The organism is Streptosporangium sp. NPDC049078 (assembly GCF_040648855.1).
In the GTDB taxonomy this organism is placed as follows: Bacteria; Actinomycetota; Actinomycetes; order Streptosporangiales; family Streptosporangiaceae; genus Streptosporangium.
The window spans coordinates 112959-227157 of sequence record NZ_JBEZEL010000017.1 but is presented as its reverse complement, the minus strand read 5'-3'; the positions used below and the strand labels follow the sequence as shown (position 1 = coordinate 227157).

Below are 114199 nucleotides of genomic sequence, written 5' to 3'. Positions count from 1 at the left end.
GTGGGAGAGTAGGTCACCGCCGGACAATCTTTCACGTAGGGCCCTCACCGTTGGTGGGGGCCTTTCGTGCTTTCCAGGGCCTTTTTCAAGCGATGTCCGGTGATGCCCAGCGGGGTCCCGAGGGCGGTCCAGCGGCGCTCAAGCGGTGTTCCGAGCCTCCAGACGTCGAAGGCCAGGGCTCCGAGCCTCCACGTTCCAGGCCGGCGGAGGCAAGGGCTCCAGGGGAGCTCCTGGGCCTCTGCGAGGCGAAGGGGTTCACTGTGAGACGGAAGCCGCTTTCGCTTCACGGGCGTCACGTTCTGACGGTCGGCACCGGGCCCGCCTGGGTACGACGAAACCCTCGACGTACGTCCCTGGGCGTGGAGCTCGCCGAGCGTGTCACGGAGAGCCGGCCGCTGTTCGTGCACCGGCCGAAGCGTGATCGTCGCGGCGATGCCCATGATCGGGAAGCGATGCTCGACCTACGCTGAGGCGCGCGGCGGGGTGGTGTTCTCCTTTTCTTCGTTCTCCTCGCCGGGATGATCGGTTCCCCTCGGCCTTGAGACCCTATGGTCAGCTACTTTTGTCAAATTTGACAGAAGTTCCAGCTTGGCCGACCGAAGTCACCGCTCAATACGTTCTGTGATCACCTGTGTCGGGGTGAGGGCGGGAGTGGCCGGCGAGACGCAGGTCGAGTCGCGTGACGGCTCTAGGGGAGGGGCGCCTCCGGGATGCCTCGCAGGGCTGTTTGCCCATATTGTTACAAACCGAGTCTATTGCGACGTTCCGCGAGTGGCCACCCCGCCTGATCAGGCAAGATCTCTCGATTGGGGGTGTGTGGGAGCGTGTCCGGTACGGCTCCACCCCGGAGGGACTTTGGTCGTTCGTCGTAGAAAGTTCAAGTGATCATGGCAAAAGTTCTTCCAAAAGGTGCAGAAGACGCGTAACTTCCACGCCAAGTTCTCTGCACACCACCGAGAGGACGAAGTGAGTCGGCCGACGGCGTCCGCAGGCGGATCCCCTCGAAGAGGTGACCCGCCGTGTGGGACCGCGGCCTGCGGCGGAAGGGAGTCGGCGGTCACCCGGCTGAGGCATCGGGGACCGTGGGGCTCCATCCACCCACACGAAGGTAGGAAAACATGAGTGCACACGAAGAAGAGACCGACGAGATCGCGGGCGCGCTGCGCCGCAGGCTCGGGCTGAACCGTCGCCAGTTCCTCGCCGCCACGACGGGGGTCACCGCGGTGGCCGCCATGTCGGCGGTGGGTCCGCTCGCGTCGGCCGCGTACGCGTCCCCCGGCGACGACCAGGAGCGCGGCAAGGGCCACGGCCACGGCCATCAGGAGGCCCTGGTGCCGGAGGCGAAGCGGGGCATCATCCTTTACACGGTCCGTGACGTCATCTCCCGCGACCCGGCGATGAACCTGCCGGCGGGCTTCCGGCGCGTGTTCGAGGAACTCTCGCGGATCGGCTACAAGCAGGTGGAGTTCGCCGGCTACCGCCAGCACGCGAACGCGGAGGGCGGAGCCGACCTGGAGACCGTCGAGGGTGCCCGGCTGCTGCGCCGCTGGCTCGACGACAACGGACTCAAGGCCCAGGGCAACCACGGCTTCATTCCCAGCTCCTGGCCGCTCACCCAGGCCGATCTCGACCGCTTCAAGAGGACGTTGGAGATCGCCAACATCCTCGGCATGGAGCACGTGGGCACCGGCAGCGACCCGACCAACAGCGCCTACAAGGCGGACTGGGACCTCGCCGCCCAGAAGTGGAACGGCCTCGGTGCGCTCGCCTCGGCCGCCGGTCTCAAGCTGTACACGCACAACCACGACGCGGCCTACAGCTTCCTTCTCGACGAGGGCCCGCTCGACGAACTGGGTCGGCCCACCCGCTCGTCGGGCGTCCGGAAGCTGGAGTACTTCCTGGAGATCACCAACCGCAGGGACGTCTATCTCGAGCTGGACATCTACTGGGCGCACGTGGCGCAGTACAAGCACCGCGAGTACGTCGCGCACAACGGCAAGACCCGGACCGACATCTTCGACCCCCTGAAGCTCGTGAAGCAGAACGACAAGCGGTTCCCGCTGTTCCACGCCAAGGACGGGAAGTCCAGCGCTACCGCCAACGGCTACGACATGGTGCCGTTCGGAACCGGTGACATCGACTACAAGGCCTTCTTCTCCAAGCTGGACATCGAGAAGCGCCACAACCCGATGTACGAGCAGGACAACGCGCCCGGAGGGACCGCCGACCCGGGTCGCTCGCTCCAGTACGCCGACCTGAGCTACCAGAACCTCTCCGCCCTGCGCCGTCACTGAGAGCTCGGCGCACCTTAACCACACCTCAGAGCACACACCTCGAAGAAGAATCCGAGGAAGAACCCGAGGAAGGATCCGGAGGATCCGAAGGGTTCGGCGGACCGCCACGTGATCGAAGCCGTTGCCGCGGCACGCGTGGCGGCCCGCCATGTCCTGACACTCCCCTGAAGAAGAGGCTCAGGAAGTTGAAGCTTACCCGCGCCATGCTCGGCGGAGCACTGGCCGCCCTGCTGTTTCCCCTGGCGGTGCCCAGCGCCGCCCCCGCACAGGCCCAGCTCCAGGACGCGGCCACGAACTGGTCGAACTACGAGAAGATCACGCTGACCAAGAACGTCGGCGAGCCGATCGACATGGCGGTCCTGCCGGACAGGAGAGTCCTGCACACCGCCCGCAACGGTGACATCCGCCTGACCGACGGCGCCACCGGTATCACCAAGATCATTAACACGATCCCCGTCTACGCGAACTCCGAGGACGGCCTCCAGACGATCGCGATCGATCCCAAGTTCGCCGAGAACAAGTGGGTCTACGTCTACTACGCGCCGAAGACGATGACGGCGCCGTACCCGGAGACGACCCCCACCGGCTCCGCGCCCAACTCGCTGCCCGCGGGCGCGGACGAGTCGTACTGGAACCAGTGGAAGGGCTACAACCAGCTGTCACGGTTCAAGTGGACCGGTGACGCGCTGGACCTGTCCACCGAGCAGGTGATCATCAAGGTCGAGGTGCAGCGCGGGCAGTGCTGCCACGTCGCGGGCGACATGGACTGGGACGCCGAGGGCAACCTCTACCTCGCCACCGGCGACAACACCCCCGCGGGCACGCCCGGCGCCAACGGTATGGCGCCCAACAACGACGCCCCGGGGATGAACCCCGGGCTGGACTCGCGGCGTGGTGCGGGCAACAGCAACGACCTGCGCGGCAAGATCCTGCGGATCACGGTGAAGGAGGACGGCTCCTACACCGTCCCGGCGGGCAACCTCTTCCCGCCGGGAACGGCCAAGACCCGTCCCGAGATCTTCGTGACGGGGCTGCGGAACCCCTTCCGCATGGACGTCGACGACGTGACCGGCACGGTCTCCTGGGGCGACTACGGTCCCGACGCCGGGGCGCCCGACCCCGCCCGGGGACCCCTGGGCTACGTCGAGTGGGACGTCACCCCCATCGACAAGCCGATGAACGGCGGCTGGCCCTACTGCACGGGGAACCAGTTCAACTACAACGACTGGAACTTCGCGACCGCGACACCGCGCGAGTGGTTCGACTGCGCGGGGGGACCGGTGAACACCTCCCGCTGGAACACCGGTGTGGACAAGCTGCCGCCCGCGACCCCGGCCACCCTCTACTACGGTGACAACAACACCCACCAGCCCGCTGAGTGGGCCGGGCTCACCGACTTCGAGCCCGCGGGCGGCCAGGGACCGATGGGCGGTCCCGTCTACCACTACGACGCGGCGAACCCCTCGACGACGAAGTTCCCCGCGTACTGGGACAAGAAGTTCTTCTTCGCCGAGTTCTCGCAGGACTATCTCGCGGCGTTCACCGTGACGGCGCCTGGCGGGCCGGTGACCAAGATCGAACACTTCCTGCCCAACAGCGCGCTGACGGCCGCGGTGATGCCGATCACCGACAGCCCGATAGACATCGAGTTCGGCCCCGACGGGTCGCTGTACGTGCTCGACTACGGTGACGGCTTCTTCCGCGCCAACCCCGACTCGGGTCTGTACCGCATCGACTACGCCGAGGGGAACAAGACCCCGCAGGCGAAGATCGTCGCCAAGCCGTCGTCGGGCAGCACCGCGCCTCTCGCCGTCGACTTCAGCGCGGCCTCGTCGACCGACGCCGAGCCGGGCCCGCTGACCTACGAGTGGGACTTCGACGGCGACGGGACCTTCGACGCCACCGGCGTGACGGCCTCGCACACCTACCCCGCGCTCGGGCAGTACGTCGCCAGGCTCCGCGTGACCGACGCGCAGGGCAAGTTCGGGCTCACCTCCACCGAGATCACCGTGGGCAACACCGCGCCCGAGGTGACCATCCAGTCGCCGGGCAACGGCTCCTTCTTCAACTGGGGCGACGCGGTGCCGTTCCAGATCAAGGTCTCCGACAAGGAGGACGGCGACAACCCGGTGTGCAGCCGGGTGCAGTGGACCTTCGGCCTCGGTCACGACACGCACGCGCACCCGGAGACCCTCGGTTCCGGATGCTCGGGCGCGTGGCCGACACCGGCCGACGCCCCCGAGCACGGCGAGACCGAGAACATCTTCGGCGTCGTCGTCGTGAGCTACCGGGACAACGGCGCCGGTGACATCCCCGGGGCGGTCGGTGACGCCACGCTCATCCTCAACCCCAAGGAGCTGCAGGCCGAGCACGCCGACACGAGCAGCGGCGTCACCAAGGTGGAGGACGCGAGTGCGTCCGGCCTGGCGAAGATCACGTCGTTCGACGCCGGTGACTGGATCGCGTACGAGCCGGTGAACTTCGCCGGTATCACCAGTGTGAAGACCCGTGCCTCCGGTGCGGGAACGCTCTCCCTGCGATGGGGTTCGGAGACGGCGGAGCCGTTCGCCACCGTCACCGTGCCCGCCGGATCGGGCTGGCAGAGCGTGGAGACCGCGCTCACCGGTGCCCCGACCGGCAGCGGCGAGCTCTTCGTCACCTCGACCGGCGGCGTGGAGGTCGACGGGTTCACCTTCCAGGGTGACGGTGTCGCCGACAAGACGCCTCCGACCGTGTCGGCCACGCTCGCCCCGGCCCAGCCGGGCGGGGAGAACGGCTGGTACACCGGGAACGTCACGCTGACGGTCACCGCGACCGACAACGGCACGGTGGCGAGCAGGCAGTACTCGCTCAACGGCGGTACGACGTGGCTGAACGCCAACAACCCGGTCACCCTGAGCGCGGAGGGTGCCCTTGAGGTGCGCTACCGGGCGACCGACAACGCGGGCAACGTCTCGCAGATCGGCACCGTCACGGCGAAGATCGACAAGACCGCCCCGGTCCTGTCGGTGAGCGGGGTGGAGCCGGGCAAGTACGGCGATTCCGCGTTCATCACGCCCGTCTTCTCGGCGTCCGACGCGGCCTCGGGAGTGGCGAGTGTGACGGCGGCCATCGGTGACCTGGAGGTGGTCTCCGGCAAGGCGATCGCCCTGTCGAAGCTGGCGCTCGGCGCGCACACGCTGACCGTCACCGCGAAGGACAAGGCGGGGCACGTCACCAAGCAGACCGTCGCGTTCGAGGTCACGACCTCCTTCGCCGACGTGCGCAAACTCCTCGACCGCTTCAAGGCGGAGGGCTCGGCGCGGGGCGGCGTCCTCGATGTCCAGCTCGACCAGGCGAGTAAGCACGCGGAGGCTGGGAGGAAGAACGCCGCGATCGCCTCGCTGGAGGTCTTCGTGAAGCTCGCCCAGCGTGAGCTCTGGGTGCCCGACACGAAGGCGCGTGTCGTGCTCGTACGGGACGGGCAGGCGCTGATCGCGCAGCTGCGCGCCCCGGCCGGCGGCTGACGCGGGGCGCGGGGGGAGGGCCCGACCGGCTCTCCCCCCGCGTTCGGCGTGCAGGTGTCAGGGGGCGCTGAGGTCCAGGTCCTTGATCCTGGGGTCGCCCTCGTCGGCGAAGTAGTGGTCGGGCTTGGTGGAGTCGTCGCCCTCGGCCATTCTGGCGGAACGCGCGATGACGGTGCCGAGCGCGGCGACGGCGAGGTTGACCGCGAGGGCGAGGATGCCCGCGTAGATCGTCATCTTGGTGTCCAGTCCCAGTTTCTCCAGCGGGAACGCCGACCCCGCGAAGTGCGGCTTGCCGGTGGCCGGGTTGCCGATGTTGTAGAGCAGGAGCATCCCGGCCCCCATGCCGGCCACCCAGCCGGCGATCAGGCCGCCCCGGTGGAACCAGCGGGTGTAGAGGCCGAGCGCCACCGACGGGAGCGTCTGCAGGATGATGACACCGCCGATGAGCTGCAGGTCGATGGAGAAGCCGGTGTCCAGGAACAGGATGCACAGCACCGCGCCGACCTTGACGAGCAGCGAGGTGATCTTGGAGACGCGGGCCTCGTCGGCGTCGCTCGCGTCCCGGTTCAGATACTCCTTGTAGATGTTGCGGGTGAACAGGTTCGCCGCGGCGATGGACATGATGGCCGCGGGGACCAGCGCGCCGATGCCGATCGCGGCGTAGGCGACGCCGGTGAACCAGTCGGGGAACATCCTGTCGAACAGCTGGGGCACGATCGTGTTGTTGTCGGTGCCGATGGGCTGGATCCCGGCCGCGATGGCCATGAAGCCCAGCAGGGCGATCAGGCCGAGCAGCAGGCTGTAGGCGGGGAGCGCCGACATGTTCCGCTTGATCACGTCACGGTTCCTGGAGGCGAGGATGCCGGTGACGCTGTGCGGATAGAGGAACAGCGCGAGCGCCGAGCCCAGGGCGAGCGTGACGTACTGCAGCTGGTTGTTCGCGTTGAGCAGGATCCCGTCGCCGGGTGCGGCGCTGGCGTCGAACTTGGCCTGGGCGGCGTCGAAGATGCCCGACCAGCCGCCCTCGATCTGGGCGGGGATCGCGAAGATCGCGACCAGGATCACGATGTAGATCAGCGTGTCCTTGACGAACGCGATCAGCGCGGGCGCGCGCAGGCCCGACTGGTAGGTGTACGCGGCCAGGATCGCGAACGCGATGATGATCGGCAGATGACCGGTCACCCCCATCGACTTCAGCACGGCCTCGATACCGACGAGCTGGAGCGCGATGTAGGGCATCGTCGCGACGATGCCGGTGATCGCGACCAGCAGCGCGAGGGTGGGGGAGCCGAACCTGGCCCGGACGAAGTCGGCCGGGGTGACGAAGCCGTGCACGTGCGAGACCGACCAGAGGCGGATCAGCACCAGGAACACGATCGGGTAGACCACGATGGTGTACGGCACCGCGAAGAAGCCCATCGCGCCCGCCCCCCAGAGCAGGGCGGGTACGGCCACGAAGGTGTAGGCGGTGTAGAGGTCGCCGCCGACCAGGAACCAGGTGACCCACGAGCCGAAGTTGCGGCCGCCGAGTCCCCACTCGTCGAGGCTGGCCAGGTTCTCCGGGCGGCGCCAGCGCGCGGCCACGAATCCCATGCCGCTGACCACCAGGAACAGCACGGAGAAGATGATGATCTCTGTCAGGTGGGCTTCCATCGGGTCACCGCCGCCGCTTCGTCATCCGGTACACGATCGAGGTGCACGTGACACCGATCGCGATGAAGGCGAGCTGGAGCCAGTAGAACATCGGGAAACCGAAAAGCCGGGGTTCATCGGAATTGTAGAGAAGCGGGAGCAAAGGTAGGATGATCGGCACGATAAGCAGCCAGTTCCATGGGCTGCGATCGCTCCGGTCCCCGTTTGGAGTGGTCAACGCGGTCTCCTTGAGCTGGAGAATGGACGCCCGGGCAGGGATATCCCCTTCGGCTGACCGGCAGCGTAATTACGCCGCCGTTCCATTCGGGTCACCGAGCGCCGAGTGGCATGTGTGGCGCGACGAACGGCGGCTCGGCCTCGCCGCCGAGGTTCCAGGCCAGGTCGCGGGCGTCGTGCGTCTCCGAGTCCTTCGCTTCACCGCCGGTATCCCACCGATCGCCGACCTCTCGGCGCGGCTTCCTTGACAATGCGGAGTGCATTTCGTAAAGGCGCACAGGCAGGATTGGCCGCCTCCCGCCTCCCGCCTCCCGTGTGGCGTGTGGCGTGTGGCGTGTGGCGCGAATGGGTCCTTCCTGTCGTGGGCGCCGCGGCGGTTACCGGTCATCGTTTGACTGGTAGGAAATCTCCTACCTATTCTTGGGGCATGACCATCACGCACATCCAGTTGCTCTCCCTGCCCGTCGCCGACCAGGAGCGGGCGAAGAACTTCTACGTCGGCACGCTCGGCTTCGATCTCGTCTCCGACAATCCGATGGGGCCCGATCGGCGATGGGTGCAGGTGGCTCCCAAGGGCGCCGACACCGCCATCACGCTCGTCACCTGGTTCGACACCATGCCGCCAGGCTCGCTCAAGGGCCTGGTGCTCGAGACCGACGACCTCGACGGTGACGTGGCGGAGCTGAGCGGCCGCGGGGTGGCGATCGAGGGGGGCATCCAGCAGTCGCCGTGGGGGCGGTACGTCACCTTCGACGACCCCGACGGCAACGGGATCGTGTTGCAGACCACCGCGGTGAACGTGTCCGCCGGTGGCTGAGACGGATGTGTTCGCCGCGGTGGCCAACCCCACCAGGCGCCGGTTGCTCGGCCTGCTCCTGGACGGTGGCCCGCAGCCGGTCCAGGAACTGGCCGGCCACTTCGACATGCGCCGGCCGAGTCTGTCGGAGCATCTCAAGGTGCTCAAGGACGCCGGCCTGGTGGTCGAGCGCAGGGCCGGTCGGCAGCGGCTGTACTCGTTGAACTCCGAGCCGCTGCGAGAGATGTCGGAGTGGCTCACGCCGTACGAGCGGTTCTGGCGGGAGAGACTCTCCAGCCTTCGTGACCTTCTGGACGCCGAGGACGATGACTGACCCGACCCTGATCCAGACCGATCAGTATCTCGCCCACCCGCCCGCGCGGGTCTGGCGGGCGCTCACCGACACCGACCTGCTGGCGCGCTGGCTGATGCCCAACGACTTCAAGCCGGTCGTCGGTCACCGGTTCACCTTCAGGACCGAGCCGAAACCGAAACACGGCTTCGACGGCGTCGTGCACTGCGAGGTCCTCGACCTGGAGCCGGAACGCCTGCTGCGCCTGTCCTGGAGGGGCGGGAGGCTGGACACCACGGTGGTCTGGAGGCTGGAACCCGAAGGGCGCGGCACCCGGCTGTTCCTGGAGCACGCCGGGTTCGACCCCGACGATCCCGTCCAGCGGCGCACGCGCGCCATCCTCGATGGGGGGTGGCGCTCGCACGTCCTCCGTGCACTGAAGGAGGCGCTGGCGACCGGCTGATCCCGGCCGTTTCGGTCGTCGCGTTCTTCGGCAGGCGTGGCGCGAAAACATGACAGAGGATGTCCTGTTTTCGCGCCACGCTGATCTCATGACAAGAACGCTGGAAGGGAAGGTCGCCCTGGTCGCGGGGGCGACGAGGGGGACCGGGCGGGGCATCGCGGTGGAGCTGGGCGCGGCCGGTGCCACGGTCTACTGCACCGGGAGGAGCACGCGGGCACGACGCTCGGAAATGGGCCGCCCGGAGACCATCGAGGAGACGGCCGAGCTGGTGACCCGTGCCGGTGGGCGGGGCGTCGCGGTCCAGGTGGATCACCTGGAGTCGGAGCAGGTGCGCCTCCTGGTGGAACAGATCAGCAACGAGCAGGGCAAACTCGACATCCTGGTCAACAACGTCTGGGGCTCCGACTCGCTCACCGAGTGGCACGTCCCCGTCTGGAAACACTCTCTCGACGATGGTCTGCGCATCCTCCGGCTGGCGGTGGACACTCACCTCATCACCAGCCACCACGCCCTGCCCCTGCTGATCGAGAATCCCGGGGGCATGGTGATCGAGGTGACCGACGGCACCCTGGAGTACAACATTTCCAACTACCGGCTCTCGGCCTTCTACGACCTGGCCAAGATCTCGGTGAACCGCCTGGCGTTCATCCAGGGTCACGAGTTGCGCCCGCACGGCTGCGCCGCGATCTCGCTCACCCCCGGCTGGCTCAGGTCGGAGAACATGCTGGAACTCTTCGGCGTCACCGAGGAGAACTGGCGGGACGCCACTGCCAAACAGCCGCATTTCGTGATCTCCGAGACACCCGCCTACACCGGTCGCGCGGTCGTCGCCCTCGCCGCCGACGAGGACCGGATGCGCTGGTCGGGGCAGTCGGTGTCCAGCGGGCAACTCGCCCAGGTGTACGGCTTCACCGACGTCGACGGCAGCAGGCCGGACGCCTGGCGCTACATCGAGGAGGTCGAGAGCAAGGGGAAACCCGCCGACGCCACCGGCTACCGCTGACCGGCGCCGCGAGCGCCGGTTCGGCTCGCCGTGAGGGATCAGCGACCCCAGGGTGGGGCCGTAAGAGGTCAGCGGTTCGAAGGCCGGGCCCGTCGCGAGGGGGCGGTGCCCCCATGGTTGGAATCGTCGTGAGAGGTCAACGGCCCGGCGTGCCGGTGTCATCGGAGGAGCGGGGAGCGGAGTACAGGCCGTGCAGGCGGACGGCGGCCTCGGCGAGGCGGGCCCGGAGGCCGGGTGGGTCGACGACCTCGGCCTCCGGGCCGAAACCGAGGATCTGGGCGTAGGCGACCTCCGGCGACTCGACGGGCAGGCGGAACGTGACCCACCCCTGCTCGTCGGGCTCGCCGGCGGAGGCCAGGGCGGCGTCGAGGGCGGCGGGATCGGCGACGGAGGGGAGCGCGCGGAGGCCGGCGGGACTGAGCCGTACGGTGACGTGCGTGGTGAGCAGGGACCCGGCGAACCGCGCCACCCGCTCCGTCCAGAAGGCGGCGAGGTCGAAGGCGCCGTCCCGCTCGAAGCGCAGGTCCGAGTGGATCTGGACCTCGTCGAAGCGGTCGACCCGGTAGATGGCGAACCGGGTCGCCAGGTACCAGACTCCCGCCTTCAACACGAGCCCGTACGGCTCCAGGCGCCGGGCGGTGCCGGCCTGCCGGGTGTCCGCGGTCTGCTCTGCGTCCCCGGCCTGTCCGTCGCGCTCGGTCCACCCGTGGTCTCCGGACCGCGCGGTCCCTCCGCTCGGCCTGTCACGTTCACTCCGCCCGGTGTCTTCGGGGCGCCCGATCCGCCCGGTCTTCATGGTCTCGCCCGATGGCCCTGTCTGTTCGCCAGGGCGGTGGCGCGCGGCACGCCGGTAGAGGGCGGTGACCGGGTGATCGCCCCACACCGCCCTGGCCAGGGGCGCCAGCGCCTGCGGCGGAGGCCGCTCGCTCGCGAACCAGCCGGGGGCGTCCAGGTGGAAGCGCTGGGCCGCGGTCGCGGGGGCGTCGCGGAGGCCGGGAGAGAGCGCGGCCGCGGCTTTCAGCCGCGCCGTGGCCGCGACCTCGCTCAGCCCCATCTCCCGCAGGGCCTGGGGAACCCCCGACAGGAACAGTGCCTCCGCCTCGGCCCGGTCAAGGCCGGTGAGACGGGTGCGGTATCCGTCAAGCAGCCGGTAGCCGCCACCTCGCCCGCGGTCGGCGTACACCGGCACGCCGGCCTCGGAAAGGGCCAGCACGTCACGGTGGACGGTCCGCTCGGAGACCTCCAGTTCCCGGGAGAGCTCCGCCGCGGTCATCCCGCCCCGGCCCTGGAGCAACAGGACCAACGACATCAACCTGGCCGCACGCACCCTCCGACCCTAGCCCCGGTGACGGTGACGGTGACGGTGACGGTGACGGTGACGGTGACGGTGACGGCCGGAAGGGGAGCGGGTGGCGGGTGGACCGGACCGGGCGACGACCCGGCGGACAATCCGGCAATCCGGAATCCGGCTCGGTGTCGAGCCGCGAGTCTTTTGCATAGGTTTCATGGGGTTTTTGGCTCCTGCGGAGCGTCGAGGACCCGCCACCGTGTCACGTTGCATGATCGCGGTTGCCGCCGGTACTCTGGCCACATGCGACACCCGATTACCCTTCAGTGGTGGCGCCGCTTCTAGGCGGCGCAGGTTTCGCATTCGCGAGCAGACAAACGGCCGCCCGGGGAGGTGGCCTTTTCTGTGTCCGCCCCCTCAGGGCATCAGGGAAACAAGAGGGGCGATACCGCAGTGGAGACGAGCCGATATACCACCGCCGGCGGCATAGGGGTCGAGGTCACCGCGTCCGACGTGCCCGAGACGGTGCTTGAGGACGTCGTCACGACGCTCGGCGAGCGCCGTGGCGGAGTGCTCTCTTCCGGGATGGAGTATCCGGGCCGCTACAGCCGATGGCACCTCGCCTATGTCGACCCCTGCCTGGAGATCGTGGCCAGGGGACGCAGGATCTCCGCCCGCGCGCTGAACGCCCGGGGCAGGGTGGTCCTGCCCGCCGTCGTGTCCTGCCTGCTGGCGGCCGGCAAGCCCGTCGAGGAGCCGACGGCCGATCTCGTCGAGGTCTACGTGGCGGAGTCGGAGGACATCCTCCCCGAGGAGATGCGCAGCCGCCGTCCCACCGTTTTCACCGCGATCCGCGAGGTCATCGCCGTTTTCAAGGGAGAGAACGAGCATCTGGGCCTGTACGGCTCCTTCGGCTACGACCTGGCCTTCCAGTTCGAGCCGATCAGGCAGGTCCTGACCCGGGCCGCCGACCAGCGTGACCTCGTGCTCCACCTGCCCGACCGGGTGATGGTGATCGACCGCAAGAGGGAGACCAGCAAGGAGTTCCGCTACGAGTTCACCGTGGACGGCGTATCCACCCACGGGCTCGAGCGCGAGGGGGAGGTCGTGCCGCTGCCCGCGCTCCCGTCCGAGCTTCCCGCCGACCCGGAGAAGGGCTCCTACGCCAAGGTCGTGGCCGCGGCCAAGGAGAAGTTCGTCCGCGGTGACCTGTTCGAGGTCGTCCCCGGCCAGGTCTTCCACGCCCCCTGCACCGACCCGGCCGCCTTCTACCGGGGACTGCGCACGGTGAACCCGGCGCCGTACGAGTTCCTGTTCAACCTCGGCGAGGGCGAGCACCTGGTCGGTGCCTCACCGGAGATGTACGTCCGGGTCAGCGGCGACCGCGTCGAGACCTGTCCCATCTCCGGCACCATCGCCCGAGGCGGCAATCCCATCGAGGACGCCGACGCGATCCGGACCCTCCTGTCCAGCGTGAAGGAGGAGTCGGAGCTGACCATGTGCACCGATGTGGACCGCAACGACAAGTCCCGCATCTGCGTGCCGGGGACGGTCCAGGTGATCGGCCGGCGTCAGATCGAGATGTACTCCCGGCTCATCCACACCGTCGATCACATCGAGGGCCGGCTGCGTCCCGAGTTCGACGCCCTGGACGCCTTCCTCACCCACATGTGGGCCGTCACCGTCACGGGAGCCCCCAAGAACTGGGCGATGCAGTTCATCGAGGACCACGAGGAGACCACGCGACGCTGGTACGGCGGGGCGGTCGGCTACATCGGCTTCGACGGCTCGATGAACACCGGCCTGACCCTGCGCACCGCGCAGATCCGCGGCGGCGTGGCCACCGTGCGGGCCGGGGCCACACTGCTGTTCGACTCCGACCCCGAGGCCGAGGAGCGGGAGACCGAACTCAAGGCCAGCGCCCTGCTGGGCGCCCTGGCGGCGGTCGGCGCGGTCCCGCAGGAGCGGACCGAGACGAAGGCGGCCGCGGAGCTGCCGGGAAGCGGCATGAAGGTGCTCCTCGTCGACTACGAGGACTCCTTCGTCAACACCCTCGCCGACTACTTCCGTCAGCAGGGGGCCGAGGTCGTCACACTCAGGCACGGCTTCCCCGTCACGATGATCGACGAGCTGGACCCCTCTCTGGTGGTGCTGTCGCCCGGCCCCGGCTGGCCCTCCGACTTCGGCCTGCCCGCCCTGGTCGGCGCCCTCTACGAGCGTGATCTACCGGTGTTCGGCGTCTGCCTCGGCCTGCAGGGCATGGTGGAGCACGCGGGTGGCACCCTCGAACTGCTGTCCTACCCCGAGCACGGCAAGCGCGGTCAGGTACGGAGGGTGGGCGCGAGCGCCCTGCTCGACGGGCTCCCCGAGGAGTTCACCGCCGCCCGCTACCATTCGGTCCACGCCAAGCAGCCGGGCGTCGCCGGGTTCACCGCCACCGCGTTCACTCCGGACGGCGCGGTGATGGCGATCGAGGACGTCGAGCGACGCCGCTTCGCGGTGCAGTTCCACCCCGAGTCGATCCTCACCGCGGGGGGAGGCGCGGGAGCGAAGGTCATCGCCAACGTTCTTCGGCTCTGCCGCAAGAGCGGGTAAAGAACCCGTGCTTCGCGCCCGGCGAGCACGCCGGGTGACCCTAGAGTTCCCCTCGTCGTGGAGATCGCGGGCGTACCGGGGCCGGTCTCGGCCGGTACGCCTGTGGCGGGGAGGAGCGGGCATGAGGTCGGACGGTGTGCTGCCCGTCGAGTTACCCGACGCCGTGCGGGAGGCGCTGCTGGCGCCGCTGGTCGACCACAACTGCCACGGCGTGCGCCGCGACGACCTGACCCGGGCCCGGTTCGAGACGCTGCTCACCGAAGCGGGAACCCCGGCGCCGCCGGGCACCACCCACTTCGACACCCCCGCGGGCGCCGCGGTCCGCCGCTGGTGCGCCCCCGTCCTCGGTCTCGCCCCGCACGTGCCGCCCGCCGTCTACCTGGCCCGCCGGATGGAACTCGGCGCCGATGAGGTGAACCGGCGGCTGCTGGGCGCCGCGGGAATCGCCACCTTCCTGTTCGACGGCTTCGACGGCTCCGACACTTTCGACGGTTCCGGCGACTCGGGCGGACCGAAGGGCCCCGGTGGCCCGGATCGTCGGAACCGTTTCGGTGTGCCCGAGGTGTTGCCACCTGCCGAGATGGGCCACGCGGGCGGCGCGGAGACCGCGTGGGTCGTTCCCATCGAACGGGTCGAGGCGGAGGTCGCGGGAAGCGCCGTCTCGGGAGTCTCCTACATCTCCGCCCTCGCCCAGAACCTCGCGGGACGGGCCGTCCGCGCGGTCGCCCTGAAGTCGGTCACGGCCCACCGGTCAGGCAGGCGTCTCGATCCGGCCAGGCCGAGCCGGGGAGCGGTGATCGCGGCGGCCACCCGGCGGCTGGCCTGCCCCGGGGAGAGGCTCACCGACCAGGTGCTGCTGCGCCACCTGCTCTGGACGGCCGTCGACGTGGCCAGGGAGTACGGGCGGCCGCTGCAGTTTCACACCGGTCTCGCTCGCCCCGGCGGCGGTGCGCGCCGCGACACTCACCTGGGACGCGGTGGCCGGATCACCTCCGGCGGTCACGAGGCCCACGGTGGTTTCGGTACCTCCGGCGGTCACGCCGGAGGTGTCCCCGGCCCGCACGACGCGGGTCCGGCGCCGGTGGCCGGCTTCATCATGGCCGTGCAGCCGGTGGGCGTCCCCGTCGTCCTGCTGCACTGCCACCCGTTCCATCGCCAGGCGGCCGGGCTGGCGGGGGTCCTTCCGCACGTCTACGTCGACGTGGGGGCGGCCCTGACCCGCAGTGCCACGGGCTCGGCGGCGGTCATGGCGGAACTGCTGGAGCTCGTGCCGTTCCACAAGCAGCTGTTCGGTTCCGGTGGCCACGGCGTGGCGGAGACCTGTCACCTCGGCGCCCTGCACTACCGGCGCGGCCTGGCGGGGGCGCTCGCCGCGAGACTGGCCGACGGCGAGTGGAGCGTCGCCGACGCGGCCCGGGTGGCCCAGATGATCGGCTCCGGCAACGCGCGCCGGATATACCGGTTGTGACGGGTGCCCGGCCCAGGGGCGGATGGGCCCCTGGAATAATGGGGCGACTGTTGGTGCGACGAGGGGGAGCCAGTTGACGGGCGATGGGGCAGAGGCACGCTTTCTTGACGACGTGACCGTGGAGCTGGTCAAGCACAGCGCCTCCGACACCGACGTGCTCTGGGCCGCGCGGGTGTCGACCGCCGGGGAGCAGTCCCTGGAGGAGATCGGCAAGGACCCCGAGCGTTCGAAGGGGCTGATCAATTTCCTGATGCGCGACCGGCACGGCAGTCCGTTCGAGCACAACTCGATGACCTTCCTCGTCAGCGCTCCGATCTTCGTCTTCCGTGAGTTCCACCGGCACAGGGCGGGATGGTCGTTCAACGAGGAGAGCGGGAGATATCGCGAGCTTCGTCCGGTCTTCTACGTGCCGGGCCACGACCGGAAGCTGGTGCAGAAGGGCAAGCCGGGGCAGTACGTCTTCGCCGACGGTGACGCCGGGCAGCACAAGCTCGTCACCGAGGTGATGGAGTCGTCGTACCGGAACTCTTATGCCGCCTACCAGGAGATGCTGGAGGCCGGGATCGCGAGGGAGGTGGCCAGGGCGGTGCTGCCCGTCGGTCTCTTCTCGTCGATGTACGCCACCTGCAACGCGCGCTCGCTCATGCACTTCCTGTCCCTGCGTACCAAGAACGAGCAGGCCAGGGTGCCCTCGTTCCCGCAGCGCGAGATCGAGATGGTGGCGGAGAAGATGGAGGCGGCCTGGGCGGAGCTGATGCCCCTCACGCATGCGGCCTTCGTGGCAGCGGGCAGGGTCGCTCCCTAGCCCGCCTCAGCCCGTCGTCTCCGGGGAGCGGGAGAGGACGGGCAGGACGAAGATCTCGGCACCGGGAGGCAGCGCGCAGTCGAGGCCGCCATGGTGCCGGGCGTTCTCCCCGCAGACGAACATGCTGATATGGCGGCGGATGCCCCCGTAGTCGTCGCGGAGCCGCTGCTCCAGGAACGGGTGCGTGCGGCGGAGCATGTCGAGGGCGGAGCCCAGCGTGGGGTGTCCGTCGTCGCGGTCGGCGATCGCGAAGACGCGGATCTCGGTGGTCTCGCCCGCCCAGTGGCGCAGTGTGGCGGGAAGCATGAAGGTCACGAGGGTGACGGGTCTGGCCATCGGCTCAGAGCACCGTGACGTGCGAGGCGGGCACGGCCGGGGGCCGAGGGGGGAGCTCACCCCGGTCCGCGGAGGGCCGCCGCCGGTGGAGGGGACCGGGGACGAGGGCGTGCGGACGGGCGGTCCCGGCCGGAGGGCCGGACGGACGGCGACGGTGGCGGACGGGGCCGGCCGGGCTGCCGGGCGAGTGACGATGACGGCGGACGGGTCCGTGCGGGTGGCGGTCGAGAGGGGGGCACGGGCTGGGAGGGGGGCCCTCGTGCATGACCATCTCCTTTCGGATCGGGCCTCATGCTGCCATGTCACGCCGCGTCCCGCCGTGCTCTATGAAATTTGCGTGATCAATTTGGGGTGTTAGTCGCGAATGTCGCTCAAGGATCCCCCTCCACGGTGTCCCGGTGGATATGGGCCGGAGGCATTCCGCCCCGCTGGAGCCTGCGGACGGTCTCGTTGACCATGGCGACCGGGCCGCAGACATAGGCCTCGTGGTCGGCCCACGAGTGGAACCGCTCCATCACCTCGGAAAGACGGCCCCGCATGCCGGCGTACCCCCGCTCCTCGGAGACCACGGGCAGCACCCGCAGCCACGGGAAGGCCGACTCCATCCGCCGTAGGTCGGTCAGGTCGTAGAGTTCGGCGGCCGTGCGGGCTCCGTACAGCAGGTGGATGTTGGGGCGGCGCCCGGAGTCGATCAGGTGCTCCAGGATCGCCTTGATCGGGGCCAGGCCGGTGCCGCTCGCCACGCACAGGATGTCGCGTCCGGAGCCGGAGGGCACCATGGTGCCGATCGCGGGGCCCAGCGTCACGGTGTCACCGATCCGGGTGTGCCTGACCAGCGTGGTGGAGACCCAGCCACCGGTGATCGCGCGGACGTGCAGACGGACGGTGTTGTCGTCCCGGGGTGCGTTCGCGATGGAGAACGCGCGCCAGACGCGTGGCCAGCGCGCGGTCTGCACGTTGACGTACTGGCCGGGCACATAAGGCAGCTCCTGGCCGGGCCGCAGGGTGATCACCGCGATGTCCGGGGTGCGGAGCTCGTGGTCGATCACCTCGGCCGGCCACCAGGCGGGCGACACTCCCGCGTCCGACTGGGCTGACTCGATCATGAGATCGGCGGCGGCGGCGTACGCGGCCACCCACGCCGCCTCGATCTCGGTGTTCCAGACCTCGGCGGCGAAGCGCCGGATCGTGGCGAGGAGCGCGTTGCCGACCGCGGTGTAGTGCTCGGGGACCACCCCGTACTTGCGGTGGTCGCGGCCGAGCTGGCCGAGGAACGACGCCATGCCGCCGGGGCTGTCCAGGCTCCAGACGATCCTGGTCAGCGCGCTGAACAACCGGTCGCGCTGGATGTCCATCGCCGGGGGGAACATCGCCCGCAGGTGCGGGTTCTCGGCGAACAGGCGCCCGTAGAAGTATGCCGCGGCCTTGTCCGCGACGGGTTCGACGACGGCGAAGCTTTCCTTGACAAGACGCGGATTCAAAGACATTTAAAGAACCCACCCTAATTGACCGGCTCAAAGTCCGATCACGCAGATCCACCTCCCTGACGGCTCCGGGTGAAGAGTGACCTGGAGCCCCGGCTCGCCCGGTCACTCGAATTCGAGTCTTCCATCACCTAGTGGGCCTCACAACCGTTTCCCGGCAATATAGCGGGAAATCTAACTATCGGTAATTGGAGAGTTATTTTGGGTGACTGGTTAATCTGTGGAGAGCTGGATAAACGAATAATAATCACATTCGTTTTGAAGGTGAAATTTACTATTCGTACGATTTCTCATCACGGCGGGGTTCCGAGGGGTTGGGCGGCGGGAAGCCCTCCGGCGGTGAGGGGTGGGGAGGCCCGGCGAGACGACACTGATACCTCGGATGTGTGACATGACCGAAATAGAGTGCGCCATGATAGGGAAGCTGTTGAAGATGGGATCGGTGCTGTCCGAAACAGGTGGCGCCACCTCGTGCACGCCCCCCTGGAGAACGCATGCCCCAACCCTTGATCGGTATCACCACCTACCTTGAGGCCGCCCGCTGGGGCGACTGGGTCAGGGAGGCCGTCCTGTCGCCGACCTCCTACGCGCGGGCCGTCGAGAAGGCGGGGGGCGCCCCGGTGCTGCTGCCCCCGCTCAACCTCGGCGGGATCGACGACTACGTCCGCGGCCTGTCCGGTGTGATCCTCGCCGGAGGGGGCGAGCTCGATCCCTCCCTGTACGGGGCCGCCCGCGAGGAGCGCGTCGGTGACCCGCAGCCGCACCGCGACCGCTTCGAGTTGGCGCTGGCCCGCGCCGCAGTCAAGGCCGACCTGCCGCTGCTCGCCTCGGGGCGGGGCATGCATGTCCTGAACGTCGCCCAGGGCGGGAACCTGATCCCCTGGCTCCCCGAGGTGGTCGACCACGACCGTCACGCCGCCTCCACGGCGCACCGCGTCCAGATCAGCGTCTCCAGCAAACTCGGCAAGACGCTGGGCGACAAGGCCGAGGTGACCGCCTCCCATCACCAGGCCGTCAAGCGGCTGGGCACCGGTCTGCTCGCCGTGGCGTGGGCCGACGACCAGATCGTCGAGGGCGTCGAGCTGGAGGGGCACAGGTTCGGCATCGGTGTGCAGTGGGACCTCGCGCGAGCCGGGGACAACCGGCTCGTCGAGGCCCTGGTCGAGGCCGCCGGATCCTGACACCGTCGCGCGGACGTGACGTCCCGCGTGATCGCCCCGGTGCGCCGGTCGTTCCCGACGCCGTCGCGCGGACGTCACCCGCGAGAACGGGCGATGCGACGCGCCGCTGACGCGCGCCGCCGCCGCGCCCGGGTCCCGCCGTGCCGGGGACGACGCGGGTAGGGTGCCGATCATGCCGTTGCACCCGCAGGCCGAGGCCTACCTGAAGCTCTTCCAGACAGACCTCGGTGCCCCTCTCTCCACTCTCACCCCCGAAACGATCGCCGAGCTGCGGACCCTCGACGCCTTCGCCGAGCAGCGCGGTCCGATCATTCCCCTGCCGATGGTGAGGGACGACGTCGCCGCGGGGGTGCCGGTCCGCGTCTACCGGCCACGGGAGGGCGACGACCCCCTCCCCGCGCTCGTCTACTTCCACGGCGGAGGCTGGGTCTTCGGAAGCGTCGAGCGCAACGACGCGCTCGGCCGCGACCTCGCGGTACGCAACGGGGCGGTCGTGATCTCGGTCGACTACCGGCTCGCGCCCCACCATCCCTTTCCCGCGGCGGCCGACGACGCGTGGAGCGTCGTCCAGGACCTCTTCGCCCGTCCCGGCGCCTACGGGGCCGACCCCGGGCGCATCGCGGTCTGCGGCGACAGCGCCGGGGGCAACGTCGCGGCCGTCGCCGCCTGGCGGGCCAGGGACGCCGGGCTCGGGCTCGCCCACCAGCTGCTCGTCTACCCGGTGACCGACGTGGCCATGGACACCGAGAGCTACCGCACCTACGCCACCGGATTCGGGCTCGGGGCCGATGAGATGGCCTGGTTCGTCACGCAGTACGGAGGCGACCCGGCCGACCCCCGGCTCGCCCCGGCCCGGCTGGCCGACAAGTCCGGCCTGGCTCCGGCGACGGTGATCGTCGCCGAGTGCGACCCGCTCTGCGACGAGGGCGAGGAGTACGCCGCCCAGCTCGCCGAGGCCGGAGTGCCGGTCGATGTGAGGAGGTACGAGGGGGCCATCCACGGTTTCTTCGGCCTGCCGGGCTTCTTCGACCAGGCGACCGAGGCGCGCGAGTACGCCGCGGCCCGTCTCGCGGAGGCATTCCGGTGAGCGGCGCCGCCCCTGCCCCCGTACGGCGGGAGCGTCCGCCGCGACCCGGTCAGAAACTCCTGGGCAGCCCGAGCACCTGGGTGGCCAGATAGTTGAGCAGGAGTTCCTCGGTGACGGGGGCCACCCTGCCGATGCGGGCGTCGGCCAGCAGGCGGGCCACCGGATACTCCAGCGAGTAGGCCATGCCGCCGTGCGTCTGGAAGGCGTGGTCGGCCGCCTCCCACGCGGCCTGTGAGGCGGTCAGTTTGGCGATGTTGGCCTCGGTGCCGCAGGGCAGCTGCCTGTCGAACAGCCACGCGGCCTTGTAGAGCATCAGCCTGGCCAGCTCGATCTTGGCCTTGACCTGGGCGAGGGGGAAGGCGATGGCCTGGTTGGCGCCGATCGGGCGGCCGAAGACCTCGCGCTCCCTGGCGTACCGCACGGCCACCCCCAGCGCCACCTCGGCGCCGCCGAGGGCGGAGGCGGCCAGCAGGACGCGCTCGGGGTTGAGGATGTCCCACAGCACCAGCGCGCCCTGGTCGACCTCGCCGACGACGTTTCTCTCGGGGACCCGCAGATCGTCGATGAAGACCATGTTGGACGGGGTGGTGTTCGCGCCCATCTTCGGGATCGGCCGGAAGGACAGCTGCCCGGCGGCGACCGCCTCGGGGACGTTCACCAGCAGGACGGTCAGGCCGTTGGAGCGAGGACTGGCCTCGGCGGCCGGGATGGTCCGGGTCACGAGGAGCATCCAGGTCGCCCGCTGCACCCCGGTGATCCAGATCTTCTGGCCCTGGACGACGAACTCCGCACCGTCGCGGCGGGCGAAGGTGGAGATGCCAAGGGCGTTGGACCCGGCGTCGGGCTCGGTCAGGGCGAAGCAGGTCTCCAGCTCGCCGGTGGCCAGCCTGGGCAGCAGCTCCTCACGCTGCCGGCCGCTGCCGTGCCTGGCGAGGGTCATGGCGCCGAACCCCGGGGTGAGCACGTAGGTGAACGCCGAGCCGCCCGCCGAGCCGGAGGCCGACAGGGTCTCGGTGGCCACGGCCAGCTCCAGCAGGCCCTGCCCGCCGCCGCCGTACTCCTCGGGCACGGCCAGGCCGAGCCAACCGCCCTTCGCCAGATCCTGCCAGACCTCCTCCGGCCAGCGCTTCTCGCTCTCGCACCGCTGCCAGTAGTCCAGGTCGTAGCGGGCGCAGATGTCGCCGATGCCGCGCTGCACGGCGAGGGCGCTCTCGGGGAGGGTGAAGTCCACGATGATCAACTCCATCGTTCTCGGCGGGGGACTGCCGCGGAAGTGTGAGTCTGCGGCTCCGTCGGCTCCGCTGGCTCAGGATTCCGAGGCGGGAAGGCGCGGCCTGCGCGCGTGGTAGACGAAGGCCGGCGGCACGTTCCCCCACACCGTCCGGCCCACGACGACCTCCTCGAAGGTGTCGGCGAGACGCTTCCTGAAGCGCCGTGCGGGGGGAAGGCGCTTGGCGAAGCTGTACGCGAAGGTGGTGAAGGCCGTGTGCGGGCCCATGATCGCGGTGACCGCCTCCAGCAGGCGGGCCTGTGTGTCCGCGGAGAAGGCGGCCCACGGCAGCCCGCTCACGATCGCGTCGGCCTTGGACAGGCCGCGCTCCTGGAGCAGCTGCGGCAGCCGCGCCGCGTCGTCGACCACGACGTCCACCCCGGGGTTTCCCGCGGCGAGGAACTCGGCCAGCCTCGGGTTGATCTCGACGGCCATGTGGTGTCCCCGGCCGCCCAGCCGGCGCTGGATCTCCGCCGTGAACGCGCCGGTGCCGGGACCGAGCTCGACGATCACCGGATCTCCCCGGAGGGGAACGGGCGAGGCCACCGCCTCGGCGAGCCGCCGCGAGCTCGGCGCCACCGCTCCGACGGTGCCCGGCGAGCGGAGCCACTGTCCCAGAAAGAGCGCGGTGTCATTGGTCATGGTCTGAAGCGTAGGGGAATCCGCCAGGCGGTGGATCCGTAGGTCATTCCCCAGGCTGACGACCCGGCCGTGCCTCCGCGGTCACGATGTGCTTCGAACCACTCGCTTTTCATCTTTCATCTGAGGAAGGACACATCTCATGCAGGAGGTCGTCACCCAGCCCGATCCGACGCGGGGCCGTCAGGTATCCACGGGCCTGCTGTACGGCGTCCGCGTCCTCGTCGTCGCCCAGGCCGCCGGACTCGTCGTCGCCGCCTCGTTCGCAGGCCAGGCCGTACAGGGCGGGGGAGAACTCGGCGAGACCCACGTCATGGCCGGGATGGTGGTGCACCTGATCGCCCTGCTGCAGATCGTCGCGGCCGTGCTGGTCTGGCGTCCGGGACGGGGGGCGGGCTGGCCCGCGCTGGCCAGTCTCGGCCTGTTCCTGATCGGCATGGGCCAGCACTTCAGCTGGGACGCGCTCGGCACCCACGTGCCCAGCGGTCTCGCCCTGTTCGGACTGACCGTGGCGGTGCTCATCTGGGCGTGGTCGCCCCGCGCCACCGAGCGCCGGTCCTGAGACGTGCGCCCTCCCCGCATCCCCTCGGTGGCGCCGGACACAGTAGTGTCACCATCAGGTGCGGGGAGGGAGTTCAGCCGGTGGGTCCGGAAGAATCGGGGGCTGAAGATCGAATTTGGACGGTTCCCAACGCGCTGAGCCTGGCCAGGCTCCTGGGGGTGCCGGTCTTCCTCTGGCTCGTGCTGGGGCCGAAGGCCGACGGCTGGGCCGTCGCCCTGCTCATGCTGGCCGGATTCTCCGACTGGCTCGACGGCAAGATCGCCCGTGCCTGGAACCAGACCAGCAGGCTCGGCCGCCTGCTCGACCCGCTGGCCGACCGGCTCTACATCCTGGCCACCCTGTTCGGCCTCGCCATGCGCGAGATCATCCCCTGGTGGCTGGCGCTCGCCATCCCGCTGCGCGACGTGATGCTGCTGGGCATCCCGCTCATCCTGCGCCGTCTCGGATACGGTCCGGCACTGCCCGTGCACTTCCTCGGCAAGGCCGCCACCGCGAACCTGCTCTACGCCTTCCCCCTGCTCTTCCTGGCCCATCACCCCTCCTGGTACGCCGAGGCGGCGGGGATCGTCGGCTGGTCCCTCGCCATCTGGGGCACAGGTCTGTACTGGTGGTCCGGAGTGCTGTATTGGGTACAGGTGCGTCAGCTGACCAGCGAGGCCAAACGCCTTAAGAGGTGATCTGTGAAGGCCGTCGTCATGGCGGGCGGGGAAGGGACACGGCTCCGGCCGATGACCGCGAACCAGCCCAAGCCTCTCCTGCCCGTGATCAATCGGCCGATCATGGAGCATGTCCTCCGCCTGCTGAAACGGCACGGTTTCACCGAGACGGTGGTCACCGTGCAGTTCCTGGCGGCTCTGGTCAGAAACTACTTCGGCGACGGCGACGAGCTCGGCATGAGCCTGCACTACGCCACCGAGGACACGCCGCTCGGCACCGCGGGCAGCGTCAAGAACGCCGCCGACCGGCTCCGTGACGACCGCTTCCTGGTCATCTCCGGCGACGCGCTGACCGACATCGACCTGAGTGACATGATCCGCTTCCACCGCGAGAACGGCGCGATGGTCACGATCGGGCTCAAGCGCGTCCCCAACCCGCTGGAGTTCGGCATCGTCATCGTCGACGACCAGGGCAGGGTGGAGCGCTTCCTGGAGAAGCCGACCTGGGGCCAGGTCTTCTCCGACACCGCCAACACCGGCATCTACGTGATGGAGCCCGAGGTCCTCGACGAGATCGCGGCCGGGGAGTCCGTCGACTGGTCGGGCGACGTGTTCCCCAGGCTGCTGGAGCGCGGCGCCCCGCTGTACGGCTACGTGGCCGACGGCTACTGGGAGGACGTGGGCACCCACGAGAGCTACCTCAAGGCCCAGGCAGACGTCCTGTCGGGGCGGGTCAAGGTCGACATCGACGCCTTCGAGGTCTCGCCGGGCGTCTGGGTGGCCGAGGGGGCCTCGGTCGACGCCGACGCCGTCCTCAAGGGCCCCCTCTACATCGGCGACTACGCCAAGGTCGAGGCGGGGGCCGAGCTGCGCGAGTACACCGTGCTCGGCAGCAACGCGGTGGTCAGGGAGGGAGCCTTCCTGCACCGCGCGGTCGTCCACGACAACGTCTACGTCGGGCCCAGCGCCCACCTGCGCGGTTGCGTGATCGGCAAGAACACCGACCTGATGACCGCGGCCAGGGTCGAGGAGGGCGCCGTCGTCGGAGACGAGTGCATCATCGAGGCCGAGGCGTACATCTCCTCCGGCGTCAAGATCTACCCGTTCAAGACCATCGAGGCCGGGGCGGTGATCAACAACAGCGTCATCTGGGAGCCGCGCGCCCAGCGCAACCTGTTCGGCCCTCGGGGGGTGTCGGGGCTGGTGAACGTTGAGATCACCCCCGAGTTGTGCGTACGGCTGGCCAGCGCGTACGCCACCACCCTGAAGAAGGGCGCCTCGGTCATCACCTCCCGCGACTCCTCCCGTGCCGCGCGGGCACTGAAGCGGGCGGTGATCAGCGCCCTGAACGCGAGCGCGATCAACGTGCTCGACCTGGAGGCGTCCCCGCTCCCGGTGGCCCGCTTCCACACCGCCAGGGAGAACGCCGTCGGCGGCATCGCGCTGCGCACCACCCCCGGCGACCCGCAGAGCGTCGACATCGTCTTCATGGACGAGCACGGCGCGGACCTGTCCCCGGCGGCCCAGCGCAAGCTGGACCGGGTCTTCTCCCGGCAGGAGTTCCGCCGCGCCTTCCCCGGAGAGATCGCCGAGCTGAGCTTTCCGGCCAGGGCGGTGGAGGACTACACGCACGAGCTGCTGCGCCTGGTCGACATCAGCGGGGTGCGCGACGTCGACATGAAGGTCGTGGTCGACTGCGCGGGAGGCACCTCCTCGCTGGTGCTGCCCAGCCTGCTGGGCCGGGTCGGGGTGGACGTGCTGACCGTCAACAACCGGCTGGACGACGCCTCGCCCACCGAGACCCTCGCCGAGCGCCGCCGTGATCTGCAGCGCCTCTCAGAGCTCGTCAGCTCCTCCAGGGCGGCCTTCGGGGTGCGCTTCGACCCGGTGGGGGAGCGGGTCGCGCTGGTGGACGAGATGGGCCAGCTGATCAGCGAGGAGCGCGCCCTGCTGGTCGTGCTCGACCTGGTCGCCGCCGAGCGGCGCGGCGGCAGGGTGGCGCTGCCGGTCACCACCACCCGGGTGGCGGAGCAGGTCTGCAGGTTCCACGGCGTGCAGGCCGAGTGGACCTCCACCGCGATCGACGCGCTGACCACCGCGGCCAGAGGGCCGGAGACGATCTTCGCGGCCGACGGGCGCGGAGGTTTCATCGTGCCCGAGTTCGGGCCCACGGTGGACGGCCTGGCGGTGTTCCTGCGCCTGCTGGGCCTGGTCGCCAGGACCAGGCTCTCGCTCAGCCAGATCGACGCCAGGATCCCCGAGGCCAAGCTGCTGCGCCGGACCGTGCCGACCCCGTGGGCCGCCAAGGGCGCGGTGATGCGCTCGGTCATCGAGGCCGCCGAGCACTACCGCATCGACACCACCGACGGGGTCCGGGTCGTCGCCGAGGACGGCAGCTGGGCCCTGGTGCTGCCCGACCCGACGGAGGCGGTCACCCACCTGTGGGCCGAGGGCTTCGACGTCGACTCCGCGCAGACCCTGATCGAGCACTGGGCGCGGGTGGTCGAGGACGCCGCGGGCGGCTGAAGGGCACAGCCGGGCACAGACGGGCACAGACGGGCGCAGCTGGGCCCAGCCGGGCACCGGGGGAGAGGAGCAGGTCGTGAGCGAGGACCGTGAGCCGAGCGGAGCGGGAAAGCCGGGCGGGCAGGGAGGAGGATGAGCGCTCGGGGCGAGGGGTCGCGACAAAACACAGCGCGGCGCCATGGACCGGAGACAGTGCCCCACTGTAACTTTGTCACCGACCGTACCCGCGGTTCAGCGTCAACCTTGACCTTCGCGCCTCATCACTGTATGTTGCGGCATTCGCAGTCCGAGAAAACACTTGAGAAGCGAAGAAGCGAGGCGCGCATCACTGAGCACCGTTGCCGCGTCTTCGCGGTAGGAGGCCGAGCCGATCGATGCCGAGCGTCTACTGCACGCAGTGCGGTCATGCCAACCCTGAGGATGCCCGTTTCTGTTCACGATGCGGGTCGCCGCTTACCAAAGCCGAGACCGCCGGAGACAGCACATCGACGATCTCCCTCTCCGGGATCGAGGCATATGAGGCGGAGACAGGTGAGACGCTTCTCGCCGAACGGCAGGCCGTCGAGCAGTTGCCCCCGGGCACCGCGTTGCTGGTCGCGATGCGCGGCCCCAACGCCGGCAGCCGGTTCCTGCTCGACAGCGATCTCACCACCGTGGGCCGCCATCCGGAGAGCGACATCTTCCTCGACGACATCACGGTCTCGCGCCGTCATGTGGAGTTCTACCGGCGCGGCGGCGGGGTCTTCACCGTCCGTGACGTCGGCAGCCTCAACGGCACGTACGTGAACCGCGAGCGCATCGAGGAGGTCCCGCTGTACGGCGGGGACGAGGTGCAGATCGGCAAGTTCCGCCTCGTCTTCCTCACCCGCGGCGCCGCTGGAGGATGATGAGCTCGCAGGCCGCTCGTGCGCACATGAGCATCGGGGAGGTGCTCGCCCTCCTGCAGGGCGAGTTCCCCGACGTCAGCATCTCCAAGATTCGTTTCCTGGAGGGCGAGGGGTTGATCGAGCCGGAGCGCAGTCCCTCCGGTTACCGCAAGTTCAGCTACGCCGACGTCGAGCGGCTCCGTTACATCCTCAGCGAGCAGCGTGACCGCTACCTGCCGCTGCGAGTGATCAAGGATCATCTGGAGGCGGCCGATCGCGAGGAGCGCCCGGCCGCCCGGCCGCGCGCCGTCCCCGACGAGGCGCCTCCCGAGCTCAGGCTCACCCGCGAGGAGCTGATCGCCGCCGCCGAGCTCGACGAGGAGACCCTCGCCGAGCTTGAGGACTACGGCCTGCTGGCCGCGGTGGCCCGCTACTACGACGCCGAGGCGCTGGCCGTGGCCCGCAGCGTCGGAGCCCTCGCCGCCTTCGGCCTGCGCGCCCGCCACCTGAGGGCGGTCAAGGCCGCGGCCGAGCGCGAGGCGGGCCTGGTGGAGCAGGCCGTCGCCCCGCTGCTGCGCCGTCGCGGGCCGGGCGCGATCGACCAGGCCGACGAGACGGCGAGGGAGATTTCCGGCCTGCTGCTGGAATTGCACGCCTCGCTGCTGCGTTCCGGCGTGCGTGGGGCTCTGGGTCGGTGAGAGCCTGACCAGGCACTCGTACCCCCACGAGTGTTACGTTGAACAAACCGGTCGGAATCCAGCGAAGACGGAGCAGCCCGTGTTGCAGATGGAGGTCGTGGGCGTTCGAGTTGAAATGCCCTCCAACCAGCCGATCGTCTTGTTGAAAGAGACGCATGGGGAGCGTTACCTGCCTATCTGGATCGGCATGACAGAGGCCACGGCGATCGCCATGGCCCAGGCCGAGGAACCACCACCCCGGCCGCTCACTCATGACCTGTTCCGTGACGTGCTCGAAGGGCTCGGAGTCCGGCTGAGCACGGTCAACATCGTCGCCCTGCGCGACGGCATCTTCTTCGCCGATCTCGTGTTCTCCAACGGGGTGGAGGTGAGCGCGCGTCCCTCGGACTCGATCGCCTTGGCACTTCGCACCGGCGCACGTATCTTCGCGAGTGAGGACGTGGTCCGGGAGGCGGGGGTGATCATCCCCGACGACCAGGAGGACGAGGTGGAGAAGTTCAGGGAGTTCCTTGACACGATCACGCCCGAGGACTTCGGCCGCGCGGGGTAGGAATTTCGGTGCATTTACGCTTCACGACGCGCCGAGTGGGGTCGTTGACTGGACTTGGCCCCAGTCCTACGGTGCATGTGAACCCTGCGGCCGTGCGTAAACCCCCAGATCAGGCCGTGGGATGAGAGAAAGCCGGAGGTCCGCGTGGCGGTCAGCAGCGGCGAGGGTAGAAACGCCGATCAGGATGACCCGAAACGGCGCCAGTCGGCACGTCAGCGCGCGGGTGAAGAGGGTCTGCTGTTCGACGGGCAACCGGTGAAGGTGCCCGCCGACATCGGCTACCGGGGCCCGACGGCCTGTTCCGCGGCCGGCATCACCTACCGGCAACTCGACTACTGGGCGCGCACCGGCCTCGTCGAGCCCACCGTGAGAGCCGCCCACGGATCCGGCTCCCAGCGCCTTTACGGCTTTCGCGACATCCTGGTGCTCAAGGTCGTCAAACGGCTCCTCGACACCGGCGTCTCCCTCCAGCAGATCCGCATCGCCGTGCAGCACCTGCGCGACCGGGGCGTCAACGACCTGGCCGGGATCACCCTGATGAGCGACGGGGTGAGCGTCTACGAGTGCACCTCGCCCGACGAGGTGATCGACCTCCTCCAGGGCGGCCAGGGAGTCTTCGGCATAGCACTGGGACGGGTGTGGCAGGAGGTGGAGGGCTCCCTCGCGGATCTGCCCGGCGAACGTGCGGAGTCGAGCGAGGGCCCTTTAGGCGATCATCAGGCCGATGAGCTGGCCCGCCGTCGCAGAGCACGACGAACCGGGTAAACTCGGACTCGCTGCTGACCCTGTGCGGGAGAGACCCCGACAGCGAGCGGGGCGCCGAAGGAGCAACCTCCCCGGAATCTCTCAGGCACCCGGTACCGCACGGACGAGGCAACTCTGGAAAGCAGGCGCGCCGGCCAGGCGCGACTCACCGACGGTGCAAGCCTCCCGTCACGGGTAGGTGAAGCTCTCAGGTCACGACGCGTGAGACGGTCGTGATGACAGAGGGGGAGACCAGGCATACGCCCGCGCCCAGCGCCGGTCTCCACCCCGTCCCGGGAGGCTTCACCATGACCGACCTGTCATCGCTCAGCGAACTCGGCTCCCTGCCGTTCTCCACCCGCCACATAGGGCCGGACGACGCCGGCCAGACCCGCATGCTGGAGGCGGTCGGATTCGCCTCCGTGGCCGACCTGGTCGCGGTGGCCGTGCCCGAGGCGATCCGCTCCGCGGGGCGGCTGAGCCTGCCCCCGGCGGCCGGGGAGTCCGAGGCCCTCGCGGAGCTTCGAGTCCTCGCCGGGCGCAACACCGTGCTCACCTCGATGATCGGCCTGGGCTACCACGACACGATCACTCCGGGCGTCATCCGCCGCAACCTCCTGGAGAACCCCGGCTGGTACACCGCGTACACGCCCTACCAGCCGGAGATCTCCCAGGGCCGTCTGGAGGCCCTGATCAACTTCCAGACCGTCGTCTCCGACCTGACCGCCCTCGACGTCGCCGGTGCCTCCCTGCTCGACGAGGCCACCGCCGCCGCCGAGGCGATGACCCTGGCCCGCCGCGCCGGCCGCGGCCCCTCGAAGGTGTTCGTGGTCGACGCCGACGCGCTGCCGCAGACCAAGGCGGTGCTGCGCACCCGCGCCGAGCCGCTCGGCATCGAACTGGTCGAGAGCGACTTCACCGCCGAGCTTCCCGAGTGCTTCGGGGTGCTCGTGCAGTATCCCGGCGCCAGCGGCAGGATCCGCGACTTCCGCGCCGTCGCCGACGCCGCCCACGCGCGCGGCGCCCAGGTGGTCGCCGCCGCCGACCTGCTCGCCCTCACCCTGCTGGCCGCGCCGGGCGAGCTCGGCGCCGACATCGCCGTCGGATCCTCGCAACGCTTCGGCGTCCCCCTCGGCTTCGGCGGCCCCCACGCCGCCTACATGGCGGTCCGCGACGGTCTCCAGCGCCAGCTGCCGGGCCGCCTGGTGGGCGTCTCCCAGGACGCCGACAAACGCCCCGCGTACCGGCTCGCCCTCCAGACCCGTGAGCAGCACATCCGCCGCGAGAAGGCCACCAGCAACATCTGCACCGCGCAGGTGCTGCTCGCCGTGATCGCCGGCATGTACGCCGTCTACCACGGCCCCGAGGGCCTGCGCAGGATCGGACGGCGCACCCACAGGCACGCCGTCGTGCTCGCCGAGGGCCTGCGCCAGGGCGGTGTCGAGGTCGTGCACGACACCTTCTTCGACACCGTGCTCGCCAGGGTGCCCGGCCGCGCCGAGGAGATCGTCGCCACGGCACGCGAGAACGGCGTCAACCTGCGCCTGGTCGACGCCGACCACGTGGGCGTCACCTGCGACGAGAAGACCGAGCCGCTCCACCTGGAGCAGGTCCTGGCCGCCTTCGAGATCAGCGGCGCCGTGCTGGCCGACCTCGACGCCGCCGCCCACGACGCGCTGCCCGCCGCGCTGGCGCGGGTCAGCGACTACCTGACCCACCCGGTCTTCCACAGCCACCGTTCCGAGACGGCCATGCTGCGCTACCTGCGAAGGCTCCAGGACAAGGACATCGCGCTCGACCGGTCGATGATCCCGCTGGGCTCCTGCACCATGAAGCTCAACGCGACCACCGAGATGGAGCCGATCACCTGGCCGGAGTTCGCCGGGCTGCACCCCTACGCGCCCGAGGACCAGGCCGCGGGCCACATCGAGCTGATCGGGGAGCTGGAGCGCTGGCTCGCCGAGGTCACCGGCTACGACGCCGTGTCGCTTCAGCCGAACGCCGGCTCGCAGGGGGAGTTCGCCGGGCTGCTGGCGATCCGCGCCTACCACACCGCGCGCGGAGAGTCGGGCCGCGACGTCTGCCTGATCCCCTCGTCCGCGCACGGCACCAACGCCGCGAGCGCCGTCATGGCCGGCATGCGCGTGGCCGTGGTCGCCTGCGACGACAAGGGCAACGTCGACCTCGACGACCTCGTCGCGAAGATCGACAAGCACCGCGAGCAGCTTGCCGCGATCATGGTGACCTACCCGTCCACGCACGGCGTGTACGAGGAGACGATCGTCCGGATCTGCGAGCTGGTGCACGAGGCCGGCGGGCAGGTCTACGTCGACGGCGCCAACCTCAACGCGCTGGTCGGCCTGGCCAGGCCGGGGGAGTTCGGGGCGGACGTCTCCCACCTCAACCTGCACAAGACCTTCTGCATCCCGCACGGCGGCGGTGGCCCCGGCGTCGGCCCGGTCGCGGTCCGCGCCCACCTGGCCGACTATCTGCCCGGCCATCCGCTGCGTGAGGGTACGGCGGTCGGCCCGGTCTCGGCCGCGCCGTACGGCTCGGCGGGCATCCTGCCCATCTCCTGGGCCTACATCCGGATGATGGGCGCCGACGGCCTGAAGGCGGCGACCGAGCAGGCCATCCTGTCGGCCAACTACCTGGCCCGCAGGCTCAGCCCCCACTACCCGGTCCTCTACACCGGCCGCGGCGGCCTCGTCGCCCACGAGTGCATCGTCGACCTGCGCCAGATCACCAAGGAGACCGGGGTGACGGTCGACGACGTGGCCAAGCGCCTCATCGACTACGGCTTCCACGCCCCGACCATGTCCTTCCCCGTGGCGGGAACGCTGATGATCGAGCCGACCGAGAGCGAGGACCTGGCCGAACTCGACCGGTTCTGCGAGGCGATGATCTCGATCCGCGAGGAGATCGCGAAGGTCGCCTCCGGCGCGTACGACAGGACCGACAACCCGCTGCGCAACGCCCCGCACACGGCCGACAGCCTCGTCGTCGACGAGTGGGCCCACCCCTACAGCCGCACCGAGGCGGCCTACCCGCTGCCGTCGGTGCGCGAGGGCAAGTACTGGTCGCCGGTCCGCCGTATCGACCAGGCCTACGGCGACCGCAACCTGGTCTGTTCCTGCCCTCCCCTGGAGGCGTACGAGGACTGATCCCGCCGGCCTCGTGGACATCGCGCGAGAGCCGGGAAACCCACGCGAACCGTGATATCCGCCGGGAATGCGGGGGGACGGACGAGGCCCCGAGTCGTTAGGCTCGGGGCGTCTCCGTATCCGGAAGGATCATGCATGCCTGAGGTGGACACCCGTCCCTTGGACGCCGCGCGAAGACTGGCCGAGTCGGGCGATCTCGACGGCGCCGCCACGATCTTCGCTGAGCTGGTCGCCGATCCCGACGAACCCGACAGGGCCCAGGCGGCGGTGGGGCTCGCGGTGGTGCTCGAGGAGAGCGGAGACGTGCCGGGCTCCCGCGCGGCCGCGCGCACCGCGCTGGCGACCGGGCACCCGGAGTTCGCCGCCCAGGCCGCCTGCCTGCTCGCGGGGAGCTTCGAAAGGGAGGACCTGGCGGAGCAGGCCCGCGCCGCCTGGCAGGCCGCGCTGGGTGTCGGCCATCCCGCCTATGTCCCGCTGGCGCACATGGCCCTCGCGCGGCTCGCCACGGGCGAGGAGGAGGCCGAGCGGTCGCTTCGCGAGGCGCTCGCCACCCGTGACCCGGAGATCGCTCCTCGGGCCGCTCAGCGGCTGGCGGAGGTGTTCCTTGAGGAGGGCGAGCCGGCCGAGGCCGCGCAGGTGCTCCTGGAGGCGCTCTCGGTGCCGGAGGCGGCCGAGGTGCCGAGACTGAGGGTGATGCTCGGCATCGCTCATCTGGAGATGGCCTGCGCCGAGTTCTCCGGCGCGATCGAGGAGGGCGGAGACGTGGAGACCGGTGCGCTGGCCATCGAGCTCCTGGCGCGCACCCTTCCGCTCAGGGGGCGCGACGAGGACGCCGAGCGGGTGTGGCGCTACGGTCTGGACAGCGCCGACGAGGACCTCGCCGGTGAGGTCCGCCTGCGCCTCGACCGGGATCTCTGAGGTCCGGCGACTTCGGGGGCCGTGCGCGGAGCGGCGGTCGCCCTGTGGGCGGACGTCGGGCGGACGCCGGGCCGATGGGGCCGGGCCGGACACTGTCCGGGAGTGGCGGATCCACAGGGGACCACAGGGGAGGTGTCTCCCCGTTCCCGCGGCGCCCTCGCCGTCAGTCGCGCTCCCGCCAGCGGCTCAGGGCGTGGGCGAAGTTGATCGCGACGATTCCGCCCCAGGCGAGCAGCAGTCCGGCGGTGCCGGCGTTCTGCGCGGCGATGGCGGTGAGCGGGATCCCGATGCCCATGGAACCGAGGGCGATCGGGATCGAGGAGTTCGTGCTCCTGCGCGGCCTGGCCGCCGGCGCCCCGGTGGCGTGCAACTCGGCGCGCACCCGGTGGGCGATGGTCGCGTCGAGACGTGACACGAACGAGTCGACGAGCGCGGCCTCGTACTCCGGGCCGAGGTCGCGCCGGGCCTCGATGGTGGCGCGCATGTCCTGGCGGATATCTTGGTAGTCCTGCACGCTTCGATTGTTCCCTCGCCCCCGGCCGCCGGGCATCAGCCGTTAGGACGAGATTCGTGTCCACCTTCGACTCCACCCCCCTCGCGAAGGCGTCCGCCCCGCGGACCACCGCGGAATCCAGGCTTCCGGCGGGCACGGCCGGGCCCCTGGAGATCGTGACCCCGCACGGCCCGGCCCTCGTGGAGATCGACGAGGTGGCCGCCCCGCGCTTCCTGCTGGTGCTCACCCACGGCTCGGCCGGGGGAGTGGACGCCCCGGACCTGCTGGCCGTGCGGGACGCCGTGACGGCGATCGGCGGGACGGTCGCGCGGGTGCTGCAGCCGTTCCGTGTGCGCGGGGCCCGGGCGCCGGGGTCGGCGGTCAAGCAGGACGAGGCGTGGGAGAGGCTGGTGGCGGGGTTGCGCGGGCGCTATCCGGGGCTGCCGCTGGCGCAGGGTGGGCGGAGCAACGGGGCGAGGGTCGCGTGCCGTACGGCCGAGCGGGTCGGTGCCCACGCGGTCGTCGCGCTGGCCTTCCCCCTGCACCCGCCGAGGAAGCCGGAGCGCTCCCGCGCGGGGGAGCTGCGTGCGGCGGGTGTGGACGTGCTGGTGGTGAGCGGAGACCGTGACCCGTTCGGCGTGCCCGAGGCGGCGGACGCCGCGCGCCTGGTGGTGCTGCCGGGAGAGGGTCACGACCTCGGGAGGAGTCCCACCAGGGTGGGCGAGGTGGTCGCCGAGTGGCTCGACACGAGGATGCGGCCGGGCTCGGTGGACCCGCTCAGCGTGACCGGTCGGGGGTGACGGGTCTTCAGACGACGCCGGCCAGTGGCCGGTGCGGCTCGATGACGGCACCGTCGGGGAGGAGCTCGCCGGTGTCCTCGAACAGCACAACACCGTTGCAGAGCAGGCTCCAGCCCTGCTCGGGGTGGGCCGCCATGGTGCGGGCGGCTTCGCGGTCCAGCGCGTCGGCGGACGGACAGGACGGCTCGTGCGGGCACATCGGCGTGCCTCCGGATCTCTCGTGTCGGCTCGCCCGTGTCACACCGGGCACGGGGGTGGGCATCGGACATCCGGCGGCACCGTCACCGATGGGTCTCCGTTCCCACGTATGACGGGGACGAGCATCTGAATGTTGACATATGGCCATGCGACCCCTAACAGAGCGAGGGTCGCACATCAAGTAGATCAAGTGTGCGATCGATCGCACCTCGGCGACATAGCCCGTTAGGACTGTTTGGGACTGCTAGAGGGCCAGTCCGTCAGGGCTTTGTCGGGGGATGTGACCTATAACACAGCATGCCTCATATGAGCACATTCAACCAAGTCCGACACGCCGCCTGGCGGGTAAACGATCGGTTACAAGTTGCTGACGTGCCCCGATGCCGGCCCTCGCGCCCCTGGCCTGGCCCTTAGCGGCTCCTGCCCTCCCGCGTGCCCAGGCCGGCCAGGAGCGCGTCCAGCCCGTGCTCGAAGTCGGTGTCCGCCGCCGGGCTGCCGCCTCCCCTCGACGGAGGGCGCCAGGGCTCGTCCTCGTCGCCCGGGGGCTCGGCCCAGCCCGACTGCTGCACCTCCACCGCCACCGCGCCGAAGACGTAGGCCCGCAGGGCGCGTACCGCCCCCGCCGGGTCGGCCAGGCCCGCCTCGGCCAGTTGCTCGGTCTGCTCCCTGATCGCGATCGCCGCCCTGCCTCTCGGCGGTTTGGTCAGGGCGAGGGCCAGCACCCCGGGATGCTCCCTCAGTGCTGCCCTGCTCGCCCGGCACCAGGCCCTCGCGCTCTCCTGCCAGCTCTCGCCCGGCTCGGCGTGCACGGTGGTGACGTGCTCGGCCAGCGCGTCCATGAGGGCGTCCTTGCCGCGTGGCAGGTGGTGGTAGATGGCCATCGCCTCCACCTGGAGCGCGTCGCCCAGCCGTCGCATCGTCAGACGCCGGAGCCCTTGGCCGTCTGCGATGTGAAGGGCGGCGTCGATGATGCGCTCCCTGGAGAGCGGGACGGGTGGTCGCTTGGCGGGCATGGGAGGCATCCTGCCACCGCCTGCCTTACTGCGTAAAGGGTGGCGCGCCGAACAGGGCGGACCTCCGTCGCGCGGCGGGACGGGGTCGTCCGGGAGAGGTCGGGTCCCTGAGTGTGTGGGGTGAGGGCTGAGCGCGTAGGCTACGAGCGGTGATCTGCCGGAGGAGGCCCGGCGGCCGGGGAGAGAGGGAAGAAGATGGCGTTTTTCCGACCGAGCGTGAGCCGGGAGGCGGAGGTTCGTCACCACGCTGACCAGGAGGTCGGGAAGAGCTTTCCCGAGCTCCTTGAGAAGGCGCGCGAGGCCGAGGCCGAAGTGCGCCGGGCGCAGGCCGCCGCGGCTCCGGTGCAGGAGTTGCGAGCCGCCGGGCTGGCGTTCGACAGGGCTCTCACCGAGGCCCTGCGCGCGGCCGAGGCCAACCAGCGTGCGACGTTCGGGGTCAAGGCGTACGACGACCGGATCCGCCGCCGCAAGGGCAGGGCGACCCCCCGGGGTGCCGAGTGGACCGCGGAGGTCAACCGCCTGCGCACCCTTCGCGAGCAGAACCGGCTGACCGGCATCCCCCGGGTTCCCCGCCCGGTCGCCGCCTCCGCCCGCTGACCTTCATCCCAAGCGCCCTGGGCACCCAGGGCTCCCGTTCGAGAGGGCTCCTCCCCGCAGCCGAAGACCGCGGGGAGGAGCCCTTCGCGGTCCCGGCCCACGGCGGGCCTGCGGGGGGCCTGCGGGGGGCTTGGACGCCGTCATCCCCCATAAGCCTTGACATCGCCGCCGATGGGGTGGATTTTAGGATAGGCTTACCTAATAAACCTTGTCATTCCGACAGCCCCCGACTGCTCGCCTAACGCTATGACCAGGTATTTCGCTGAGATGTGCACAGCCACGCATTTTCCTCTGCCCCAACCCCTGCCTGATGGCTCCGAGAACGCGACGGGAGATCGGTGCTCGGCGGCCTCCGGGCGCGTCGGCGGGAGAACCGTGAGCCGACGCCCGTACGCGGACCCCGTGCCGACCGCCGCTCCCGGTGCCGGACGAATCCCCGATCCTTGCCCGTTCCTGCTGGAGGTAACCGATGATCAACCCCTTCGACGACGACGGCGCGTCCTTCCTGGTGCTGGTGAACGTGGAGGGGCAGCACTCGTTGTGGCCCGCGTTCGCCGACGTCCCCGCGGGCTGGCAGATCGCCCACGGTGAGGACTCCCGCGCCGGTTGCCTCGCCTACGTCGAGAGCTCCTGGACCGACATGCGCCCAAGGAGCCTCATCACCCAGATGGACGGCTGAGCCTTCCGCGCCTTCCCGGCCTTCGAGGCCGGATACGGGTGACCGTCGCCTTGGTCCACCTTGGCCCCCGCGCCGACCTTCCGGGAGGGACGCTCGGCGATCGCGCCGATTCCGTCGGGACACCCCTTGGGCGGGGCCGGAAACGCGGAAGGGCGCCACCGCGGACGGGAGGTCTCGCGGTGGCGCCCTTCGAAACGGGCGGCCGGGTCAGCTGGCCCAGTCGAGCAGCGGGCGGGTGTTGCTGGGGTGGCGGAGCTTGGAGAGCGACTCCTTCTCCAGCTGGCGGATGCGCTCGCGCGTCAGGCCGAGGTGCTTACCGATCTCGTCGAGGGTGTGGGGCTTTCCGTCGACGAGGCCGAAGCGCAGGGCCATGATCTTGGCCTCCCTGGGGGAGAGGTTGCCCAGCACGCCGCGCAGCTGCTCGCCGAGCAGCTGACGGTCGACGACCTCCGAGGCCTCGGGCGAGTCGACGTCCTCGATGAGGTCGCCGATGGTGGTCTCGCCGTCCTCGCCGATGGTGGCGTTGAGGCTGATCGGCTGGCGGCTGGTGCGCAGCAGCTCCTCGATCTGGTCGGGGCTCTTGTCGAGCTCGACGCCCAGCTCCTCCGGCGTGGGCTCGCGGCCCAGGCGCTGGTGCATGTCGCGCTCGACGCGCGACAGCTTGGAGAGCATCTCCAGCACGTGCACCGGCAGCCTGATCGTGCGGGCCGAGTCCGCGAAGCCGCGCTGGATGGCCTGGCGGATCCACCACATGGCGTAGGTGGAGAACTTGTAGCCCTTGGTGTAGTCGAACTTCTCCACCGCGCGGATCAGACCGAGGTTGCCCTCCTGGACCACGTCGAGCAGGGCCATGCCCCGGTCGGTGTACTTCTTCGCCACGGAGACGACCAGGCGGAGGTTGGCCTCCAGCATGTGGTCCTTGGCCCGGCGGCCGTCCTCGGCGATCCACTCCAGGTCGTCACGCACGACCGCGGACAGGCCCGGGTCGGCCTCCAGCTTGGACTCGGCGTACAGGCCGGCCTCGATGCGCTTGGCCAGCTCGACCTCCTGTGCGGCGGTGAGCAGGGTGCGACGGCCGATCGACTTCAGGTAGGTGTGCACCGAGTCGCCCATGACGGAGGACTGGTCGTCGAGGTCGAGGGTCGGCTCGACCTCCACCTCGGGCTCCTCCGCCGGGTTCCACTCGTCCTCGGGCTCCGCCGCCGTGTCCTTGGCGTCCTTGGCGTCCTTGGCGCCCTTGGCGGTGGTCCCGGCGGCCTTCACGGCCTTGGTCCTCCTGGTGGTCTTGAGGTCCCCGGAGGACTCCACCGGGACCTTGGTCGCGTCGGGGGCGCCGGCCACGGGCTCGGCCTTCGTCGAGGCCTTCCTCGCGGAGGCGGTCTTCGTCTTGCGTGCGGAGGTCTTGCGGGTGCTCTTGGCGGTGGATGCCGAGAGTGTGGGCTCGTTCTCGGCCGCCAGGCTGACGCCCGCCTCGGTGAGCTCGCGCAGAATCGACCTGCCCTCGGTGGGGCTGACGCCCGCCTCGGCGAAGGCGTGACGCAGCTCCGCGAGTGAAAGGTGACCCTGGACTCGTCCTCGGTCAAGGAGCTGGTCGAGGGTCGTCGGGGCCTCAGATGAGGTCGCCACGGCGGCTGGGGGCATGAGGACACCTCCTCCATCACGGAGTCGTCTGAATTTACGGTTTGCTGGTCTTGGGGTGGGGCGGTCTGGGAGCCGCTCGGCGCACCAGTACCAATAACCCCAGGCAAGAACATTCTGTTCCCGACTTGACTCGGAAAATATGATGGGTGGACCGCCGTGTCGGCGATCCACCCGCGCTCGGGTGCCCGAGAGGGCCTATTCGATCACTACCACGGGGCCCTCTTTCGCCGACTCCGAGGAGCCTTCGAGCGGGCCGTCGACCATGGGCATCGGGAAGGGCTCGGCCTGCTCCAGCCGGTCCTCGTTCCAGTAACCGAAGACCTTCTCGGGGTCGGGGTTGACCTCCTTGGAGACCACGTAGTCCTCGGCGGGAGGAGCGGACGCGGTCGGTGACGGCTCGTACGAGGGCGGTCCCGGCTCGTTCGGGGACACGGCGGGCACCGGCTCGTCCGATGGTTTCTCCGCTCTCCCGATCCCGCCCGACGCGGCGGCCGCCGTGACGGAAATGCCGCCGGCGAGGACCAGGCTCACGATTCCAGCCGAGACCCATGTCTTCCGGGTGACGTTCATCGGGCTTGTCCTTCCTGCTTCGGCTACCTCATTGGACGTTCGGGGGCACCTTCACGGTTCCCGATCACGACCATAACGGAGAGCCGCGAGATCCGGCTTGCCATTGGCCAGAAGCGGTATTTCGGTCACAACGGTCAGGTCGGCAGGGGCCGCGTAGGCGGGCATCCGCTCCTTGACGAGGGCGCGCAGCTCGGCCAGGGACGGCGGAGAGGGCGAGACGACGACGGCCACCACCCGCTCGCCCCACTCGGGGTCGGGACGGCCGACCACGGCGACGTCGACGATCGCGGGATGCTCGGCCAGCACGGCGGCCACCGCCGCGGCGACCACCTTCTCACCTCCGGTGTTGATGACGTCGTCGGCCCGCCCCAGCACGCGTAGCCGCCCTCCCTCCAGGGTGCCCAGGTCCGAGGTGAGGAACCAGTCGCCGTCGCGGGCCGCCTCGGTGAGGTCGGGGCGGAGCCGATAGCCGGAGAACAGCATGGGCCCGCTCAGACGGATCCGGCCGTCGTCCACGACGGCGATCCCCACCCCGTCGAGGGGATCGCCGTCGTAGACGCACCCGCCGCAGGTCTCGCTCATGCCGTACGTGGTGACCACCCGGGCGCCGGCCGCGCGGGCCGCGGCGAGCAGGCCGGGGGGAGCGGCGGCGCCGCCGAGCAGGATGGTCCTGATCCTCGACAGGCGCTGGAGACGCGTCGAATCCACCTGGAGCAGCCGGCGCAGCTGGGTCGGCACCAGCGAGACGTGCTCCGCGCCGCTGGAGAGCACGGCCTCGGGGGAGAACCCGTCGTGCACGATCGGCTCGGTCCCGCCAAGCAGCGACCTGAGCAGGACCTGCAGGCCGGAGACGTGGGAGGGAGGCAGGCAGCACAGCCAGCGCTCGCCCGTTGCGGCGTCCAGGCGCCGCAACGAGGCCGACGCGGAGGCGAGCAGCGCCTCGGCGGACAGCTGGACGCCCTTCGGGACGCCGGTCGAGCCGCTGGTGGCGATGACCACCGCGACCTCGGCGGGCACGCCGACGCCGCCCTCGCGGCGTACTCCGTTCACATGGGTCGGGCGCAACGCGTCGAGCGTCGCCCGCAGTGCGGGGGCGGGCAGTGCGGGGGAGAGGGGCAGCACGGCCGGGCCGCCGCCGTCCAGCGCCGCGCCGACGGCCCGGAACAACTCCGAGGTCGCCGGAGATACCACGGCGTGCAATTCCCGTTCTACGGAAAGCCACGCCTCGTGCGCAGGAGCGGTCATCACGGTCGTAAGGTTAGTGCCGGAAGCCGGACAACGGCCGGGGGTACCGGCGCAGCGGAGAGGGTGAAGCCATCGTGGGCACGGAGCGGGTCGAGCCGGGCGTGGATGAGCGGGCGGTGGAGAAGGCGTCCGAGCGCGACGGCGCGGTCGACTGGAAGAGGTCCGGCCAGTACGAGGACATCGTCTACGAGACCGGCGAGGGTATCGCCAAGATCACGATCAACCGCCCGGAGCGCCACAACGCGTTCCGCCCGACGACGCTCTTCGAGCTCAAGGACGCCTTCAACGTCGCCCAGGAGGACGCCGAGGTCGGTGTGATCATCTTCACCGGCGCGGGTGACAGGGCCTTCTGCTCCGGCGGTGACCAGAAGATCCGCGGCGACGACGGCTACGTCGACAAGTCCACCCCGCACGTCGGCCGGCTCAACGTGCTCGATCTGCAGGTCCAGATCCGCCGCTGCCCCAAGCCGGTCATCGCGATGATCGCCGGCTACGCCATCGGCGGCGGCCACGTGCTGCACGTGTGCTGCGACCTGTCCATCGCCGCCGACAACGCGGTCTTCGGCCAGACCGGCCCCAAGGTCGGCTCCTTCGACGGAGGCTACGGCTCCTGGCTGCTGGCCGAGACCGTCGGCCTGAAGCGGGCCCGTGAGATCTGGTACCTCTGCCGCCAGTACGACGCGCAGACCGCCCTCGACTGGGGCCTGGTCAACGCGGTCGTGCCGCTCGCCGAGCTTGAGACGGAGACGGTCAAGTGGGCGAGGGAGATGCTGGAGAAGTCGCCGCTCGCGCTGCGTATGCTCAAGGGCGCGCTGAACGCGGTGACCGACGGCGCCGCGGGGATGCAGCAGTTCGCCGGTGACGCCACCCTGCTCTACTACATGAGCGAGGAGGCGCAGGAGGGCCGCGACGCGTTCAAGGAGAAGCGCGCCCCCGACTTCGGTAAGTTCCCGCGCCGCCCCTAGCGGCGGCGGAAGTTCACGGCCGGGTGGCGGGGACAGGTTCTCCCGCCGCCCCCGGGGATGGCGGGGGTCCGAGGCGGTTCGGTCCCGAGGCGCGCCGCCCCGCATGGACGAGGTCGCCTTCGCGCGCCTCAGGACGGAATCACCCCCCGGGTGCGGAGTTTGCGGAGTTAAGGAGGCGGTGCGGTGAATCCCGCGACCGCGCTCGCGACGGTGCTGGTCGACGAGCTCGCCCGCTGCGGTCTCACGGACGTGGTGCTCGCACCCGGATCGCGGTCGGCGCCGCTCGCCCTGGCCGTGCACGCCGACAGCCGTATCCGGCTGCACGTGCGGGTGGACGAGCGCTCGGCCTCCTACCTGGCGGTGGGCCTCGCCCGCCGTAGCGGCCGCCCGGTCGTCCTGATCTGCACCTCCGGCACCGCGGCGGCCAACTTCCACCCCGCCGTCATCGAGGCGCACGAGTCGGGGGTTCCGCTGCTGGTGCTCACCGCCGACCGCCCGCCGGAGCTGCGCGACACCGGCGCCAGCCAGACCGTCGACCAGATCAAGCTGTACGGCACGGCCGTCCGCTGGTTCGGCGAGATCGGCGTGCCCGAGGACCGCCCGGGCCAGGTCGCCTACTGGCGGTCGACGGCCTGCCGCGCCTACCAGCGCGCGCTGGGCCCGTACGACCCGGGTCCGGTTCACCTCAACGTGCCCTTCCGCGAGCCGCTGGTCCCGGACGGCGACCCGTCCTGGTGCGAGTCCCTGGAGGGTGACAGCGAAGGGCCGTGGATCCGCGCCAGGGTGGCCTCCCCGCCGGTGGCCCTGCACCTGCCGCCGACCAGGAGGGGTGTGCTGGTCGTCGGAGACGGCGCGACCAACACGCGCAGATACGTGGCGGCGGCGGGCATGGCCGGATGGCCGGTCCTGTCGGAGCCCAACGGCGGCGCCCGCTACGGCGACCACGCGATGTCGACCTACCACTTCCTCCTCGGCACCCCGGAGTTCGCCGACCGGCACCGTCCCGACGTCGTGGTCACCCTGGGCCGTCCCGGCCTGTCCCGGCCGCTGCTGAACTGGCTGAGGCACGCGGACGAGCACATCGTGGTCGCCGCCGACATGACCCGCTGGCCCGACCCGACCCGCTCGGCCACCCAGGTCGCCCAGGTGGTGGAGATCCCGGTCACCGCGGGCGACGACGCGTGGCTGCACTCCTGGCGCCGTGCCGAGACGGCGGCGAGGGCCGCGATCGACGAGGTGCTGGACGGTACGGGGCTCAGCGAGCCGCGCCTGGCCCGCGACCTGGCGGAGGCGCTGCCCAACGGATCGCTGCTGTTCTCCGGCTCCTCCATGCCGATCCGCGACCTCGACCAGGCGATGCGTGCCCGGCGAGGTCTGCGGATCCTGGCCAACCGGGGGGCGGCGGGGATCGACGGTGTGGTGTCGTCCGCGATGGGCGCCGCCCTCGCGCACAACGGCCCCTCCTACGCCCTGATGGGCGACCTGACCTTCCTGCACGACCAGAACGGGCTGGTCCTCGGCTCCCGCGAGCCCCGCCCGGATCTCTGCCTGGTCGTGGTGAACAACGACGGCGGCGGGATCTTCTCACTCCTTCCCCAGGCCGCGCTGCGCGACCCCTTCGAGCGGGTCTTCGGCACCTCGCACGGGGTGGACCTGGGCTACGTGGCCGCCGCCACCGGCACGCCGTACACCTTCGTGGACGAGCCGGGGCAGCTGGTCAAGGCGCTGCGCGGCGACGGGTTGCGCATGATCGAGGTGCGGACGGACCGGGAGTCCAACGCGGTGCTGCACTCCATGATGCGTGAGGCGGCCCACGCCGCCGTCCGCGACACCATGGCGTGACACCGCCTCCTCCGATCACATCGCACCGCGTGCTCTCCGAGGCACGGCGCGGCCGGTCCGACGCGCTTCGTGACAGTGTCATGAAGGTGCCGTGACAGGTGCCGTGACAGGGGCCGTGCCGCGGTGCCGCGAGATCACGTGATGTCGCGACGCAGGGTCAGCGCGCGGGCGGCGAGCACGATCACCGCGACGTAGCCCGCGAACAGCATCCCGCCGGCCCAGGCGGGCAGCAGCTCACCGGTACGCAGGGGCATGCCGCTCAGGGCCCTGGCCGCCCCGGTCGGCAGCCATCTGCCCAGGTCCGGCAGGAAACTGACGAGCAGGTAGTCGGCGTACATGAACCACACCAGCGCCACCGCCACCGCCGCGACCTGGTTGCGGATCAAAGCGCCCAGAGCCACCCCGAGCAGGCCGTACAGGGCGACCCCGAGCGCCGAGCCGAGCAGGACGGCGGGTACGCCTGGACTCCAGGCGGGGTGGCCGGCCAGAGTGAGGGTGACCAGGCCCGCCACCAGCGTGACCAGCGCCGAGACCGTGGCGACCAGCAGGCCGACGATCCCGTACGCGGCCAGCTTGGCCGTCACCACCCGGCTCCGCCCCGGGGTGACCAGGAACTGCCAGGTGATCGTCTGGTGGCGGTTCTCCCCGGCCATGCCGAGTACGCCGAGCAGCAGGGTGACGACGTAGGCCTGCTGGGCCATGCTGTAGACGTTCTCGATCTGCGCGTCGAGTGGCATCCCGCCTTCCAGGCCCATCAGGAAGACCATCAGCCCCGCCCAGGCCACGCACAGCGGGGGCGCGAGGGCGGCGAGGATCCAGGTGGCGCGGCTCGCGCGTGCCTTGAGCAACTCGGCGCGGATCAGGCCGTTCACGAGGTCACCTCCATGTAGAGCTCTTCCAGGTCGGTCTCCGGGGCGAGCGGGCCCTGCCAGGCCAGACGCCCCGCCCTGACGATGATCACGTGGTCGGCGATCTGCCTGATCTCGGCGAGCACGTGGGTGGAGACCAGGACCGTGCGCCCCTGGTGGGTGTAGGCCCGCAGGAAACCCCGCAGCCAGCGCATGCCCGCCGGGTCCAGGCCGCCTGAGGGCTCGTCGAGGACGAGGATCTCCGGGTCGCCCAGGAGGGCGGAGGCGAGGGCGAGCCGCTGACGCATGCCCAGGGAGAAGCCCCGCACCCTGCGGTCGGCCGCGGCGGTGAGATCGACCTGCTCCAGAACCTGCTCCACGCGTCCGGGATCCAGGCCCGCGGCGAGACGGAGAGCCTCCAGATGCGTGCGGGCGCTCAGCGCCGGGTGGAAGGCGGTGGCCTCCAGCACCGCGCCGACCGTGCGGACGGGGCGCTTCAGGTCGCGGTAGGGCTCGCCGCCGATGGTCGCGCTGCCCTCGGTGGGCGTGACCAGGCCGAGGATCATGCGCAGGGTGGTGGTCTTGCCCGCCCCGTTGGGGCCTGCGAAGGCCGTGAGTGTTCCCCGTTCCACCGTGAACGACAGGTCGTCGACGGCCCGTACCCCGCCGAACGACTTGCCGAGGTGGGTGACGCTGATTGCTGACATGACCTCGACGATGGCCCCCGGGCGGGTGGGAGCGCACGGTCCCGGGGATGGATCTCGCGATGTCCACCAGGGAGGAGATCGGGGCCGCCGGGGGTGGAGGCGATCTCCACCCCGAGGCCCATGGCCCGCCGCAGGGGGGCGTGGATAGCGTGTGGGCGTGATGTTTCTCCGCCGCCCCTCGGTGCGCCGGTTCCTCGCCGTCGTGCTGGTGGGCTACATGCTCTCCGGTCCGGTGATCGGCGCGGTCGAGACGGGCTGGCCCGGTCTGCTCGGAGTGGTCCCGCTCGGTGCCGCCACCGTCGGCTGCTGCCTGTGGGTGCTGCTCGGCCGGGAGCCGCGCCGAGACGCCCCGCTGCTCGCGGCGACCCTGGCCGGAGGACTGGCCCTGCACGGGATCAGCCCCTACAGCGGCATGGGATTCATGTACATCGTGATCTTCGCCGCGCCGTTCAAAACCCGCCTCTGGCCGGCGGCGTTCCTGGTCACGGCGGACGTCGCCGCCACGACGGCCGTGTCCTTCCTGCTCGGGCTGCCGGTCGCGGAGGTGCTGGGCAACACCTTCGGCCTCACCTATGTCGCCGTCTTCGTCTTCCTGATGCGGCACGTGAAGGCGACCAGGGATCACGCCGCCGCGCTCGCCGAGGCGCGGGCGGGCGAGGCGGTACTGGCCGAGCGGGCCCGGCTGGCGAGGGAGGTCCACGACATCCTGGCGCACTCGCAGTCGGCGCAGATCGTCCACCTGGAGGGCGCGCGGCTGCTGCTTGAGCGTGGGCTTGGGCGGGGACCCGGGCGCGGAGAGGACACGGCGGCGGCCCTCGACCGGGTGAACCGTGCCGTGCGGCTGGCGCGCGCCGGGCTCGAGGAGACCCGCAGGGCGCTCGACGCGCTGCGCGGGGAGGAGCTTCCGCTGGCCGAGCGGCTGGAGCGGCTGGCGGTGGAGTTCCGTTCCGTGACCGGCTCGCCCTGCGCGGTATCGGTCGCGGGGAACCTCGACGGCCTGGAGGCGGGGGCACGGCTGGCGGTGGCCAGGACCGCGCAGGAGGCGCTGACGAACGTGCGCAAGCACGCGCCGGGCGCCGCGGCGTCGGTGGCGTTGCGCCGCGTCGGCCGCTGGTGCGAGCTGGAGGTACGCGACACGGGCGGCCCGCCGGGCCCGGCGGCGCCGTCGGGAGGCGGATACGGGCTGGTGGGCATGCGGGAGCGGGCCGAGCTGATCGGTGGTTCGCTCGCCGTGCGTCCGGGTGAGGAGGGCTTCGAGGTCCTGCTGCGGGTCCCGGCGTGAGCCGCCCGCGGCGCGGCGCCATCGCGGGGGTGGGCGCCGCGCCGCGGACGGGTCACGCCGGTGCCGTACGGTACGACCGCGCCGGGGAGCGTGATCGGCGCACGCGGGCGCGTTCGAGGGGCGTTCAAGGGGTTCGGCGGGCGTTCGAGAGGCAGGGAGGCAGGGTGAGCGTGCGGGTGCTGGTGGTCGACGACCAGACGGTGGTGCGCGAGGGGCTGGTGCTGCTCCTGGGGCTGCTGCCCGGCATCGAGGTGGCGGGGGCGGCGGCCGACGGACGGGAGGCGGTCGGGCTCGCCGGCTCTCTTCGGCCCGACGTGGTCCTGATGGACCTGCGGATGCCCCGGATGGACGGGGTGGAGGCGACCCGCAGGATCAGGGCCGCCCACCCGGAGATCCAGGTGGTGGTCCTGACGACGTACTCCGACGACGAGTCGGTCTTCGCCGCGCTGGCCGCGGGGGCGCGGGGCTACCTGACCAAGGACGCCGACGCCGAGTCCCTCGCCTCGGCCATCGCCACCGTGGTCGAGGGGGAGGCCCAGTTCGATCCCGGTGTCCAGCGGCGGCTCGCCGAGGCGGTGGCCGGGAGCCGCCGCGCGCCTGACCCGCCCGACGGCCTGACCCGCCGCGAGAGCGAGGTGCTGCGGCTGATAGCGGCGGGCCGCTCCAACGCGGAGATCGCCCGGGAGCTGTTCATCTCCGAGGCGACGGTCAAGACGCACATCAACAATCTCTTCGCCAAGGCGGGACTGCGCGACCGGGCCCAGGCGGTGACGTACGCCTTCCGGCACGGCCTGGCCCCCGACTGACAGCGGCTTCCCGGCCGACGGCGGGGACGCGCCGGGAGCCCTCCCCGGCGGTGGCCCGACGGCGGGGGAACCCGCGCCGGGGTGACGGCGACGGCGATGACTGTCAGGTCTGGGGATGTGGGGACGCCGTCGCGGGGTCAGGGTGAGTCGAGTACGGATTCACCTCGCGGGTGCCCGTCGAAGGGAAGTGCCATGCGACCTGACGTCAATTTGACCGGCTATGAGACGGTTGCGAGTTTCGGCGACTACGCCGAGGCCCAGCGTGCCGTGGACCAGCTGTCGGACCAGAAGTTCCCGGTGGAGCACACGATGATCGTCGGAGTCGGTCTCCGGCTCATCGAGCGGGTGCTCGGGCGGCTGACCTATCTCCGCGCCGCGGGGATGGGCGCGGCGACCGGAGCCTGGTTCGGACTGCTGATCGGCCTGTTCTTCGCGATCTTCACTCCCGGGCGCTTCCCCTTCATCCTGGTGCTGTGGGGCCTGATCTGGGGTGCCATCGCCGGAGTGATCTTCGGGTTGGTCGGTCACGCGCTCACCGGCGGCAAACGCGACTTCCTGTCGTCGAGCGCGATCGTCGCCGACCGCTACGAGGTGCTGGCGGCGGCCGCGCACGCCGCCGAGGCGCGCAGGCTGCTCAACGTCGGTACGTCCCAGCAGATGCATCAGCAGATCTGACCGGCCGGAGCCACCCGGGCCGGAGCCCGTACTGACGGCGGCGCGGGCGATGTCGCTCGCGCCGCCGTCCCATGTCCGCCCCTCCGGCCGGCCCGATCCGCCGGGCGGTTCCGGTGGAGACGCGGAACCACCGGGCCCGGGGGACGCCGGGCTGTCGGATGGGCACCGACGACGCCGTCCGGCGGGTGCCGGTGCCGCAGCGCATAGGAGGGCAGCATGGCTAAAGCAGTCGGAATCGACCTGGGCACCACCAACTCGGTGATCGCCACCATGGAGGGCGACAAGCCCACGGTGATTCCCAACTCCGAGGGTGCCCGGACGACGCCGTCGGTCGTGGCGTTCACCGACAACGGCGAACGCCTGGTGGGGCAACTGGCCCGCCGCCAGGCGATCCTGAACCCCAAGGGGACGATCTACTCGGCCAAGCGCTTCATGGGCCGCCGCCACGAGGAGGTCTCCAGCGAGCTGAACGCCGTCTCTTTCGACGTCGTCCCCGGCCCGGAGGGGGCCGTCCGCTTCAAGATCCACGAGAAGTCGTACGCCCCCGAGGAGATCGCCGCGGCCGTCCTGCGCAAGCTCGTGGACGACGCCTCGAAGTTCCTGGGGGAGAAGGTCACCGAGGCGGTCATCACCGTACCCGCCTACTTCAACGACTCCCAGCGCCAGGCGACCAAGGACGCGGGGAAGATCGCCGGCCTGGAAGTCCTGCGGATCATCAACGAGCCGACTGCGGCGGCCCTCGCCTACGGGCTCGACCGCAAGGAGAGCGAGACCGTGCTCGTCTTCGACCTGGGCGGTGGAACCTTCGACGTCAGCATCCTCGCCATCGGGGACGGCGTCGTGGAGGTGCGGTCGACCGCCGGCGACACCCATCTGGGCGGCGACGACTTCGACCGGCGGATCGTCGACTACCTCGCCGACGAGTTCCAGCGGGACAACGGCATCGACCTGCGTCAGGACCCGCAGGCCCTGCAGCGGCTGTTCGAGGCCGCCGAGAAGGCCAAGGTCGAGCTGTCGGCGGTCAGCCAGACGCAGGTCAGCCTGCCCTTCATCACCGCGGACGCCTCCGGCCCCAAGCATCTGAACGCCACGCTCAGGCGCTCGACCTTCGAGGAGATCACCGCCGACCTGCTCGAACGGTGCAAAGGGCCCGTCCAGCAGGCGATGGCCGACGCCAAGCTCACCGCCGACGACATCGACGAGGTGATCCTGGTGGGCGGGTCGACCAGGATGCCCGCCGTGCAGAACCTGGTGCGCCGGATGACCGGTGGCAAGGAACCGAACATGACGGTCAACCCGGACGAGGTCGTGGCGCTGGGCGCCGCGATCCAGGCCGCCGTCATCAAGGGTGAGCTGAAGGACGTCGTCCTGCTCGACGTGACCCCGCTCTCTCTCGGCATCGAGACGCTCGGCGGGGTGATGACGAAGGTCATCGAGCGCAACACGACCATCCCGGCCCGCCGCTCCGAGACGTTCAGCACCGCGGAGGACAACCAGACCGCCGTGGACGTCGTCATCCTGCAGGGCGAGCGTGAGCGCGCCGCCGACAACCGCCCCCTCGGCCGGTTCCGGCTGGAGAACATCCGGTCCGCGCCGCGCGGTGTGCCGCAGGTCGACGTGACCTTCGACATCGACGCCAACGGCATCCTGAACGTCTCGGCCAAGGACAAGGACACCGGCGCCGAGCAGCGCATCACGATCAGCGAGAGCTCGAACCTGGACAAGAGCGAGGTCGAGCGGATGGTCGCCGACTCCGAGCGGCACCGCGAGGAGGACCAGCGGATGCGGCAGGTGGTGGACGCGCGCAACGAGCTCGACAGTGCCGCCTACCAGGTGGAGCGCCGCCTGGCGGAGCTGGGCGACTCGGTACCCGTCCACGAGAAGGCGCGCGGGGAGATGCTGGTGAACGACGCCCGCGACGCGATCAAGCAGGAGGCCCCGCTCGACCGGATCCGCTCGCTCACCTCCGAGCTCCAGCAGGCCTACCACGGCCTCGCCGCGGCGGGCGCCGGCGTCTCGGGCGACGGAGCCCCGGGGACCGGCGGGGCGGCGGGCGGTCCGGGAGCCGCGGGACCGGCCGGCTCCCAGGGCGGCGGGGACGACGTCATCGACGCGGAGTTCACGACCGATGAGTGAGAAACCCGAGACACGGCGCGATGGCCGGGAGGAGACACCGGACCGAGATCCGGAGGTCCGGGAGGAGCACGCGGGGTCCCCGGAGACCCCGGAGGCCCTGGAGACCCCGGACGAGCTCCAGGAGCGCGTCGTGGAGCTCCAGGCACTGGTGACCGATCTCCAGGACAGGTGGCGGCGTGCCCTCGCCGACCTCGACAACCTGCGCAAACGCGTCAGCAGGGACGCCGCGCGGACCCGGTCGGAGGAGCGGGCCCGGGCCGCCGGGGAGTGGCTGCCCGTACTGGACAACCTGGACCGCGCGCTGGAGCACGCCGAGACCGACCCCGTCTCCATAGCCGACGGGTTGCGGGTGATCCGCGACCAGGCGCAGGAGGTGCTCTCCCGCCTCGGGTACGCGCGTCGTGACGATACCGGGGCCGTGTTCGACCCGGCCAGGCACGAGGCGGTGGGTGTGCTCTCGCAGGAGGGCGTGCCCGACGGCACGGTCGTACGGGTGGTGCGGCCGGGCTACGGGGACGGCGAACAGCAGCTGCGGCCCGCGCTGGTCGTGGTGGCCAAGGGGGCATGATGCCCCCCGACCGGGACTTCTACGAGATCCTCGGCGTGCGGAGAGGGGCGAGCCAGGAGGACATCCAGCGCGCCTACCGCAAGCTGGCGCGGGCCAACCACCCCGACGTGAACAAGGACCCCTCCGCCGAGGACCGCTTCAAGGAGGTCTCCGAGGCGTACAGCGTGCTGTCCGACCCCGCGACCCGGCGCCGCTACGACGCGTTCGGGCCGGATTTCCGCCAGGTGCCCGAGGACGTCGACCCCGAGACGTGGGCGCGCGCAGGGCGGCGAGGGGCGGGCGCGGGCCGGGGCGGGGCGGGTCCCCGTGGTGGCGGCTTCGGCGGCTTCGAGGAGGGCGTCGACCTCGACGATCTCCTGGGAGGGCTGTTCTCCGGCAGGAGGGGCCGCTCCGGCGCGAGCTGGGGGCCGATTCCCGGTGCCGACCAGGAGGCCGAGATCGTGCTGTCCTTCGAGGACGCCTACCGTGGCGGGCCTCGCTCCATCACCGTCGGCTCGCGTCGGCTGCGGGTCGACATCCCGCCGGGCGTCACCGACGGCCAGCGCGTCAGGCTGGCCGGTCAGGGCGGCAAGGGCGGTGAGGGGGCGCCCGCGGGCGACCTCTACCTGATCGTCAGGATCGCCCCGCACCCCCGCTACCGGGCCGAGGGGCGCGACATCCACGTCCTGCTCCCGGTCGCCCCGTGGGAGGCGGCGCTCGGAGCCTCCGTCGCGGTCGACACCCCCGGCGGCGAGACCAAGGTCAAGGTGCCGCCGGGCACGTCCAGCGGCAGGCGGCTGCGGCTGCGCGGCCGGGGGATGCCCAGCCGTCGCGACAAGCCGGGCGACCTGTACGCCGAGGTGCGGATCATGGTCCCGGAACGGCTGTCCGAGGAGGAGCGGCGGTTGTTCGAGCAGCTCTCCTCGGTTTCCACGTTCGACCCGAGGAGACGGTGATGAACGACCCGTTTTCCGAACGCGGACCGCGCCGGCCGGAGCCGCGCCCCACCCACCCGCGGGAGCGGGCGGAGCGCGCCGGACGCTCGTCGGCCCCGAACGCGGTCTCCCGCCCGGGAGAGAACCGGCGGGAGGCCCCAAGGGAGGTCCCGCGAGAGGCAGGGAGGACCTACCAGCTGACCAGGCCCGCGCGCCTGGATCTGGAGACGTTCGCCGACCGGACGGGGACACACCCCGACCTGCTGCGGCGCCTCGTCGTGCTGGGTTTGCTCGACGCCTGGACCGACGCCGAGGGGAACCTGTGGTTCCCGCCTCCCCAGCTGCTCACCATGGCGCGCATCCGGCGGCTGCGCGCCGGATTCTCGATCAACTACGCGGCGCTCGGCCTCGTACTGGACCTGCTGGACCGCATCGCAGAACTCGAGGCCGCCCAGCGCGGTCGTTCCCGACCCACCGGAGGCCCGCCGTGGACATGAACCAGCTGACGCAGAAGTCACAGGAGGCGCTGCACGACGCGCAGACCAAGGCCCTGCGTTTCGGGCACACCGAGGTGGACGGCGAGCACCTGCTGCTGGCGCTGCTCGACCAGCCGGACGGGCTGATCCCGCGCCTGCTCTCGTACGCGAACGTCGACACCGACCGGCTCAGGACCGAGTTGGAGGCGGGGCTGGACCGTCGCCCCAAGGTGAGCGGTCCCGGCGCCTCGCCCGGCCAGGTCTACGTGACGCAGCGGCTCTCCCGCCTGCTGGAGACGGCCAAGCGGGAGGCCGACCGGCTCAGGGACGAGTACGTGTCGGTGGAGCACCTGCTCGTCGCCCTGCTTGAGGAGGGCGGCTCGACGGCCTCGGGGCGGCTGCTGCACGAGCAGGCCCTGACCAGGGACGGTTTCCTCAAGGCGCTCACCGCGATCCGCGGCAACCAGCGGGTGACCTCCGCGATGCCCGAGGTGGCGTACGAGGCGCTGGAGAAGTACGGGCGCGACCTGGTGGCCGACGCCATGTCCGGCAAACTCGACCCGGTCGTCGGGCGTGACGCCGAGATCCGCCGCGTCATCCAGATCCTGTCGCGCAAGACGAAGAACAACCCGGTCCTCGTCGGCGACCCCGGTGTGGGCAAGACCGCCATCGTGGAGGGCCTCGCCCTGCGGATCAGCCACGGGGACGTGCCGGAGGGACTCAAGGGCAAGACGGTCTTCAGCCTCGACATGGGTTCGCTGGTGGCCGGGGCCAAGTACCGGGGCGAGTTCGAGGAGCGGCTCAAGGCGGTGCTCAACGAGGTCAAGGCCGCGGAAGGGCGGATCCTGCTCTTCGTCGACGAGATGCACACCGTGGTGGGCGCGGGAGCCGCCGAGGGCGCGATGGACGCGGGCAACATGCTCAAACCCATGCTGGCCCGTGGTGAGCTGCACATGATCGGGGCGACGACCCTCGCCGAGTACCGCAAGCACGTCGAGAAGGACGCGGCCCTGGAGCGCCGGTTCCAGCCGGTGATGGTCGACGAGCCCTCGGTCGAGGACGCCGTGTCCATCCTGCGCGGCCTGCGCGAGCGCCTGGAGATCTTCCACGGCGTGAAGATCCAGGACAGCGCGCTGGTGGCGGCCGTCGTGCTGAGCCACCGTTACATCTCCGACCGTTTCCTGCCCGACAAGGCCATCGACCTGGTGGACGAGGCGTGCGCGATGCTGCGTACGGAGATCGACTCGATGCCCGCCGAGCTCGACGAGCTCACCCGCAGGGTGATGCGCCTGGAGATCGAGGAGGCCGCGCTCGCGAAGGAGGAGGACTCCGCGAGCGGGACCCGGCTGGAGGAGCTGCGCAGGGAACTCGCCGACCTGCGCGCCCAGGCCGACGCGATGCGGGCGCAGTGGGAGGCGGAGCGGCACGCCCTGCGCGCCGTCCAGGCCCTGCGCGAGGAACTGGAGCACGTACGCGCGGAGGCGGAGCGGGCCGAGCGCGACTACGACCTCAACCGCGCCGCGGAGCTGCGGCACGGCAGGTTGCCCGAGCTGCTGCGGCGGCTCGAGGCCGAGGAGGAGCGGTTGTACTCCAAGCAGGGCGCCTCGCGCCTGCTGCGCGAGGTCGTCACCGACGAGGAGATCTCGATGATCGTCTCCCGATGGACGGGCATCCCGGTGAGCCGGCTGCGCGAGGGCGAACGTGAGAAGCTCCTGCGGCTCGACCAGATCCTGCACGAGCGGGTGATCGGCCAGGACGAGGCGGTGCGGTTGGTGGCCGACGCGGTGATCCGGGCACGCTCCGGCATCAAGGACCCGCGCCGCCCGATCGGGTCGTTCATCTTCCTGGGGCCCACGGGCGTCGGCAAGACGGAGCTGGCCAAGGCGCTCGCGGCGGCGCTCTTCGACACCGAGGACAACATGATCCGCATCGACATGAGCGAGTACCAGGAGCGGCACACGGTCAGTCGTCTCGTCGGCGCGCCCCCCGGTTATGTCGGGTACGAGGAGGGAGGCCAGCTGACCGAGGCCGTGCGGCGCAAGCCCTACTCCGTGGTGCTCTTCGACGAGGTGGAGAAGGCGCACGCCGATGTCTTCAACACGCTGCTGCAGGTGCTCGACGACGGCAGGCTCACCGACGCGCAGGGCAGGACCGTCGACTTCCGCAACACCGTCCTGATCATGACCTCCAACCTCGGCTCCCTGTACCTCCTCGACGGCGTCACCTCGACAGGGGAGATCGAGCCCGAGGCGAGACAGCGGGTCATGGCCGAACTGCGCGCCCACTTCCGCCCCGAGTTCCTCAACCGCGTCGACGACATCGTGATCTTCAAGCCGCTCACCCCGGAGGAGATCGAACGCATCGTCGACCTGATGTTCGTCGAGCTGCGCGACCGCCTCGAACAGCGGGGCATCCGGCTGGAGGTCACCGAGGCGGCGCTGCGGCACATCGCCGAGCGAGGCTACGACCCCGTGTACGGAGCCCGCCCGCTGCGCAGGTTCATCGCCAGGGAGGTCGAGACGCGCATCGGCCGCGCGCTCCTGTCGGGAGAGGCGGACGAGGGAGCCGTGGTCCGGGTGGACCTCGCCGACGACGAACTCGCCGTCACCTACGGGTGAGTCGCCGACCGCGGACCAGCGGAACGGTCGACGTCACCGAAATACCGAAATATCAAAATATCGTGCGACACCGAAACCACGTCCCGCCCTCCTCGAGGAGGACGTGCCAGGAGGACGTCAGCCAGGACGCCGGTGGCCGCTCTCCTGCGCCGCGAGCCTGGCCAGTTCGACCCGCGAGTGAATACCCAGCTTGCGGTAGACCTGCCGCAGGTGGAAGGCGACGGTGTGCTCGCTGATGAACATCTGCTCGGCGGCGTGCCGGTTCGTCAGCCCCTGGGAGACCAGATCGCAGACGGCCTGCTCGGTGCCGGTCAGGCTGGCCCACCCCGAGGTGGGGTGGGCGGTCCTGACCCAGTGCCGGCACCGCTCGCCCAGACGCCGCAGCCTGCCCCGCACCCGCGCCGCGTCCCGGACGGCCTCCACGGCCCCATAGCAGGTCAGGGCGGTCTTCAGGCTCCCCACGGCCAGCTCCCTGTGGCCGTCGCCCACCCCCAGCAGCACCCCGAGGTCCTCCGCCGCCGACCCTCTCGCCCAGGGATCGGCGTACCCGGCCACCGCGCGGCCCAGCGCCTCGGCGTCACCCTCCCGCAGCCCTCGCGCGTGGTCGGCGGAGACCGACGGGTTGGACAGGCCGGGATTGCGGGAGGCGACGTCCTCGGCGGCGTCGACCACGGCGTCGGCCCTGCGCCGGTCGTTCACGGCCATCGCCACCCGCACCAGCCACGCCGCCGCCGCGGGCTCGCCGGTCAGCGCGCCGAGGTGCAGGGGCAGCGCGTCGTAGACCTCGCCGAGCGAGCTCATGCCACCCGCGGCGCCGTCGCGCGCCTCCCTGATCCGTGCGGCCACCAGCTCCGATCGCAGCCGTGCGGGCGGCGGCATGCCGGATGCCGTACGGACCAGGCCCCTCTCCATGTACCTGACGGCCCCGGGCAGGTCGCCCGACCGCAGTGACGCGGTGCCGAGCACCGACAGGGACGAGGAGACCAGCATCGGCGCTTCCAGGGCCTCGGCGGTGGTCAGGGCGACCTCCGCATGCTTGATCGCTGAGCCGATCCGGCCCGCGGCCAGGTCCAGGCGGGCACGGAGAACGGGGATCTCCGCGGCCCACGAGGGCTCACCCTCGGTGTCGGCCTCCTCGGCGGCGATCTCCGTCGCCGCTGCCGCCTCGTCCAGCAGCCACAGGTCGACGAGCATCGTGGCCAGCACCGCCCGCGGCTGCCGGTGCGGGCCGCCGGCCGGTCGCTCCACGGCCTCGCGCGCCAGGCCCAGCCCGCGAGAGAGGTCGCCCTCGTTCCACGCGAGCAGGGCGAGGTCCAGGAGCCTCCCGCCGTCGCCGCCCCGGAGGGGCGCGGTGGAGCGCTCGACCTGCTCCCGCAGTGCTCGCCGCACCGGTGAGGGCACCCTGTCGACGACCGACCGCCACACCAGTTCGTGACGGAACGTCAGCTCGTCGGAGGTGGCCACGAGGACCCCGGCCGCGAGTGCCTCCTCCAGCGGAGGGAGCAACGCGGCCGGGGTCTCGCCGAGCATCCTGGCCGCGTACGCAGGTGTGACCGAGCGGCCGAGCACCGCGATGGCCTCCAGCAGATAACGGGTCCTGGTGCCGAGCTCGTTCAGGCGGCGTCGGACGGCGTCGTGCAGGCGCGCGGGCAGCGCCGCCTGGGCGGAGGTGATCCCGGCCGACCGGGCGACGCCGTCCTCGACCAGGACGGCGCCCTCCTCGCGTAGCCCGGTGAGGAGCTCGGAGAGCAGGAGCGGATTGCCGGCGGCCTGGGCGGCCAGCGCCGCCAGCTCCCGCCCGGGTGGCGCGCCCAGGATGTCGGCGGAGACCTCGGCCACCGCACCCTCGTCCAGCGGGCGCAGAACGGTCCGGGCGGCCCCCTCCTCCTCCAGCAGGTCGAAAAGCCGGCCCGCGTCGCCGCCGGCCGGGGCGTCGCGGCGGGCCAGCAGCCATGTCACCGGGCGTGAGGCGAGTCGCGAGGGCATCGTCCGCAGGGCCATGATCGTGGCGGGGTCGGCCCACTGGAGATCGTCGAGGATCACCAGCAGAGGCCCCGAGGCGAGTCTTCTCTCCAGCGAGGTACGGACCTGCTCGGCCAGCCACAGCAGCAGTTCCGGCCCGTCGGGGAAGAAACTCCTGGTCAGAGGCATCGGAGTCGTCGGCGACTCCTCAAGCGCCGACAGCAGCGGCCCCAGGGGGGTGAGCCGTCCCAGCTCGTCGGCCCGGCCGCCAGCCACCGACATCCCACGCGCGCTCGCGGCGCTCGCGGCCTCGGCGAGCAGCAGCGACTTGCCTATCCCCGGCTCGCCCTCGACGAGCATGACGTTCCCGGTCGTGGACGCGACGCCTTCGAGCAGGGCGAGGGCCGCCGCCCACTCATCCTTCCGGCCGCGCATGGTCTTGTCTCGGATCTGGCGTCATACCGGCGCTTCCTGAGCGGTGATTACGCATATGACATCCCCAAGGGACGAATCATCACGCGTCGGGCACCATCGCGCACCGGTTGTTTGGCGCAGATTTGACCTTGGGGAGCCCGCCGCCCGGTCAGCGCTCGATGAGCGTGACCTCCAGGGAGTAGTGCGAGGCCCGATAGAGGTGGGAGCCGTGCTCGACGGCCCTGCCCTGGTCGTCGTAGGTGGTGCGGATCAGCGTGAGCAGCGGCGCCCCGCGCCGCTCGCCGAGCAGCCTCGCCTCGGCCGCCGTGGCCGCCCGCGCCCCCATGCGCTGGTTCGCCACGCGCATCCGCACCCCGGAGGCGCGGAGCGTCTCGTACAGCCCGTGCTCCCGAAGGCCCTCGGCGGTCAGCGGGGCGAGCCCGCAGGGCAGCCAGTTGTGCAACAGGGCGAGTGGTTCCCCCGTGGCGTAGCGGATCCGCTCCAGGCGGAGCATCTCGGTGCCGGGCGCGACGCCGAGGGTCGCGGCGACGTCCTCGCCCACCGGAGCCGGGCCCAGGAGCAGCACCCTGGTGGCCGGCTCCTGACCGGCCCTGCGAAGGTCGTCGTAGAGGCCGGTCAGCTCGATGGAACGCCTGATCTGGCCGTGCACCACCTGGGTGCCGACACCTCGCTTGCGCACCAGCAGGCCCTTGTCGACCAGATACTGGATCGCCTGGCGGATGGTCGGCCGCGACAGGCCCAGCCGACCGGCGAGCAGGATCTCGTTGTCGAGACGCGCCCCCGGGGGCAGATCGCCGCGGCGGATGGCCTCGGAGATCTGCTCGGCCACCTGGAAGTAGAGCGGGACCGGGCTGGACCGGTCGAGATCGATGGCGAGCTGCGTCATTCGCCCTCCCCGTTGACACGCCGCGCCGTCAGGCTAGCGGACATCAGAATGTCTTGACAAAAACCGTCCGGTCCCGGCCACCGGGACAGGGACCATTGTCCGCGCCGCCGTTCGCGCCACTGGAGGAAGCATGGATCAGCGCAGGGATCAGAGCACCGCGACGGAGCTGTCCGCCGTCGCGGCCGAGGCCGCCCGCGCGGTGGGCGACCGGCTCCGCGGGGCGTTCAGGTCGCGTCCCGCGATCGAGACCAAGAGCGACTTCCACGATCCGGTGACCGAGCACGACCGTGCCGCCGAGGAGATCATCCGAGAGGTCATCGACAGGCGTGTCCCGGGGAGCACGGTCATCGGCGAGGAGGGCGGCAGCACGGGTTCGGGTGAGATCCGCTGGTACGTCGACCCGATCGACGGGACCGCGAACTTCGCCGCGGGGCTGCCGTTCTTCTGCGTGTCGATCGCCGCGGCAGTCGGGGACGAGGTGGTCGCCGGGGTGGTGTACGACCCGGTGCGAGACGAGGAGTTCCGAGCCGATCCTGGCGGTGCCTGGTGCAACGGCACGCGGCTGCGCAGCGCCGGCGCGACGCGTGACCGGGAGGGGGTTCTGCTGACCGGCTATCCCACTCCCCGCGAGGTGACCGAGGGCGGGGAGGAGACGCTGCGCCGGTTCGGCAGGATGCTGGAGGCGTTCGCCTCCACGCGCCGCCCGGGCAGCACCGCGCTCAAGCTGGCGTACGTCGCGGGCGGGTGGGCGGACGTCGCCTACGGCAGTAGGGTCAGTCCGTGGGACATGGCGGCGGGGTCGCTGCTCGTCCGGCGGGCCGGAGGCGTCTTCATCCCGTTGGACGGGTCGGTCTTCGAGGCCGGCGGCTACCTCGCCCACGTCGGAGGCTTCGACCTGGCGGGATCGGTCATGAGCGAGCTGCTCCTTCACGACCGCCAGGTCCGAGACGTCGGCGGGCCGGGGTGAGCCGGCGAAGGGCCCGCGTGGTCGACCCTCGCGCGGGGCAGGTTCCGCGTGTCGGCGATCGGATTACCTATTGATCCTGTAGGAAATACAGGTAAAATGATTGTCTCGCCGTACGAAGGAGCCGCCATGAGCCTGGAGCCGGAGGCCGAGAGCCCGCTGGCCGCCGCGGTAGGCGCCGCGCGCTGGATTCGTTCCGCGGCCGTGGACGACGAACGCGGACGGCACTGGCTGGCCAATCCCGACCCCCGAGGCCGGGCCGCCATGCCCGACCACCCCCTCTCGCTGTACTCGGGGGCGGCCGGGATCATCCTGTTCTTCCTGGAACTCGCCGCCGCCACCGGAGACGACGGCTACCTCGACGACGCCACGGCCGGAGCCCGATACCTCGCCGCCACCTGGCGGGAGCAGGCCGACCTCTCCCTCCATCACGGCCTGGCCGGAGTGATGTTCGCCCTGGCCGAGACCGGCTGGGCCACCGGCGAGGGTGGCTTCGAGGTCGAGGCCGGTGCCGTCGCCGACCGCATCGTGCGCAGCGCCCGCCCCGTCGACGGCGGCCTGGGCTGGACCGGCGACCCCGCGCAGCGAGGCGACGGCGGGATCATCCTCGGCCTGCTGCACGCCGCGGGCATCCTGGGAGTGCCCGCCTACCAGGAGGTCGCGGTCGAGGCCGGCGCCCGCATCGCCACGCTCGTCGTCCCCGGCCACCGCTTCGGCGAGGGCGCCTGCGCCGACCTGCCCCTGGACGCGGTCACCCCCGGCTTCCTGTCCGGCACCGCGGGCACCGCCTTCCTGCTCGCCCGCCTGTACGGCGTGACCGGCGAGAGCGCCTTCCTGGGCGCCTCCCGCAGGGGGGCCGACTTCGTCCGCGCGGTCAGCGCCGTGAACGAGCGATGCGCGCTGGTGCCGCACCACATCCCGCAGGGCCGCGACCTGCACTACCTGGGCTTCTGCTCCGGCTCGGCCGGGGTCGCCCGGATGTTCTACGAGCTGCACCGGGTGTCGGGCGACGCCGGGGATCTCGACTGGGCCGAGCGGCTGGCGCGGGGGATCGTCCGCAGCGGCGCCCCCGCCAACCAGAGCGGCGGCTCCTGGAACTCGGCCTGCCAGTGCTGCGGCACCGCCGGTCTGGTGGAGCTGTTCGTGGGACTCTGGGCGGCGACCGGCCACAGCCGGCATCTGGAGTTCGCCCGCACGCTGGGGGAGAACCTGGTCGGCCGGGCCACCGGCCACGACGGCAGGGGCACCCGCTGGTACCAGGCCTACCGGCGGTTGCGCCCCTGGGAGGTGACCGCCGACACCGGCTACATGGTCGGGGCAGCGGGGGTCGGGGCCGCACTCCTGCACCTGGAGGCCACCGCCCGCCCGCAGGAGGCGAGGCGGCTCATCCTGCCGCCGGACAATCCGTTCCCCGCGATCCCGTTGCCGAGCGCGACGCTCCGACGCTCCTGACGGCTCCGGACGATCGTGGAAGGCGTGTCGCCGGCGGGCCGGCCGCTCTCGGGGACGAGCGTGACGAGGGGGCGCCGCGGCGAGATGGCGCGGAGGGCGCGGCGCGGATCCGCGACCTGGTGGCGAGGGGGACGCGTCCTCGGCCCGCCGCGTCCGAGCAGCTCTCCGGACCATGTACGGTCGGGCATCGAGGCCTTCACCGGGCCCGGCGTCGCGAACACCCCTCCGGCACCGTCCCGGCACCCCGGACCGGGTCACCCCCGGTACGCCCGATCGTGCCGACCCGGTCGCGGAAGGTGGCGGCCACCGGCGCCCCTCGCGCCGGAGAAACCAAGGATGATCTGCCCTTTGGGCGTCAAGGGGTGACAAAGCTCGTGATGATGATTGGTGATTCTCCGTGAGTGTTGCGCAAGGCATGCCTAATCTCGGTGTCGTGACAATCGAGGACTTCCTTCCCGACCCCGACCGTTCCGTCGTCGCGATCGAACCGGCACAGCCGGGTGCCGGCCACTGGGCCGGCGCGCCGAGCGCCGTGGCGAGCGACGGGCTCATCTACCTCGCCTACCGGCTGCGCCGCCCTGTCGGCGAGGGCCGTGGTTACGCCGTCGCCGTCGCCCGTTCCGTCGACGGTGAGCGGTTCGAGACCCTGCTCACGATCGGCAGGGAGGAGATGGACACGGAGTCGCTGGAGCGGCCCACCCTGGTACGCACGCCGGAGGGACGCTGGAGGCTCTACCTCAGCTGCGCCACCTACGACACCAAGCACTGGCGGGTCGAGGTGCTGGAGGCCGACGACCCGTCCGGCTTCCGGGCCTCGCAGCGGCAGGTCGTGCTGCCGGGCGACCCGAAGACCGGCGTCAAGGACCCGGTGATCGTGCTGCGGGACGGCCTCTGGCACCTGTGGGCCTCCTGTCACCCGCTGGAGGAGGACCACGAGGCCGACCAGATGGTGACCGACTACGCCACCAGTGCCGACGGCATCGAGTGGACCTGGCAGGGCACCGCGCTCAGCGGCCGTCCCGGCACCTGGGACGCCAGGGGTGCGCGGGTGGCCGCGGTCCGCTTCCTCGGCGACAGGGTGGTTGCCTTCTACGACGGCAGGGCCACCGCGGCGGAGAACTACGAGGAGAAGACCGGTGTCGCGGTCGGCACGGATCCGGCGGAGCTGACCCCTCTCGGCACCGAGCCCGTCGGGGTCTCGCCGTACGCGGGCGGTGGCCTTCGCTACCTGGACATCGTGGATCTGCCGGGCGGCGGGCGGCGGCTCTACTACGAGTACACCCGTGCGGACGGGGCGCACGAGCTCCGCACCGAACTGCGCTGATCACGGCACGGGGTCCCGGGCGTGCCACGGTGCCCGGGACCGTCCGGCGGAGATCGTCGAGCCGCGTCCCGGAGCGTCTCGCTACGCCTGGGGGCGGCCGTTGCGCGCCTGGCGCTGGCCGTTGGGGCGGGTGCCCACCAGGCCGCCCGAGCGCTCGCGGGGACGGAGCCAGTCGCTGAAGTCCTCGCCGGTCACCGTCTGCAGCAGCGCCACGTCCTCGGTGAAATAGGAGATCAGCTTCTCCCGCTGGTCCCAGGTGAGCGGCTGGCGGGAGCGGGCCCGCTCCTGCAGCCTGCGCTCCAGCGGGTCGGTCAGCGCCACGCTCACCCGCGACGGCAGGAAACGTCCCACGGACGATCCCACCCGCAGCGCCCGCGACAGCATCCGGTGCCCGCGGGTCGGCTCCGGGTGGGCGGTCACGTTCTCCCTGGGGACCTCGGTGATCAGGCCGGTCTCCACCCCGAGAAAGCGGAAGATCCGGTCGAGGGTCTCGGCGGGGCGGTCGACCAGGTCGCGGTAGCGGTAGACGAGCACCTGCTCGCGCGGGAACAGGGTGAACAGGTGCTCGAGCTGCTCCCCGTACTTGCCGAGCCCGCGATAGTGCCAGAACGGCGCCCAGCCGGCCCTGACCCGCCGCTCCTCCTCGGCGCAGGCGAGGACCACGTCGCCGATCGGCTCCAGCCCGGCCGACCACAGGTGGGTCCAGTTGGAGTGGGCGCGCTCCACCGGGTCGCGCAGCACCACGATGAGCCTGGCGCCGGGGATGGTCTCCCTGATGCGCCGCTGCGCCGCCAGGTCGTAGAGATAGAACGGGGTCGACTCGCCGGTGAGCGTGCCCGGCGGTGCCGCCGTGAACAGGGCCTCGTACTCCTCGCGCCGCCAGACGTGCTCGCGGTAGGTCTGGGCGTCGCCAGGTCCCCCCCTGGTCGGCGGCGGGCCGTCGCTGAGGAAGAACTTCGGTTCCTTCACCGGGGACATGAACAGTCCCGGGTGCCGGGCCAGTGCGGCGTGCAGGGCGGTGGTCCCGGCTTTCGGGGCACCGATCGTGAGGAAATTCGGCAGGGGCATCGTTATTACCCTTAATCCCTACTATGATTATTGGTAAATATAGCCCTTTCTCGGGCGAAGGCAAGCACCCGCTCGTGCGATCGCCCTGCCCCAGGGGGAGTTCCCGATGGCGGAGATTTCAGTCATCGCATCTATCTCCAGGTCATGGATGTGAAGAGGTCTGTCCCGTCCGATGAACGCCGAGTTCTTTTCCGCTATTTCGCCACTGTGAAGGAGTTTTGCCGCGCTGCGCCGGGGTGACCGGCGCGGGTGCGTCGCCGGACGGTGCCGTCACGTCACGGTGGTGATCGGCGTAAGCCGGCGGCGCGAACACCGCGGTCAAAAAGCCGAGCCGGAGCCGGACAGGGCCGTCGCCGCGCCCCGGCTCGCCCCTCAGAAGTCGAACGACTCCACATGGATGCGCCGGCCGGGCACGCCCGCGCGGCGCAGGGCGTGGCGCGCCGCGACCGTCATGCCGGAGGGGCCGCACAGATAGACGTCGTGGACGGCCAGACCGGGTATCAGAGCCCGCAGGGCGCGCCCGGTCAGCGGCACGCTCCGCCCGCCCGACGATCCGGTGAGCTCGTCCACGGTGTAGTGGATCGTCGCGCCGCGCACGGCGGCGATGGCGTCCAGCTCGTCGCGGAGGATCAGCTCCTCGTCGCGGCGCGCCATGTAGACGAGGGTCACCTCGCCGGGCAGCGTCTCGAAGAGCGCGCGCAGCGGGCTGATCCCCACGCCGCCGCCGACCAGCAGAACCTGCGGCCTGCGGCGCCGCGCGGCGGTGAGGGCCCCGTAGGGGCCCTCGGCCCACACGCGGGTACCGGGCCGCAACCCGGCCAGCGCGCCGCTGTGGTCGCCGACACCCTTGACGGTGATCCGCAGGAAGCGGGAGTTGGCGGGTGCCGACAGCGAGTAGGGGTTGGCCGTCCACCACATGCCAGGGGCGAGGAACCGCCAGCGGAAGAACTGGCCGGGTTCGGCGCCCAGCTCGTCCAGGTGCTCCCCGGTCAGGTAGACCGACACCACGGTGGACGACTCCCTGCGGACTCCGGCGACCCGCAGCCGGTGGCGCAGGGCACGGTGGACGGGGGTGAGGAAGCGGTACCAGACCAGCAGGGCGACGACGGAGGCGTACAGCGCGTACCAGAACACCCTCATGACGACGCCGCCGGCGAGGTCCGGCCCGGTGAGCTGGTGGCCGAACCCGAGGAAGACGGCCCCGTAGGTGATGAAATGCAGGTAGTGCCAGATCTCGTACCGCATCCTGCGTCGCACCTCGCGCACCGAGACGACCGCGACGCCGGTCAGCAGCAGGAGGGCGACCGTCGCCTCCAGCATGGCCGGGCCGTCCAGGATCAGCCCCGCGGTCCCCTCGAACACGCCCGTGCCGGACCGTGCCACATGGGCCGCGACGGCGAACAGCATGTGGGCCGCCGACAGGGCGATGGTGTGGCGGCCGCCCGTCGCGTGCCAGCGGGCCAGCCGGTCGGTCCCGACCCCGCGATCCAGCGCGGGAACGCGGGCCATCAGCCCCAGCAGGACGGCGCAGGCGTAGCCCGCGAGCATGCCGGTGAGCCTGCCCGCCCAGGCCAGTGCCCCGGCGACCCCGGAGACCGAGGTCAGGTCCGACCAGCACGTCGCGGTCGCCGCGACGGCTCCGGCGCAGACGAGGGCGAGGACCGGAAAGGGCCGCGCCCGGCGCGCGGGCGGCCGGACGGCGGCGCGTCGCCGTGCGCGCGTGCCGGGGGCGGGGGCGGGGCCTTTCACGGCTTCAGCCGGGTGAGCCGGTCGCCGTGGTCCTTCTCCAGGGTGGCGGCGAACGCCCTGGTCTCCGGGTCGGAGCCCGACTTCTGCTCGCCCTTCGCGACCAGGACCGACTGCGTGAGATATTCGCGCGCGTCCCTGGTGAAGAGCCGGTCGAACGCGGCGCCGTCGGCCCGTCTCAGGGCCGCGAAGTCGTCGGGGATCACCATGCCCGGGATGTCGTGCCCCTCGTGCTCGTCGCTCTCCGGCACCCCGGACCTCCGTAGCAGGTCGCGCAACCTTCCGAGCGTCGTACGGTGATCGGCGACGTTCTCCTCGGCGAATCGGGTGATCTTCGAATTCGAGGTCTTGCCGGGGGCCAGCTCCAGCAGGCGTACCGCCTGCTCGGTCATCGGGATCATCAACTGCAACCACGCGATGTCGGTGCCGTTGAAGGAGCCCGACGCGCTTCCGGTCGGTGTGGGAGGCGCGTCGGGTCCGCTTCGTGACGACGGGTGATTCGCGGCCGAATGGGTCGGCGGCTCGGCGGCGACACATCGTGATACCAGCAGCACGGTGAGCACGGCGAGTACCGTCGCGCCGATCGTGGACGCCTTCATGTCGCTCCTTCGCTCACGCCGATCCCGTGGTGAGGCGAGGCCCGGTGTGTGGGGCCTCGCCCTGTTCAGGCCGGACGGTGTGTCTCACGCCTGAAAGCGATCACCTGTCGTCTCAGGGGGTGCCGTCGGCGCCGCACTTGACGATCGGGCGGATGCAGTCACGCACGCGGCGCTCCATCTCGGCCTCGGGCCAGGCGTTGAAGAAGTCGGCGTGCATGGTGTAACCGGGGCCCGAGGAGAGCCGGAACTTGGCCGGGTCGCCGCTGACCGGGTAGCGCAGCACCTGGCGCAGCTTGGGCACGATCACCGGGTGCGAGGCCGGGCAGGCGCCGTTCACCGGATAGGACATGTGGCTCTTGTGGTCGGGCGAGTCCAGGTCCTTGCCGTTCCAGCAGTGCGGGAAGTCCAGGTAGGACTCCAGCATCTTGCCTGCCGGGCAGTTGACGAAGTTCTTGGCGGAGCCCACCTCGCCGGCGTGCAGGCACGACCAGCGCGAGCTGCTCGTGGGGTCGTTGACACCGGTCGCCTTGGCGTTGCCGGCCACGATGCGCAGGCCCAGCGGGAGCGGCCGGGTCTGGGCCATCAGCTCGTCCTTGACGCCCTCACCCAGGTAGTAGAACGTGGTGCCGGTCGGCTCGACGGGCTTGTCGTCGCTGTAGAGGGTCGGCACCCAGTACGAGGACAGGTCGGCCTTGGGGCTGCAGGTGGTGCCACCCTTCAGCAGGCTCTTGATGTCGGAGTCGGCGTTCGTGGAGGTGTTGCCGAAGAAGCTGTGCATGTGCGACCCGCCGGCGAGGCCCGGCATCACGATCGGGTCGTCGGGCAGCCGGTGGGTGTAGGGGCACTCGGCGAGGAACTCCGCCACCCGCACCGCGCCGGGCGGGACCGGGCCCTTGGGCAGGTTGGTGCCGGAAGCCGGCGGGGTCGCGGTGGTGGTGGGGGCCGGCCTGGTCGCGGTAGTGGTCGGGGTGGCACTCGGCCTGGGGGTGGCGGTGCCCGAGCCGGTGCCGTAGACCTCGAACTCCCACAGCGAGACCCCGTACTGGGAGGAGCGCCTGGTGGTGTTGAGCCGGACGTAGCGGCCGGTGGCCGAGACGTTCAGGGTCTGCACGCCGCCCTTGCCCGCGGTCGTGGTGTGGATCGTCCTCCACTGGCCTCCACCGGAGGAGGTCTGGATCGTGAAGGCCGTGGCGTAGGCGTTCTCCCACTTCAGCACGATCTTCTTGATCGCCTTGGACGCGCCCAGGTCGACCTGGAGCCACTGGGGGTCACTGAAGGCGCTCGACCAGCGAGTGTTCTCCTTGCCGTCGATCGCGGCCGCGGCCGACAGATCGCCCCTCTCGGACGAGGAGGCGGTGGCCCTGCCGCTCTGCGACAGCGGGGCCTCGGCCGCGCCGGCCGGGGTGACGCCGTTCACCAGGGAGACGCCCAGGACGGTCGCGAGGGTGCCGGCGAGCGCGAGGCGATGGACTCGCCCGCCCGATCTGCGGCCGGGGGCCGTGGTGTTCGGAACGGTCTCACTCATGTGGATGAGGTCCTTAGGGGGATCGAGTTGTGGTGGACGTGATGCTCGACGGCGTCTCGGACGGACCGGCTCGTGGCCCGGTGTGTCGGCGGACAGCGGTGTCACCGTGCGCCTTCGCGGTGTCACCGTCACGAGCCTCCTTCGCCGTCACGCCCGGCGCCGGGCGTGTTCTGTTCCTGGACTGGAGACCGGCGGGGGGACGTGCGACAACAAAAAACCCAAGGAAATCTCAGAAAATCTCAGAAAAAGGACGGAGAAGATTTTTGTTGTCTCCCTGACCTGCTGCCGGTCTCCGTAGAGGGGGCTCGTTGGTCTTCCGCTATGAGGGGTTATGGAGAGAATCGTCCCTGCGCGCCGCCCGGAGCGGCTCGGGGGCGATGACCGTGGACGGCGACAGGAAGCGGAGTGCGATGCGCGGAACCGGCAGGGGCGGACCCGACACGGCGATGGTGGCCGCCGCACGCGACGGGGACCAGCAGGCGTTGGACGCGCTGGTGGCCGACTCCCTCCCGCTCGTCTACAACATCGTCGGGCGAGCGCTGAACGGCCACACCGACGTCGACGACGTGGTCCAGGAGACGTTCCTGCGGGTCGTCCGCGCGCTGCCCGACCTGCGCGACCCGCAGGCATACCGGTCCTGGCTGGTGGCCATCACCGTCCGTCAGGTGCGCGACCACGAGCAGGATCGCAGGACCACCCAGCACCGCAGGGCGGACCTCGACACCGCGGAGGAGGTGCCCGACCCCGCCTCGGACTTCGCCGCCGTGACCATCCTGAGGCTCGGGCTCACCGACCAGCGCCGCGAGGTCGCCGAGGCCACCCGCTGGCTGGACGGCGACGACCAGGCGCTCCTCGCCCTGTGGTGGCTCGAGGAGACCGGCGAGCTCGACCGCGCCGATCTCGCCGGAGCCCTCGGCCTGTCGGGGCGCCACACCGCCGTACGCGTCCAGCGGATGAAGGAACAGGTCCAGACGGCGCGCACCATCGTGCGGGCGCTGCGCGCCGGCTCGGGATGCCCCGGGCTCGGCGCCCTCACCGCGAACTGGGACGGCCTCCCCAGCCCGCTGTGGCGCAAGCGCTTCGCCCGGCACATCCGTGACTGCGCCGTCTGCCAGGGGCACACCGCGGGCCTGCTGCCCATCGACCGGCTGCTCAGTGGGCTGCCGCTGCTGCCCGTCCCCGTCGGCTTCGCCCTGCACCATCTCCAGGCCGCTCCCCCCGCCGTCGAGGCGGTGGCGCACGCCGCCTCCCACGGCGCGCACGCCCTCAAGGCGACCGAGACGGCGCGGACGGGCCTGTCGGCCTCCCTGCCCTCCGCCCCTGCCGCGATCGGCGGCGCGGTGGCCGTCGTCGTCGCGGGCGTCCTGGTGTTCGGGCAGTTCACGGCTCCCGCCCCCGAGCCCGCTCCTTCGCTCGCCGTACCCGCGCCGACGGTCTCGCCGTCGCCGCCCCCGGCGCGGACGCCGTCGGCGCGCGCCACCCCCGAAGCCTCCCCGTCCCCCGCGCCCGGCCGCAGGCGAGCCTCCCGCACGCCCACTCCCACGCCGACCCCGCCGCCCGCGGTCGTGACCTCCCCCAGGAAGGGGGTGGGCGTGTGGAAGATGCCCGGCCTCAGCTCGGCCCTCGCGAAGTCCGGCGCGAGCTGGTACTACACCTGGTCCACGCGCCGCGAGGGCGTCACCGGTCCCAGGGCGGACGGGTTCGTCCCGATGATCTGGGGGTCGGGCAGCGTCACGCCGGAGAACCTCGCCCAGGCGAGGCGCGCCGGGCCCTACCTGCTCGCCTTCAACGAGCCCGACCTGCCCGAGCAGGCCAACATGACCGTGGAGGAGGCGTTGTCGCTCTGGCCGGACCTCATGTCCGCGGGCCGCGTGCTCGGCAGCCCCTCCGTCGCGTTCGGCGCCGACACCCCGGGCGGCTGGCTGGACCGCTTCATGTCCGGAGCCAAGGAGCGGGACTACCGCGTCGACTTCATCGCGCTGCACTGGTACGGGGCGGACTTCCGTCCCCAGCCCGCGGTGAACCAGCTCAAGTCGTACATCCAGGCCGTGTACCAGCGCTACCGCAAGCCGATCTGGCTCACCGAGTACGCCCTGATCGACTTCTCGAACGGCACCCGCTACGCCAGTGACGCCCAGCAGGCCGCGTTCGTCACGGCCTCCACCAGGATGCTGGCCTCCCTGCCGTACGTGCGACGTTACGCCTGGTTCGGCCTGCCCTCCTCGGAGACCGAGCCGGGCAGCGGGTTGTTCCGCGGCGACGGGACCGCCACCCGCGCCGGCCGCGCCTTCCAGGCGGCACGCTGAGCGTCGTGTCCCTGGGCGGCACTCGGACGGATAGCCTTGCCGGGTGCCCGACCCGTACCTGACTCCGCGGGAGACCGTGGAACACGAGATCGAGATCAAGCGCTCCCGGTTCCTGTGCGCGGTCGGCCCGGTCTCCTCCGAGGAGGCGGCGAGGGAGTTCGTCGCCGCCCGCAGGCGGCTGCACGGCGACGCCACGCACAACTGCTCGGCGTACGTGATCGGCGGCGACCGCCGGGTCCAGCGGGCCGACGACGACGGCGAGCCCGGCGGCACCGCGGGGACCCCGATGCTGGAGACCCTGCTGCGCCGGGGCGTCGCCGACGTGGTGGCGGTGGTCACCCGATACTTCGGCGGGGTGAAACTCGGCGCCGGAGGGCTGGTCCGCGCGTACGGCTCTTCGGTCGGCAAGACGCTGGACCTCACGCCGCTGGTCGGCATGGTGCCCGCCAGGGTCATGACCGTGACCGTGGACCACGTCAGGGCCGGGCGGCTGGAGAACGACCTGCACGCCTCGCCGTACGAGGTGAGAGAGGTCCACTACGGCGCGGACGTCGGCTTCCGCGTCGCGGTGCGCGAGCGGGATCTGCCCGCCTTTCCCGGCTGGGTCGCGACGCTGACCGCGGGGCGCGCCGGGATCGAGCCGGGCGAGGCGGTCCACCTCAGGGACGCCTGACCCGCGCCCGTCCTGTGCCTGTCGCAGGCCGGACCCGGCTGAAAGGCGGCGCCCCTTCCCCGGGAAAGCCCTCGGCACGCGCCGTTCCCGTCGGCAATAAATGTGGGATGGATCACACTCGGACGGGGTGACGGTGCCGGCCGACGGCCATGACCGCCCGTCCTCGGAGGCGGTACGGGATCCTTCCGGGCCACCGTCGCCCCCGCCCTGACCGTCCGATTCCCCTCTGACGTGGGAAAACCGCGAACGACATCCGGTCGTCACGCCCGCGCGGAGCTCGGCTGCGGTTTTCCACAGCCGAGCTCCGCGGCGCACGCCAGGTGAGGAAGGCGGCGTTCCTCATCCAGACCGTACGCAGCTCTCCGTAGCCTTGTCCCTATGAGTTCACCGAATCTCGACGGAGTCGCCGGATGGGCGATCAACCTTATGGAAACCCTGGGTGCGCCCGGGGCGGGGCTGGCGATCGCACTTGAGAACCTGTTCCCGCCTCTGCCCAGCGAGGTGATCCTGCCGTTGGCGGGATTCACCGCGAGCAAGGGGAACATGGGGCTGTTCGACGCCGTGCTCTGGACGACCCTGGGATCGGTGGTCGGCGCGCTCGCGCTGTACGGGGTCGGAGCCCTGCTGGGCAGGGAGCGCGTGGTGTTCATCGCCTCCAAGCTGCCGCTGGTCAGTGTCTCCGACATCGAGAAGACCGAGGCGTGGTTCGCCAGGCACGGCAGGAAGACCGTCTTCTTCGGACGGATGATTCCCATCTTCCGCAGCCTGATCTCGATCCCCGCGGGGATCGAGCGCATGCCGATCATGATCTTCACGCTCCTCACCACCCTGGGCAGCCTCATCTGGAACACGGCCTTCGTGATGGCGGGGTTCCTGCTCGGTGAGCAGTGGGAGCTGGTCGAGGAGTACATGGGGGTGGTGTCGAAGTCGGTGCTGGGCATCGTGATCCTCGCCATGATCGTCTTCATCGTGGTCAAGCTGTCCGACAGGCGCAAGGGCAGGCACCACGCTTAGCCGCGACCACTCCGATCAGGGCCCGCCCGGCGCGGGCGGGGAGCGCCCGGGGTCTGTCACCCCGGGCGCTCCCCGCCTCTCCCGGCGGGTCCTTTCCCGTTCGCGGCACTCTTTCTCCACGCGTTCCGGAGGTTCCCATGCGTTTCGGAGGACAGGGGAACGGCGGGTCTGGGGCGCCGGCGAGGGAGGGGCCGTCGAGGGGCCGGAAAACGGCGTGGCGGAGATCAGTGATCGGCGTGGCGGAGATCAGTGATCAGGGCGATGCCGATCCGGCGCGCCGCCGGTGGCGCGAGCGGGCCAGGCCGTGGGCCGTGCGCAGCAACTCCAGGACCGCCGCCTCGGTCCGCGGCCCCGGATTCACCACGGCCAGCCAGCCCAGCGGGCCGTAGACGGGGTGTGCCATCACCGAGTCGATCACGCTGGGGTCGGCCTCGGCCTCGGACTCTGCTTCGTCCGTGGCCGTGTCACGCGGCCGGCGGCCCGTCCGGCCGACGAAGGCGTCCTTTCCCGCGAAGAGGTTCAGGCGGAAGACGCCGGGACGGTTCAGACGCGACAGTTCGTCGTCCGGATAGTCCTTCGTCACGATGGTAGCGAAGGGCTGGGTCGCCTTCGGGACCTCGCCGTCGGGCGCGTAGTAGAAGAACGCGTCACCCCAGCTGATCTCGGGTGAACCGTCACCGGGCGCGGGCCTGAGGATGAGAACCCCGTCGAGGCCGGTGAGGAACTCGATGATCTCGTCGATACTCATGCGTTGTAGCGTTTCATTCATGTGGTTGTGGAGACTTTTCCCCGAACACCCCGAGGTAGAGGGGTGAAAAGTCGCAAATCAGGAAATATGCGGACGGTTGATGTCGCGCGACAGGCCGGATGCTCCGTCCAGCAGGTGCGCAATCTCGAACGCGACGGCGTCCTGCCCCCGGCGGCGCGCACCGGCACGGGATACCGGATCTACGGCGAGGTCCATCTGCGTTCCGCGCTCGCCTATCGGGCCCTCGCCGAGGCCACGGGGCCCATCGAGGCCAGGAGGATCATGCGCGCGGCGCACGCGCGCCCCGCCTCGGAGGTGCTCGCCCTGCTCGACGCGGCGCACGCCAGGCTCGACACGGAACGGCGGGAGCTCAGGCTGGCGAGGGAGGCCGCCGCGACGATCTCCGGAGAGACGATCGGCGACGTACGCCCCTCGGACGTCATGAGCGTCTCCGAACTCGCCGTCGCGCTCGGCGTGCGCCCCTCGACATTGCGGCACTGGGACGCGGAGGGCCTCGTCGTCCCCCGCCGGGCCTCCCCGGGAGGACCGCGGCGATACTTCCCGGACGATGTCCGGGACGCGCGGATCGTCCATCAGCTACGCCTGGCCGGCCACCGCGTCGCCCCGCTCCGGGCCCTGATGCCGGAGCTGCGGCGCACCCGCCGCTGGGACGAGGTGACGACCACGCTGGCCGCCAGGGACGCGAGCGTCGACGCCCGCTCCAGAGCCCTCCTCGACGCCGCCGCCGTGCTCGGCACACTGATCCCGCCGACGGCGGGCGCCTCCCGGGAGACCGGCGTGGACGCGCGGGGTTGAGTCCCGGTTTTCTACTCCACGAACGGCGCTTGGTCGCTCAGTCCGATCTCGATGCGGCGCCGTAGGGCAGGATGGACGGGATGGTCCCCCAGGTCGGCGGGGGCCACCCAGCGCACCTCCCGCGCCTCGCGGGGGTCTGGCTCCATCGTGCCCCCAACCACGCGAGCCCGCAGGCAGACATTGACCGGTTGCCGCACCTCGTCGACCCTGTCCCCATGCATGTAAACGATCACGTGGTCCGGAGAGGAGAAGACGCCGACGAGACCGGTGATCTCGACTTTCAGACCGGTCTCCTCCTCGCACTCGCGGATGGCGCACTGCGCGACGGTCTCACCTTTCTTGAGGCCGCCCGTGGGGATGGTCCACAGATCGTTGTCGGTGCGCTTTAGCAACAGCACGGCGCCTTCGTCGTTTCGGACGAACACGCTCGCGGACGGCTTGCGGCTGGTCGGCTTGGGAGCGTCAGGGTCCTGCCAGTGGTCGATCCTGCGGCTGCGCTTGCTCACAGGTCACTCTCCTCAACGGGCCGCGCACCCGCCCATACCCGCTCGTAGGACTCCAGATATGTGTTGTAGTAAGCGCCGTCGATACGGCGAATGTGCAGCGTCGGTGTGTACGCCGCCAGAATCCCGTAGACGTGCACGTTGATCAGCATCTCGTCGTCGAATCTGTAGATCGAGTTGTACAGCGGGGTGTCGTGCAGACGGATCTCCACCGAGGGAGGCATGTTCTGCGTGTAGTGGGCCATCACCGCCGCGACCCGCCCGGCGACGCCGCCTCCGATACGGTGCTCGGCGTCGCGGTAACCGAGTTGTCTGCCCCTGGCATCTCCCAGGAGCAGCCTTACGCGGGCACCCGCGTTCGCCTTGGCGATGAGGGTGGGCATCCAGTCGGGGTGTTCCTCGGTGAGGAACAGACCCGCGTACGCGAGCAGGTCGATCGTGCGATCGGCGCCGCGCAGTAGTTCGGTCCACAGGTGGCGGGGGACATCGCTGCGCCGGGGATAAGTGGCCACAAGTTCGGCACCGGCCAACGAGGCACCGTTGACCGCGTCGGGCCAGAGATAACTTTCCTCTTCTCGAAGAATCGCGGCCACGCGGTAACGCGTCTTCGGGTACGGCACAGACTCGCCGCTCAGCCAGCGTTCGACGGTTTTGGTTGATACGTCAGCGGCCTCGGCGAGGCTCGCGATGTCGTGTCCCGCGCGGTGAAGCGCTCGGCGAAGGCGTTCGTTGACCACATTGCCATGTTGCCATCTTTCGACAACTTCCGACGTGTTCTCGGGAAGTAGTTGTCGGTAGATGTCTCGCAGTGTCGATGCGCTGTCCGGTCACCCACCGTCACGCTGAGGGAACAGTGAGGAATGGCCTTCCTGTGCACAGCCGACCCATCATCCATGGAAGCCGACACATGACATCTCCACAGTCGCAAGATGCCGATATCCCACAGGATCCTCCCACTCCTGCAGCGCTGGTCGAACAGCTTGTTGAAGCTGCTCAGAAGCGCGGTCTGACCGTTAAGCGGGTCGCCACCGCGATTCTGCGTTTCTCCCGGCCACCCGATTACAGCGAAGCCACCGGACTCGAAGATCAGGCGTTGGCCCGAGCGTTTTTCGCCGGACTGTCTCAGCTGGTCGTTCTGGTGAAGGACCGCCAGGCGCCACAGTTCGAAGGTGGGCCGGTTCGCTTGGCCTGGTACTGGTGGTGGCAGGGCGATCGTCTTGCTGCCTCAGGCAGGTCCGACGAAATGGAGCGTCTCGCCGACGCGACCGACATCGACGCGGCAGCCGACCGGATTGCGTACGTCCTGAGCCTTGACGGCGAGGCCACCACCATCTGAGTACCTGTGCGACCGAGAACAGGCCTGGGGTGCAGCGAAGAGAAGGTACGGCGACCACGAGGTGCAGTGTTGTGTCCGCCCTCGGACGGTGGTCCGCAGGTTGGATTCGGTAACTCCTTAGTTACGCGACAACGCGTCCAGGCAGGTGCGGAACTCCTCGGCATGGGCCTCTCCGGCGGGAAGTCGCAGGGCGAAGGCGTTGAGCTGGTCGGCGACACGGCTGGAATCGACGTCGGTGACGAGTTCGACGGCGCGCCGCGCCGTGTCGAGGGCGCCGTCGAGGTCGTCCTGGTCGAGCTGTGCGTCGGCGATGGCGGTCAGGCCGAGCACGGTGTCACGGGTGTAGTCGATGCCTCGACAGGCCATGCCCTCCTCCAGGAGGCGCACCGCGATATCCGGACGACCGAGCTGTACGAAGCCCGCGCCGACCTCGATCGTGTGGGAAGGCTGACGCATCCAGTAAATCCACGGCGGATCCTCGTCCGGGTCGCGGTGGCCCCAGTGGTCATCGGCGCGGAACAGCACCTCGACGGCTTGGCGGGACTCGCCTACGACTGCGTGGGCGCGGACCTGCCACGCGTCGAGCATGGCATGCACCGTGCGGGGCGCTCCGGGGCCGATGCGTTCGCGGGCGGTGTGCAACAGGTTGATCGCCGCCCGACCGTCTCCGGCATAGGTGTGCTGCATAGCCATGAGCGACAGAATGTAGGCGCCGGTCAGGGTATCGCCCCCAGCGGCGGAGGTACGCAGCCCGGCGTGCCAGTACCGTGCCGCGGCGGCGTGCCGGTCGCCGTCGAACGCGCACCAGCCGGCGAAGCGCAGCAGCTCCCCGGCCGCACCATAGAGGCGCCGCTTGATCTCTGAACGGTAGCGGCCACCCTGCAACAGCCGGGCTATCAGCCGTAGATCGGCCTGGGCGAGGTGCAGGCAATAGTCACCGCCGACGAGGTCATCCAGGTGCCACAGCTGGTGGATACGATTCTCGACCCAGGTTGCCACCTCGGTATCCACGGTGCCGCCGCCACTGGCGTCAATGATCTTCTCTGTGGGTACAGCGGCCCAGGCGTCTGCCAGTTCGGCAGTTTCTTTCCCCGACAGCAGGAGGAATCCTCGCCGGTCGGTGTCCGCACCCATGCACCCCACCATGATTTGTTTCGCCGTCTCAGGTATCCACGCCTGGTCCAGCGGCTCGGTCCCGTCAACCGTCAGCAACCACGACGGCCACCCAAGATTCAACACCGTCTGGGCGTCAACCCCCACCTCTGCGGCGATGGCGAGTTGCGCGGCGAGCTCAGGCACGACCTGGTAGTGCTCCCACCTGTAGACCTTCTGGCGGTGGGTGGCCATGTTCAGGCCTGACCGGCGCCGCACCAATTCGGCGACGTCGGAGAGAGTCCACCCTCGGCACTCCCGCAGATAGGTCAGAGGGTGGCGAATCAGAGGCTGATCGCTGCTCACATCGTGTCCCTTGAAGGGAGGGGGATTACAACGAGACTACGGCGAGGCCCTGTCGCGCGCCCCGGACACCCGCTTGTCTGAGATCAGAATGTAACCAGGTAAGTGCGAAGCGCAACAGGAGCATCCGGTGTGGTTGTTACCTGCTCCCCGCGCTTTTCCGGGAAGGAGCCCCGCATGATCATCCTTGCGTTCGTGGTAGCCGTCGGCAGGCGCTCATGATCCCGCTGGCGCGCGCCGAGTCCATCGAGCTCCAAGGCGATCCGGCGGACACGCCGATGGTCTTCGCAGCGATCACCGAGGCGATCGGCAAGGTCGCCGACGTCAGCGAAGCGACGGGCGACCGGCTGGATCGGCGGCTACAGGTCGGCGCCGGGGGACGCGTGCGGCTGCTGGCCGGTGCGCCGGTGCAGCCGAAAGCCGCCGCGGCTGGCACGCTCGTCGTGACGATGGTGCTGGAGGAGACAACCGGCCTGCTGCCCGACCAGGTGAGGGACATCCTGGCCGCTGTACGGCGAGTGCCGTTCACCGCGACTGAGATGAGCGCGCTACGCGACCAGATGCCGCTCACGGCTGAGCTGCCGCTGTTCGCGCCTCCGGGATGTCTGGCGCAGGTGGCGCCGGTCCTGACGGTGCATCACATGCGCGACTTCCTCGTGCTGGTGGAGGCGGTGCAGGCGATGGGGGTTGCGCCGGAGGCCATCACCGTCTTGGACAAGGGCTATCCGTACCGGCACACCGCCCGGGTGGACGCCCACCTGACCTGGCAGGGCATCGCGGTGTGGCCATGGATGCGGGCCGCGGACGCGTTGGACGACCACGCCCAGCGCGCCACCCTCCTCGGCCGCCAGGGGCTGCTGGTCGACGACGGCGGCTACACGCTGCCTGTGCTGCTGAAGCACCGCCCCGACCTGCTGCCGCACTTCACCACCGGCCTGGTCGAGCAGACAATCTCCGGCATCACGCGGCTGGAGCCGTGGCGGCAGCTGCCGCTGCCGATCTTCTCCGTCGCCCAGTCCAGGATGAAGGCCACGGTGGAGTCCTACGGCGTCGCCGACGCGGCGATCCGCAACGCCTTGCGGTTGCTGCCCGAGGAGAAGCTTGAGGGACAGCCCGCGCTGGTCATCGGGCATGGGCGCATCGGCGAGCAGATTGCTCAGGTGCTGCGGTCGCGGCGGATGCGGGTCGCCGTCCACGACCGGCAGCTGGTGCGCCTCATCGCCGCCCACGAGCAGGGCTTCGTCACCGGCCGCTGCCTGAGCACGCTGCTGCGCGAGCACCGGCCGAAGCTGATCGTCGGCAGTACCGGCCGCACCAGTGTGCGCGGTGAGCACGCCGCCGCCATCGGCGGTGACTGCTACCTGGTGGCGACGACTTCCAGGGACCGGGAGTTCGCGATCGCCGAGCTCGCCGAGGAAGCCGTAGAGATCAGCGACGTCGGCGTGCTGGGCATCCGCATGCGCCTGACTTCCGGAGCCTGCGCGACGATCGTCGGTGACGGATACCCGGTGAACTTCCACCACGCCGAGTCGCTGCCGAACGCCTACTCCGACCTGATCCTCGCCAGCCTTCTGGTGGGGGCGGCCACCCTCGCCACCCCCGGCCACGGCTTCACTGCGGGGCACAACGTCGCCGCCTCCGACCGGGTGCTGGAGTCGTGCGGCCTGCTGGAGCGCTACTACTCGCGGTTCGGTCCGAAGCTCACATGAGGACCACCGAGCAGGGGGAGCGCTACTTCACCGCCGCTGACGCAGGAGCGATGTTCGAGCCGGGCCTGGTCACCAGCAGCACGGACCGGCGCCGCGTCTGGTACGCCATCCCCGACCCGGCTGATGCAGTACGGGTGGCGCTGACCGTCGCCCGCCGCTCCTGGCTCGACGCCGTGACGGTCGTCCCCGCCGGCGCCGCCTTGGCGCAGGCGGGCCTGGCCATGGCGTTCGGCGAGCATCTGCACGAGGTACGGCGTCGCCGCGGCCTGCACGGGGCGTGCGTGACCAGTCCCCTGCCGCCGCCCCTGCCACGCTCAGGGCTGTGCAGGTTGCCGCACCTGACCACTGTCGAAGGCCCCGACGAGACATGGCGGGACGCGGTGGTGTGGGAAGTCATGACCGCCGACCGGTTTCGTGCCTGGCTCGGCCGTGACCCGGTCAGCCTCACCACGGTCGAGGAGTGGCTGCCGAAACTGCTGGCCCTGCGCGGCGCCGTCCGCGCCGGCACCCTGCCCGACACCCCGGCGGTTCGTGCGCTGCGGCAGCTCCTGCAGACCCGCTACCTGTCGATCCGGCTGGTGCTGGAGCACCCGTCGTTGTTCACATCCCTACTGTCACCCAAGGAGACACGTTGACCAACAGCTGGTTTTCGACGTCCGGCGAGGACCTGTCGGCCGGGTACGCGCGGCACATGGCTACGCTGCGCGGCGCGGTACGGCACGCACTGGTCGCCCGCGCCCTGCGCACCCACCTGCCCGCCGGCTCGCAGCAGGTCCTGGACGTCGGCGGCGGGGATGGCCACCAGGCCGCCCAGCTCGCCCGCATCGGCCACCAGGTGACGGTGCTCGACCCCGACCCGGCGATGCTCGCCCAAGCCCGGCAACGACTGGAGGGCGAATCCGCTCAGGTGCGGCAGCGCGTCCGGCTGGTGGAAGGCAGCGGCCACGAAGCGGCGGACCTGGTCGACGGCGGCTACGACCTGGTGCTGTGCCACGGCGTGCTGATGTACGTCGAGACCCCTGAGCCGTTCGTGGCCGACCTGGTGGCAGCGGCCCGGCCCGGCGGCCTGGTGTCGCTACTGATGAAGAACCGTGACGCGCTGGCCATGCGACCGGGCCTGGAAGGACGATGGGCTGACGCGCTGGCGGTGATGAACGCCCACGCCGAGACAGGCAACCTCGGAGTGACCAGCCGGGCGCATACCGCCGCCGACATCGACGCGATGCTGGCGAGCGCCGGAGCCTCCACCGCGGCCTGGTACGGGGTGCGGGCCTTCACCGACCACCTGGGCGACATCCCGGTCGGCGACAGCTTCGACACGCTCCTTGACGCCGAATGGGAAGCTGGACGCCGCGACCCCTACCGGCGCATCGCCCGCCTGCTGCACTTCATCGCGCAGGCAACCCCGCAGGACACTCCATGACGGCGGCTCCGCTGACCTTCGGCGACGTGTGGACGGCCGCCCGCGGGCACTGCACCCGGGGCTGCTTCGGCTACCACTCCACGTGGCGGCTCTTCCGGCAGGCCGGGCTGAAAGGCAACCCCCGCTGGCACGAGGACTTCTACCGCAAGGCCCTCACCGGCCGGAGGCCGAAACGGGCGTTGGTGTGCGGCTCCTCCGATGAGACCATGCCGCGCCTGCTCACCGAACTGCTCCCCGACGCGCGGATCGTGGTGACCGACATCTGCCGGACGCCGCTGACGCTCGTCAACGCCTGGGCCGATTGGTGCGGCCGGAACGTGACGACCATGTGGGCGAAGGCGCCGGAACTGGCCAACGTGTCCGGCCCCTTCGACATGATCATCACGGATGGGTTGTTGTCCCTGCTGCCCACCCCGGACGACTGGGACACGGCGCTCGCCCGCTTGGCCAACCTGCTGACCGACGACGGCATGCTGCTGTACACCACCCGCATCGCCGGCCCCGCAGGACGGCTGGAATACGACCTGCCCGGCCGCGCCGTTCAGGCGCTGGCCACCGCCGCCGGATGGCCCGGCCCGCCGGGCGAACGGCTACGGCTGGCCCGGCAACGACTGCGCGGCTCATCGCGGCCCGCCCCGTTCACCACCTCCACCCAGCTGCGCGACACCTTCTACACCGAATTCGCCCAAGTGCTCCTGTCCACCCATGCGGCTGCACCGACACTCGCGTTGGCCCTGCACCCGGCGTTCTGGGCCGGGCGAGGCAGCATATGTGTCGGCGTGGCCGCCACCCACCCAAGGAGTCGGCTGTGACACTGCCGATCAGCATCTCCGTCTACCGGCCGGGAACGGCCCTCGATGAGGAACTCGCCGCCCTCGGCTACGCCGCCATGCGAGGCTGGCCCGATCAGCGGCCGGTGACCGCTGCACTGGTGCGGTCGCGGCTGCACCCCCCGGGAGGCGCCTTCCCCACGATCATGGTCGTGGCGCGCTCAGCCACCGGCGGCCTGGCCGGGGCGGCGGCGCTGCGCCACCCCGCCGCGCCAGGCGCACCGGCCAGGCTGTGGGGGCCCGCCGTCGCCCCCGAATGGCAACGGCAAGGGCTGGGCACCCTACTGCTGAAGTACGCCGCCGATTCCCTCCCCCAGGGGATGGTCGTGCTCACCGCGGAGATCCCCGCGACCCGCGAGCACGGCTGCACGTTCTACACTCGCGCCGGGTGGTGCCCACACTCCACTGCGGCGCTGCTGAAAGCCCCCATCGCTGGCGACCTCGCCACGCTGGATGAAGACCACACGCTGGTGCGGCCGGCGGGTCCTGGCGACGCCGCAGCACTGGGCCGCCTCTACCACACGGTTCACCCCGGTCACGGGTTCGCCGTCGCACAAGACACCTACCCGCGGTGGAGCAGCGACGAGCGATTCGTCGCCGATGGCCTGCTCGTCGTCGACGGCGACGGCTCCGGTCTGCAGGCCGCGGCCCTGGTCTATCCGCTCATCCACTCCGCCCCCGCAGAACCGGCGGAGGCGCTGCTGGCCGACGTGCTGATCCACCCTGGCGCCGACCGGGCAGCCCTGGCCGGGCCGCTGATCGCTGCGGCGCTCGCCGCAGGCGCCCGCCATGACGCCGAAGTGGCCCGCGCCATCGTCCCCACCACCCACACTGAGCTGCTGGCCGATCTGCGCGCGGCCGGTCTGGCCACGGTGGAGGAGATCCGCTACTACCAGGCGCCACTGGTGCCGCACACCGAAGGAGAATTCCTGTGACGACATCGGTCCCTGTGTCTCTGCCGAAGCGCACCCTCGGCCGGTGCGGCATCACCGTGCCCGCTGTCGGCATCGGCTGCTGGGGCATCGGCGGACCGGCCGAAAACCTCGGCCTGCCGATGGGCTGGTCCACCAGCACCTCACCGGAGGTGGCCGCCGCCGGCCTGGAAACCGCGTGGCAGATGGGCGCCCGCCTGTTCGACACTGCCGACGTCTACGGGCACGGCCGCTCTGAACGCCTGCTCGGCGACCTGGTCGCGCAGGTGCCGCGCGAGGAAATCGTGCTGGTGTCCAAGGTCGGCTACTTCGCCGGCACCGCACCGCACGGCTTCGACCCCTGGCACATGCGCCACCAGCTGGAGCAGACCCTGAACAACCTGCGCACCGGCCACCTCGACGCCTACTTCCTGCACCACTCCGACTTCGGTGAAGGTGACCGGTGGCTGGAGCCTGCGGTGGAGGCGATGCGTTCCTTCCAGCGCGAAGGGCTGATCCACGCAGTCGGCATGCGAGGTCCGCACCGGTTCGCCCGCGACCGCCTCACCGTCGCCGCCGACCAACGCGGCGACAAGATCGCCCGGTTTCAGGCGGTGTTCGACACGGTGCGCCCGGACCTGCTCGCGGTCCGCGACCACCTGCTGTCCCCGGCGGCCCGCTCCGAGGGCATCTTCGCGTTCGCCGAGAAGCACAAGGTCGGCGTGCTGATCAACAAACCGCTGGCGCAGGGCCTGCTGACCGGCGCCTACGACCCTGCGGCCATGCCGCTGATCGGTCCCGGCGACCACCGCTCGCGCAAGCGGTGGTTCACCCCTGCGGCGGTCGAGGTCATCGCCGAGGGGCTGAACGAGCTGCGCGGCCTGGTCGGGTGGCGCCGCGAGGACCTGATCCATATCGCCCTGTGGGCGTGCCTGGATCGCTATGATCAGGCGGCTGTGCTTGTCGGATTCACCACTGCGGAGCAGGTGGCGATGAACCTGTCTGCGCTGGGCGCGCCCCCGCACCCCGAGGTGATCGACCAAGCCCGCACGATCATGGGGCAGGTGCAGGCCCGCCTCGACGCCCATGGGGAGGTCTTCACCGACGAGACGGTGAGGGAACGCCAATGAGCGGCGACGACCGCCAGCAGCTCAGCATCCTGCAGGCGGGAGAGCACTATGCCCGCCCCGGCCAGGTGCGCGTCCTGACGCTCAACGTGCAGCACGCCAACCCCGCCCGGTCCCGGCGGCAAGCCGACTGGCTCGCCGCCCAGGACGCCGACGTCGTCGTGCTGACGGAGGTCACGCCTGGAGCACACGCCATAACTCAAGCGCTGGGCGAGCACGGGTTCAGCGTGCATCTGGGCGACGGCGGCGCGGACTATCTGACGGTCGTCGCCTCCCGCATCGGCAAACAGGAACCGGCCCCGCAGATTCGTCCCGGCCATCTGCCGCACCGGTGCGCCGCCATCCGCCTCCACCTCGACGACGGATCCAGCATCGGCGTGGTCGGCCTGTACGTGCCCTCCCGCGGTCCCCAGCAGCGCCGCAACGTCGACAAACGCCTGTTTCAAGACGCGGTGACGGAACTGCTGCCCGCCCTGGCCGACGACCTCGCGGTGACCGGCCCGATCGTCATCGCTGGAGACCTCAACGTCGTCGAGCGGGGCCACAAGCCGCATCACGCGGTGTTCGGCAACTGGGAGTACACCTTCTACGACGCGTTCGCCGCCGCCGGATACGGCGACGCGTTCCGCCGCCACCACCCCGACCTGGACGATTACTCCTGGTACGGGCGCCGCAGCGGCGAAGGCTACCGATTCGATCACCTGTTCTGCTCCCCGGTCGGCGCGGTCATCGACTGCCGCTACGTGCACGAGCCCCGCACCTCGGGGCTCAGCGACCACGCGGCGATGACCGCGACCATCACCCTGCCCACCGGCACGCCCTAACCCCTTTTTTCACCGCGCAGCCCTGAGCGCCCCCTGAGGCGCCACAGGGCGGGTTCGTCATGCCCTCATCCACGTATCTCAGTACGGAGGCTTCGCATGCCCCCCACCATCAGCGCCAGCCACAGCCTGCTCCTGGAGGCCATCGGCCGGCTCAGGCTCACCTCACTGACCCCCGCCCAGCAGCAGGCGATCCACGACATCCCCCGCAGCCAGCCCAACGCGCTGCGCGACACCATCGTCAGCCTCCTGCCCGGCCGTAACGTCGTGCTCACCGGCACGCTGGAGCGGCGCCTACTCGCTGTCAGCACCGGCCGGCCCGGCGCGTGGCTGCTGGCCGACCTGTCCGGGCAGCCGCACGAAACACGCGTCTGGCCCGACTGGGCCACCCAACACGTGCACCTGGACACCCCCGGCGCGTGGATCAGCCACGCCGTCCTGGCCCCGGCCGCCGTAACCCGGCTGACCCGGCCCCGTATCCTGCTCGCCGCCCTGTACCGGCCGGAGTATTTCCCGTTGCCACGCTTCCCGCTGGCGATCTCCGATCTGGCGCGGGCAGCCCGCTCCACTCTGTCAGGCCGGGTCGACCTGATGGACATGCAGCTCAGCGTCACCCTGGACGACGTCATCAACGCGGTCAGCACCAAGCAGCCCGACATCCTCGGCATCAGCGCGACGTTCGGCCAGCACGATCTGATGATCCGCCTGCTGGACGCCGTCCAGGGCAAGGTGCCGCTGATCCTGGCTGGCGGCAGCCTGACCGTCCGCAACGAGGCGCTGCTGCTGGAGAAGTATCCGGAGCTGCTCGTTGCCCGCGCCGCCGGCGAGCCGACCATCCGCGACGTCATCGCGCACTGGCACGGCGACCTCGAGCGCGACCAGGTTCACGGCATCGGCTACGTCGGCGCGGCGCGCGGCGGCGCGATGGCCGTCGGCTGGCGCCGCACCGCGGCGGTGCCCAACCGCGACGCCGACGACTTCTTCCCCGAGCTGGACCTGCTGCAGGACACCTTCGCCCACCAGGGGGTGATGCAGTTGGAGACGACCCGCGGCTGTACCAGCCAGTGCTCGTTCTGCCCGCGCGGCCATAAAGGGATGTGGGCGGGCGGCGCCCCTGAGCAGCTGCCGTGGATGCTGGAGGCGCTGAAGGAGGAGTTCGACCGCCACCCCGACCTCTCCCGCACCCTGTACCTGGTGGACGAGGAGGCCATCGGACGCGGCGACGACGCCGTTCCGCGGGCACTAGCCGTCGCCGCCGAGATCACCAAAGCGGGTTTCAAGTGGGAGACGTCGTGCCGCATCGACCAGGTCGTCCACCCCGGCCACGACCGGGAGTGGCACATCGAGCGGGCCGAGATGTGGCGGGCTCTCGTCCGCGACGGGCTGCGCCGCATGCTGTTCGGGGTGGAGTCCGGCGTCACCTCCATCCTGCGGAGATTCAACAAGGAAACCACCGGCGAGCAGAACGCGGTCGCGATCCGCACCTTGTCGGCGCTCGGCGTGCCGACGCGCTTCACGTACATCACTTTCGATCAGCTGATGAGCCTGGAAGAGCTGCACGCCACGCACGCCTTCCAGGGGCGGACGGATCTGCTGTTGCGTCCGATGCCGCACTTGAGTGCTGAGGAGATCGTCGACGGTGTCCGTAATCCGTCGTTCGTCGCCGAGCACAGTGCCGGTCGGCCGTTCTACACCGGCATCTCCTACATGCTGGTGTCGATGGAGCCGCTGGTGGGTGCCGCATACACTCGCATGCTTCAGAGTGCAGGCCTGGCGGGGACGGTGCGCCCGTCGATGGGCCGCATCGACGCTCGTTTCGCCGACCCGCGTATCGGCGTCTGCTCCGAGCGGGCACAGCTGTGGGTCGACCGGAACTTCGCGCTGGACTACACGCTGAAGTCCCTGGAGAAGGTGCTGGACGGTGAGCCACGCCGCGAGGTTCGTGCGGCCCGGGTCGTCATCAAGGACGCCGCGTACGCCGTCTTCACCCGCATGCTCGACCTCATCGACGAGCATCCCGGCCCGGTGCAGCTGAGGCAGCTCATCATCCGGCTGGACGCGATGCTGGACGAGCAGGTCGAGGTGCTGCGCAGCCGCATGGCCGCCACCGTGCCAGGAGTCGTCGCGGCGTTGCCATCGCAGGCCGCCGACCGGCTCGTCCACGAGCACAGCCGGTGGGCGGCCACGACAGGCTGGACATTGATCAACGCGGCTGATCCGTGTGGGACCTGAGCCGCTGCAGGTCAGGCAGGCTCAGAGATCGGCACCCAGTTGAACTCGGGGCAGTATCGGGAGTATGTGGCCAGCTTCCAGGCCGCGTACTCCCGCGTCCGGCCGGTGGCGCGCAGCAGGTGTTTGACCCAGGTGTGGGCGATCCGTTCCCGTCGGCTCATGCCGGTGTCGATCTCGTCGAGCATGCGGCACGCGACCACGAAGTCCTCCTCGGTCAGCGCCGACAGGTCGATCTCGACGCCGTCGACCTCGAAGGAGAACACCAGTCGGGTGGTGGTGAACCGGGTGAGACGCTCGCCCTTGAACGCCGCGTGCGGGGCGAGCGCCGCTGTCAGCTCCTCGCGGCCGGCGACCGGGTAGCCGATTCCCAGATCCAGATCACTGGTCTCCAGGTTGAGCTGGATCCCGAAGGAGCCGACGTCACGCGGCGTGTGCCCGGTCCAGGACTCGACAAGGCGGGCCGCCGTGGCGCGGACCCGCAGGAGTCGCTCATCCTCCGCGCGCCGTGCCTGCCAGAACGCCTCGGCTCGGCGGAACTCCTTGGCGTCGAAGGACTCGGGAACAGCCCACCCCGAGGCCAGGACGGCCTCAAGATCGAGGCTCGTCGCCGTTCCATCCGCAGAGATCGTTTGTTCGGTCATCGACCCAGCGTAGTAACAGCGGCATCGCGCGCCTCGGGAGTTCCCGCATTTCCCATGGGGCTCCTGGTGTCGGAGCCTCAGGGGCGGAGCGGATCCTTGTCGGCGGGGGAGAGGTCGCTGGGCCAGAGCCGGTAGACGTTGAGACGGGTCTCGTAGTACTTGTCCGTCTCCCCGACCCACTGCATGCCGATGCGCTTGGCCGTCGCCGCGCCGCGGTCGTTGTTCACCCGGACGACCGCGACCAGCTCGTGGGCGCCGATGGAGAACGCCCAGGCGGCCAGGGCGCGGCCGGCCTCGGTGGCGTAGCCCTTTCCCCAGGCGTCGGGGGAGAGCTGCCAGCCGATCTCGATGTCCTCCTCGTCGGGAGGCAGGTAGCGCAGGGAGAGGCCGCCGACGACCCGCTGGTCGGAGTTGCGGACGATCGCCCACCGGCCCAGCGGGGGCGTGAGGGTGCTGCGGTTACGGTCCCACGACTCCAGCGTGGCCCGCATCGCCTGCTCGCCCTCGAGCTGCGTCATCGCGGGGGAGAGCCACCGGGTGACCTCGGGGGCACCGTAGATGGCGAGGGCCTCGGCGGCGTCGTCGGGACTCCAGTCACGCACCGTGAGGCGGGCGGTGGTCAGTAGGGCCATGTTTTCCTCTCCCTGACGAGTTGACCGGCCATACGGCGACGAGAGGACGCCGACCTGGAGAAATATCGGTTTCTTGCTGGAAATATCCGACGTATTGCACTTGTGAGAGTACGCCTATTCACCGGGTAGCGGCGAAGCAGGGCGGGGATAGCCGGGACGTCTCCCTGGTGTCTCCAGAAAAGGAGGGTGGGCGTCACCCGCCGTGACCGCCCACGCTCTCCCGGGGGAGGGCGCGGGAAAGGGGGATCGGTCCGCCCTCGGAGCCGGGAGACGGCAGGGAGGAACGGCCCGCCTCTCCAGGACGGGAGGAGGACGCCGGATCGGCCTCAGCCCTCCAGGGCGTATCGCATCACCCGGAACTTGGCCTCGGCCTCGGCGAGCTCGGAGGCGGGATCGGAGTCGCCCATGATGCCGCAGCCGGCGAACAGCCGGGCGGTGGGGCCCTCGATCTGGGCGCAGCGCAGCGCGATGCCCCACTCACCGTCGCCCCGCGCGTCGATCCAGCCCACCGGGCCCGCGTACCCGGCGCGGTTCATGCCCTCCAGTTCGCGGATGACGCCGAGAGCCGCTCCCGTGGGAGTGCCGCCGACGGCGGCGGTCGGGTGCATGGCCGCCACCACGTCAAGGACCGAGGCCCCGTCCGACAGCCGTCCCCGCACCGGGCTGGCCAGGTGCTGGACGTTGGAGAGCACCAGGAGTTCGGGCTCCTCGGGGATCTTCAGTTCGGCGCAGAGCGGGTCGAGCGCCTCGCGCACCGAGGCGACCGCGCAGGCGTGCTCGTAGCGGTTCTTCTCCGAGGCGAACAGGGCCGTGCCGCGCGCCACGTCGTCGGCCTCGTCGGCGCCCCGCGGGATCGTGCCGGCGAGCACCAGGGACTCGACGGTCTCCCCGGCGCGCCGGACCAGTAGTTCGGGCGTGGCGCCGACCAGCCCCGCGCAGGAGAAGGTGTAGCACTCCGGGTAGCGTCCGGACAGGCGGGCGAGCAGCAGCCGGACGTCGATCGGACGCTCCGCGACGGCGGTCAGGTCGCGGGCGAGCACGGTCTTCTCCAGCCGGCCCGACCTGATACGCCGGACGGCCCTGGCCACGGCGTGCTCCCACTCGGGCGCGGTCAGGCTGCCGTCGCCGTAACGGATCCTGCCAGGGGCGCGGAGTGGGGTGACCGCGTCGAGCCGCCGCTCGCCGACGGTGGTCAGCCAGGCGCGGCCGTCGCGGCGGGCGAGGATGGTCTGGGGGACGACGAGAACCGAGCCGCGCGCCTCCGGATCGAAGGTGAAGGAGCCGAAGGCGACGGGACCCGAGCCGGGCGCCGTCACGTCGTCGTCGACGTGCGCCTCACCGAAGAGGCCCGACAGCCGTTCGCGGGCCCAGTCGAAACGGCCCGGACCGGGCGGCACGGTCAGGCGGACGGCCTCGCCCCAGGCGACGAGGCCCTCTCCGCGTCTCACCCAGGCGTAGGGGGCGGCCTCGGGCAGTCGGGTGAACAGGTCACCGGGGTCGTCGATGGGGGTGGTCGTCACCACGAGAGGACGGGTTGATCCGAGCGCTACACTCACCTCCGCCACTCTATGCGGGGAACTGAACGTGTTCGACGGCAGTATGCCCGCCAGCACATCCGCCACGCGCTGTCAAGAAAACCAAGGCACTCGGTCAACAGACTCTACCGTCCTGGCCTGCGGTGATACATCCGAAGCAGACGCGATCTCTCAGCGGAGGTGTCATGCTTCGCACGACTGTGACAGCACTCACAGGGCTGGCCGCCCTCATGACCGCCTGGGCGCCCCCGGCCGGAGCCACCCGGACGGCGGAGCCCTGGCGGCCGGTGGTCATGGCCGCGCTCGGCGACTCCATCAGCGCGGGGTTCAACGCCTGCGGCTGGTATCTCACCTGCGCCTCACGCTCCTGGTCCACCGGTGACCATCCGAGCGTCCAGAGTCAGTACGTGAGGCTGCGGGCCGCGGACGTGGTCGCCGGGAGCAAAGTGAACCTCGCCGTCCCCGGTTCCACCAGCGCCGACCTCGCCGGGCAGGTGGCCCGGGCGGTCAGCCGGCGTGCCGACTACGTGACGGTGCTGATCGGCGCCCAGGACGCCTGCGTGTCCGCCGAACGGCTGATGACCCCCGTGGCCGTCTACGAGAGGCGGGTGGCCGAGGCCCTGGCGCTGTTCCGTGCCGGGCGGCCCGGCGGCCGGGTGTTCGTGGCGAGCATCCCCGACCTCAAGCGGCTGTGGCAGATCGGCAGGAAGAACCCGGTTGCGCGCGGGTTCTGGGCGGTGGGCCGGATCTGCCCCACCATGCTGGCGCGGCCCACCTCGACCTCGGTGGCCGACCAGGCGCGCCGTGACCGCGTGCGCGCCAGGGTGGCCGACTACAACGCCGCGCTCGCCAGGGTCTGCGCGGCGTACGGCCCCGCCTGCAGGTTCGACGGCAACGAGGTCTTCAGGCAGCGCTTCACGACCGGACACCTGAGCAAGTGGGACTTCTTCCACCCCAACGCCGCGGGCCAGAAGCTGATCGCGGAGAAGACCTACGCGATGATGCGCGACTGGCTCACCGAGGACGACACAGCGGGCGACACCGGGCCCGTCCCGGCCCCGGCCCCCGTTCTTTGATCTGGGCACCCTCCGGCGCCGTGCGCGCCTCCGTTGCGCACGGCGCCGGGTCTCCCTCGTGGCCGGTCCGTTTCGGGGGAGGTGAGGCGGGTGGTCTAGAGCCAGCCGTTGTGCCGGGCGGTGCGGGCGGCCTCGATGCGGTTGCGGGTGCCGGTCTTGCCGATCGCGGCGGACAGGTAGTTGCGCACGGTGCTCTCCGACAGGTGCAGCCGCCGTGAGATGTCGGAGATCGCCGCGCCGTCGGCCGCCGCGGCGAGCACGTCCCGTTCGCGATCGGTGAGCGGGCTGGTACCGGTGCTCAGCGCGGCGGCGGCCAGTACGGGGTCGATCACCTTCTCGCCGGCCAGGACCCGGCGGATCGCCGCGGCGAGATCCTCGACGGGACCGTCCTTGACCATGAACCCTGCGGCGCCCGCCTCCATCGCCCGCCGCAGGTAGCCCGGCCTGCCGAAGGTGGTCAGGATCAGCACCCTGCAGCCCGGCAACCCGTCCCGCAGCCCGGCCGCGGCCTCCAGGCCACTCGCCCCCGGCATCTCGATGTCCAGCAGGGCGACGTCGGGTCGCACGGCGAGCGCGACCGGCACGACCTCGTCGCCCCTGGTGACCGTGGCGACCACCTCGATGTCGTCCTCCAGGTCGAGAAGCAGGGCGAGCGCGCTGCGCATCATGCCCTGGTCCTCGGCGAGCAGCACTTTGATCATGGCAGCGTCACCCTCAGCAGGAAGCCGTCGCGGTCATGGGTCTCCAGCGTCCCGCCGAGTGCGACGACCCGCTCGGTCAGGCCGCGCAGGCCGTTGCCCGCCGGGCTCCCGCCGCGTCCCCGGCCGTCGTCACGGATCTCCAGCGTCGTTCCCTCCAGGAGGATCTCACAGGTGCCCGCGGCGCTGTGGCGGACCACGTTGGTCACCCCTTCCCGCACGGCCCAGCCCAGCAGGGCGTCGGCCTCCGGTGCCCGCCGTTCCCCGGTGACGGTGACGGTGACGGTGACACCCGCGTCGGCCAGGGCCGTGCGCGCCGAGGCCAGCTCCGCCTCCAGCCCTCGGCCCCGATAGCCGGTGACCGCGGCCCTCACCTCGGTGAGCGCCTCCCTGCCGACGGCCTCGATGTCGGCCGCCTGCCGCGCCGCGGCCTCGGCGTCGCGGGGGGCGAGCCGTCGTACGGCCTCCGCCTTGACCACCATCACCGACAGGGTGTGCCCGAGCAGGTCGTGCAGGTCGCGGGAGAAGCGCAGCCGCTCCTCGGCCACCGCGACCCGGGCCAGCTCCTCGCGGGTCTCCTGGAGTTCGGCGATCACGGAGAACAGCTTCAGGACGACACTGACCACGAGGCCGCCGGTGGTCGTCCCCCAGCTGGCCAGGGAGATGCTCTGCCAGCTCGCACCCGCGCGCCACATCACCGCCACCAGTGCGAGTGTGAGCGCGGTGAGGATGACGTAGACGGATCGGCCGCGCAGTACGACCCCGCAGGCGATGGTCATCAGCGGCGCGAGGTAGAACCAGTTGTGCGCGAAGCCCGCCAGCAGCAGGAAGGCCACCGTGAGCAGCCCGGCCAGCGCCACGGTCGCCGCGCGCCGCCCGTTGTGGAAGGCCAGCCGGACGCACAGCACGTACAGGACGGCGAAAACGGCGACGCCCAGCGCGGCCGGCACCGTCGGCCGCACGTGGCCCGCCGCGAGGTCACTGATCGGGGGGTAGGCGAGCATCAGCCACGGGTAGAAGGCGAACTCTCCAGGTCCACCTCCCCTTCTTTGTGAACCCTCCCTCCCCGCCATCTTCTCCCGCCCCTTCCTGGCCTTTTTCCCGCCCGTCACCTCCGCAGCCTGTGGCCCCTTCACCCGCACCTCCCGGGGCCGCTCCGCCTTCCCGCTCATCGGGTCACTCCTATCACGCGGCTCATCGAACGCGCCCTGCCCGGCGGTAGCCGTACACCGCCAGGATTCCGAAGACGACCAGCCAGCCGGTCAGGATCAGCGCCGTGCCGGCCCCGGGCGTCTCGCCGAAGGCGACCTTGCGCGGCAGGTCGGCGTAGCCGAAGCTCGGCGTCCACTGCGCGACGACCCTCAGCCAGGAGGGGAAGCCCTCGGTGGGCAGCCACAGCCCTCCGACGATCGCCATCGTCATGTTGGCCGCGATGGTGAACACGGCGGCGGTCTGGCCGCTGAACAGGTAGCCGAGGGCCATGCCGAGCAGCGTGAAGGGCAGGGAACCCACCCAGAGCAGGAGCACGATCGAGATCCACTGCCAGACCTCCAGCCGTACCCCGTTGAGCAGCGCCGCCGACAGGCACGCCCCGGCGATCGCGGGCAGCACCATGAGCACGCCGGTCGCGGCCTTGCCCGCGACCACCCGTACCGGGGCGAGGGGAGTGGTCCGCAGCTGCCGCAGCCAGCCCGCGGTCCTGTCCTCGGCGATGCCGGCGCCGTTGTTGAAGGCCGAGCCGATCGCCCCGAAGGCGGCCATGTTGACCATCATGTAGAGGGCGGCCCAGACGCGGTCGTCGCCCGCCACGCCGAGGTTGGTGAAGACGAGGTACATCGTCACGGGCATCGCGAAACCCATGATCACGTATCCGGGGTCGCGGAGGATTCTGGTGACCTCCAGGCGGATGTAGCCGAACATCAGACCTGCACCTCCGACGCTTCCGTTGCCCGCTCCGTCTGGCCCGCCTGTCCTGTCAGTGCGAGGAAGGCGTCCTCGAGCGCGGCGGGGACGACCTCGAGGTCTCGTACGCCTCCCGCCGCCGCCAGTGCCACGACGGTGGCGTCGGCGTCGCGGGTACGCAGGTGGGCCCGCTCCCCTCGGATCTCGACGGAGACGACCCCGGGCAGGCGTTCCAGGAAGACGCCGTCCTCGCCGGCGGTGACGCTGACCGTGGACAGCGCGACCAGCCGCTTGATCTCCCCGCTGGTGCCGTCGGCCACGATCCGGCCTTTGTCGACCACCACGACCCGGTCGGCGTACTCGTCGGCCTCCTCCAGGTAGTGGGTGGAGAACAGGATCGTCCTGCCGCGCGCGGTGAAGGCGCGCATGCTCTCCCAGAACTCCCGCCTGGCCCGTACGTCCAGCGCCGCGGTCGGCTCGTCGAGCAGGATCAGCTCGGGGTCTCCGGCCAGCGCGAGCGCGAAGCGGACCCGCTGTGCCTGGCCGCCAGACAACCGCTCCAGCCTGCGATCGGCGAGCCCTTCCAGCCCGGCGATCGACAGCACCTCCCGCAGGGGGAGCGGCGCCCGATAGGTCCCCGAGACGAATCCGACCAGCTCGCGGACCGTGGTCCGGGAGACGAGGCCGCCCTCCTGGGGCATCGCCGCCAGCCGCCCGCTCCGGACCGCGTCCTCGGGGGTGCCCCCGAGGACGCGCACCGTCCCGGAGTCGGGGGTCAGCAACCCGAGCAGCAGCGCGATCGTGGTCGACTTTCCCGCGCCGTTGGGACCGAGGAGGGCGACGGTGCGCCCGGCGGGGATGCAGAGGCTGAGACCGTCCACGGCGCGTACCGCCCCGAAGCGTTTGGTCACGTCCTTGAGTGACACCGTGTCATTCGCGTCATTCGTGTCGTCTGTCATGTGGACGACGCTACGGAGCGTGCGTTGTTCGAGGCAGATCCATCGATCCACAGCCAGTCATGACAAATGTCCCGGTGCTCCGCCCTTCCGAGAACTCCGGGATGTCCGGCCCTCCCGGGCTCGCCGGGGCCCGGCCGGTCCGCCAGGGCATCGCGGTGGCCCTGGCGCCGGGCTCTCCGAGGTTCTCCGCCGGAGCCTGTCCCCTCTCAGCCCGCCGGCGCGGCCAGCGCGGCGGCGGTCTCCCGCGGCCTGGAGACCATCGGCCAGTGACCGGTCGGCACCGCGACGAAGCTCCACTCGGGCCCGGCGAGCGCGGCGAAGAAGGGATGACCGGAGGCGATCATGGTGTGCACCTGCTCCAGCGGGAACGAGCACGTGACAAGCGTCTTGGGCAACTCGTCCGCGCCCCCCTTGAGCATCAGGGGCTGGGTCATGGTCCCGTACGGCTGCGGGGTCGCGCGGGCGGCGAGCCACTCGCGCTCGGCCTGACCCAGTCCTTCCAGGCCGGCGCCGGCACGCTCGTGCTCCTCCCAGGAGGGGAACGGGTAGTGCACTCCCTCGCCCCGCTCGGTGACCCGCCTCTCGACGAACGCCCGCCACTCGGGCTCCTGGAGGTCCAGCTGGGACATCCCGTCCGCCATCGGTCCGCTGTCGACGTAGACGATCCGGGCGACGCGCTCGGGAATCCGGTCGGCCGCACCGGTGACCGGGGCGCCGGCCCCGCTGTGGGCGACGAGGATCACCTCGGTCAGATCCGCGAAGACGACGGTGTTGACGATGTCCTGGATGTGGGTCTCCAGGTCGACCTCGGGGCCCGCCAGGTGAACCCTGTCGCCCAGGCCGGTGAGCGTGACCGGGTGGACGTCGTGTCCGGCCTCGCGCAGCGGCCCGGTGACCTTCTCCCAGGCCCACGCGCCGAGCCAGAAACCGGGGACCAGGACGTAGGTGCTCATAGTGTCTCTCCTCTGTTCGCCTGGTTTCACCCTAGGATCGAATCCGGACAGTATTCGTCCTGATTTTCGAGGGGGATTTACGGATGACCGCAGCCCGGGTGCTCGCGTTGCTGGAGTTGCTGCAGGCCACCCCCGGCCTGACCGGCTCCGACCTCGCCGCACGGCTGGAGGTGGACGAGCGCACGGTCCGCCGCTACGCGGTGAGACTGTCGGAGCTCGGGGTGCCGGTCCAGGCCGAGCGGGGCCGGTACGGCGGCTACCGGCTACTGCCCGGCTACAAGCTCCCGCCGCTCATGCTCACCGACGACGAGGCCACGGCCGTGGTGCTGGGGCTGCTGGCCGGGCGGCTGACCGGGCTGGCGGTGGGGGAGGCCGCGACCGAGAGCGCGCTGGCCAAGATCCAAAGGGTGCTCCCGCGCCCGCTGCGCGAGCGCGTCGAGGCGGTGTCGGAGACGCTGGGGCACACCGGGAACGCGGAGCCGAGGGTGAGCGCTCCGAGGGCGGGACCGCTGCTCGCCCTCGCCGGCGCCGCCCGGCGCCGGGTCACCGTCCGGCTGGCCTACCGTTCCTGGCGCGGTGACGCCTCCGAGCGCGATCTGGACCCGTACGGCATCGTCTTCCACTCCGGCCGATGGTACGTCGCCGGGCTTGACCACGGCAGCGGGGAGATCAGGACGTTCCGGGTGGATCGGGTGGCGGGCGCCGCGTGTACCGAGCGGGGCTTCCAGGTTCCCGACGGCTTCGACCCGGTGGCCCACGTGGTCGGATCGCTGTCGGCGGTGCCGTACCGGCACGAGGTCGAAGTGCTGCTGGAGACCACCCTGGAGGAGGCCGCCGCGTGGATCCCCGCCGCCACGGCGACGTTGGCCGAGACCTCCGGCGGGATCTTACTGTCCACCAGGGCCGAGCGGCTGGACGGGATGGCGCGGATGCTCGCCGGCTTCGGCCGACCGTTCACCGTGATCGCCCCCGCCGAGCTGCGCGACGAGGTCAGGGCATTGGCCGCCCGCCTCGTCGCCTCCGCCGACGCCTCCCCGCCCTGAAGCGACCCGGGGACGAAGTCGTCGAGCGATGAGGAGCAAGGGTTCCTTTTTGTTGAATGTAATCCGGTTTCGATGGGCGCTTGCTCTGTCGCGCGGTGGGCGTGGCCGACACTCCAGTGTATCGAGTTTGACTTATATAAGCAGAGCCTGAAATATTTGCCGAGTACGTGTTCGATGTTCCTGGCCGCCGGGTCCGGCATCGAAGCCGTCGTCGAGCGGGACGTTCCCGTAACGGCGGACATTCTCATCCATTCCCCCTCTGATGGGAGCCCCGATGTCGCAGAAGATCACCACTTTCCTGATGTTCCAGGGCGCGGCCGAGGAAGCGATGACGTTCTACACGTCGCTCTTCGACGACGCCGAGATTCTCAACCTCCTCCGTTACGGCCCCGAGGGTCCCGGCGCGGAGGGCAGCGTGATGCACGCCACGTTCACGATGGCGGGCGGGCAGTACATGGCCATCGACAGCAACGTGGAGCACGCCTTCGGCTTCACCCCGTCGGTCTCGCTGTACGTGCAGTGCGAGTCGGACGCGGAGATCGAGCGCCTGTACGCGGCGCTGTCGGAGAACGGCGAACCGCTGATGCCGCTCGGTTCCTACGGCTTCAGCAAGCGCTTCGGCTGGACCAACGACCGCTTCGGCGTCTCCTGGCAGCTGAACCTCGCCTGATCTTCTCGCCGTGACGGATCCCGCCCCCGTCGGTGGGATCCGTCGCATGCGATGTACGTGGCCACGCGTGTTCACGGCCGTCGTCGTTCGATCGTCGTTCAGTCGCCCCGCAGGACCTCGCGCAGCCGGGGGACGAATCCCTCGGGGTCGTCGAGGAAGGCGATGTGGCCACCGGGGAAGTACGTCGGCTCCGTGCCGAGCGCGGAGGCGAGCGCTGTCGACGCGTGGTCGCAGAGCTGGCCTGCCGACTCCTTCCCGATGCCGACCACGATGCGGGGCGACCCGGCCCGCAGTGCGGCGATGTCGGGCTGCCAGCGGGTGGTTCCGCGCATCTCGTGCAGGAACCAGAAGCGCTCGTCCGCCGCCTGCTGCGGATCGGGCTCGGCCGGAGCCTGCGCGGGGCCGTCGGCGGACTCCTCGAAGTCGGGCAGCGGGATGTTCGCATTGATCATGAACTTGGTCCAGGCACCCGCGACGTCGCCGGAGACGTAGGTGGCGATGATGTCCTCGACCGCCGCGTCGCGCTCGTCGGGGTTGTCGAGCAGACGGTTCAGCGGGGGCTCGTGCGCGATCACGGTACGCACCCGCTCGGGATGGGCGACGGCGAGCGCCAGCGCGGTGACGGCGCCGCCGCTGGAGCCGAAGACCGCGGCAGGGCCGGCGTCGAGGTGGGCGAGGAGCAGGGAGAGGTCGTCGGCGCGCAGTTGCGGGGTCGAGTCCTGGCCGGGGGTGTCGAGGGAGCTTCGGTTGACGCCACGCGGGTCGGTGGTGAGCACGGTGTGGTCGGTGGCGAGCAGGCCGGCCAGCGGCGCGAAGTGATCGGCGTGCATCGGGGCGCCGACGAGCGCCACGAGAGGGCCCTGCCCCCGCACCTCGTAGTGGAGTGTGGCGCCGGGGACCTTGAGGGACCCGGTGGTGACGGTGGTGCGGCTCATCGCGATCTCCTGGAACAGTCTGGAACGGTGCTGTGGTGCTCGGTCGAAGTGAAGACTCCGAGCGTGGGGCAGAATCGTCGCTCGTGAGGGAAATTTCTTCGCGGTTCGCGGACATGACGGTGGAGGGTGCCGGGGAGGCCGATCCGGCGCGGACGCGTGCCCGGGACGAGGACCTCGCCCCAAGCCGCGACGGGGGCAGCGATCCGGCTCGCGGCGGGGACACCGACGGGGACACCGACGGGGACATCGACGGGGACACCGACCTGGTCCGGGCGCGTGCCGGGGACGACGCGGCGTTCACCCGTCTCGTGGAGCCGTTGCGCCGCGAACTGCACGCCCACTGCTACCGCATGCTCGGCTCCACCCACGACGCCGACGACGCCCTGCAGGACGCCCTGCTGCGTGCCTGGCGGGGACTCGCTCGCTTCGAGGGCCGAAGCTCGCTGCGCTCGTGGCTCTACACCGTGGCCACCCGCACCTGCCTGGACATCGTCGGCGCCCGGGGCAGGCGGGCACTGCCCGTCGACCTCGGCCCCGCCAGCGACCGCGCCGTGCTCGGCGACCCCCCGCTGACCGACGTCGCCTGGCTGAGCCCCTACCCCGACGCCGGTCTCACCGACGCCCCCGTGGGCCCGGACACCCGCTACGAGCAGCGCGAAGCCGTCGAGCTCGCCTTCGTCGCGGCCCTGCAGCACCTGCCGGGCAACCAGCGGGCGGCACTGCTGCTGTTCGAGGTCCTCGGCTTCTCCGCCGCGGAGATCGCCCTCACGATGGACACCACCACCACGTCGGTGAACAGCGCCCTGGCGCGAGCGCGCAGGGTCGTCGCGGACAAGGTCTTCCCCCGCACGCAGCAGCCGACATTGCGGAAGATCGGCGACGCCCGCGTACGGGAGATCGTCGCCGACTACTCCTCCGCGCTGGAACGCGGCGACACCGACGCCCTGGTCGCGCTGCTGACCGAGGACGTCACCTGGTCGATGCCGCCGATGGCGCACTGGTACCGCGGTCTGGAGGCGGTCACCGACTTCGCCGTACGGGTCCCGCTGACGACGTGCGGAAGCTGGCGGCACCTCCCGGTCGGCGCGAACGGCCAGCCGGGAGTGGGCTGCTACCTCTGGGACGAGGGCGCCGCCGCGCACCTCGCCTGGTCGATCAACGTGTTCACCCTGCGCGGCGATCGGATCGCCGACATCACCTCGTTCGTCGACCCCGGCCACTTCGCCGCCTTCGGGCTGCCCGCGTCACTGCCCTGAGCCCGGAGCAGGCCGAGGAGCCGGTCCCCCCGCCGGGACGACGCACGCCCGTCGGCACCGCGGCATCGGCCGATCAGTCGGCGCGTCACGGGAGGCCGGCCCGGACTCGCGACCAGGACTCGGGCACCTCATCTCAGGGCGGCACGGGGTCCGCCGCTCCGCCCGGGGTCAGCTGAACCGCCGGTCGAGGTGGAACGTCACCTCGGCGCCGGCCTGGTCCTTGCCGATGAGCTTGCACAGCGCGGCCCTGAGGGGAAGCCAGTGCGGACCGTCGCCCGACGGCATGAGGGTGGCGGTGAACGGGTGGCCGTCGATCGTCCCGCCGACCTTCACAGCCCGCCTCGTGCCGAGGAGTTGGGCGGAGTCCGGCACGGTCACGAAGGTGGCGAAGGCTCCGTCCTTCTCGATGGGCGCGGTGAAGGCGTGGTCGAGCGGTTGTGCGGGCTTCTGCGCGGACATCTTCGTCTCCTGACGTCGTCTTGAGTCACCGGAAGTCATCGGGAAAGCCGTCTGCCGATGAGGTGTCGCCACCGGGCCGGAGGTTTTGGCGCCGGTGGAAGAGGTGACTCCCGCGACGGGATGGAATCGTCGCTCATGGGCGAGAATCGTCCGCGGACCGTCGGCGGACATCGCGCCAAACCGTGATCGGGTGTCGGGGTGGAACCCCCGACACCCGATCACGGTCTCACGCCCTCGGCTACTGGACCGACCGCCCACCCGGGTGGGCGGGCTCCGCCTCCGGCACCCTGACCTCGGGCTGCCCGGAGTGTTTCCTCGCCTCCTTCGCCGCTCGTGTCGCCTTGATCGTGGCCTTCTTGCTCTTCCCCGAGCTCTTCGCGGCCTTGTTCCTGGAATCCTTGGCTTCCTTGGCGTCCGTCATCGTTTCCCCCGTTGTGCTTGATGGACGATGCCTTCGATTAGGCATTCAAGGCGGTTTAATACCCTTTACCGGCATCAATCATCCACGTTCGGTGTCCCATCGGACACGGAGCGTGTCCGGATGTCGTGATGGGGTCCGCCGGATGCCGGGTCGTATGTCGAAGTCCCGTGCTCCGGCCGCCGTGCCCGCTCGCCGCGCACCGGGCCGGAAATCCGGTTGCGGTCCCATCCGGCCGTACCCGACCATGAACGCATGTTCCGGCACGCCACCCTCGCGACGCCCGCCACCGCGGGCGCGCCGGAGCGTGCCCCGATGTCCGCCGCACCGCGGCTCGACGGCGCGGAGCGCTGACCCCTTCCCGTGAGTCCCGGGTGACCCGGCGGGGAGGGGTCGGCCGAGCACGGGTCGCCACCACAGGCGAGCATCAAGGGAAAGAACAGTCATGGCCAAGCAGGCCTACGTGCGGAACAAGCCGCACCTCAACATCGGCACGATGGGACACGTCGACCACGGCAAGACCACGCTCACCGCGGCCATCACCAAGGTGCTCAGCGAGCGGGGCGGCGCGAGGTACGTGCCGTTCGACCGGATCGACCGCGCTCCCGAGGAGGCGACGCGGGGCATCACGATCAACATCTCCCACGTCGAGTACGAGACGGCCACGCGGCACTACGCGCACGTGGACATGCCGGGCCACGCCGACTACGTGAAGAACATGATCACGGGAGCGGCGCAGCTCGACGGGGCGATCCTGGTGGTGTCCGCGCTGGACGGAATCATGCCGCAGACCCGCGAGCACGTGCTGCTCGCGCGGCGGGTGGGTGTCGAGCACGTCGTGGTCGCGCTCAACAAGTCCGACGGGGCCGACCCGGAGCTGGCCGACCTCGTCGAGCTGGAGCTGCGGGACCTGCTCGCCGAGCACGGCTACCTGGACGTGCCCGTCGTCAGGGTCTCCGGGCTGCGGGCACTGGAGGGAGACCCGGAGTGGACGGCATCGGTCGAGGCACTGCTCCAGGCGGTCGACGACCACGTCCCGCTGCCGGTCCGCTACACCGACGCCCCGTTCCTGCTCCCGGTGGAGAACGTGCTCACCGTCACCGGGCGGGGCACGGTCGTCACCGGGGCGATCGAGCGCGGAACGGTCAAGGTCGGCGACAGCGTCCAGGCCGTCGGGCTCGGCGAGGGTTTCACCGCCGTCGTCACCGGGGTCGAGACCTTCGGCAAGACCATGGAGCGGGGCGAGGCCGGTGACAACGCCGCGCTTCTGCTGCGCGGGGTCCGGCGCGAGCAGGTACGGCGCGGTCAGGTGCTGGCCGCACCCGGCTCCCAGAGCGCCCACCGCGCCTTCACCGCCCGCGTCTACCTCCTGACCGGGCAGGAGGGCGGGCGCAGTGGCGCCGTCGCGACGGGTTACCGGCCGCAGTTCTACCTGCGGACGACCGACGTACCGGGCCGGATGGACCTGGGGGACGCCGGCCTCGCGCTGCCCGGTGAGACGGTCGAGGTGACCGTGGAGCTCGGCAGGCCGGTGGCGCTGGAGGCCGGTCTCGGCTTCGCGATCCGTGAGGGCGGCAAGACGGTCGGCGCGGGAACGGTGACGGCCCCGCTCGACTGAACCGGGCTCGGCGCGATCCGGCACGGCCCGCGTCGGGCGGCCGTTCGACGCTGGCCGTGCCGGTGATGTCCCCGCACCGCGTGACGATCCGGTACGAAGATCGCCACCCTTCTCGCGAGGTCGGTGGGAGGCCCGGCCAAGCGCTCTCGCTCACCGGCGCACCATCCTCGCCGCCGGGGACGTGGACGCGGCGTCAAGCGGCCCGCCGGGTGATGCGAAGGAGAAGGTCAGGGCGGTGGAATGTCGAGATCGCGGAGAAGGCTGGGAATCGCCCGACACCTCTGCGGGCGCCGTATCGCCCCCGTGAGAGGGCATGATCGCGTGCTCAGATTGCGTCCACGAAAAGAACGGGTAAATCGAAGCTCTCGGAAAGGATAATGATCTTCACGATTGGGCAGAACGTCCGCACACGGCTTGCGTTCCGGGGAGGTGATGCATGGCCTGGTCACAAGACGAGGAGCGCATGCTGCTGCAGATCGAGCGGCACCTCATCGACGAGGATCCACGACTCGCCGCGCGGCTGGAGTCGTTCAACGAGCGCGTCCAGCGCAAGGAGGGCGGCGGCCGCAGGCGTGGCGCGAGGAAAGGGCGGAGGCGGTCCTCCTGGCGTCTCCGCCGCTCGACGGTGATCATCATGTTCAGCTGGCTGCTGATCGCGACACTGATCGCCACGCTTCTCATCATGGTGCTACGTCACGAGGCGGTCGCGGCGCTCCCGTTGTGATGGTGGTCGCCACCTTCGTCCGCCGGTCGATGTCGCGACCGCCCGAACGCTCGGAGCACTCCGGGCGTTCGGAGCGAAGACGGCGGGCGGCGCGCAGGCCCGGTCGGCGGCCGGTCGCGGCGTGTGCTCAAGCGGCGGGTTCGCGAAGGCGGAGTACGGCTCCGGCGGGTAGGCGCGAACGGCCGGATCGGCGGCGCTGCCGGGCGGGGTGCGGCCGGAGGTCCGGCAACGGACGGCTCGCGCGAGATCAGCCGAGAGCGCGCAGGAAGTCGGCGGCCACCGGGGCGGCGACCGCGCCGCCGCCCGAGCCCTCCTCGACGATCACCGCGAAGGCGACCTCGCCGCGGAAACCCATGAACCAGGCATGCGTCTTCAGGTCGCCCCGCTCGCCGTACTCGGCGGTCCCGGTCTTTCCCCGGGTGCCCCGGGGCAGGCCCGCGTCCTTGGCGGTGCCCTTGGTGACGACCGCGGACATCATCTGATGCATGCTCGGCATGACCTCCTCGGGAAGGGCCTGCGGCTGCACTTCCTGCTTGATCGAGGGGACCAGGGTCGGCGGACGCCAGGTGCCGTCGGCGAGCGCGGCGGCGACCGAGGCCATCATCAGCGGGCTGGCGGTGATCCGGCCCTGGCCGAACGACTCCGCGGCCAGTTCGGCGTCGCTCTCGGCCTTGGGAAAGCTGCCCTTGGCGGCCGCGACGCCGATGTTGAGCGGCTTGTTGAAACCGAACAGCTCCGCGGTGCTCAGCAACTTGTCGGCGCTCAGCCGCTCCTTGGTCAGCGGGGCGATGGTGGTGTTGCAGGAGTAGGCGAAGGAGTCGGACAGCGACACCGAACCGTAGGCGGCGTGGTTGGAGTTGCGGATCGGCAGACCGCCGACCGTGACGTCCTTGGGGCAGGTGACCCGGTCGCGAGGGCTCATTCCCTCGGCCAGCAGTCCCACGGCGGTGACCGCCTTGAACGTCGAGCCGGGAGGGTAGTTGCCGTCCAGGGCACGGTTGAAGCCGCCCACGTTGTTCACCACCGCGAGGATCTCGCCGGAGGAGGGTCTGATCGCGACCAGCGCGGCGGTCTTCTTCAGGTCGCGGACCGCTTCGACGGCGGCCCGCTGGACCCGCGTGTCCAGGCTGGTCTCCAGATCCTCGCCGGCCTCGCCCTTGATCGTGTCGAGCGCCTTGACCGTCTTCTTGTCCGGGCCGACGAGTTCGATCTCGGTGTCCGGGGTGCCGGCCAGGCGCTTCTGGAAGGTGTGCTGCAGTCCGCTCGCGCCGACCGCGTCGCCCACCTTGTAGGGCACGCCCAGCTTCGCGACGCTCTTCGCGGTGGCCTTCTCCAGGTAGCCGACGATCTGCTGCACCGAGCCGCCCGCGTCGGAGCCGTCGATGCGCCCGCCGTTCGCCGAGGTGATCGCGGCTCGCTCCGGCCACTTCGTCTTCAGCGCGAAGGCGGTGTTCGCGGTCAGGTCGGGGTGGACGGCCTTGGGCGACCACCTGACCCGCCAGTGCCGGTCGACGACCGCGAGGTCGACGCTGCCGGAGTAACTCCACTCGCCGATGTCCTTGAGCTTCAGGGTGGCGGTGTATGCGGCCTGTCCCGTGCCGTCCCCGGTCTCGCGTACCCCGTCGAGCCGCACCGCGGTGCTCTGCACCGCCAGGGCCTTGCGCATGTTCTCGTACACCGCGGGAAACGCCGGGTCCGGCGCTCCCAGCTCGGCGCGCATGCCCGCCAGGTCGCCGCGCTGCCAGGCGCCGACGAACCGCTCCGCGGTCTCCTGGGGGGTTCCCCTGGTGTGCAGGTACCACCAGGCGCCGCCCCCCGCGGCCCCCGCCACCAGGACGACGGCTGCCGATGTGATCGCGATCGTTCTGCCCCGTGCCACCTGATCCCCCCAGATCTTTTCGCCCAAGGGCCGCAGCCTAGCGTGCGCTAACGCGACATATACCCATAAAAGATCATTTGGTCTGTGAACGGCTGGGTGCGTAGCTTGCCGCGTACTCTTGGCCGGAAAGCTCCTGGATCGCGAACATGATCTCGTCGGTCACCCTGCGCCGGTCACGCGCGCTCGTCTCCGAGCCGCTGAAGGTCATCGGCTTGCCGATGCGTACCTTCACCCGGCCCAGCCTGGGTCTGGCCGCTCCGATCGGCAGAACCTCCCCGGTGCCCTCCATCGCCACCGGGACCACCGGCGCGCCGGTGGCCAGGGCCAGCCAGGCGACGCCGACCTTGCCCCGGTAGAGGCGTCCGTCGGGGGAGCGGGTGCCCTCCGGATAGATGCCGAACAGCTCACCCTTCCTGAGCACCTCCGCCGCCGCGTCCAGCATGTCCTGGGCCGAGGTGGGGCTCTGCCGGTCGATGCTGATCTGGCCGGTGGCGCGCATCCACATGGCGGTGACGGGATTGCCGGTGAAGTACTCGGCCTTGGCGACGAAGCGCACCTGGCGCTTGAGCACCAGCGGCAGGAAGGTCGAGTCGAGGATCGACAGATGGTTGGAGGCCATGATGGCCGGACCCGAGACGGGGACGTGCTCGTGTCCGGTGACCGTGGTCGGCCAGAGCAGGTGCAGCATCGGAGCGCTGACGATCTTGGTCAGGCGATAGAGCACGGGCTCTCCTCATGGGACGGGTTACCCAACACTAGGCGGTGGCCCGACGGCCAACGGTTGTACGCACCCACACAAGCGGAGCTCACAGGTTTGTAGCCCTCCTCCAACACCGTCGTGCCTTTCCGTGACGAGTCCGACGAAACCGCTCACCAGGCGCGAAGGGAGCAGGCGGGAAAAGAAACGCCCCGCGGGCCGGAGGGGCCCGCGGGGCGTGACGTTTGGTGCCGATGTGGCGGTCGCCTCCTCGGCGAGAGGCACAACACGGCTCCAGCCGAACGGTATTCCGTGAAGGCGGTAATTTGCGGCCCGGGGGACACAAACCACATCGGCACGATCACTCTAACCGACGTCTGCCGCTGGTTATTCCGCTTTGAGGCCACCGGCGTGTCCCACGCGGCCGCGGGCCTCGAAGATCCGCAGGTCAAAGCTCCTCGAGGCTCTTCCTGAGCGGGGTGATACTTTCCCGGCCGGACGGCCTGCCGGGCACTCCGCTCAGGCGGGGGCGCTCAGGGACGGCACCGCCTCGGGCAAGGGAGCCACGGCCGTCTCCGATCCCACGAGGATGGCCGAACGGGGGGTCCGCTCACGCACGTCCTCGCTGCGGATCGCCATCACGGCGGGCGGGCTGCCCAGGTCGCCGTACCGGGCGGCGACGGCCGCGGTGATCGCCCGGCCCGCGTCGGCGACCGTCTCCCTCGCCGAACCCGGTGGGCGCGCCACCGACAGATGGCCCAGCAGCGCCGCGAACCGCAACTCCTCGGCCGCCGCGTGGGGGAGCCCGTCGTCGGACGGCGGCAGCGGCCGGTCCAGCCAGAACACCCCGCCACGCAGGAGCGCGGGATATGTCGCCTCGTCCCGCTGGAGCGTGAGCACGGAATCAGCCAGCAGGCGCCCGAACTCCTTCAGGTCGGTATCGGGCGGCAGATCGGTCGTGACCAGCAGCGAAACCCGCAGTGCGTCCACCATGAGCGGCTATCCCTCCTTGAGGTGGCTCATAGTAGGGGTCGCCACCGACAGTTACGGCGCGCCCGGTGAAACGTGTCGGGATCAGATCTCGGCCACGGTGCCGTGAGAGGGGGTGCCGGCGGCGGCCGTGCCGGCCCCCGGACGGACGCGGACCGGTCTTCGACGGGCCTTCGACCGGGCGAGAACCGGTGCGGACCGGCTTTCGCCCGGTCCGTGGCCGAGGGCCGGACGAGGGGGGCCGTTCTCCGGAGGCGGACCTTCGCCGGTGGTCAGAGAGGCTTGGGCGCGGGAAGGGTGATCCTGTCGACGGCCTCGCGGCGACGCCGTTCCGGGCGGCGGTCGTAGCGCGCGGTGGTGGCGGGGGAGGAGTGGCCGACGAGAGCCTGCGCGGTGGCCAGGTCCACCCCGGCGTCGAGCAACTCGCCGATGAAGGTGCGCCGGAAGTCGTGCGGGGTGCGCGCCGAGGCCCCCGCCTCGGCCAGGCGCCTGGCCAGGATGTCGGCGACGGCCTGCCCCGTCATGGGGGCGGGCCCGCCGTTCCTGGTCCGCAGTCGCCCGAGCCTGCTGATGGGGCAGAACAGGGCGCCGGCGGGGCGGCCTCGCACCGCGAGCCAGCGTTCCATCCTGGCGAGGGCCTCCGTGGTCAGGTAGACCAGCCGCTCCTTGTCGCGCTTGCCGCGCACCCGCAGCGAGCGCGACCCGGGGTCGTAGTCGGTGAGCGCGAGCCCGGCGATCTCGGCGCGGCGGCAGCCGGTGGAGTAGAGCGCCGCGAGCAGGGCGGCGTCGCGGACCCCCGCCGGTGAGTCGTCGCGGTCGCACGCGGCGAGCGCGGCGCCCACCACCTCGGGCGGCACGTGCCGGCCCGCGGGCAGGCGGGTGTGCTCGACGGTCGGCAGGTCGGCGGCGCGCTGGTATTCCTCGGCGGTCATCAGGCCGAGCCGCCAGGCCTCGCGCAGCACCCTGCGCAGCGCGACCAGGTGCTTGTTGACGTACGACGGAGACCAGCCGCGCTCGGTCATCAGGGCGCGGATGCGCACGGTGTGCTCGTAGCGCAGCAGGTGCCAGGGCTGACCGGCGCCCGAGGAGACCTCGTCGCCGGAGACGAGCGCGGCGAGCCTGTCGAGGCAGCCGCGCATGGTGCGGCGGGACTCCGCGCTGGTCAGGGAGTCGAGATACACCCGATAGGGATCTCGCGCGGGCTCGATGGACGGGCCGGGCGAGGCGGGGACGGCTGGCACGCTCACCATGCGGATCCTAGCGGCCGCCTGTCGGAATCTACGCTGTAAAGGAGTCGAGATGAAACAGGAACCCGCAGACCGTGTCCAGGCCCATGGGCATGTCGAGGGCGATGAGTGTGTGGTTGGCTGTTCGCAATGAACATTTCATCACGGGCTTCCGCCTATCTCAGGGCGTACGACGAGCAGCTGCGGGCCAGGCCGATGCCGGGTCGCACTGCCGAGCGGATCGGGCCGCTGCTGAGGACCGTGTCGAACGGTCACGGCCAGGGTTTCCTGACATATCGGGACCTGGGTGGTCTGGCGGGCGCCGAACTGGACGCCTTCATCGCGAGGCAGCGGGACTTCTTCACCCGGGTCGGACGTGAGGTCGAGTGGAAGTACCACGGCTACGACCTGCCCGCGGACCTGCCCGAGCGGCTCGCGGCGGCCGGGTTCGAGCCGGGGGAACGGGAGACGGTGTTCGTCGGCGAGGCCGGTGAGCTGGCCGACACCAAGGCGGCGCCCGCGGGGATACGGCTGCGCGAGGTGACGGGGCGGGACGACCTGGAGCGCATCCGCGAGCTGGAGGAGACGGTCTGGGACGCGGACCACGGCTGGCTGCCCGGCATGCTGGAGCGCGACCTCGCCGGGCCCGGGGATCCGTGCGCGGTGGTGATCGCCGAGGCGGACGGACAGGTGGTGTGCGCGGCGTGGGCGCGCTTTCACGAGGGCACCGACTTCGCCTCGCTCTGGGGCGGTTCGACCCTGAAGGAGTGGCGGGGCAGGGGCGTTTACCGGGCGATGGTGTCGTACCGGGCGGAGCTGGCGGTGGCGCGGGGCTTCCGTCTGGTGCAGGTGGACGCCTCCGGCGACAGCTGCCCGATCCTCGCCAGGCTGGGCCTGGAGGCGATCACGACGACGACGCCGTACGTGTGGGTGCCGCCGACCCTCTGATCACCCGGGATGTTTTGTCGGATGCCGGCGATATCCTGGCGCGGATCCGCGAACGGACATCACGGGTCGCCACGGGTCGCCGGACCCCGGGGCCGCGACATCGTGACGCGTCACGAGAGGACACGCATGCCCGAGGTGCTCAGCCGGCGCGCGCTCAACCGGGCCACGCTGGAGCGGCAGTTGCTGCTGGCCCGTGCGGAGCTGTCCGCACTGGAGGCGGTCCGGCATCTGTACGGCATGCAGGCCCAGGCGCCGAATCCTCCCTACATCGGGTTGTGGACCCGCCTGTCGGGGTTCGCCCACGACGATCTCGCCCGGCTGATCAACGAGCGCCTGGTGGTGCGGCTGTCGCTGATGCGTTCCACCATCCACCTGGTCACCGCCGACGACTGCCTGGCGTTGCGCCCGCTGCTCGGCCCCATGTTGGCGCGGGGCCTGCGCGGTCCCGCGCACGGCAGGGGCCTGGCGGAGGTGGACCTGGACGAGCTCGCCGCCGCGGGGCGGAAGCTGGTGGAGGAGCGCCCCCTCACCTTCCGCGAGCTCGGCGCGCTCCTGCGGGAGCGGTGGCCGGAGGCTCCCGCCTCCGACCTGGTCGCCGGGGTGCGCAACACACTGGCTCTGGTCCAGGTCCCGCCGAGGGGGATCTGGGGGGTGGGCGGGCAGGCCGCCCACACCACCGCCGAGGCGTGGCTGGGCCGTTCCCAGGACGAGCGGCCCAGCCGTGTCTCCGCGGAGGAGGCGATCCGCCGTTACCTCGCCGCCTACGGTCCCGCCACGGTGATGGACGTCCAGCAGTGGTCGGGCATGACCCGGCTGGGGGAGATCGTCCGGGGAATGGGCCTGCGGACCTTCACGACCGAGGACGGCGCGGAGGTGTTCGACCTGCCGGAGGCGTCGCGCCCGGACCCCGAAACTCCCGCCCCGGTGCGTTACCTGTCGGAGTTCGACAACACGCTGCTGTCGTTCGCCCAGCGGACCAGGACCCGGATCGCGGAGGAGGAGTACCGCGGGCGGATCTTCACCGTCAACGGCATCATCAAGGCGACGGTGCTGGTCGACGGTTTCGTACGGGGCATGTGGAAGGTGACGCGAAAACGGGGCGAGGCGATCATGGAGGTCGAGCTCTTCGCACCGGTGAGCGAGCGGGAGCGGGCGGATCTGGAGGTGGAGGGGGCGCGCATGCTCGACTTCGTCGCCCCCGAGGCGACGTCCCGCGACATCCGCCTCCTCGAAGCCTGAGCCCGTCGTTCCCGCGACGGCCGGAGCGGGAGGCGTCGCCTCCGCGAGGTGGAGGTCCGGGTGTGCGGGTTTCCGCGCGGCCTGAGCAGGAGGGTTTCCGCGAGGCCGGGGCCCGGGGGCATCGCTCTTCGCGCGGCCGGAGCGGGTCATGGCGGTCTCGCGCGGCGTTCAGGGCGTGGGCGGCCGGGGCAGGCCCGAGACGACCATGGCGATCAGCATCTCGTAGCTGGTGTCCAGGTTCTCCCCCAGGCCGAAACCGCCGGCCGCCTCGACGGAGGCGAAGCCGTGCACGGCCGCGCGCAGACAGCGGGTGGCGTGGATCGCCTCCGCCCCCTCCAGGCCGTAGCCGCGCAGCACGGCGAGGATCACCTCCATCAGGCGGGTCCCGGTGTCGACGAGTTCGGGATCGATCAGCGGGTTGTCGGGGAAGACCGCGTAGCGGTGCGGGAAGTCGACCACGTAACTCCGCCAGGCGCGCATCAGGGCCGCCGTCGCCTCGTTGCGGCTCCGGCCCATGGCCGCCGCGCCGAGCCTTTCCGTCATGTCGTCCATCACGCGCAGGCCGACGAGCTTGCGCAGCTCGGGCAGGCCCCGGATGTGCTTGTAGAGCGAGGGGGCGGCCACTCCCGTGCGGGCGGCGACCGCGGCGAGCGTCAGCGCGCCGGGTCCCTCCTCGTCGATCAGGGCCAGCGCCGCGTCCACCACCGCGCCGGAGGTCAGGCCGGCCCTAGGCACGGACCGCTCCGGTCAGGAAGCCCGCCAGGGCGGCGAAGGTGGCCTCCGGCATCTCGGCGTGCGGGTAGTGGCCGGCACCCTCGATCATCGCGACCTCGGCGGTGGCGGCGTACGGCCGCAGCACCTCCTGCGCCAGGTGCGCCTCGGTGGCGGGGAAGTCGGGGTCCTTCGATCCCATGACGATCAGCGCCGGGCAGGTCATGCGGGGGGCGCAGTCGGTCCAGTGGCCCTCGGAGGGGGCGACCACCCCCGAGACGGCGGCCATCCTGCCGGGCTCGCGCAGCGTGGCCCTCAGATCGCGCAGGTAGCCGGAGAAGTCGGCGGGCCTGGCCGTGGGGTAGAGCGAGCGGTAGTACATCCCCCACAGGAGCGGGCTCGCCATGACGAGGTCCTGCACCAGCCGCAGTATCAGGCTGAGCTGTGGCCGCCCGACGAAGGGCGCGAGCATGACCACGGCGCTCACCTCACCCTCGGCGGCGGTCGCCGTGGTCCACGCCACCGCTCCCGCGCTGGAGGAGCTGCCGACCAGGACGGCGGGGCCGCCCAGGTGACGGACCAGAGCCAGCAGGTCGGCGCCGACCGACTGAGGGCTGTAGTCGGGCCAGCCCGTGCTGGACTCGCCGTGGCCGCGTACGTCGACCGCGGCGACCCGGTAACCCGCCTCCGCCAGTCGTGGCGCCAGGAACCGGAACGCCCGGCGGGTGTCGCCCATCCCGTGCGCGCACACCACCAGCGGCCCGTCCTGCGGTCCGCTGACCTCGTAGGCAAGCCGTCCGCCCGCCACGTCCAGGAATTCCGTGCCCGCCCCGTTGCTATTTCCCATAGCTTTTAAGCTATTGCAAATAGCTTTGTGCGTCAAGGATGGGCTCGCAACGCCTTCTTGATGCCAATTGCGGGAATTGGCCATTCTTTTGGCGGTGAAGGTCCTCGATGATGGGGTCATGATCTCTGTCAGTGCCCTCGCGGGCATCGCCGCGGTCGCCCTCGGCCTGGTGCTCACCCCCGGCCCCAACATGATCTATCTGGTGTCGCGGTCGGTGACGCAGGGGCGTCTGGCCGGAATGATCTCGCTGGCGGGTGTCGCGGCGGGCTTCCTGGTCTACCTGCTCGCGGCGGTGGCCGGGATCACCGCGATCTTCGCGATGGTGCCCGCCCTCTACGCCGGGATCAAGCTCGCGGGCGCCGCGTACCTGCTGTGGCTGGCCTGGAGGACGATCCGGCCCGGCGCCCGGCCGGTCTTCGCGCCCGGCGCCCTTCCCGCGGACCCGCCGCGACGACTGTTCTCCATGGGGCTGGTCACCAACCTGCTCAACCCCAAGATCGCCATCCTGTACGTGTCCCTGCTGCCGCAGTTCGTCGATCCCGCACGCGGTGACGTCGGCACGCAGAGCCTGCTGCTGGGAGCCACCCAGATCGTCGTCGCTCTCTCGGTCAACGCGCTGATCGTGCTGACCGCGGGCTCGGTCGCGAGCTTCCTCGGCGGGCGGCCCACCTGGATGCGCGTGCAGCGCTACCTGATGGGCGCCGTGCTCGGCGGACTCGCCCTGCGCATCGCCACCGACCGCTCACCCGCCGGGGTCGCGTAGGCGCTCACCCTCGTCGCCCGTCCGTGAGAAGCTCGTCGCCCGTCCGTGAGAAGCTCGTCGCCCGTCCGTGAGAAGGGAGACCGGCTCGGGGTCGGCCTCCCTCCGAACATCCGGGTTCCCGCGGGTTCCTCCTGGTCCTGTCCGGTCAGAAGTCGTCGGCGGTGCGGATCCGGTCACGGATCCAGACGCCGGCCTCCTTCAAGGGGGCGGTGCCGGTCCAGGGGCCTCCGGCGTTGCACGTACCGGTCTTGAAGACCGCGCCGGAGCGGTGGTCGTCGGAGAAGTTCCAGTTCACCCAGCTGATCTTCTTGCTCGCCATGAGGTCGAGATAGCGCTGGGACATGGTGAAGTCGTTGGCGTCCTCCCCGGCGTAGTTCTGCGTGCCGAACTCGGTGACGAACATGGGGATGCGGTCGGCCGCGCGGGAGAGCGTGTTGAGGTACTCGGTGCCGTGCGAGGCCGCGTAGAAGTGGAAGGTGTACATGATGTTCGTGGCGTTGACCGGGTTGCCCGTCACCTCGGTCTCCGAGGCGCCCTCGGACACCCCGAGCGACGACCAGGCGCGGGTGCCGACCAGGACGATCCCGTCGGGGTCCTGCGCCCGGATCACCGGGATGATCTGCTCGGCGTAGCTCTTGATGGCGCCCCAGCTCACGCCGTTCGGCTCGTTGGCGACCTCGTAGATGACGTTCGGCTTGGCGGCGTGCCGCTGGGCGATCTCGGTGAAGAAGGTCCTGGCTCGGGCGAGGTTGTAGTTGGGGTCTCCGGGAGTGAGGATGTGCCAGTCCACGATGACGTACATGCCCTGCGCGCTGACCTGCTCGATGAGCGTGTGCGCGAGGTCGGTGAACGCCCGCGGGTTCGTCTCGTAGCCGTCCTCCTGCACGTACGTGGACAGACGGACGACGTCGGCCTTCCAGTCGGTCGCCAGCGCGGTCAGCGAGCCGGTGGTGACGCACTGGCGGTACCACTGCAGGCCGTGGGTGCTCATGCCGCGCAGCTGGATCTGCTTGCCGTTCTTGTTGCACAGTTTGGTGCCGCAGACGCGCAGTTGCCCGTTGGCCGCGACCGGCGTGCCGCCACCGCCGCCCGCCTGGGTCGTCGCCGTGACGGACGCGCTCTTCGCCGACTCGTTGTTCGCGGCGTCGCGGGCGGTGACGGTGTAGGTGTGGGTCGTCGAGGCCGCCAGTCCGGAGATCGTGGCGGTCGTGCCGGTCACGGTGGCGACCACGGCGGAACCCTCGTAGACCCGGTAGTCCTTGACCGTGCCGCTGTTGTCGGTCGAGGCGTTCCAGGCCAGGCTGATGGAGGAGGAGGTCGTGCCGGTGCTGCGAAGGGAGGACGGCACGCTCGGCGGCGTGGTGTCACCGGGGTTCTGCCCGCCGCCGCAGGGGGCGCCGTTGAGTGTGCAGTTGACCGGCGAGCCGGAACCGGAGGCGATGAAGCCGAAGGTGGTGCTCGCCCCTGGGGCGAGGGTGCCGTTGTACTCCCGGTTCTTGAAGGTGTACCGGCTGCCGCTGCTGGTCATCAGGGAGTCCCAGTATGTTCCGAGACTCGTGCCCGACGGGAGGTCGAAGGAGACCGTCCAGCCGTTCAGTGTGGCGGTTCCGGTGTTCTTGACCGTGTACTGGCCGCTGTAGCCGCTGCCCCAATCCTGCGCCTTGGTGAACGTCGCGGTGTCCGCGTGGGCGACGGAGGGGACGATCAGGGTGAACAGTAACGTCAGTAGCCCGGTCAGCACCAGGGCTGGGGTGGTGCGCCGCATCATCGCTCCTTGCGTGGGGGGACAGGGGCAGATCGTGGCTCTTTATTAGGAAAGTTTCCTAACGTGACACGTGACGTTAGGTGGACGGAGCCTGTCATGCAAGACCTGGATCCCCGTTCCCCACGGGGAAATTCAATCGACGGGACACTTCCCGCTGTTCCCCGGGGCGGATTCGCCCGTCCCGCCGCACGCCGCGAGCCGGTGGCGGCCGCCGGCGCGTCCGCGCACGGCTCCGCTCCCGGGCCGGGCGCCGGTCAGCCGATCGGGCCCGGCCCCTGCCCGATGATCCGCTCTCCGAGCCTGGTGACGAGCTGGGCGCGTACGTGGGAGGGGAGGGCGCAGCCGTGCGCGACAAGGGTGCCGAGCGCGGGCAGGTCGAGGAGCACACCCCAGTCCTGGACGTCGTCGCAGTAGGAGACGTCGAGGTGGCGGAGGTCCTTCAGCGCCTGAAGCGGGGCGAGCGACCGCACGGGCGTGTTCCTGATCGACAGGTGTTCCAGGGTGCGGAGGCCCTCGATGCCGTCCAGGCCGGTCAGCGGTGTGTGCTCCAGGTCCAGCCGGGTCAGAGAGGTGAGGGCCGAGATGTCCTCGGGGATGCGGTGCAGACGGCTGCCCGACAGGTCGAGCTCCTCCACCCCGGTGGGCGCGGCCAGGGCGGAAAGAAGGAGCGCCGGGGGCGGGAGTATCACCGGCCGGGGCTGGGCGAGCACCGGCGAGCGCCCGGCGGCCGCCTCCTGCAGCACACGCCATCCGTCCACCGGCGCACCGTACCCGCCGAGACGGACGTACCCCGAGGGCAGCCACGGCGCGAGCCGTTCGGCCACGATGTCGGCACGGTCACCGGCACCGATGACTCCGGCCCGCAGCAGGCCGTAGTGCTCGTACGCGTGCTCGGCGGGAACGAACAGGTCCGTCACGATGTCCCCGCCCACGACGAGGACCCCGTCGTTGCCCGAGCAGAAGATCACTCCCGCCGCGACCGTGCCGAGCACCAGGTGGTCGGCCGCGCTGTGGATCGCGCGGGCACGCAGGTCGCCGGTGACCGCGAGGTAGCTCTCCGAGGCGTCGCCGTCGTCGAGAAGCCCTTCCACCGCCAGCCCGCCGATCACGATCAGCGGAGCCTTCACGTCGAGCCCGCCGGGAACGTACGTGTCGCCGAACCAGATCGTGGCCCGGTGCACGATCCACCCCGACTCCGTGCGCTCCGCCCCGTCGGGGAAGACCGAGGGCGTCTCGCCGGGAAACGCCAGCGACCACGCCTGCGCGAACAGCAGACCGTAGACGGGAGGCATGATGTGGTGCGGCCACTCTCCGGCCTGGGCCGGTCGACGTAACCAGGATCCGATCGGGTGCAACTCCTCCGTGAGGTCGCCGAAATAGTTCAGTGCCTCCGCGCCGGCCCCGGCCTGTTGCCGGAGCACCTTCAACGCGTCACCGAGACGCTCCGACGCCCCGGAGAAATGCTCACCCGTCAGATCCATGTCACATACCGTACTCATCACCACGAATTCTGATGGCCGTTCGGGCGACGCTCCCGGATGACGGGCGTGTCGGAAACCACGGGGCGCGACCGTGCGGTGACGAAGGGCAAAGTGGATCTTCGCGGGGACCTCGGGTACCGTGCCCGGGGCCCCTGAGCACTCCGGCGCGGCCCTGAACGTGGACCGGGCGCGGATCGAGCACGGACCTGAGAGGGTACCGGGCAGGGGCGGGCACGGAACATCGTGACATCGGAAGGATGGATACACATATGGAGGCCGGAAATCGCCGGACCCTGCGGTTGCTCGTCACCGGAGGCGGGACCGGTGGTCACACCTACCCCGCGCTGACCACCGTCGAGGCCCTGCGCGACCACGCCGCCGCGCGAGGGCTCGACCTGGACGTGCTCTGGGTCGGTACGGAGGCCGGCCTGGAGTCCCGCGTCGCGGCGGAGCACGGCATCCCGTTCCGCGCCATCACGGCGGGGAAGCTCAGGCGCTCGCCCAACCCGCGAGAGCTGGCGACCAACCTCGCGGACATGTTCCGGATCCCGGTCGGCGTGTTCCAGGCGTTCGGTATCGCCGCCCGCCATCGCCCCGACGTGGTGCTGTCGACCGGCGGGTACGTGTGCGTGCCGCTGGGAGTCGCCTCGCGGGTGCTGGGCCGGCCGTTGGTCATGCACGAGCAGATCACCTCCCTCGGCCTGGCCAACCGCATCCTGTCGCGTTTCGCGCGGCGGATCGCGCTGACCCATCCCTCCTCGATCGAGCACCTGCCCGCGGGGGTGCGCGACCGGGCCGTCGTCACCGGCAACCCGGTCCGTCCGCACCTGCTGCGTGGCAACGTCGACGCGGGACGGCGCCACTTCGGGCTCTCCTCCGACCTGCCCCTGGTCTACGTGACCGGCGGCGCCCAGGGGAGCCGCCAGATCAACACCATGGTCGAGGCGATCCTGCCCGACCTGCTCGCCCGCGCGCAGGTGATCCACCAGTGCGGCCCCGGCTGGATCGCGCAGCTCACCCGGACCGCCGCGGGGCTTCCCGTGGGGTTGCGCGACCGCTACCGTCCGGTGCCCTACGTCGGCGCCGAGCTGGCCGACGTGTTCGCCGCGGCCGATGTCGTGGTCTCCCGCAGCGGGGCGGGCACGGTCGCCGAGCTGACCGCGGTGGGCAAGCCGTCCGTTCTCATCCCCCTGGTGCCCTCGGCCGCCGACGAGCAGCGCCAGAACGCCCGCTACCTCGCCGAGGCGGGCGCCGCCCGTGCTCTCCTGGAGGACGGTCCCACCGCCGACCACCTCCTGGCCGAGCTCGACGCCCTGCTGCGCGACCCCGGGGCCCGCGCCGCGATGGCCGGGGCCGCCGGAGCCCTCGGCCGCGTCGACGCCGCCGACAGGCTGGCACTGGTGCTCCTGGAGGCGGCGGGAACGGACGGCAAGGCCGGTTGAGCCCGACGCCGGTGTCCCGGGAGAGCCGGCCGGACGGGGACGGTGGCCGGTGTCGCGGGAAGAACCGGCCGGGTGGGAGGGGTGGGCTTCCCGGTGCGAGGGGCGTCGAAGGGAGTCTCCTCGGCGTCCGCGCGAGGTAGGTGTCTCCTGGCCGAAGGTTTACCGAAAAGGCGGTGGCGGCCCGGCGCCCGCCGAAGTGCGGCCTGAGTAATCTGGCGACCGCACGAAGTGAAGTGCGGTGGAGCCGAGAACATCGCATGGTGCACGTTAGTCCTGGATTTCCAGGAAATGTCGCGGGTGACCGTGCGGTCTCACCCGGCGGCATGTTCCCGGGCAGGCGCGTCTTTCGTGGAGCCTTCCCGGTACGGAGTTTCACGCAGACCGTCCCCGAGAGACAGGTTGGCCATTGACCCGTCAGGAAAAATTCTCGCCCGAGGTGACCGGCGAGACGCGCGACCCGCTCACCGACTCCCGCGCCGACGCGTTCGGCGGCAATCTGCACGTCGGTTACTGGATGGACGAGCACGACGAGGCGCCCGCCGCCCAGGCGACGGATCACCTCACCGACCTGGTGGCCGAGCGCCTGGAGGTCGTTCCCGGGGAGCGCGTCCTGGACGTGGGGTCCGGCACCGGCAGGCCCGCCGTACGCATCGCCACCGCGCGCGACGTGCACGTCACCGGGGTCACCCTGAGC

Annotated in this window: 103 protein-coding genes, 2 pseudogenes and 1 riboswitch (1 of these 106 running past the window's edge); of the genes and pseudogenes, 60 read left to right on the top strand and 45 right to left on the bottom strand. The window is 70.7% G+C overall.

What is annotated here, in order from left to right:
* The first annotated feature begins 1118 nt into the window (after positions 1-1118).
* Together AB0B90_RS28615 and AB0B90_RS28610 are read left to right on the top strand one after the other, a co-directional pair.
* The gene (locus AB0B90_RS28615; protein ID WP_350947127.1) at positions 1119-2294 is read left to right on the top strand and encodes a TIM barrel protein; all 1176 of its coding nucleotides are present in this window, start codon (positions 1119-1121) and stop codon (positions 2292-2294) included.
* A gap of 185 nt (positions 2295-2479) precedes the next feature.
* Complete coding sequence (locus AB0B90_RS28610; protein ID WP_362925761.1) at positions 2480-5800, top strand: PQQ-dependent sugar dehydrogenase; 3321 nt, start codon at positions 2480-2482, stop codon at positions 5798-5800.
* 57 nt (positions 5801-5857) lie between these two features.
* On the opposite strand, the gene mctP is transcribed toward AB0B90_RS28610, so the two are convergent.
* Complete coding sequence (gene mctP, locus AB0B90_RS28605) at positions 5858-7453, bottom strand: monocarboxylate uptake permease MctP (protein WP_362925759.1); 1596 nt, start codon at positions 7451-7453, stop codon at positions 5858-5860.
* Positions 7454-7457: 4 nt separating this feature from the next.
* The gene (locus AB0B90_RS28600) at positions 7458-7670 is read right to left on the bottom strand and encodes a DUF3311 domain-containing protein (RefSeq protein WP_362901205.1); all 213 of its coding nucleotides are present in this window, start codon (positions 7668-7670) and stop codon (positions 7458-7460) included.
* Between the two features lie 426 nt (positions 7671-8096).
* Here AB0B90_RS28600 and AB0B90_RS28595 point away from each other — a divergent pair, with 426 nt between their 5' ends.
* The 4 genes from AB0B90_RS28595 (at position 8097) to AB0B90_RS28580 (ending at position 10223) form a co-directional block, all read left to right on the top strand.
* Positions 8097-8486, top strand: coding sequence for a VOC family protein (locus AB0B90_RS28595; protein WP_350947131.1), 390 nt, complete (start codon positions 8097-8099; stop codon positions 8484-8486).
* The gene (locus AB0B90_RS28590) at positions 8479-8799 is read left to right on the top strand and encodes a metalloregulator ArsR/SmtB family transcription factor (RefSeq protein ID WP_350947132.1); all 321 of its coding nucleotides are present in this window, start codon (positions 8479-8481) and stop codon (positions 8797-8799) included. Before AB0B90_RS28595 ends, AB0B90_RS28590 begins: the two co-directional genes overlap by 8 nt.
* Positions 8792-9220, top strand: coding sequence for an SRPBCC domain-containing protein (locus AB0B90_RS28585; RefSeq protein WP_362925756.1), 429 nt, complete (start codon positions 8792-8794; stop codon positions 9218-9220). Before AB0B90_RS28590 ends, AB0B90_RS28585 begins: the two co-directional genes overlap by 8 nt.
* 88 nt (positions 9221-9308) lie before the next feature.
* The gene (locus AB0B90_RS28580) at positions 9309-10223 is read left to right on the top strand and encodes an SDR family oxidoreductase (RefSeq protein WP_362925754.1); all 915 of its coding nucleotides are present in this window, start codon (positions 9309-9311) and stop codon (positions 10221-10223) included.
* 136 nt (positions 10224-10359) lie between these two features.
* On the opposite strand, the gene AB0B90_RS28575 is transcribed toward AB0B90_RS28580, so the two are convergent.
* The gene (locus tag AB0B90_RS28575; protein WP_350947135.1) at positions 10360-11550 is read right to left on the bottom strand and encodes a WYL domain-containing protein; all 1191 of its coding nucleotides are present in this window, start codon (positions 11548-11550) and stop codon (positions 10360-10362) included.
* Between the two features lie 414 nt (positions 11551-11964).
* Between AB0B90_RS28575 and AB0B90_RS28570 the strand changes: the two genes are divergently transcribed.
* The 3 genes from AB0B90_RS28570 to thyX all read left to right on the top strand — a co-directional run bounded on the left by AB0B90_RS28570 (position 11965) and on the right by thyX (position 16379).
* Positions 11965-14106, top strand: a complete 2142-nt coding sequence (locus AB0B90_RS28570) for an anthranilate synthase component I (protein ID WP_350947136.1) — start codon at positions 11965-11967, stop codon at positions 14104-14106.
* 121 nt (positions 14107-14227) lie between these two features.
* The gene (locus tag AB0B90_RS28565; RefSeq protein ID WP_350947137.1) at positions 14228-15574 is read left to right on the top strand and encodes an amidohydrolase; all 1347 of its coding nucleotides are present in this window, start codon (positions 14228-14230) and stop codon (positions 15572-15574) included.
* Between the two features lie 112 nt (positions 15575-15686).
* On the top strand, positions 15687-16379 hold the full coding sequence (gene thyX / locus AB0B90_RS28560; RefSeq protein WP_350947138.1) for an FAD-dependent thymidylate synthase: 693 nt from the start codon (positions 15687-15689) through the stop codon (positions 16377-16379).
* Between the two features lie 6 nt (positions 16380-16385).
* Here the strand turns inward: thyX and AB0B90_RS28555 are convergent, their stop codons facing one another.
* Positions 16386-16715, bottom strand: coding sequence for a hypothetical protein (locus tag AB0B90_RS28555; protein ID WP_350947139.1), 330 nt, complete (start codon positions 16713-16715; stop codon positions 16386-16388).
* A gap of 371 nt (positions 16716-17086) precedes the next feature.
* Positions 17087-18202 carry a globin domain-containing protein gene (locus AB0B90_RS28550; RefSeq protein ID WP_350947140.1) on the bottom strand — a complete coding sequence of 372 codons (1116 nt, stop codon included), beginning with the start codon at positions 18200-18202 and terminating at the stop codon, positions 17087-17089.
* Between the two features lie 491 nt (positions 18203-18693).
* Here AB0B90_RS28550 and AB0B90_RS28545 point away from each other — a divergent pair, with 491 nt between their 5' ends.
* Positions 18694-19380: a gamma-glutamyl-gamma-aminobutyrate hydrolase family protein gene (locus AB0B90_RS28545; protein WP_350947141.1), complete on the top strand. Its 687-nt coding sequence runs from the start codon at positions 18694-18696 to the stop codon at positions 19378-19380.
* A gap of 172 nt (positions 19381-19552) precedes the next feature.
* Positions 19553-20467: an alpha/beta hydrolase gene (locus tag AB0B90_RS28540; protein WP_362925749.1), complete on the top strand. Its 915-nt coding sequence runs from the start codon at positions 19553-19555 to the stop codon at positions 20465-20467.
* A gap of 49 nt (positions 20468-20516) precedes the next feature.
* Here AB0B90_RS28540 and AB0B90_RS28535 read toward each other — a convergent pair whose 3' ends face one another.
* Both AB0B90_RS28535 and AB0B90_RS28530 read right to left on the bottom strand, forming a co-directional pair.
* Entirely contained in the window at positions 20517-21698 is a 1182-nt protein-coding gene (locus tag AB0B90_RS28535) for an acyl-CoA dehydrogenase family protein (RefSeq protein WP_350947143.1), read from the bottom strand.
* A 75-nt stretch (positions 21699-21773) separates the two neighbouring features.
* Positions 21774-22379 (bottom strand): rRNA adenine N-6-methyltransferase family protein, encoded by a 606-nt coding sequence (locus AB0B90_RS28530; RefSeq protein ID WP_350947144.1) that lies wholly within the window; start codon positions 22377-22379, stop codon positions 21774-21776.
* A gap of 139 nt (positions 22380-22518) precedes the next feature.
* On the opposite strand from AB0B90_RS28530, the gene AB0B90_RS28525 reads away from it, so the two are divergent.
* The 9 genes from AB0B90_RS28525 (at position 22519) to AB0B90_RS28485 (ending at position 33060) form a co-directional block, all read left to right on the top strand.
* Entirely contained in the window at positions 22519-22938 is a 420-nt protein-coding gene (locus tag AB0B90_RS28525) for a hypothetical protein (protein ID WP_362925746.1), read from the top strand.
* Between the two features lie 80 nt (positions 22939-23018).
* Complete coding sequence (locus AB0B90_RS28520) at positions 23019-23615, top strand: CDP-alcohol phosphatidyltransferase family protein (protein ID WP_350947146.1); 597 nt, start codon at positions 23019-23021, stop codon at positions 23613-23615.
* A gap of 3 nt (positions 23616-23618) precedes the next feature.
* Complete coding sequence (locus AB0B90_RS28515) at positions 23619-26120, top strand: mannose-1-phosphate guanyltransferase (protein WP_350947147.1); 2502 nt, start codon at positions 23619-23621, stop codon at positions 26118-26120.
* A gap of 374 nt (positions 26121-26494) precedes the next feature.
* A complete protein-coding gene (locus AB0B90_RS28510; RefSeq protein ID WP_350947148.1) occupies positions 26495-27007 on the top strand; it encodes an FHA domain-containing protein in 513 nt (170 codons plus the stop codon).
* Complete coding sequence (locus tag AB0B90_RS28505) at positions 27007-27684, top strand: MerR family transcriptional regulator (RefSeq protein ID WP_350947149.1); 678 nt, start codon at positions 27007-27009, stop codon at positions 27682-27684. Before AB0B90_RS28510 ends, AB0B90_RS28505 begins: the two co-directional genes overlap by 1 nt.
* A gap of 79 nt (positions 27685-27763) precedes the next feature.
* Positions 27764-28234, top strand: coding sequence for a bifunctional nuclease family protein (locus AB0B90_RS28500; RefSeq protein WP_326639501.1), 471 nt, complete (start codon positions 27764-27766; stop codon positions 28232-28234).
* A 144-nt stretch (positions 28235-28378) separates the two neighbouring features.
* Positions 28379-28999, top strand: coding sequence for a MerR family transcriptional regulator (locus AB0B90_RS28495; protein WP_350947150.1), 621 nt, complete (start codon positions 28379-28381; stop codon positions 28997-28999).
* Positions 29000-29014: 15 nt separating this feature from the next.
* A riboswitch (glycine riboswitch) is annotated at positions 29015-29107 on the top strand.
* 179 nt (positions 29108-29286) lie between these two features.
* Positions 29287-32142: an aminomethyl-transferring glycine dehydrogenase gene (gene gcvP / locus AB0B90_RS28490; RefSeq protein ID WP_350947151.1), complete on the top strand. Its 2856-nt coding sequence runs from the start codon at positions 29287-29289 to the stop codon at positions 32140-32142.
* A 135-nt stretch (positions 32143-32277) separates the two neighbouring features.
* Positions 32278-33060 carry a tetratricopeptide repeat protein gene (locus AB0B90_RS28485; RefSeq protein ID WP_362925743.1) on the top strand — a complete coding sequence of 261 codons (783 nt, stop codon included), beginning with the start codon at positions 32278-32280 and terminating at the stop codon, positions 33058-33060.
* Positions 33061-33223: 163 nt separating this feature from the next.
* On the opposite strand, the gene AB0B90_RS28480 is transcribed toward AB0B90_RS28485, so the two are convergent.
* Positions 33224-33574, bottom strand: coding sequence for a hypothetical protein (locus tag AB0B90_RS28480; RefSeq protein WP_350947153.1), 351 nt, complete (start codon positions 33572-33574; stop codon positions 33224-33226).
* 146 nt (positions 33575-33720) lie between these two features.
* On the opposite strand from AB0B90_RS28480, the gene AB0B90_RS28475 reads away from it, so the two are divergent.
* Complete coding sequence (locus AB0B90_RS28475; RefSeq protein WP_350947311.1) at positions 33721-34353, top strand: alpha/beta family hydrolase; 633 nt, start codon at positions 33721-33723, stop codon at positions 34351-34353.
* A gap of 7 nt (positions 34354-34360) precedes the next feature.
* On the opposite strand, the gene AB0B90_RS28470 is transcribed toward AB0B90_RS28475, so the two are convergent.
* On the bottom strand, positions 34361-34552 hold the full coding sequence (locus AB0B90_RS28470; RefSeq protein WP_307558872.1) for a DUF5999 family protein: 192 nt from the start codon (positions 34550-34552) through the stop codon (positions 34361-34363).
* A gap of 409 nt (positions 34553-34961) precedes the next feature.
* Entirely contained in the window at positions 34962-35564 is a 603-nt protein-coding gene (locus AB0B90_RS28465; protein ID WP_350947154.1) for a TetR/AcrR family transcriptional regulator C-terminal domain-containing protein, read from the bottom strand.
* A 195-nt stretch (positions 35565-35759) separates the two neighbouring features.
* Between AB0B90_RS28465 and AB0B90_RS28460 the strand changes: the two genes are divergently transcribed.
* Together AB0B90_RS28460 and AB0B90_RS28455 are read left to right on the top strand one after the other, a co-directional pair.
* A complete protein-coding gene (locus AB0B90_RS28460; protein WP_350947155.1) occupies positions 35760-36161 on the top strand; it encodes a hypothetical protein in 402 nt (133 codons plus the stop codon).
* A gap of 469 nt (positions 36162-36630) precedes the next feature.
* Positions 36631-36840: an MbtH family protein gene (locus AB0B90_RS28455; protein ID WP_350947156.1), complete on the top strand. Its 210-nt coding sequence runs from the start codon at positions 36631-36633 to the stop codon at positions 36838-36840.
* Between the two features lie 207 nt (positions 36841-37047).
* On the opposite strand, the gene AB0B90_RS28450 is transcribed toward AB0B90_RS28455, so the two are convergent.
* The 3 genes from AB0B90_RS28450 to AB0B90_RS28440 all read right to left on the bottom strand — a co-directional run bounded on the left by AB0B90_RS28450 (position 37048) and on the right by AB0B90_RS28440 (position 40251).
* Positions 37048-38481, bottom strand: a complete 1434-nt coding sequence (locus AB0B90_RS28450; protein ID WP_350947157.1) for an RNA polymerase sigma factor — start codon at positions 38479-38481, stop codon at positions 37048-37050.
* A gap of 195 nt (positions 38482-38676) precedes the next feature.
* Complete coding sequence (locus AB0B90_RS28445) at positions 38677-39051, bottom strand: hypothetical protein (protein WP_350947158.1); 375 nt, start codon at positions 39049-39051, stop codon at positions 38677-38679.
* A gap of 51 nt (positions 39052-39102) precedes the next feature.
* Positions 39103-40251, bottom strand: a complete 1149-nt coding sequence (locus tag AB0B90_RS28440; RefSeq protein WP_362925740.1) for an AMP-binding protein — start codon at positions 40249-40251, stop codon at positions 39103-39105.
* A 161-nt stretch (positions 40252-40412) separates the two neighbouring features.
* Between AB0B90_RS28440 and menB the strand changes: the two genes are divergently transcribed.
* Both menB and menD read left to right on the top strand, forming a co-directional pair.
* The gene (gene menB, locus AB0B90_RS28435; protein WP_350947313.1) at positions 40413-41261 is read left to right on the top strand and encodes a 1,4-dihydroxy-2-naphthoyl-CoA synthase; all 849 of its coding nucleotides are present in this window, start codon (positions 40413-40415) and stop codon (positions 41259-41261) included.
* A 183-nt stretch (positions 41262-41444) separates the two neighbouring features.
* Positions 41445-43103, top strand: coding sequence for a 2-succinyl-5-enolpyruvyl-6-hydroxy-3-cyclohexene-1-carboxylic-acid synthase (menD, locus tag AB0B90_RS28430; protein ID WP_350947159.1), 1659 nt, complete (start codon positions 41445-41447; stop codon positions 43101-43103).
* Positions 43104-43237: 134 nt separating this feature from the next.
* On the opposite strand, the gene AB0B90_RS28425 is transcribed toward menD, so the two are convergent.
* Both AB0B90_RS28425 and AB0B90_RS28420 read right to left on the bottom strand, forming a co-directional pair.
* A complete protein-coding gene (locus AB0B90_RS28425) occupies positions 43238-43975 on the bottom strand; it encodes an ABC transporter permease (protein ID WP_362925737.1) in 738 nt (245 codons plus the stop codon).
* The gene (locus AB0B90_RS28420; protein ID WP_350947161.1) at positions 43972-44658 is read right to left on the bottom strand and encodes an ATP-binding cassette domain-containing protein; all 687 of its coding nucleotides are present in this window, start codon (positions 44656-44658) and stop codon (positions 43972-43974) included. Before AB0B90_RS28420 ends, AB0B90_RS28425 begins: the two co-directional genes overlap by 4 nt.
* A 160-nt stretch (positions 44659-44818) precedes the next feature.
* On the opposite strand from AB0B90_RS28420, the gene AB0B90_RS28415 reads away from it, so the two are divergent.
* The 8 genes from AB0B90_RS28415 (at position 44819) to clpB (ending at position 54133) form a co-directional block, all read left to right on the top strand.
* Positions 44819-45940: a histidine kinase gene (locus AB0B90_RS28415; protein WP_350947314.1), complete on the top strand. Its 1122-nt coding sequence runs from the start codon at positions 44819-44821 to the stop codon at positions 45938-45940.
* Between the two features lie 164 nt (positions 45941-46104).
* On the top strand, positions 46105-46746 hold the full coding sequence (locus AB0B90_RS28410) for a response regulator transcription factor (RefSeq protein ID WP_362925734.1): 642 nt from the start codon (positions 46105-46107) through the stop codon (positions 46744-46746).
* A 192-nt stretch (positions 46747-46938) separates the two neighbouring features.
* Complete coding sequence (locus AB0B90_RS28405; RefSeq protein WP_350947163.1) at positions 46939-47421, top strand: general stress protein; 483 nt, start codon at positions 46939-46941, stop codon at positions 47419-47421.
* Between the two features lie 216 nt (positions 47422-47637).
* The gene (dnaK, locus tag AB0B90_RS28400; protein WP_350947164.1) at positions 47638-49557 is read left to right on the top strand and encodes a molecular chaperone DnaK; all 1920 of its coding nucleotides are present in this window, start codon (positions 47638-47640) and stop codon (positions 49555-49557) included.
* Positions 49550-50125, top strand: a complete 576-nt coding sequence (locus tag AB0B90_RS28395) for a nucleotide exchange factor GrpE (protein ID WP_362925731.1) — start codon at positions 49550-49552, stop codon at positions 50123-50125. The genes dnaK and AB0B90_RS28395 overlap by 8 nt, the downstream gene beginning before the upstream one ends.
* On the top strand, positions 50125-51060 hold the full coding sequence (locus tag AB0B90_RS28390) for a DnaJ C-terminal domain-containing protein (protein ID WP_362925729.1): 936 nt from the start codon (positions 50125-50127) through the stop codon (positions 51058-51060). The genes AB0B90_RS28395 and AB0B90_RS28390 overlap by 1 nt, the downstream gene beginning before the upstream one ends.
* On the top strand, positions 51060-51536 hold the full coding sequence (locus AB0B90_RS28385; protein ID WP_350947167.1) for a chaperone modulator CbpM: 477 nt from the start codon (positions 51060-51062) through the stop codon (positions 51534-51536). The genes AB0B90_RS28390 and AB0B90_RS28385 overlap by 1 nt, the downstream gene beginning before the upstream one ends.
* Positions 51527-54133 (top strand): ATP-dependent chaperone ClpB, encoded by a 2607-nt coding sequence (gene clpB / locus AB0B90_RS28380; protein ID WP_362925727.1) that lies wholly within the window; start codon positions 51527-51529, stop codon positions 54131-54133. Before AB0B90_RS28385 ends, clpB begins: the two co-directional genes overlap by 10 nt.
* Before the next feature lie 117 nt (positions 54134-54250).
* On the opposite strand, the gene AB0B90_RS28375 is transcribed toward clpB, so the two are convergent.
* Both AB0B90_RS28375 and AB0B90_RS28370 read right to left on the bottom strand, forming a co-directional pair.
* The gene (locus tag AB0B90_RS28375; protein ID WP_362925725.1) at positions 54251-56530 is read right to left on the bottom strand and encodes an AAA family ATPase; all 2280 of its coding nucleotides are present in this window, start codon (positions 56528-56530) and stop codon (positions 54251-54253) included.
* 148 nt (positions 56531-56678) lie between these two features.
* Positions 56679-57416, bottom strand: coding sequence for a GntR family transcriptional regulator (locus AB0B90_RS28370; RefSeq protein ID WP_350947170.1), 738 nt, complete (start codon positions 57414-57416; stop codon positions 56679-56681).
* Positions 57417-57546: 130 nt separating this feature from the next.
* On the opposite strand from AB0B90_RS28370, the gene AB0B90_RS28365 reads away from it, so the two are divergent.
* From AB0B90_RS28365 to AB0B90_RS28355, 3 genes are all read left to right on the top strand, one after another.
* Positions 57547-58383 (top strand): inositol monophosphatase family protein, encoded by an 837-nt coding sequence (locus tag AB0B90_RS28365; RefSeq protein WP_350947171.1) that lies wholly within the window; start codon positions 57547-57549, stop codon positions 58381-58383.
* 126 nt (positions 58384-58509) lie between these two features.
* On the top strand, positions 58510-59832 hold the full coding sequence (locus AB0B90_RS28360) for a lanthionine synthetase LanC family protein (protein ID WP_362901278.1): 1323 nt from the start codon (positions 58510-58512) through the stop codon (positions 59830-59832).
* Positions 59833-60265: 433 nt separating this feature from the next.
* Complete coding sequence (locus AB0B90_RS28355) at positions 60266-61156, top strand: hypothetical protein (RefSeq protein WP_362925722.1); 891 nt, start codon at positions 60266-60268, stop codon at positions 61154-61156.
* An 81-nt stretch (positions 61157-61237) separates the two neighbouring features.
* Here AB0B90_RS28355 and AB0B90_RS28350 read toward each other — a convergent pair whose 3' ends face one another.
* The 4 genes from AB0B90_RS28350 to AB0B90_RS28335 all read right to left on the bottom strand — a co-directional run bounded on the left by AB0B90_RS28350 (position 61238) and on the right by AB0B90_RS28335 (position 66094).
* Positions 61238-62224 carry a sulfotransferase gene (locus AB0B90_RS28350; RefSeq protein ID WP_350947174.1) on the bottom strand — a complete coding sequence of 329 codons (987 nt, stop codon included), beginning with the start codon at positions 62222-62224 and terminating at the stop codon, positions 61238-61240.
* 372 nt (positions 62225-62596) lie between these two features.
* Positions 62597-63973 carry a ferredoxin reductase family protein gene (locus AB0B90_RS28345; RefSeq protein WP_362925719.1) on the bottom strand — a complete coding sequence of 459 codons (1377 nt, stop codon included), beginning with the start codon at positions 63971-63973 and terminating at the stop codon, positions 62597-62599.
* Positions 63970-64569, bottom strand: coding sequence for a DUF305 domain-containing protein (locus AB0B90_RS28340; RefSeq protein ID WP_350947176.1), 600 nt, complete (start codon positions 64567-64569; stop codon positions 63970-63972). The genes AB0B90_RS28345 and AB0B90_RS28340 overlap by 4 nt, the downstream gene beginning before the upstream one ends.
* Before the next feature lie 112 nt (positions 64570-64681).
* On the bottom strand, positions 64682-66094 hold the full coding sequence (locus tag AB0B90_RS28335; RefSeq protein WP_362925717.1) for a DUF1996 domain-containing protein: 1413 nt from the start codon (positions 66092-66094) through the stop codon (positions 64682-64684).
* 377 nt (positions 66095-66471) lie between these two features.
* On the opposite strand from AB0B90_RS28335, the gene AB0B90_RS28330 reads away from it, so the two are divergent.
* The 3 genes from AB0B90_RS28330 to AB0B90_RS28320 all read left to right on the top strand — a co-directional run bounded on the left by AB0B90_RS28330 (position 66472) and on the right by AB0B90_RS28320 (position 70087).
* Positions 66472-68400 (top strand): sigma-70 family RNA polymerase sigma factor, encoded by a 1929-nt coding sequence (locus tag AB0B90_RS28330; RefSeq protein WP_362925715.1) that lies wholly within the window; start codon positions 66472-66474, stop codon positions 68398-68400.
* Positions 68401-68443: 43 nt separating this feature from the next.
* Positions 68444-69073, top strand: coding sequence for a YigZ family protein (locus AB0B90_RS28325; protein ID WP_362925712.1), 630 nt, complete (start codon positions 68444-68446; stop codon positions 69071-69073).
* Positions 69074-69451: 378 nt separating this feature from the next.
* Positions 69452-70087: a DedA family protein gene (locus AB0B90_RS28320; RefSeq protein ID WP_350947180.1), complete on the top strand. Its 636-nt coding sequence runs from the start codon at positions 69452-69454 to the stop codon at positions 70085-70087.
* Positions 70088-70340: 253 nt separating this feature from the next.
* On the opposite strand, the gene AB0B90_RS28315 is transcribed toward AB0B90_RS28320, so the two are convergent.
* The gene (locus tag AB0B90_RS28315; protein WP_362925710.1) at positions 70341-70835 is read right to left on the bottom strand and encodes a DUF6194 family protein; all 495 of its coding nucleotides are present in this window, start codon (positions 70833-70835) and stop codon (positions 70341-70343) included.
* Positions 70836-70922: 87 nt separating this feature from the next.
* Between AB0B90_RS28315 and AB0B90_RS28310 the strand changes: the two genes are divergently transcribed.
* Positions 70923-71651: a MerR family transcriptional regulator gene (locus AB0B90_RS28310; protein ID WP_362925708.1), complete on the top strand. Its 729-nt coding sequence runs from the start codon at positions 70923-70925 to the stop codon at positions 71649-71651.
* Positions 71652-71662: 11 nt separating this feature from the next.
* Here AB0B90_RS28310 and AB0B90_RS28305 read toward each other — a convergent pair whose 3' ends face one another.
* Together AB0B90_RS28305 and AB0B90_RS28300 are read right to left on the bottom strand one after the other, a co-directional pair.
* Positions 71663-72157, bottom strand: coding sequence for an NUDIX domain-containing protein (locus AB0B90_RS28305; RefSeq protein ID WP_350947183.1), 495 nt, complete (start codon positions 72155-72157; stop codon positions 71663-71665).
* Entirely contained in the window at positions 72154-72891 is a 738-nt protein-coding gene (locus AB0B90_RS28300) for a helix-turn-helix transcriptional regulator (RefSeq protein ID WP_350947184.1), read from the bottom strand. The genes AB0B90_RS28305 and AB0B90_RS28300 overlap by 4 nt, the downstream gene beginning before the upstream one ends.
* 170 nt (positions 72892-73061) lie before the next feature.
* Here AB0B90_RS28300 and AB0B90_RS28295 point away from each other — a divergent pair, with 170 nt between their 5' ends.
* Positions 73062-73490, top strand: coding sequence for a hypothetical protein (locus AB0B90_RS28295; RefSeq protein ID WP_350947185.1), 429 nt, complete (start codon positions 73062-73064; stop codon positions 73488-73490).
* A 117-nt stretch (positions 73491-73607) separates the two neighbouring features.
* Here AB0B90_RS28295 and AB0B90_RS28290 read toward each other — a convergent pair whose 3' ends face one another.
* Positions 73608-74948: a hypothetical protein gene (locus tag AB0B90_RS28290; RefSeq protein ID WP_362925706.1), complete on the bottom strand. Its 1341-nt coding sequence runs from the start codon at positions 74946-74948 to the stop codon at positions 73608-73610.
* 215 nt (positions 74949-75163) lie between these two features.
* On the opposite strand from AB0B90_RS28290, the gene AB0B90_RS28285 reads away from it, so the two are divergent.
* The 8 genes from AB0B90_RS28285 (at position 75164) to AB0B90_RS28250 (ending at position 83998) form a co-directional block, all read left to right on the top strand.
* A complete protein-coding gene (locus tag AB0B90_RS28285) occupies positions 75164-76654 on the top strand; it encodes a hypothetical protein (RefSeq protein ID WP_350947187.1) in 1491 nt (496 codons plus the stop codon).
* Positions 76651-77289, top strand: a complete 639-nt coding sequence (locus AB0B90_RS28280) for a hypothetical protein (protein WP_350947188.1) — start codon at positions 76651-76653, stop codon at positions 77287-77289. Before AB0B90_RS28285 ends, AB0B90_RS28280 begins: the two co-directional genes overlap by 4 nt.
* Entirely contained in the window at positions 77286-78077 is a 792-nt protein-coding gene (locus AB0B90_RS28275) for a methyltransferase domain-containing protein (RefSeq protein WP_350947189.1), read from the top strand. The genes AB0B90_RS28280 and AB0B90_RS28275 overlap by 4 nt, the downstream gene beginning before the upstream one ends.
* Complete coding sequence (locus AB0B90_RS28270) at positions 78074-78889, top strand: class I SAM-dependent methyltransferase (RefSeq protein WP_362925705.1); 816 nt, start codon at positions 78074-78076, stop codon at positions 78887-78889. The genes AB0B90_RS28275 and AB0B90_RS28270 overlap by 4 nt, the downstream gene beginning before the upstream one ends.
* On the top strand, positions 78886-79842 hold the full coding sequence (locus AB0B90_RS28265) for a GNAT family N-acetyltransferase (protein ID WP_350947191.1): 957 nt from the start codon (positions 78886-78888) through the stop codon (positions 79840-79842). Before AB0B90_RS28270 ends, AB0B90_RS28265 begins: the two co-directional genes overlap by 4 nt.
* Positions 79839-80948: an aldo/keto reductase gene (locus AB0B90_RS28260; RefSeq protein ID WP_350947192.1), complete on the top strand. Its 1110-nt coding sequence runs from the start codon at positions 79839-79841 to the stop codon at positions 80946-80948. The genes AB0B90_RS28265 and AB0B90_RS28260 overlap by 4 nt, the downstream gene beginning before the upstream one ends.
* Positions 80945-81769, top strand: coding sequence for an endonuclease/exonuclease/phosphatase family protein (locus AB0B90_RS28255; protein WP_350947193.1), 825 nt, complete (start codon positions 80945-80947; stop codon positions 81767-81769). The genes AB0B90_RS28260 and AB0B90_RS28255 overlap by 4 nt, the downstream gene beginning before the upstream one ends.
* A 96-nt stretch (positions 81770-81865) precedes the next feature.
* Positions 81866-83998, top strand: a complete 2133-nt coding sequence (locus AB0B90_RS28250; protein WP_362925701.1) for a hypothetical protein — start codon at positions 81866-81868, stop codon at positions 83996-83998.
* Positions 83999-84009: 11 nt separating this feature from the next.
* Here the strand turns inward: AB0B90_RS28250 and AB0B90_RS28245 are convergent, their stop codons facing one another.
* The 3 genes from AB0B90_RS28245 to AB0B90_RS28235 all read right to left on the bottom strand — a co-directional run bounded on the left by AB0B90_RS28245 (position 84010) and on the right by AB0B90_RS28235 (position 86827).
* Positions 84010-84639 carry a hypothetical protein gene (locus tag AB0B90_RS28245; RefSeq protein WP_350947195.1) on the bottom strand — a complete coding sequence of 210 codons (630 nt, stop codon included), beginning with the start codon at positions 84637-84639 and terminating at the stop codon, positions 84010-84012.
* A 77-nt stretch (positions 84640-84716) separates the two neighbouring features.
* On the bottom strand, positions 84717-85271 hold the full coding sequence (locus AB0B90_RS28240; RefSeq protein WP_350947196.1) for a GNAT family N-acetyltransferase: 555 nt from the start codon (positions 85269-85271) through the stop codon (positions 84717-84719).
* A gap of 326 nt (positions 85272-85597) precedes the next feature.
* The gene (locus tag AB0B90_RS28235; RefSeq protein WP_350947197.1) at positions 85598-86827 is read right to left on the bottom strand and encodes an isochorismate synthase; all 1230 of its coding nucleotides are present in this window, start codon (positions 86825-86827) and stop codon (positions 85598-85600) included.
* A 179-nt stretch (positions 86828-87006) separates the two neighbouring features.
* Between AB0B90_RS28235 and AB0B90_RS28230 the strand changes: the two genes are divergently transcribed.
* Entirely contained in the window at positions 87007-87882 is an 876-nt protein-coding gene (locus tag AB0B90_RS28230) for a GDSL-type esterase/lipase family protein (RefSeq protein WP_350947198.1), read from the top strand.
* Between the two features lie 95 nt (positions 87883-87977).
* On the opposite strand, the gene AB0B90_RS28225 is transcribed toward AB0B90_RS28230, so the two are convergent.
* The 5 genes from AB0B90_RS28225 to AB0B90_RS28205 all read right to left on the bottom strand — a co-directional run bounded on the left by AB0B90_RS28225 (position 87978) and on the right by AB0B90_RS28205 (position 92394).
* Entirely contained in the window at positions 87978-88583 is a 606-nt protein-coding gene (locus tag AB0B90_RS28225) for a response regulator transcription factor (RefSeq protein ID WP_362925698.1), read from the bottom strand.
* Positions 88580-89752 (bottom strand): histidine kinase, encoded by a 1173-nt coding sequence (locus AB0B90_RS28220; protein WP_362925696.1) that lies wholly within the window; start codon positions 89750-89752, stop codon positions 88580-88582. Before AB0B90_RS28220 ends, AB0B90_RS28225 begins: the two co-directional genes overlap by 4 nt.
* 22 nt (positions 89753-89774) lie before the next feature.
* Positions 89775-90500, bottom strand: coding sequence for an ABC transporter permease (locus tag AB0B90_RS28215; protein WP_362925694.1), 726 nt, complete (start codon positions 90498-90500; stop codon positions 89775-89777).
* Positions 90500-91441, bottom strand: coding sequence for an ABC transporter ATP-binding protein (locus tag AB0B90_RS28210; RefSeq protein ID WP_362925692.1), 942 nt, complete (start codon positions 91439-91441; stop codon positions 90500-90502). Before AB0B90_RS28210 ends, AB0B90_RS28215 begins: the two co-directional genes overlap by 1 nt.
* Before the next feature lie 206 nt (positions 91442-91647).
* Complete coding sequence (locus tag AB0B90_RS28205; protein WP_350947203.1) at positions 91648-92394, bottom strand: alpha/beta hydrolase; 747 nt, start codon at positions 92392-92394, stop codon at positions 91648-91650.
* A gap of 83 nt (positions 92395-92477) precedes the next feature.
* On the opposite strand from AB0B90_RS28205, the gene AB0B90_RS28200 reads away from it, so the two are divergent.
* Together AB0B90_RS28200 and AB0B90_RS28195 are read left to right on the top strand one after the other, a co-directional pair.
* A complete protein-coding gene (locus AB0B90_RS28200; protein ID WP_362925689.1) occupies positions 92478-93437 on the top strand; it encodes a YafY family protein in 960 nt (319 codons plus the stop codon).
* Between the two features lie 274 nt (positions 93438-93711).
* Positions 93712-94107 (top strand): VOC family protein, encoded by a 396-nt coding sequence (locus AB0B90_RS28195; RefSeq protein WP_350947205.1) that lies wholly within the window; start codon positions 93712-93714, stop codon positions 94105-94107.
* Between the two features lie 98 nt (positions 94108-94205).
* On the opposite strand, the gene AB0B90_RS28190 is transcribed toward AB0B90_RS28195, so the two are convergent.
* Positions 94206-95042, bottom strand: coding sequence for an alpha/beta hydrolase (locus tag AB0B90_RS28190; protein ID WP_362925687.1), 837 nt, complete (start codon positions 95040-95042; stop codon positions 94206-94208).
* A gap of 83 nt (positions 95043-95125) precedes the next feature.
* Here AB0B90_RS28190 and AB0B90_RS28185 point away from each other — a divergent pair, with 83 nt between their 5' ends.
* Positions 95126-96298, top strand: a complete 1173-nt coding sequence (locus AB0B90_RS28185) for a sigma-70 family RNA polymerase sigma factor (RefSeq protein ID WP_350947207.1) — start codon at positions 95126-95128, stop codon at positions 96296-96298.
* A 168-nt stretch (positions 96299-96466) separates the two neighbouring features.
* Here the strand turns inward: AB0B90_RS28185 and AB0B90_RS28180 are convergent, their stop codons facing one another.
* Together AB0B90_RS28180 and AB0B90_RS28175 are read right to left on the bottom strand one after the other, a co-directional pair.
* Entirely contained in the window at positions 96467-96757 is a 291-nt protein-coding gene (locus AB0B90_RS28180) for a DUF1905 domain-containing protein (protein ID WP_362925685.1), read from the bottom strand.
* A 238-nt stretch (positions 96758-96995) separates the two neighbouring features.
* Positions 96996-97178, bottom strand: coding sequence for a hypothetical protein (locus tag AB0B90_RS28175; protein WP_350947209.1), 183 nt, complete (start codon positions 97176-97178; stop codon positions 96996-96998).
* Between the two features lie 442 nt (positions 97179-97620).
* Here AB0B90_RS28175 and tuf point away from each other — a divergent pair, with 442 nt between their 5' ends.
* Entirely contained in the window at positions 97621-98793 is a 1173-nt protein-coding gene (gene tuf, locus AB0B90_RS28170) for an elongation factor Tu (protein ID WP_350947210.1), read from the top strand.
* 436 nt (positions 98794-99229) lie between these two features.
* Positions 99230-99517 (top strand): DUF3040 domain-containing protein, encoded by a 288-nt coding sequence (locus AB0B90_RS28165; RefSeq protein ID WP_350947211.1) that lies wholly within the window; start codon positions 99230-99232, stop codon positions 99515-99517.
* Positions 99518-99764: 247 nt separating this feature from the next.
* On the opposite strand, the gene AB0B90_RS28160 is transcribed toward AB0B90_RS28165, so the two are convergent.
* The 4 genes from AB0B90_RS28160 to AB0B90_RS28145 all read right to left on the bottom strand — a co-directional run bounded on the left by AB0B90_RS28160 (position 99765) and on the right by AB0B90_RS28145 (position 104333).
* Positions 99765-101423, bottom strand: coding sequence for a penicillin-binding transpeptidase domain-containing protein (locus AB0B90_RS28160; protein WP_350947212.1), 1659 nt, complete (start codon positions 101421-101423; stop codon positions 99765-99767).
* Between the two features lie 46 nt (positions 101424-101469).
* Positions 101470-102120, bottom strand: a complete 651-nt coding sequence (locus AB0B90_RS28155) for a lysophospholipid acyltransferase family protein (RefSeq protein WP_350947213.1) — start codon at positions 102118-102120, stop codon at positions 101470-101472.
* A gap of 492 nt (positions 102121-102612) precedes the next feature.
* Positions 102613-103086, bottom strand: a complete 474-nt coding sequence (locus AB0B90_RS28150; protein WP_350947214.1) for a hypothetical protein — start codon at positions 103084-103086, stop codon at positions 102613-102615.
* Positions 103087-103355: 269 nt separating this feature from the next.
* Positions 103356-104333 carry a tyrosine-type recombinase/integrase gene (locus tag AB0B90_RS28145; RefSeq protein WP_362925681.1) on the bottom strand — a complete coding sequence of 326 codons (978 nt, stop codon included), beginning with the start codon at positions 104331-104333 and terminating at the stop codon, positions 103356-103358.
* Between the two features lie 126 nt (positions 104334-104459).
* Here AB0B90_RS28145 and AB0B90_RS28140 point away from each other — a divergent pair, with 126 nt between their 5' ends.
* Positions 104460-105257 (top strand): GNAT family N-acetyltransferase, encoded by a 798-nt coding sequence (locus tag AB0B90_RS28140; protein WP_362925679.1) that lies wholly within the window; start codon positions 104460-104462, stop codon positions 105255-105257.
* Positions 105258-105383: 126 nt separating this feature from the next.
* Positions 105384-106496: a winged helix DNA-binding domain-containing protein gene (locus tag AB0B90_RS28135; protein ID WP_350947217.1), complete on the top strand. Its 1113-nt coding sequence runs from the start codon at positions 105384-105386 to the stop codon at positions 106494-106496.
* A 168-nt stretch (positions 106497-106664) separates the two neighbouring features.
* Here the strand turns inward: AB0B90_RS28135 and AB0B90_RS28130 are convergent, their stop codons facing one another.
* Complete coding sequence (locus AB0B90_RS28130) at positions 106665-107231, bottom strand: TetR/AcrR family transcriptional regulator (protein ID WP_362925676.1); 567 nt, start codon at positions 107229-107231, stop codon at positions 106665-106667.
* Positions 107224-108054 carry an alpha/beta hydrolase gene (locus tag AB0B90_RS28125; RefSeq protein WP_362925674.1) on the bottom strand — a complete coding sequence of 277 codons (831 nt, stop codon included), beginning with the start codon at positions 108052-108054 and terminating at the stop codon, positions 107224-107226. The genes AB0B90_RS28130 and AB0B90_RS28125 overlap by 8 nt, the downstream gene beginning before the upstream one ends.
* A 118-nt stretch (positions 108055-108172) precedes the next feature.
* On the opposite strand from AB0B90_RS28125, the gene AB0B90_RS28120 reads away from it, so the two are divergent.
* Positions 108173-108817 (top strand): LysE family translocator, encoded by a 645-nt coding sequence (locus AB0B90_RS28120; protein WP_350947220.1) that lies wholly within the window; start codon positions 108173-108175, stop codon positions 108815-108817.
* A gap of 145 nt (positions 108818-108962) precedes the next feature.
* Here the strand turns inward: AB0B90_RS28120 and AB0B90_RS28115 are convergent.
* From AB0B90_RS28115 to AB0B90_RS28105, 3 genes and pseudogenes are all read right to left on the bottom strand, one after another.
* Positions 108963-109877, bottom strand: a pseudogene (locus tag AB0B90_RS28115) (glycoside hydrolase family 5 protein); the annotation flags it as partial.
* A 135-nt stretch (positions 109878-110012) separates the two neighbouring features.
* Positions 110013-110582: pseudogene (locus tag AB0B90_RS28110) on the bottom strand (cellulose binding domain-containing protein); the annotation flags it as partial.
* A 254-nt stretch (positions 110583-110836) separates the two neighbouring features.
* Positions 110837-112063, bottom strand: coding sequence for a hypothetical protein (locus AB0B90_RS28105; protein ID WP_350947221.1), 1227 nt, complete (start codon positions 112061-112063; stop codon positions 110837-110839).
* 269 nt (positions 112064-112332) lie between these two features.
* Here AB0B90_RS28105 and AB0B90_RS28100 point away from each other — a divergent pair, with 269 nt between their 5' ends.
* Entirely contained in the window at positions 112333-113505 is a 1173-nt protein-coding gene (locus AB0B90_RS28100) for a UDP-N-acetylglucosamine--N-acetylmuramyl-(pentapeptide) pyrophosphoryl-undecaprenol N-acetylglucosamine transferase (protein ID WP_350947222.1), read from the top strand.
* A gap of 436 nt (positions 113506-113941) precedes the next feature.
* On the top strand, positions 113942-114199 hold the start of the coding sequence (locus AB0B90_RS28095) for a methyltransferase domain-containing protein (RefSeq protein ID WP_350947223.1). Its footprint extends 540 nt past the window's final position; the window shows 258 of its 798 coding nt (coding positions 1-258); it begins with the start codon at positions 113942-113944; its stop codon lies beyond the right edge, outside the window.

Bases quoted from the DNA above. Each gene is read 5' to 3' on its own strand.
- AB0B90_RS28330 (WP_362925715.1), top strand. From the start codon at position 66,472: ATGACCGTGGACGGCGACAGGAAGCGGAGTGCGATGCGCGGAACCGGC.
- AB0B90_RS28280 (WP_350947188.1), top strand. From the start codon at position 76,651: ATGAGGACCACCGAGCAGGGGGAGCGCTACTTCACCGCCGCTGACGCA.
- AB0B90_RS28145 (WP_362925681.1), bottom strand. From the start codon at position 104,333: ATGGTGAGCGTGCCAGCCGTCCCCGCCTCGCCCGGCCCGTCCATCGAG.
- AB0B90_RS28310 (WP_362925708.1), top strand. From the start codon at position 70,923: ATGCGGACGGTTGATGTCGCGCGACAGGCCGGATGCTCCGTCCAGCAG.
- AB0B90_RS28540 (WP_362925749.1), top strand. From the start codon at position 19,553: ATGCCGTTGCACCCGCAGGCCGAGGCCTACCTGAAGCTCTTCCAGACA.
- AB0B90_RS28100 (WP_350947222.1), top strand. From the start codon at position 112,333: ATGGAGGCCGGAAATCGCCGGACCCTGCGGTTGCTCGTCACCGGAGGC.
- AB0B90_RS28405 (WP_350947163.1), top strand. From the start codon at position 46,939: ATGCGACCTGACGTCAATTTGACCGGCTATGAGACGGTTGCGAGTTTC.
- AB0B90_RS28420 (WP_350947161.1), bottom strand. From the start codon at position 44,658: ATGTCAGCAATCAGCGTCACCCACCTCGGCAAGTCGTTCGGCGGGGTA.
- AB0B90_RS28190 (WP_362925687.1), bottom strand. From the start codon at position 95,042: ATGAGCCGCACCACCGTCACCACCGGGTCCCTCAAGGTCCCCGGCGCC.
- AB0B90_RS28360 (WP_362901278.1), top strand. From the start codon at position 58,510: ATGAGCCTGGAGCCGGAGGCCGAGAGCCCGCTGGCCGCCGCGGTAGGC.
- AB0B90_RS28445 (WP_350947158.1), bottom strand. From the start codon at position 39,051: ATGAACGTCACCCGGAAGACATGGGTCTCGGCTGGAATCGTGAGCCTG.
- AB0B90_RS28455 (WP_350947156.1), top strand. From the start codon at position 36,631: ATGATCAACCCCTTCGACGACGACGGCGCGTCCTTCCTGGTGCTGGTG.
- AB0B90_RS28365 (WP_350947171.1), top strand. From the start codon at position 57,547: ATGGATCAGCGCAGGGATCAGAGCACCGCGACGGAGCTGTCCGCCGTC.
- AB0B90_RS28210 (WP_362925692.1), bottom strand. From the start codon at position 91,441: ATGACAGACGACACGAATGACGCGAATGACACGGTGTCACTCAAGGAC.
- tuf (WP_350947210.1), top strand. From the start codon at position 97,621: ATGGCCAAGCAGGCCTACGTGCGGAACAAGCCGCACCTCAACATCGGC.
- AB0B90_RS28370 (WP_350947170.1), bottom strand. From the start codon at position 57,416: ATGACGCAGCTCGCCATCGATCTCGACCGGTCCAGCCCGGTCCCGCTC.
- AB0B90_RS28485 (WP_362925743.1), top strand. From the start codon at position 32,278: ATGCCTGAGGTGGACACCCGTCCCTTGGACGCCGCGCGAAGACTGGCC.
- AB0B90_RS28285 (WP_350947187.1), top strand. From the start codon at position 75,164: ATGATCCCGCTGGCGCGCGCCGAGTCCATCGAGCTCCAAGGCGATCCG.
- AB0B90_RS28105 (WP_350947221.1), bottom strand. From the start codon at position 112,063: ATGGATCTGACGGGTGAGCATTTCTCCGGGGCGTCGGAGCGTCTCGGT.
- AB0B90_RS28195 (WP_350947205.1), top strand. From the start codon at position 93,712: ATGTCGCAGAAGATCACCACTTTCCTGATGTTCCAGGGCGCGGCCGAG.
- AB0B90_RS28615 (WP_350947127.1), top strand. From the start codon at position 1,119: ATGAGTGCACACGAAGAAGAGACCGACGAGATCGCGGGCGCGCTGCGC.
- AB0B90_RS28510 (WP_350947148.1), top strand. From the start codon at position 26,495: ATGCCGAGCGTCTACTGCACGCAGTGCGGTCATGCCAACCCTGAGGAT.
- AB0B90_RS28550 (WP_350947140.1), bottom strand. From the start codon at position 18,202: ATGTCTTTGAATCCGCGTCTTGTCAAGGAAAGCTTCGCCGTCGTCGAA.
- AB0B90_RS28240 (WP_350947196.1), bottom strand. From the start codon at position 85,271: ATGGCCCTACTGACCACCGCCCGCCTCACGGTGCGTGACTGGAGTCCC.
- AB0B90_RS28175 (WP_350947209.1), bottom strand. From the start codon at position 97,178: ATGACGGACGCCAAGGAAGCCAAGGATTCCAGGAACAAGGCCGCGAAG.
- AB0B90_RS28505 (WP_350947149.1), top strand. From the start codon at position 27,007: ATGAGCTCGCAGGCCGCTCGTGCGCACATGAGCATCGGGGAGGTGCTC.
- AB0B90_RS28395 (WP_362925731.1), top strand. From the start codon at position 49,550: ATGAGTGAGAAACCCGAGACACGGCGCGATGGCCGGGAGGAGACACCG.
- AB0B90_RS28220 (WP_362925696.1), bottom strand. From the start codon at position 89,752: ATGAGCGGGAAGGCGGAGCGGCCCCGGGAGGTGCGGGTGAAGGGGCCA.
- AB0B90_RS28595 (WP_350947131.1), top strand. From the start codon at position 8,097: ATGACCATCACGCACATCCAGTTGCTCTCCCTGCCCGTCGCCGACCAG.
- AB0B90_RS28250 (WP_362925701.1), top strand. From the start codon at position 81,866: ATGCCCCCCACCATCAGCGCCAGCCACAGCCTGCTCCTGGAGGCCATC.
- AB0B90_RS28350 (WP_350947174.1), bottom strand. From the start codon at position 62,224: ATGCCCCTGCCGAATTTCCTCACGATCGGTGCCCCGAAAGCCGGGACC.
- AB0B90_RS28585 (WP_362925756.1), top strand. From the start codon at position 8,792: ATGACTGACCCGACCCTGATCCAGACCGATCAGTATCTCGCCCACCCG.
- AB0B90_RS28295 (WP_350947185.1), top strand. From the start codon at position 73,062: ATGACATCTCCACAGTCGCAAGATGCCGATATCCCACAGGATCCTCCC.
- AB0B90_RS28415 (WP_350947314.1), top strand. From the start codon at position 44,819: ATGTTTCTCCGCCGCCCCTCGGTGCGCCGGTTCCTCGCCGTCGTGCTG.
- AB0B90_RS28245 (WP_350947195.1), bottom strand. From the start codon at position 84,639: ATGACCGAACAAACGATCTCTGCGGATGGAACGGCGACGAGCCTCGAT.
- AB0B90_RS28180 (WP_362925685.1), bottom strand. From the start codon at position 96,757: ATGTCCGCGCAGAAGCCCGCACAACCGCTCGACCACGCCTTCACCGCG.
- AB0B90_RS28120 (WP_350947220.1), top strand. From the start codon at position 108,173: ATGATCTCTGTCAGTGCCCTCGCGGGCATCGCCGCGGTCGCCCTCGGC.
- AB0B90_RS28530 (WP_350947144.1), bottom strand. From the start codon at position 22,379: ATGACCAATGACACCGCGCTCTTTCTGGGACAGTGGCTCCGCTCGCCG.
- AB0B90_RS28525 (WP_362925746.1), top strand. From the start codon at position 22,519: ATGCAGGAGGTCGTCACCCAGCCCGATCCGACGCGGGGCCGTCAGGTA.
- AB0B90_RS28150 (WP_350947214.1), bottom strand. From the start codon at position 103,086: ATGGTGGACGCACTGCGGGTTTCGCTGCTGGTCACGACCGATCTGCCG.
- AB0B90_RS28270 (WP_362925705.1), top strand. From the start codon at position 78,074: ATGACGGCGGCTCCGCTGACCTTCGGCGACGTGTGGACGGCCGCCCGC.
- AB0B90_RS28135 (WP_350947217.1), top strand. From the start codon at position 105,384: ATGCCCGAGGTGCTCAGCCGGCGCGCGCTCAACCGGGCCACGCTGGAG.
- AB0B90_RS28385 (WP_350947167.1), top strand. From the start codon at position 51,060: ATGAACGACCCGTTTTCCGAACGCGGACCGCGCCGGCCGGAGCCGCGC.
- AB0B90_RS28580 (WP_362925754.1), top strand. From the start codon at position 9,309: ATGACAAGAACGCTGGAAGGGAAGGTCGCCCTGGTCGCGGGGGCGACG.
- AB0B90_RS28200 (WP_362925689.1), top strand. From the start codon at position 92,478: ATGACCGCAGCCCGGGTGCTCGCGTTGCTGGAGTTGCTGCAGGCCACC.
- AB0B90_RS28125 (WP_362925674.1), bottom strand. From the start codon at position 108,054: ATGGGAAATAGCAACGGGGCGGGCACGGAATTCCTGGACGTGGCGGGC.
- AB0B90_RS28165 (WP_350947211.1), top strand. From the start codon at position 99,230: ATGGCCTGGTCACAAGACGAGGAGCGCATGCTGCTGCAGATCGAGCGG.
- AB0B90_RS28320 (WP_350947180.1), top strand. From the start codon at position 69,452: ATGAGTTCACCGAATCTCGACGGAGTCGCCGGATGGGCGATCAACCTT.
- AB0B90_RS28225 (WP_362925698.1), bottom strand. From the start codon at position 88,583: ATGATCAAAGTGCTGCTCGCCGAGGACCAGGGCATGATGCGCAGCGCG.
- dnaK (WP_350947164.1), top strand. From the start codon at position 47,638: ATGGCTAAAGCAGTCGGAATCGACCTGGGCACCACCAACTCGGTGATC.
- AB0B90_RS28335 (WP_362925717.1), bottom strand. From the start codon at position 66,094: ATGAGTGAGACCGTTCCGAACACCACGGCCCCCGGCCGCAGATCGGGC.
- AB0B90_RS28545 (WP_350947141.1), top strand. From the start codon at position 18,694: ATGCCCCAACCCTTGATCGGTATCACCACCTACCTTGAGGCCGCCCGC.
- AB0B90_RS28470 (WP_307558872.1), bottom strand. From the start codon at position 34,552: ATGTGCCCGCACGAGCCGTCCTGTCCGTCCGCCGACGCGCTGGACCGC.
- AB0B90_RS28465 (WP_350947154.1), bottom strand. From the start codon at position 35,564: ATGCCCGCCAAGCGACCACCCGTCCCGCTCTCCAGGGAGCGCATCATC.
- AB0B90_RS28340 (WP_350947176.1), bottom strand. From the start codon at position 64,569: ATGAAGGCGTCCACGATCGGCGCGACGGTACTCGCCGTGCTCACCGTG.
- AB0B90_RS28215 (WP_362925694.1), bottom strand. From the start codon at position 90,500: ATGTTCGGCTACATCCGCCTGGAGGTCACCAGAATCCTCCGCGACCCC.
- gcvP (WP_350947151.1), top strand. From the start codon at position 29,287: ATGACCGACCTGTCATCGCTCAGCGAACTCGGCTCCCTGCCGTTCTCC.
- AB0B90_RS28460 (WP_350947155.1), top strand. From the start codon at position 35,760: ATGGCGTTTTTCCGACCGAGCGTGAGCCGGGAGGCGGAGGTTCGTCAC.
- AB0B90_RS28555 (WP_350947139.1), bottom strand. From the start codon at position 16,715: ATGGCCAGACCCGTCACCCTCGTGACCTTCATGCTTCCCGCCACACTG.
- AB0B90_RS28375 (WP_362925725.1), bottom strand. From the start codon at position 56,530: ATGCGCGGCCGGAAGGATGAGTGGGCGGCGGCCCTCGCCCTGCTCGAA.
- AB0B90_RS28450 (WP_350947157.1), bottom strand. From the start codon at position 38,481: ATGCCCCCAGCCGCCGTGGCGACCTCATCTGAGGCCCCGACGACCCTC.
- AB0B90_RS28140 (WP_362925679.1), top strand. From the start codon at position 104,460: ATGAACATTTCATCACGGGCTTCCGCCTATCTCAGGGCGTACGACGAG.
- mctP (WP_362925759.1), bottom strand. From the start codon at position 7,453: ATGGAAGCCCACCTGACAGAGATCATCATCTTCTCCGTGCTGTTCCTG.
- AB0B90_RS28205 (WP_350947203.1), bottom strand. From the start codon at position 92,394: ATGAGCACCTACGTCCTGGTCCCCGGTTTCTGGCTCGGCGCGTGGGCC.
- AB0B90_RS28390 (WP_362925729.1), top strand. From the start codon at position 50,125: ATGCCCCCCGACCGGGACTTCTACGAGATCCTCGGCGTGCGGAGAGGG.
- AB0B90_RS28565 (WP_350947137.1), top strand. From the start codon at position 14,228: ATGAGGTCGGACGGTGTGCTGCCCGTCGAGTTACCCGACGCCGTGCGG.
- AB0B90_RS28255 (WP_350947193.1), top strand. From the start codon at position 80,945: ATGAGCGGCGACGACCGCCAGCAGCTCAGCATCCTGCAGGCGGGAGAG.
- AB0B90_RS28315 (WP_362925710.1), bottom strand. From the start codon at position 70,835: ATGAGTATCGACGAGATCATCGAGTTCCTCACCGGCCTCGACGGGGTT.